General features: G+C 62.0%; 116 protein-coding genes, 1 tRNA gene and 5 pseudogenes (2 of these 122 cut by a window edge). 34 read left to right on the forward strand and 88 right to left on the reverse strand.

Annotated elements, in window-relative coordinates:
• The 11 genes and pseudogenes from thrS to N5D30_RS11265 form a co-directional block, all read left to right on the forward strand.
• On the forward strand, positions 1 to 584 hold the 3' end of the coding sequence (thrS, locus tag N5D30_RS11215) for a threonine--tRNA ligase (protein ID WP_279909067.1). Its footprint begins 1339 nt before the window's first position; the window shows 584 of its 1923 coding nt (coding positions 1340–1923); its start codon lies beyond the left edge, outside the window; the stop codon is at positions 582 to 584.
• Complete coding sequence (gene infC, locus N5D30_RS11220) at positions 584 to 1135, forward strand: translation initiation factor IF-3 (protein ID WP_220814265.1); 552 nt, start codon at positions 584 to 586, stop codon at positions 1133 to 1135. Before thrS ends, infC begins: the two co-directional genes overlap by 1 nt.
• A gap of 60 nt (positions 1136 to 1195) precedes the next feature.
• Positions 1196 to 1390, forward strand: coding sequence for a 50S ribosomal protein L35 (gene rpmI, locus N5D30_RS11225; RefSeq protein ID WP_187806477.1), 195 nt, complete (start codon positions 1196 to 1198; stop codon positions 1388 to 1390).
• Between the two features lie 30 nt (positions 1391 to 1420).
• The gene (rplT, locus tag N5D30_RS11230) at positions 1421 to 1777 is read left to right on the forward strand and encodes a 50S ribosomal protein L20 (RefSeq protein ID WP_279909068.1); all 357 of its coding nucleotides are present in this window, start codon (positions 1421 to 1423) and stop codon (positions 1775 to 1777) included.
• 95 nt (positions 1778 to 1872) lie between these two features.
• Complete coding sequence (pheS, locus tag N5D30_RS11235; protein ID WP_279909069.1) at positions 1873 to 2889, forward strand: phenylalanine--tRNA ligase subunit alpha; 1017 nt, start codon at positions 1873 to 1875, stop codon at positions 2887 to 2889.
• A 43-nt stretch (positions 2890 to 2932) separates the two neighbouring features.
• Positions 2933 to 5311 carry a phenylalanine--tRNA ligase subunit beta gene (gene pheT, locus N5D30_RS11240; RefSeq protein WP_279909070.1) on the forward strand — a complete coding sequence of 793 codons (2379 nt, stop codon included), beginning with the start codon at positions 2933 to 2935 and terminating at the stop codon, positions 5309 to 5311.
• Between the two features lie 3 nt (positions 5312 to 5314).
• On the forward strand, positions 5315 to 5617 hold the full coding sequence (gene ihfA, locus N5D30_RS11245) for an integration host factor subunit alpha (protein ID WP_002553164.1): 303 nt from the start codon (positions 5315 to 5317) through the stop codon (positions 5615 to 5617).
• Positions 5598 to 5954, forward strand: coding sequence for a MerR family transcriptional regulator (locus tag N5D30_RS11250; protein WP_220814194.1), 357 nt, complete (start codon positions 5598 to 5600; stop codon positions 5952 to 5954). Before ihfA ends, N5D30_RS11250 begins: the two co-directional genes overlap by 20 nt.
• Positions 5955 to 6036: 82 nt before the next feature.
• A tRNA-Pro gene (locus tag N5D30_RS11255) sits at positions 6037 to 6113 on the forward strand.
• A gap of 303 nt (positions 6114 to 6416) precedes the next feature.
• A pseudogene (locus tag N5D30_RS11260) lies at positions 6417 to 7353 on the forward strand (IS481 family transposase).
• A 221-nt stretch (positions 7354 to 7574) separates the two neighbouring features.
• Positions 7575 to 7744, forward strand: a pseudogene (locus tag N5D30_RS11265) (IS66 family transposase zinc-finger binding domain-containing protein); the annotation flags it as partial.
• 237 nt (positions 7745 to 7981) lie between these two features.
• On the opposite strand, the gene N5D30_RS11270 reads toward N5D30_RS11265, so the two are convergent.
• Positions 7982 to 8896, reverse strand: coding sequence for a hypothetical protein (locus tag N5D30_RS11270; RefSeq protein WP_279909071.1), 915 nt, complete (start codon positions 8894 to 8896; stop codon positions 7982 to 7984).
• Between the two features lie 479 nt (positions 8897 to 9375).
• On the opposite strand from N5D30_RS11270, the gene N5D30_RS11275 reads away from it, so the two are divergent.
• The 3 genes from N5D30_RS11275 (at position 9376) to N5D30_RS11285 (ending at position 11437) form a co-directional block, all read left to right on the forward strand.
• A complete protein-coding gene (locus N5D30_RS11275; RefSeq protein WP_279909072.1) occupies positions 9376 to 9606 on the forward strand; it encodes an AlpA family transcriptional regulator in 231 nt (76 codons plus the stop codon).
• Positions 9607 to 10064: 458 nt separating this feature from the next.
• Positions 10065 to 10760 carry an inovirus Gp2 family protein gene (locus N5D30_RS11280; RefSeq protein ID WP_279909073.1) on the forward strand — a complete coding sequence of 232 codons (696 nt, stop codon included), beginning with the start codon at positions 10065 to 10067 and terminating at the stop codon, positions 10758 to 10760.
• 317 nt (positions 10761 to 11077) lie between these two features.
• On the forward strand, positions 11078 to 11437 hold the full coding sequence (locus tag N5D30_RS11285) for a histone-like nucleoid-structuring protein, MvaT/MvaU family (RefSeq protein ID WP_279909075.1): 360 nt from the start codon (positions 11078 to 11080) through the stop codon (positions 11435 to 11437).
• Between the two features lie 144 nt (positions 11438 to 11581).
• Here the strand turns inward: N5D30_RS11285 and N5D30_RS11290 are convergent, their stop codons facing one another.
• From N5D30_RS11290 to N5D30_RS11310, 5 genes are all read right to left on the reverse strand, one after another.
• On the reverse strand, positions 11582 to 12091 hold the full coding sequence (locus N5D30_RS11290; RefSeq protein WP_279909077.1) for a hypothetical protein: 510 nt from the start codon (positions 12089 to 12091) through the stop codon (positions 11582 to 11584).
• 18 nt (positions 12092 to 12109) lie between these two features.
• A complete protein-coding gene (locus tag N5D30_RS11295; RefSeq protein WP_279909078.1) occupies positions 12110 to 13252 on the reverse strand; it encodes a hypothetical protein in 1143 nt (380 codons plus the stop codon).
• Between the two features lie 19 nt (positions 13253 to 13271).
• On the reverse strand, positions 13272 to 13937 hold the full coding sequence (locus N5D30_RS11300; RefSeq protein WP_279909079.1) for a DUF4339 domain-containing protein: 666 nt from the start codon (positions 13935 to 13937) through the stop codon (positions 13272 to 13274).
• A 151-nt stretch (positions 13938 to 14088) separates the two neighbouring features.
• Positions 14089 to 14358 (reverse strand): hypothetical protein, encoded by a 270-nt coding sequence (locus tag N5D30_RS11305; RefSeq protein WP_279909080.1) that lies wholly within the window; start codon positions 14356 to 14358, stop codon positions 14089 to 14091.
• 10 nt (positions 14359 to 14368) lie between these two features.
• Positions 14369 to 14731 (reverse strand): hypothetical protein, encoded by a 363-nt coding sequence (locus tag N5D30_RS11310; protein WP_279909081.1) that lies wholly within the window; start codon positions 14729 to 14731, stop codon positions 14369 to 14371.
• Between the two features lie 139 nt (positions 14732 to 14870).
• Between N5D30_RS11310 and N5D30_RS11315 the strand changes: the two genes are divergently transcribed.
• Entirely contained in the window at positions 14871 to 15215 is a 345-nt protein-coding gene (locus tag N5D30_RS11315; RefSeq protein WP_279909082.1) for a helix-turn-helix transcriptional regulator, read from the forward strand.
• A 5-nt stretch (positions 15216 to 15220) separates the two neighbouring features.
• Here the strand turns inward: N5D30_RS11315 and N5D30_RS11320 are convergent, their stop codons facing one another.
• From N5D30_RS11320 to N5D30_RS11380, 13 genes and pseudogenes are all read right to left on the reverse strand, one after another.
• Positions 15221 to 15535: a hypothetical protein gene (locus N5D30_RS11320; RefSeq protein ID WP_279909084.1), complete on the reverse strand. Its 315-nt coding sequence runs from the start codon at positions 15533 to 15535 to the stop codon at positions 15221 to 15223.
• A gap of 152 nt (positions 15536 to 15687) precedes the next feature.
• A pseudogene (locus N5D30_RS11325) lies at positions 15688 to 15852 on the reverse strand (JAB domain-containing protein); the annotation flags it as partial.
• Between the two features lie 117 nt (positions 15853 to 15969).
• Complete coding sequence (locus N5D30_RS11330; protein ID WP_223850345.1) at positions 15970 to 16242, reverse strand: helix-turn-helix domain-containing protein; 273 nt, start codon at positions 16240 to 16242, stop codon at positions 15970 to 15972.
• Between the two features lie 545 nt (positions 16243 to 16787).
• Positions 16788 to 17273: a peptide-methionine (S)-S-oxide reductase gene (locus tag N5D30_RS11335; RefSeq protein WP_088217425.1), complete on the reverse strand. Its 486-nt coding sequence runs from the start codon at positions 17271 to 17273 to the stop codon at positions 16788 to 16790.
• A 2-nt stretch (positions 17274 to 17275) separates the two neighbouring features.
• Entirely contained in the window at positions 17276 to 17608 is a 333-nt protein-coding gene (locus N5D30_RS11340) for an alpha/beta hydrolase (RefSeq protein WP_088217424.1), read from the reverse strand.
• 29 nt (positions 17609 to 17637) lie between these two features.
• Positions 17638 to 18153 carry a DNA starvation/stationary phase protection protein gene (locus N5D30_RS11345; protein ID WP_231771192.1) on the reverse strand — a complete coding sequence of 172 codons (516 nt, stop codon included), beginning with the start codon at positions 18151 to 18153 and terminating at the stop codon, positions 17638 to 17640.
• 448 nt (positions 18154 to 18601) lie between these two features.
• Positions 18602 to 18877: a glutaredoxin 3 gene (gene grxC, locus N5D30_RS11350; protein WP_088217422.1), complete on the reverse strand. Its 276-nt coding sequence runs from the start codon at positions 18875 to 18877 to the stop codon at positions 18602 to 18604.
• A 139-nt stretch (positions 18878 to 19016) separates the two neighbouring features.
• Positions 19017 to 19376 (reverse strand): response regulator, encoded by a 360-nt coding sequence (locus N5D30_RS11355; RefSeq protein WP_088217421.1) that lies wholly within the window; start codon positions 19374 to 19376, stop codon positions 19017 to 19019.
• Between the two features lie 17 nt (positions 19377 to 19393).
• On the reverse strand, positions 19394 to 21001 hold the full coding sequence (locus N5D30_RS11360) for a GAF domain-containing protein (protein WP_088217420.1): 1608 nt from the start codon (positions 20999 to 21001) through the stop codon (positions 19394 to 19396).
• A 1-nt stretch (position 21002) separates the two neighbouring features.
• On the reverse strand, positions 21003 to 22073 hold the full coding sequence (locus N5D30_RS11365; protein ID WP_088217419.1) for an NADP-dependent oxidoreductase: 1071 nt from the start codon (positions 22071 to 22073) through the stop codon (positions 21003 to 21005).
• A gap of 13 nt (positions 22074 to 22086) precedes the next feature.
• Complete coding sequence (locus N5D30_RS11370) at positions 22087 to 23352, reverse strand: acetyl-CoA C-acyltransferase (protein ID WP_088217418.1); 1266 nt, start codon at positions 23350 to 23352, stop codon at positions 22087 to 22089.
• Between the two features lie 54 nt (positions 23353 to 23406).
• The gene (locus N5D30_RS11375; protein ID WP_088217417.1) at positions 23407 to 24153 is read right to left on the reverse strand and encodes a ferredoxin reductase; all 747 of its coding nucleotides are present in this window, start codon (positions 24151 to 24153) and stop codon (positions 23407 to 23409) included.
• A complete protein-coding gene (locus N5D30_RS11380; RefSeq protein ID WP_088217416.1) occupies positions 24146 to 24751 on the reverse strand; it encodes a sulfite oxidase-like oxidoreductase in 606 nt (201 codons plus the stop codon). Before N5D30_RS11380 ends, N5D30_RS11375 begins: the two co-directional genes overlap by 8 nt.
• 347 nt (positions 24752 to 25098) lie before the next feature.
• Here N5D30_RS11380 and nadE point away from each other — a divergent pair, with 347 nt between their 5' ends.
• The 4 genes from nadE (at position 25099) to N5D30_RS11400 (ending at position 28435) form a co-directional block, all read left to right on the forward strand.
• Positions 25099 to 25938 (forward strand): ammonia-dependent NAD(+) synthetase, encoded by an 840-nt coding sequence (gene nadE / locus N5D30_RS11385; protein WP_094514268.1) that lies wholly within the window; start codon positions 25099 to 25101, stop codon positions 25936 to 25938.
• Positions 25939 to 26188: 250 nt separating this feature from the next.
• Positions 26189 to 26662: a thiol-disulfide isomerase gene (locus tag N5D30_RS11390; RefSeq protein WP_088217329.1), complete on the forward strand. Its 474-nt coding sequence runs from the start codon at positions 26189 to 26191 to the stop codon at positions 26660 to 26662.
• Between the two features lie 4 nt (positions 26663 to 26666).
• A complete protein-coding gene (locus N5D30_RS11395; RefSeq protein WP_088217330.1) occupies positions 26667 to 27158 on the forward strand; it encodes a DM13 domain-containing protein in 492 nt (163 codons plus the stop codon).
• Positions 27155 to 28435 carry an MFS transporter gene (locus N5D30_RS11400; protein ID WP_231771191.1) on the forward strand — a complete coding sequence of 427 codons (1281 nt, stop codon included), beginning with the start codon at positions 27155 to 27157 and terminating at the stop codon, positions 28433 to 28435. The genes N5D30_RS11395 and N5D30_RS11400 overlap by 4 nt, the downstream gene beginning before the upstream one ends.
• A gap of 24 nt (positions 28436 to 28459) precedes the next feature.
• On the opposite strand, the gene N5D30_RS11405 is transcribed toward N5D30_RS11400, so the two are convergent.
• From N5D30_RS11405 to N5D30_RS11435, 7 genes are all read right to left on the reverse strand, one after another.
• Positions 28460 to 28909 (reverse strand): hypothetical protein, encoded by a 450-nt coding sequence (locus N5D30_RS11405; protein ID WP_088217331.1) that lies wholly within the window; start codon positions 28907 to 28909, stop codon positions 28460 to 28462.
• Between the two features lie 86 nt (positions 28910 to 28995).
• The gene (locus N5D30_RS11410; RefSeq protein WP_088217332.1) at positions 28996 to 29568 is read right to left on the reverse strand and encodes a hypothetical protein; all 573 of its coding nucleotides are present in this window, start codon (positions 29566 to 29568) and stop codon (positions 28996 to 28998) included.
• A gap of 91 nt (positions 29569 to 29659) precedes the next feature.
• On the reverse strand, positions 29660 to 30628 hold the full coding sequence (locus N5D30_RS11415) for a magnesium and cobalt transport protein CorA (protein ID WP_088217333.1): 969 nt from the start codon (positions 30626 to 30628) through the stop codon (positions 29660 to 29662).
• Positions 30625 to 31329, reverse strand: a complete 705-nt coding sequence (locus tag N5D30_RS11420; RefSeq protein ID WP_088217334.1) for a glutathione S-transferase N-terminal domain-containing protein — start codon at positions 31327 to 31329, stop codon at positions 30625 to 30627. Before N5D30_RS11420 ends, N5D30_RS11415 begins: the two co-directional genes overlap by 4 nt.
• 134 nt (positions 31330 to 31463) lie before the next feature.
• Complete coding sequence (gene msrA, locus N5D30_RS11425; protein WP_088217335.1) at positions 31464 to 32003, reverse strand: peptide-methionine (S)-S-oxide reductase MsrA; 540 nt, start codon at positions 32001 to 32003, stop codon at positions 31464 to 31466.
• 1 nt (position 32004) lies between these two features.
• The gene (msrB, locus tag N5D30_RS11430) at positions 32005 to 32448 is read right to left on the reverse strand and encodes a peptide-methionine (R)-S-oxide reductase MsrB (RefSeq protein ID WP_037520575.1); all 444 of its coding nucleotides are present in this window, start codon (positions 32446 to 32448) and stop codon (positions 32005 to 32007) included.
• Positions 32449 to 32598: 150 nt separating this feature from the next.
• The gene (locus N5D30_RS11435; RefSeq protein ID WP_167387108.1) at positions 32599 to 33474 is read right to left on the reverse strand and encodes a LysR family transcriptional regulator; all 876 of its coding nucleotides are present in this window, start codon (positions 33472 to 33474) and stop codon (positions 32599 to 32601) included.
• 221 nt (positions 33475 to 33695) lie between these two features.
• Here N5D30_RS11435 and N5D30_RS11440 point away from each other — a divergent pair, with 221 nt between their 5' ends.
• The 3 genes from N5D30_RS11440 to N5D30_RS11450 all read left to right on the forward strand — a co-directional run bounded on the left by N5D30_RS11440 (position 33696) and on the right by N5D30_RS11450 (position 36325).
• A complete protein-coding gene (locus tag N5D30_RS11440; RefSeq protein WP_088217337.1) occupies positions 33696 to 34922 on the forward strand; it encodes a bifunctional alpha/beta hydrolase/OsmC family protein in 1227 nt (408 codons plus the stop codon).
• A gap of 28 nt (positions 34923 to 34950) precedes the next feature.
• On the forward strand, positions 34951 to 35487 hold the full coding sequence (gene msrA, locus N5D30_RS11445; RefSeq protein ID WP_088217338.1) for a peptide-methionine (S)-S-oxide reductase MsrA: 537 nt from the start codon (positions 34951 to 34953) through the stop codon (positions 35485 to 35487).
• A 76-nt stretch (positions 35488 to 35563) separates the two neighbouring features.
• Positions 35564 to 36325, forward strand: coding sequence for a ZIP family zinc transporter (locus N5D30_RS11450; protein WP_198650687.1), 762 nt, complete (start codon positions 35564 to 35566; stop codon positions 36323 to 36325).
• 20 nt (positions 36326 to 36345) lie between these two features.
• Here N5D30_RS11450 and N5D30_RS11455 read toward each other — a convergent pair whose 3' ends face one another.
• Positions 36346 to 36840, reverse strand: a complete 495-nt coding sequence (locus tag N5D30_RS11455) for a MarR family winged helix-turn-helix transcriptional regulator (protein ID WP_198650686.1) — start codon at positions 36838 to 36840, stop codon at positions 36346 to 36348.
• 483 nt (positions 36841 to 37323) lie between these two features.
• On the opposite strand from N5D30_RS11455, the gene gap reads away from it, so the two are divergent.
• Together gap and N5D30_RS11465 are read left to right on the forward strand one after the other, a co-directional pair.
• Positions 37324 to 38331 (forward strand): type I glyceraldehyde-3-phosphate dehydrogenase, encoded by a 1008-nt coding sequence (gap, locus tag N5D30_RS11460; RefSeq protein WP_088217340.1) that lies wholly within the window; start codon positions 37324 to 37326, stop codon positions 38329 to 38331.
• A 65-nt stretch (positions 38332 to 38396) separates the two neighbouring features.
• Positions 38397 to 38699: a DNA-binding protein gene (locus tag N5D30_RS11465; RefSeq protein WP_088217341.1), complete on the forward strand. Its 303-nt coding sequence runs from the start codon at positions 38397 to 38399 to the stop codon at positions 38697 to 38699.
• Between the two features lie 192 nt (positions 38700 to 38891).
• On the opposite strand, the gene N5D30_RS11470 is transcribed toward N5D30_RS11465, so the two are convergent.
• Positions 38892 to 39827, reverse strand: coding sequence for a YeeE/YedE thiosulfate transporter family protein (locus N5D30_RS11470; RefSeq protein WP_223850409.1), 936 nt, complete (start codon positions 39825 to 39827; stop codon positions 38892 to 38894).
• Between the two features lie 59 nt (positions 39828 to 39886).
• Entirely contained in the window at positions 39887 to 40417 is a 531-nt protein-coding gene (locus tag N5D30_RS11475; protein ID WP_088217343.1) for a MarR family transcriptional regulator, read from the reverse strand.
• A gap of 212 nt (positions 40418 to 40629) precedes the next feature.
• Between N5D30_RS11475 and N5D30_RS11480 the strand changes: the two genes are divergently transcribed.
• A complete protein-coding gene (locus N5D30_RS11480) occupies positions 40630 to 41532 on the forward strand; it encodes a LysR family transcriptional regulator (RefSeq protein ID WP_088217344.1) in 903 nt (300 codons plus the stop codon).
• Here N5D30_RS11480 and N5D30_RS11485 read toward each other — a convergent pair.
• The 29 genes and pseudogenes from N5D30_RS11485 to N5D30_RS11620 all read right to left on the reverse strand — a co-directional run bounded on the left by N5D30_RS11485 (position 41529) and on the right by N5D30_RS11620 (position 63853).
• Complete coding sequence (locus N5D30_RS11485) at positions 41529 to 41765, reverse strand: DUF2274 domain-containing protein (RefSeq protein WP_088217345.1); 237 nt, start codon at positions 41763 to 41765, stop codon at positions 41529 to 41531. The genes N5D30_RS11480 and N5D30_RS11485 overlap by 4 nt on opposite strands.
• On the reverse strand, positions 41765 to 42958 hold the full coding sequence (locus N5D30_RS11490) for a TrbI/VirB10 family protein (protein ID WP_217872219.1): 1194 nt from the start codon (positions 42956 to 42958) through the stop codon (positions 41765 to 41767). Before N5D30_RS11490 ends, N5D30_RS11485 begins: the two co-directional genes overlap by 1 nt.
• A gap of 26 nt (positions 42959 to 42984) precedes the next feature.
• On the reverse strand, positions 42985 to 43953 hold the full coding sequence (gene trbG, locus N5D30_RS11495) for a P-type conjugative transfer protein TrbG (protein ID WP_231771189.1): 969 nt from the start codon (positions 43951 to 43953) through the stop codon (positions 42985 to 42987).
• Between the two features lie 77 nt (positions 43954 to 44030).
• Positions 44031 to 44714, reverse strand: a complete 684-nt coding sequence (trbF, locus tag N5D30_RS11500; RefSeq protein ID WP_088217348.1) for a conjugal transfer protein TrbF — start codon at positions 44712 to 44714, stop codon at positions 44031 to 44033.
• Positions 44714 to 46078, reverse strand: coding sequence for a P-type conjugative transfer protein TrbL (gene trbL / locus N5D30_RS11505; protein ID WP_088217349.1), 1365 nt, complete (start codon positions 46076 to 46078; stop codon positions 44714 to 44716). The genes trbF and trbL overlap by 1 nt, the downstream gene beginning before the upstream one ends.
• Positions 46079 to 46082: 4 nt before the next feature.
• The gene (gene trbK-alt / locus N5D30_RS11510; RefSeq protein ID WP_088217350.1) at positions 46083 to 46448 is read right to left on the reverse strand and encodes a putative entry exclusion protein TrbK-alt; all 366 of its coding nucleotides are present in this window, start codon (positions 46446 to 46448) and stop codon (positions 46083 to 46085) included.
• A 10-nt stretch (positions 46449 to 46458) separates the two neighbouring features.
• A complete protein-coding gene (gene trbJ / locus N5D30_RS11515; protein WP_088217351.1) occupies positions 46459 to 47229 on the reverse strand; it encodes a P-type conjugative transfer protein TrbJ in 771 nt (256 codons plus the stop codon).
• Positions 47226 to 49682 (reverse strand): conjugal transfer protein TrbE, encoded by a 2457-nt coding sequence (gene trbE / locus N5D30_RS11520; protein WP_088217352.1) that lies wholly within the window; start codon positions 49680 to 49682, stop codon positions 47226 to 47228. Before trbE ends, trbJ begins: the two co-directional genes overlap by 4 nt.
• 12 nt (positions 49683 to 49694) lie before the next feature.
• Entirely contained in the window at positions 49695 to 49976 is a 282-nt protein-coding gene (locus N5D30_RS11525; RefSeq protein ID WP_039187889.1) for a VirB3 family type IV secretion system protein, read from the reverse strand.
• Complete coding sequence (locus N5D30_RS11530; RefSeq protein ID WP_037455233.1) at positions 49976 to 50308, reverse strand: TrbC/VirB2 family protein; 333 nt, start codon at positions 50306 to 50308, stop codon at positions 49976 to 49978. The genes N5D30_RS11525 and N5D30_RS11530 overlap by 1 nt, the downstream gene beginning before the upstream one ends.
• The gene (gene trbB, locus N5D30_RS11535; RefSeq protein ID WP_217872226.1) at positions 50305 to 51240 is read right to left on the reverse strand and encodes a P-type conjugative transfer ATPase TrbB; all 936 of its coding nucleotides are present in this window, start codon (positions 51238 to 51240) and stop codon (positions 50305 to 50307) included. Before trbB ends, N5D30_RS11530 begins: the two co-directional genes overlap by 4 nt.
• A gap of 217 nt (positions 51241 to 51457) precedes the next feature.
• Positions 51458 to 51889, reverse strand: a complete 432-nt coding sequence (locus tag N5D30_RS11540) for a hypothetical protein (RefSeq protein WP_039187904.1) — start codon at positions 51887 to 51889, stop codon at positions 51458 to 51460.
• Between the two features lie 8 nt (positions 51890 to 51897).
• Positions 51898 to 53883: a conjugal transfer protein TraG gene (locus N5D30_RS11545; RefSeq protein ID WP_088217354.1), complete on the reverse strand. Its 1986-nt coding sequence runs from the start codon at positions 53881 to 53883 to the stop codon at positions 51898 to 51900.
• Between the two features lie 24 nt (positions 53884 to 53907).
• Positions 53908 to 55647, reverse strand: coding sequence for a VirD2 family relaxase/mobilization nuclease (locus N5D30_RS11550; protein ID WP_088217355.1), 1740 nt, complete (start codon positions 55645 to 55647; stop codon positions 53908 to 53910).
• A gap of 244 nt (positions 55648 to 55891) precedes the next feature.
• A complete protein-coding gene (locus tag N5D30_RS11555) occupies positions 55892 to 56653 on the reverse strand; it encodes a lytic transglycosylase domain-containing protein (RefSeq protein ID WP_088217356.1) in 762 nt (253 codons plus the stop codon).
• A gap of 3 nt (positions 56654 to 56656) precedes the next feature.
• A complete protein-coding gene (locus N5D30_RS11560) occupies positions 56657 to 57004 on the reverse strand; it encodes a DUF736 domain-containing protein (protein ID WP_088217357.1) in 348 nt (115 codons plus the stop codon).
• A gap of 46 nt (positions 57005 to 57050) precedes the next feature.
• Positions 57051 to 57569 carry a S26 family signal peptidase gene (locus N5D30_RS11565; protein ID WP_254915506.1) on the reverse strand — a complete coding sequence of 173 codons (519 nt, stop codon included), beginning with the start codon at positions 57567 to 57569 and terminating at the stop codon, positions 57051 to 57053.
• A 23-nt stretch (positions 57570 to 57592) separates the two neighbouring features.
• On the reverse strand, positions 57593 to 58114 hold the full coding sequence (locus N5D30_RS11570) for a DUF2840 domain-containing protein (RefSeq protein WP_088217359.1): 522 nt from the start codon (positions 58112 to 58114) through the stop codon (positions 57593 to 57595).
• The gene (locus N5D30_RS11575) at positions 58114 to 58365 is read right to left on the reverse strand and encodes a hypothetical protein (protein WP_088217360.1); all 252 of its coding nucleotides are present in this window, start codon (positions 58363 to 58365) and stop codon (positions 58114 to 58116) included. Before N5D30_RS11575 ends, N5D30_RS11570 begins: the two co-directional genes overlap by 1 nt.
• Complete coding sequence (gene parA, locus N5D30_RS11580; RefSeq protein WP_088217361.1) at positions 58362 to 59000, reverse strand: ParA family partition ATPase; 639 nt, start codon at positions 58998 to 59000, stop codon at positions 58362 to 58364. Before parA ends, N5D30_RS11575 begins: the two co-directional genes overlap by 4 nt.
• A 208-nt stretch (positions 59001 to 59208) precedes the next feature.
• Positions 59209 to 60096: a replication initiator protein A gene (locus N5D30_RS11585; protein WP_088217362.1), complete on the reverse strand. Its 888-nt coding sequence runs from the start codon at positions 60094 to 60096 to the stop codon at positions 59209 to 59211.
• Between the two features lie 11 nt (positions 60097 to 60107).
• Positions 60108 to 60392, reverse strand: coding sequence for a helix-turn-helix domain-containing protein (locus N5D30_RS11590; RefSeq protein ID WP_039187922.1), 285 nt, complete (start codon positions 60390 to 60392; stop codon positions 60108 to 60110).
• Positions 60393 to 60518: 126 nt separating this feature from the next.
• On the reverse strand, positions 60519 to 61115 hold the full coding sequence (locus tag N5D30_RS11595) for a DUF2285 domain-containing protein (protein ID WP_198650685.1): 597 nt from the start codon (positions 61113 to 61115) through the stop codon (positions 60519 to 60521).
• Between the two features lie 22 nt (positions 61116 to 61137).
• Positions 61138 to 61281 (reverse strand): annotated as a pseudogene (locus N5D30_RS26115) (DUF6499 domain-containing protein); the annotation flags it as partial.
• Between the two features lie 118 nt (positions 61282 to 61399).
• A complete protein-coding gene (locus N5D30_RS11600) occupies positions 61400 to 61663 on the reverse strand; it encodes a DUF2285 domain-containing protein (RefSeq protein WP_088217363.1) in 264 nt (87 codons plus the stop codon).
• A 120-nt stretch (positions 61664 to 61783) separates the two neighbouring features.
• Positions 61784 to 62026: a helix-turn-helix transcriptional regulator gene (locus N5D30_RS11605; RefSeq protein WP_037520532.1), complete on the reverse strand. Its 243-nt coding sequence runs from the start codon at positions 62024 to 62026 to the stop codon at positions 61784 to 61786.
• Positions 62027 to 62211: 185 nt separating this feature from the next.
• Positions 62212 to 62538, reverse strand: a complete 327-nt coding sequence (locus tag N5D30_RS11610) for a DUF736 domain-containing protein (protein ID WP_094514272.1) — start codon at positions 62536 to 62538, stop codon at positions 62212 to 62214.
• Between the two features lie 562 nt (positions 62539 to 63100).
• A complete protein-coding gene (locus N5D30_RS11615; protein ID WP_088217365.1) occupies positions 63101 to 63544 on the reverse strand; it encodes a hypothetical protein in 444 nt (147 codons plus the stop codon).
• A 141-nt stretch (positions 63545 to 63685) separates the two neighbouring features.
• Positions 63686 to 63853: a hypothetical protein gene (locus N5D30_RS11620; RefSeq protein ID WP_167387110.1), complete on the reverse strand. Its 168-nt coding sequence runs from the start codon at positions 63851 to 63853 to the stop codon at positions 63686 to 63688.
• A 314-nt stretch (positions 63854 to 64167) separates the two neighbouring features.
• Here N5D30_RS11620 and N5D30_RS11625 point away from each other — a divergent pair, with 314 nt between their 5' ends.
• Both N5D30_RS11625 and N5D30_RS11630 read left to right on the forward strand, forming a co-directional pair.
• Positions 64168 to 64377: a hypothetical protein gene (locus N5D30_RS11625; RefSeq protein WP_088217367.1), complete on the forward strand. Its 210-nt coding sequence runs from the start codon at positions 64168 to 64170 to the stop codon at positions 64375 to 64377.
• Between the two features lie 13 nt (positions 64378 to 64390).
• Positions 64391 to 64609, forward strand: a complete 219-nt coding sequence (locus tag N5D30_RS11630; protein ID WP_088217368.1) for a hypothetical protein — start codon at positions 64391 to 64393, stop codon at positions 64607 to 64609.
• Positions 64610 to 64633: 24 nt separating this feature from the next.
• Here N5D30_RS11630 and N5D30_RS11635 read toward each other — a convergent pair whose 3' ends face one another.
• The 3 genes from N5D30_RS11635 to N5D30_RS11645 all read right to left on the reverse strand — a co-directional run bounded on the left by N5D30_RS11635 (position 64634) and on the right by N5D30_RS11645 (position 71237).
• The gene (locus tag N5D30_RS11635) at positions 64634 to 65560 is read right to left on the reverse strand and encodes a DUF2493 domain-containing protein (RefSeq protein ID WP_088217369.1); all 927 of its coding nucleotides are present in this window, start codon (positions 65558 to 65560) and stop codon (positions 64634 to 64636) included.
• 317 nt (positions 65561 to 65877) lie between these two features.
• Positions 65878 to 66912, reverse strand: a complete 1035-nt coding sequence (locus N5D30_RS11640; protein ID WP_088217370.1) for a toprim domain-containing protein — start codon at positions 66910 to 66912, stop codon at positions 65878 to 65880.
• Positions 66912 to 71237 (reverse strand): strawberry notch family protein, encoded by a 4326-nt coding sequence (locus tag N5D30_RS11645; RefSeq protein ID WP_279909096.1) that lies wholly within the window; start codon positions 71235 to 71237, stop codon positions 66912 to 66914. Before N5D30_RS11645 ends, N5D30_RS11640 begins: the two co-directional genes overlap by 1 nt.
• A 240-nt stretch (positions 71238 to 71477) precedes the next feature.
• Between N5D30_RS11645 and N5D30_RS11650 the strand changes: the two genes are divergently transcribed.
• Positions 71478 to 71894 carry a HEPN domain-containing protein gene (locus N5D30_RS11650; RefSeq protein ID WP_279909097.1) on the forward strand — a complete coding sequence of 139 codons (417 nt, stop codon included), beginning with the start codon at positions 71478 to 71480 and terminating at the stop codon, positions 71892 to 71894.
• Here N5D30_RS11650 and N5D30_RS11655 read toward each other — a convergent pair.
• The 11 genes from N5D30_RS11655 to N5D30_RS11705 all read right to left on the reverse strand — a co-directional run bounded on the left by N5D30_RS11655 (position 71867) and on the right by N5D30_RS11705 (position 83542).
• On the reverse strand, positions 71867 to 72091 hold the full coding sequence (locus tag N5D30_RS11655; protein WP_088217373.1) for a DUF6117 family protein: 225 nt from the start codon (positions 72089 to 72091) through the stop codon (positions 71867 to 71869). The two genes, N5D30_RS11650 and N5D30_RS11655, sit on opposite strands and share 28 nt — an antisense overlap.
• Positions 72088 to 72501 carry a hypothetical protein gene (locus N5D30_RS11660; protein ID WP_088217374.1) on the reverse strand — a complete coding sequence of 138 codons (414 nt, stop codon included), beginning with the start codon at positions 72499 to 72501 and terminating at the stop codon, positions 72088 to 72090. Before N5D30_RS11660 ends, N5D30_RS11655 begins: the two co-directional genes overlap by 4 nt.
• A 65-nt stretch (positions 72502 to 72566) precedes the next feature.
• Entirely contained in the window at positions 72567 to 72695 is a 129-nt protein-coding gene (locus N5D30_RS11665; protein WP_254915502.1) for a hypothetical protein, read from the reverse strand.
• A gap of 144 nt (positions 72696 to 72839) precedes the next feature.
• On the reverse strand, positions 72840 to 74978 hold the full coding sequence (locus N5D30_RS11670; RefSeq protein ID WP_088217375.1) for a ParB/RepB/Spo0J family partition protein: 2139 nt from the start codon (positions 74976 to 74978) through the stop codon (positions 72840 to 72842).
• Between the two features lie 146 nt (positions 74979 to 75124).
• On the reverse strand, positions 75125 to 75508 hold the full coding sequence (locus N5D30_RS11675; protein ID WP_088217376.1) for a DUF2958 domain-containing protein: 384 nt from the start codon (positions 75506 to 75508) through the stop codon (positions 75125 to 75127).
• On the reverse strand, positions 75505 to 76464 hold the full coding sequence (locus tag N5D30_RS11680) for a zincin-like metallopeptidase domain-containing protein (protein ID WP_094514275.1): 960 nt from the start codon (positions 76462 to 76464) through the stop codon (positions 75505 to 75507). Before N5D30_RS11680 ends, N5D30_RS11675 begins: the two co-directional genes overlap by 4 nt.
• A 43-nt stretch (positions 76465 to 76507) precedes the next feature.
• Positions 76508 to 77362, reverse strand: coding sequence for a hypothetical protein (locus tag N5D30_RS11685; RefSeq protein ID WP_279909099.1), 855 nt, complete (start codon positions 77360 to 77362; stop codon positions 76508 to 76510).
• A gap of 29 nt (positions 77363 to 77391) precedes the next feature.
• Positions 77392 to 78039, reverse strand: coding sequence for a DUF2971 domain-containing protein (locus tag N5D30_RS11690; RefSeq protein ID WP_088217379.1), 648 nt, complete (start codon positions 78037 to 78039; stop codon positions 77392 to 77394).
• Between the two features lie 73 nt (positions 78040 to 78112).
• Positions 78113 to 81385, reverse strand: a complete 3273-nt coding sequence (locus N5D30_RS11695) for an error-prone DNA polymerase (protein ID WP_088217380.1) — start codon at positions 81383 to 81385, stop codon at positions 78113 to 78115.
• On the reverse strand, positions 81382 to 82902 hold the full coding sequence (locus N5D30_RS11700; protein ID WP_088217381.1) for a DNA polymerase Y family protein: 1521 nt from the start codon (positions 82900 to 82902) through the stop codon (positions 81382 to 81384). Before N5D30_RS11700 ends, N5D30_RS11695 begins: the two co-directional genes overlap by 4 nt.
• A complete protein-coding gene (locus N5D30_RS11705) occupies positions 82817 to 83542 on the reverse strand; it encodes a damage-inducible protein (protein ID WP_223850347.1) in 726 nt (241 codons plus the stop codon). The genes N5D30_RS11700 and N5D30_RS11705 overlap by 86 nt, the downstream gene beginning before the upstream one ends.
• 330 nt (positions 83543 to 83872) lie before the next feature.
• On the opposite strand from N5D30_RS11705, the gene N5D30_RS11710 reads away from it, so the two are divergent.
• From N5D30_RS11710 to N5D30_RS11725, 4 genes are all read left to right on the forward strand, one after another.
• Positions 83873 to 84658: a Hachiman antiphage defense system protein HamA gene (locus tag N5D30_RS11710; protein WP_088217383.1), complete on the forward strand. Its 786-nt coding sequence runs from the start codon at positions 83873 to 83875 to the stop codon at positions 84656 to 84658.
• The gene (locus N5D30_RS11715; RefSeq protein ID WP_088217384.1) at positions 84645 to 88169 is read left to right on the forward strand and encodes a DEAD/DEAH box helicase; all 3525 of its coding nucleotides are present in this window, start codon (positions 84645 to 84647) and stop codon (positions 88167 to 88169) included. Before N5D30_RS11710 ends, N5D30_RS11715 begins: the two co-directional genes overlap by 14 nt.
• 101 nt (positions 88170 to 88270) lie before the next feature.
• Positions 88271 to 90658 (forward strand): AAA family ATPase, encoded by a 2388-nt coding sequence (locus tag N5D30_RS11720; protein ID WP_088217385.1) that lies wholly within the window; start codon positions 88271 to 88273, stop codon positions 90656 to 90658.
• Positions 90655 to 92562: a UvrD-helicase domain-containing protein gene (locus tag N5D30_RS11725; RefSeq protein ID WP_088217386.1), complete on the forward strand. Its 1908-nt coding sequence runs from the start codon at positions 90655 to 90657 to the stop codon at positions 92560 to 92562. The genes N5D30_RS11720 and N5D30_RS11725 overlap by 4 nt, the downstream gene beginning before the upstream one ends.
• Positions 92563 to 92620: 58 nt before the next feature.
• Here the strand turns inward: N5D30_RS11725 and N5D30_RS11730 are convergent, their stop codons facing one another.
• The 10 genes and pseudogenes from N5D30_RS11730 to N5D30_RS11775 form a co-directional block, all read right to left on the reverse strand.
• Positions 92621 to 93274, reverse strand: a complete 654-nt coding sequence (locus tag N5D30_RS11730) for a thermonuclease family protein (RefSeq protein ID WP_217872224.1) — start codon at positions 93272 to 93274, stop codon at positions 92621 to 92623.
• Between the two features lie 2 nt (positions 93275 to 93276).
• Positions 93277 to 94440 (reverse strand): hypothetical protein, encoded by a 1164-nt coding sequence (locus N5D30_RS11735; RefSeq protein ID WP_088217387.1) that lies wholly within the window; start codon positions 94438 to 94440, stop codon positions 93277 to 93279.
• Positions 94441 to 94463: 23 nt separating this feature from the next.
• Positions 94464 to 95609: a hypothetical protein gene (locus tag N5D30_RS11740; protein WP_088217388.1), complete on the reverse strand. Its 1146-nt coding sequence runs from the start codon at positions 95607 to 95609 to the stop codon at positions 94464 to 94466.
• Positions 95610 to 95697: 88 nt separating this feature from the next.
• On the reverse strand, positions 95698 to 97044 hold the full coding sequence (locus N5D30_RS11745; protein ID WP_094513803.1) for a PDDEXK nuclease domain-containing protein: 1347 nt from the start codon (positions 97042 to 97044) through the stop codon (positions 95698 to 95700).
• Positions 97041 to 98282 (reverse strand): site-specific integrase, encoded by a 1242-nt coding sequence (locus tag N5D30_RS11750; protein WP_088217391.1) that lies wholly within the window; start codon positions 98280 to 98282, stop codon positions 97041 to 97043. The genes N5D30_RS11745 and N5D30_RS11750 overlap by 4 nt, the downstream gene beginning before the upstream one ends.
• Positions 98283 to 98480: 198 nt before the next feature.
• Positions 98481 to 98834, reverse strand: a pseudogene (locus tag N5D30_RS11755) (JAB domain-containing protein); the annotation flags it as partial.
• Positions 98806 to 99777 carry a hydrolase or metal-binding protein gene (locus tag N5D30_RS11760; RefSeq protein WP_279909101.1) on the reverse strand — a complete coding sequence of 324 codons (972 nt, stop codon included), beginning with the start codon at positions 99775 to 99777 and terminating at the stop codon, positions 98806 to 98808. The pseudogene N5D30_RS11755 and the gene N5D30_RS11760, both read right to left, overlap by 29 nt.
• A gap of 130 nt (positions 99778 to 99907) precedes the next feature.
• The gene (locus N5D30_RS11765; protein WP_279909102.1) at positions 99908 to 100912 is read right to left on the reverse strand and encodes a lambda-exonuclease family protein; all 1005 of its coding nucleotides are present in this window, start codon (positions 100910 to 100912) and stop codon (positions 99908 to 99910) included.
• A gap of 87 nt (positions 100913 to 100999) precedes the next feature.
• On the reverse strand, positions 101000 to 101968 hold the full coding sequence (locus N5D30_RS11770; RefSeq protein ID WP_279909103.1) for a DUF932 domain-containing protein: 969 nt from the start codon (positions 101966 to 101968) through the stop codon (positions 101000 to 101002).
• Positions 101969 to 102094: 126 nt separating this feature from the next.
• Positions 102095 to 102367, reverse strand: a complete 273-nt coding sequence (locus N5D30_RS11775; protein WP_279909132.1) for a hypothetical protein — start codon at positions 102365 to 102367, stop codon at positions 102095 to 102097.
• Between the two features lie 140 nt (positions 102368 to 102507).
• Here N5D30_RS11775 and N5D30_RS11780 point away from each other — a divergent pair, with 140 nt between their 5' ends.
• Together N5D30_RS11780 and N5D30_RS11785 are read left to right on the forward strand one after the other, a co-directional pair.
• On the forward strand, positions 102508 to 103062 hold the full coding sequence (locus N5D30_RS11780; protein ID WP_279909104.1) for an AAA family ATPase: 555 nt from the start codon (positions 102508 to 102510) through the stop codon (positions 103060 to 103062).
• A 178-nt stretch (positions 103063 to 103240) separates the two neighbouring features.
• Positions 103241 to 104611 (forward strand): IS1182 family transposase, encoded by a 1371-nt coding sequence (locus N5D30_RS11785; protein WP_279909105.1) that lies wholly within the window; start codon positions 103241 to 103243, stop codon positions 104609 to 104611.
• 379 nt (positions 104612 to 104990) lie between these two features.
• On the opposite strand, the gene chrA is transcribed toward N5D30_RS11785, so the two are convergent.
• The 6 genes in view from chrA to arsB are tightly spaced (at most 56 nt apart) and all read right to left on the reverse strand, a layout consistent with a single transcriptional unit that may run on beyond the window.
• Positions 104991 to 106187, reverse strand: coding sequence for a chromate efflux transporter (chrA, locus tag N5D30_RS11790; protein ID WP_279909106.1), 1197 nt, complete (start codon positions 106185 to 106187; stop codon positions 104991 to 104993).
• A 56-nt stretch (positions 106188 to 106243) separates the two neighbouring features.
• Positions 106244 to 107476 (reverse strand): organoarsenical effux MFS transporter ArsJ, encoded by a 1233-nt coding sequence (gene arsJ, locus N5D30_RS11795; protein WP_279909107.1) that lies wholly within the window; start codon positions 107474 to 107476, stop codon positions 106244 to 106246.
• 9 nt (positions 107477 to 107485) lie between these two features.
• Positions 107486 to 108490: an ArsJ-associated glyceraldehyde-3-phosphate dehydrogenase gene (locus tag N5D30_RS11800; RefSeq protein ID WP_279909108.1), complete on the reverse strand. Its 1005-nt coding sequence runs from the start codon at positions 108488 to 108490 to the stop codon at positions 107486 to 107488.
• A gap of 26 nt (positions 108491 to 108516) precedes the next feature.
• Positions 108517 to 109017 (reverse strand): cyclin-dependent kinase inhibitor 3 family protein, encoded by a 501-nt coding sequence (locus N5D30_RS11805; protein WP_279909110.1) that lies wholly within the window; start codon positions 109015 to 109017, stop codon positions 108517 to 108519.
• 17 nt (positions 109018 to 109034) lie between these two features.
• Positions 109035 to 109751, reverse strand: coding sequence for an arsenical resistance protein ArsH (arsH, locus tag N5D30_RS11810; protein WP_279909112.1), 717 nt, complete (start codon positions 109749 to 109751; stop codon positions 109035 to 109037).
• Positions 109752 to 109753: 2 nt separating this feature from the next.
• On the reverse strand, positions 109754 to 110440 hold the 3' portion of the coding sequence (arsB, locus tag N5D30_RS11815; protein ID WP_279909113.1) for an ACR3 family arsenite efflux transporter. The gene runs 372 nt beyond the window's last position; only the last 687 of its 1059 coding nucleotides appear in the window; the start codon falls outside the window, past its right edge — the gene reads right to left on this strand; it ends in the stop codon at positions 109754 to 109756.

A 110440-nucleotide genomic window follows, 5' to 3' on the forward strand; every position in this document is an offset into this window, starting at 1 on the left:
CCGGCCTGGAGTGGGAATACCAGCCTGGCGAAGGTGCCTTCTACGGTCCGAAAATCGAGTTCACCCTCAAGGACTGCCTGGGGCGTAACTGGCAATGCGGCACTCTGCAGTACGATCCGAACCTGCCGGAGCGCCTGGATGCCAGCTATATCGCCGAGGACAACAACCGCAAGCGCCCGGTGATGCTGCATCGCGCGATTCTCGGCTCCTTCGAGCGCTTCATCGGCATGCTGATCGAGCACTACGCGGGCGCATTCCCGTCCTGGCTGGCTCCGATGCAGGCAGTGGTGATGAACATCACCGACAAGCAGGCCGATTTCGCCCTGGAAGTGGAGAAAACCCTCAACCAAAGCGGATTCCGTGCCAAGTCGGACTTGAGAAACGAAAAAATCGGCTTTAAAATCCGCGAGCATACTTTGCTCAAGGTTCCCTATCTGCTGGTTATTGGCGACAGGGAAGTTGAGACACGATCCGTTGCTGTGCGTACCCGCGAAGGTGTCGACCTGGGCTCCATGCCTCTGGAACAGTTCGCCGAACAGCTCAAGCAAGCGGTTTCCCGGCGTGGTCGCCAAGATTCGGAGTAATCACTATTAAGCGTGAAATGAGACAGGACAAGCGGGCCGTCCCGAAGGCACCGATCAACGAGAACATCACTGCGCGTGAAGTCCGCCTGATTGGCGCGGATGGCGAGCAAATTGGCATTGTTTCGATTGATGAGGCACTGCGTGTGGCTGAAGAAGCCAAGCTGGATCTGGTAGAGATTTCAGCTGACGCCGTCCCGCCAGTTTGCCGGATCATGGACTACGGCAAGCACCTGTTCGAGAAGAAGAAGCAAGCTGCTATCGCGAAGAAGAACCAGCACCAGCAGCAGATCAAAGAAATCAAGTTTCGTCCAGGGACGGAAGAAGGGGATTACCAGGTAAAACTACGCAACCTGGTACGTTTCCTTAATGAAGGGGACAAGGCCAAGGTATCCTTGCGATTCCGTGGTCGTGAGATGGCCCACCAGGAGCTGGGCATGGAGCTGTTGAAGCGGGTCGAAGCCGACCTCGCCGAAATCGGCACCGTGGAACAGCATCCCAAGCTGGAAGGACGCCAGCTGATGATGGTCATCGCTCCCAAGAAGCGTAAATAACCTCCCGGGCACTGGCAGGCCTGATGGTTATCAGTTGTTAATGAATGCGGAGTACCAAACATGCCAAAGATGAAAACCAAGAGCGGTGCAGCCAAGCGTTTCCTGAAAACCGCTGGCGGCTACAAGCACAAGCACGCTTTCAAGAGCCACATCCTGACCAAAATGTCCACCAAGCGTAAGCGTCAACTGCGCGGTAGCGAGCTGATGCATCCGTCGGACAAGGCAAAAGTCGAGCGCATGCTGCGCGTTCGTTAATCGGTCAAGATACTTTAGAGGTAATTACTCATGGCTCGTGTTAAGCGTGGCGTCATCGCTCGTGCCCGTCACAAGAAAATTCTGAAACTCGCCAAAGGCTACTACGGCGCGCGCTCCCGCGTGTTCCGCGTTGCCAAGCAGGCTGTGATCAAGGCAGGCCAGTACGCCTACCGTGACCGCCGTCAGCGCAAGCGTCAGTTCCGCGCTCTGTGGATCGCTCGTATCAACGCTGGTGCTCGTCAGAACGGTCTGTCCTACAGCCGCCTGATCGCTGGCCTGAAAAGAGCGACCATCGAGATCGATCGCAAGGTTCTGGCCGATCTGGCAGTGAACGAAAAAGCGGCGTTTGCTGCGATTGTCGAGAAAGCTAAGGCCGTACTGGCTTAAGTCCCCCGACAATCACCGGGCTCGCCCGGTGCAAACGTCACCGATAGGGGAAGAGCCTTACAGCTCTTCCCCTATTTCGTATCTGGAGTCCGTACATGGAAAACCTGGATGCATTGGTCTCGCAAGCGATCGAGGCCGTGCAAAGCACCGCAGATGTGAACACCCTGGAGCAGCTCCGGGTCCAGTATCTCGGCAAGAAGGGCGAGCTTACCGTCCTGATGCAGACCCTCGGCAAGCTGTCGGCCGAAGAGCGTCCGCAGGCCGGCGCCCTGATCAATGCCGCCAAGAATCAGGTTCAGGATGCCCTTAACGCCCGCAAATCCGTGCTTGAGCAGGCTCTGCTCGCCGAGAAGCTGGCGTCCGAGCGCATCGACGTGACCCTGCCTGGCCGTGGCCAGGCCTCCGGTGGCCTGCACCCGGTCACTCGCACCCTCGAGCGCGTCGAGCAGTTCTTCACCCATATCGGCTACAACGTGGCCGAGGGGCCGGAAGTCGAAGACGACTACCACAACTTCGAAGCCCTCAACATCCCCGGCCACCACCCGGCGCGGGCGATGCATGACACCTTCTATTTCAACGCGAACATGCTGCTGCGCACCCACACCTCGCCGGTGCAGGTGCGCACCATGGAATCGCAGCAGCCGCCGATCCGCATCGTCTGCCCCGGCCGCGTGTACCGCTGCGACTCCGATATCACCCACTCGCCGATGTTCCACCAGGTCGAAGGCCTGCTGGTCGACGAGGGCATCAGCTTCGCCGACCTCAAGGGCACCATCGAGGAGTTCCTCCGGGTGTTCTTCGAGAAGTCGCTGGGCGTGCGCTTCCGTCCGTCCTTCTTCCCCTTCACCGAGCCATCGGCCGAAGTCGACATGCAGTGCGTGATGTGTTCCGGCAAGGGCTGCCGCGTGTGCAAGCAGACTGGCTGGCTGGAAGTGATGGGCTGCGGCATGGTCCACCCGAACGTCCTGCGCATGAGCGGCATCGACCCGGAGAAATATTCCGGCTTCGCCTTCGGCATGGGCGTGGAGCGCCTGGCGATGCTGCGCTATGGCGTCAACGACTTGCGCCTGTTCTTCGATAACGACCTGCGGTTCCTGGCGCAATTCCGCTAGGCCGCACGACCCGTATCGAATTCGCTCAAGGAGAACAGACAGCATGAAATTCAGTGAACAGTGGCTGCGCAGCTGGGTGAACCCGGCAGTTTCGCGCGACGAACTGGTGGCCCGCCTGTCCATGGTCGGCCTGGAAGTAGACGCCGTTATCCCGGTCGCCGGCCAGTTCAGCGGTGTGGTGGTGGGCGAGATCCTCAGCGCCGAACAGCACCCGGACGCCGACAAGCTGCGTGTGTGCCAGGTCAGCAACGGCAGCGTCACCTTCCAAGTGGTCTGCGGCGCGCCCAATGCCCGTGCCGGCATCAAGGTACCCTTCGCCATGATCGGCGCCGAGCTACCAGGCGACTTCAAGATTAAGCAGGCCAAGCTGCGTGGTGTGGAGTCCCAGGGCATGCTCTGCTCGGCCTCCGAGCTGCAGATCAGCGACGACAACAGCGGCCTGATGGAGCTGGCGGCGGACGCCCCGGTCGGCCAGGACCTCCGCGCCTACCTGGGCCTGGATGATGCCAGTATCGAGATCGGCTTGACTCCCAATCGTGGTGACTGCCTGTCGTTGGCCGGCTTGGCCCGCGAAGTCGGCGCCATTTACGGTGCTCCTGTGTCGGCGGTATCCGTCGCTCCGGTTGCTGCAGCCCATGACGAAGTGCGCCCGGTAGAAGTGCTGGCGCCCAAGGCATGTCCGCGCTATTTGGGCCGCGTCATCCGCAACGTCGACCTGTCCAGGCCGACCCCGCTGTGGATGGTCGAGCGCCTGCGTCGCTCTGACATTCGCAGTATTGATGCCGCCGTCGACATCACCAACTACGTGATGCTCGAGCTCGGCCAGCCGATGCACGCCTTCGATCTCGCCGAGATCAATGGCGGCATCCATGTACGCATGGCGGAAGAGGGTGAGAAGCTGGTACTGCTGGATGGCCAGGAGGTCAGCCTGCGCGCCGACACCCTGGTGATCGCCGACCACAACCGCGCCCTGGCCATCGCCGGCGTGATGGGTGGCGAGCACAGCGGCGTCAGCAGCAAGACCCGTGACCTGTTCCTGGAAAGCGCCTTCTTCGACACCATCTCGGTAGCCGGCAAGGCTCGATCCTATGGCCTGCACACCGACTCCTCGCACCGCTTCGAGCGCGGCGTGGACTCGCAGCTGGCGCGCAACGCCATGGAGCGCGCCACCGCGTTGCTGCTGGAGATTGTTGGCGGCGAAGCCGGTCCGATCGTCGAAGTGGCCAGCGCCGCCGATCTGCCGAATGTCGCTCCGATCACCCTGCGTGCCGAGCGCATCAGCCAGATGCTGAGCATGGACATGGAAGGCACCGAGGTCGAGCGCTTGCTCACCGCGCTGGGTCTGGGCGTAACAGCGCAGGATGCCGGTCAGTGGCAAGTCAGCGTGCCGAGCCACCGCTTCGACATCAGCCTGGAAGTGGACCTGATCGAAGAGCTGGGTCGCCTGTACGGCTACAACCGCCTGCCGGTGCGCTATCCACAAGCGCGCCTGGCTCCGCAGGCCAAGGCCGAAGCCCGCGCCGAGCTACCAGCCTTGCGTCGCCTGCTGGTGGCGCGCGGTTATCAGGAAGCCATCACCTACAGCTTCATCGATCCCAAGCTGTTCGAGCTGTTCAACCCGGGCGTGGCGCCGCTGCAGTTGGCCAACCCGATCTCCGCCGACATGGCCGCCATGCGTTCCTCGCTGTGGCCGGGACTGGTCAAGGCGCTGGAGCACAACCTCAACCGCCAGCAGTCGCGCGTGCGTCTGTTCGAGAGCGGCCTGCGTTTCGTCGGCCAGCTCGAGGGCCTGAAGCAGGAAGCCATGCTGGCTGGCGTGATCAGCGGTAGCCGCCTGCCGGAAGGCTGGGCCAACGGCCGCGAAAGCGTGGACTTCTACGACCTAAAGGCCGATGTCGAAGCGTTGCTGGGCTATGCCGGTGCCGCCGATGCCTTCAGCTTCGTGCCGGGCGAACATCCGGCCCTGCACCCGGGCCAGACCGCACGTATCGAGCGGGAAGGGCGCCTGGTCGGTTTCCTCGGAGCCCTGCACCCGGAGCTGGCCAAGACCCTCGGCCTGGACCAGCCGGTGTTCCTCTTTGAACTGGTGTTGGCGGAAGTGGCCGCCGGTCGCATGCCGGCGTTCAGCGAGCTGTCACGCTTCCCCGAAGTGCGTCGCGACCTGGCCCTGCTGGTGGACCGCGAACAACCGGCCGAAGCCGTGCTCGCCACCATCCGCGAGGCCGCGGGCGAATGGTTGACGGACCTCAGGCTGTTTGATGTGTATCACGGTAAAGGTATTGATCCACATAGAAAAAGCCTGGCCGTCGGCTTGACCTGGCAACATCCATCGCGCACTCTTAACGACGATGAGGTGAATACAACCACGCAAAACATCATCACCTCGCTGGAAGAAAGGTTCAACGCCACGTTAAGGAAGTAGCGTATGGGGGCTCTGACGAAAGCTGAAATGGCGGAACGTCTGTATGAAGAGCTTGGCCTGAATAAGCGGGAAGCCAAGGAGTTGGTGGAGCTGTTTTTCGAGGAAATCCGCCACGCGCTGGAAGACAACGAGCAGGTCAAATTGTCCGGTTTCGGCAATTTCGACCTGCGCGACAAGCGTCAGCGCCCGGGCCGCAATCCCAAGACAGGCGAAGAAATCCCGATCACGGCTCGCCGTGTCGTCACCTTTCGTCCAGGCCAGAAATTGAAGGCCAGAGTAGAGGCATATGCTGGAACCAAGTCATAACGACGAGTTGCCGCCTATCCCTGGCAAACGCTACTTCACCATCGGCGAAGTCAGCGACCTCTGCGCCGTCAAGCCTCATGTTTTGCGTTACTGGGAGCAGGAGTTTCCCCAGCTCAATCCGGTAAAGCGGCGGGGCAACCGTCGTTATTATCAGCGCCAGGATGTGCTGATGATCCGCCAGATCCGGGCACTCCTGTACGACCAGGGCTTCACTATTGGTGGGGCGCGTCAGCGGCTCTCCGGCGACGAAGCCAAGGACGATACCACTCAGTACAGGCAACTGATCCGGCAGATGATTGCCGAGTTGGAAGATGTGCTGCACGTGCTTCGCAAATAAGCATCGCATCGCAAAAAAAACTTCCACAATTCAGCAGCTTATAGTAAAGTCCATCCCGCTTCCGGTAACACGGCAGCATCGTCGGGGCGTAGCGCAGCCCGGTAGCGCACTTGCATGGGGTGCAAGGGGTCGAGTGTTCGAATCACTCCGTCCCGACCAAAAAACCCTAGAAAATCCAGTCACTTAGCGGTGACTGGATTTTTTTTGAGTAATGCTTTTGTCAGGGCTTCATTTTTGTGCCACTTTTTGTGCCACCGGATTTGGCGCTTGAGCTTGGAGCAATACAAGCGTGGGTGGTGGAAGCTTTCTGTAAGCGGGCGGCGAAAACATCCTTCCTTACCTTGCGCCAAGGGCGATGGTGTCCACCTATACTGGCTAGGTGTGATCTCTCGGTAGGTTGTTCATCCGAGGCATTCCCGGAATTCTGGAAGCGCGACCAACACAACCTTCCAGGAGCCCCGGATGAACCTGCATAAACATGCCCGTCTTACCCCGCGTGGTCGAGCCCTTTTAGTCCATCGCATCCATCAGGGGCTACGTGTCGAGGAGGCCGCTCAGGCAGCTGGCGTGAGCGTGCGCACCGCCTACAAATGGCTCAAGCGCTTTCGCGAAGAAGGAGAGTCTGACCTGTTGGATCGTTCGTCACGTCCACACCTCAGCCCTCACGTCATGCCACCTGAAACCGTTAGGCAGCTGATCGAGCTGCGCCAGGCTCGCAAGACTTATCGGCAGATCGCTCAGGTGTTGAGATTGGCCGTCAGCACGGTCGCTCGTCACCTCAAGCATGCAGGCCTGAATCGCTTGGCTGAACTGACGCCAGCACCGCCCATCGTGCGCTATCAGTTCAACCAGCCAGGCGAGCTACTGCATCTGGATATCAAGAAGCTCGGTCGTTTCTGGAGGCCAGGTCATCGGGTTACGGGGAATCGGCAGCTAGCCTGCGACGGAGCCGGCTGGGAGTACGTTCATGTGGCCATCGATAATCACTCACGCGTGGCGTTCACCTGCATTCAACCTGATGAGACGGGGCGTAGCGCTGCTACAAGCCCTACGCTACTACCGAGCGCAGGGCATCCGTTTTACGCGTGTCATGACCGACAACGGTTCCTGCTACAAATCCAGGCGATTCCGTCAGGTGTGCAAACGCTTAGGGCTACGGCACATCCGCACGAAGCCCCATACGCCACGAACCAATGGCAAGGCGGAGCGTTTCATTCAGACCAGTTTGCGGGAATGGGCCTATGCCCGTAGCTACGATAGCTCTGAGCAACGCGCAGCTCATTTACTGCCCTGGTTACATCACTACAACTGGCATCGGCCGCATGCCGGTCTCGACTACAATCCACCCATCAGCCGCATTCCACTTCCACTGAACAACGTGCTGGTTTTACACATCTAGGCGTCCAGCACGGCTCGGAAGTCGAACTCGATGCCGAGCAACTTCAGGCGCTGGTACTGGGTTACCTTGGCAACGGGTCTGTGCATCCGGCGTGATCACAGTGCTGTAGCACCGGTCATTAATCCATCGGTTTATCTCCGCTGAGCGCCTGCTCTGGCACAATCAGCGGCAGGCCTTCTTAGCCTGATCTCGACCAACTGACACTCAACCAGGTGCGCGCACATGAACCGGAAAACACCCAGTGCGCCTGCGGTTGCCAGCTACAGCGCGTGAGTGAAGACCTCAGTGAAAGCTGGATTACACGCCGGATGTGTTCACCATCGAGCAGCATGTGCGTGAAAAATGGGCCTGCTGCCACTGCGAAACGCTGATCCAGGCGCCGGTGCCGATCTAGGTGATCGACAAGGGTATCCTCGCCGCCGGCCTGCTGGCGCACGTGATCGGGTGCCCAGCGGTTCCTCCATCGCGAAGCTTTGGGTTACAGCCTCAAACGCCGGCAGGCATTTTGGTGTTGGCGACGAGTCTGGCCGAGCGCATATAAGGTCGCATAACACAACACTGGCGCGAAGGCTGGTATCAGATACTGTGTCTGCATAGTTTCTCTGAGCAATGTACTTGGCTTGCACAGCTAATCGTCGGATAGATAAAGTCCCTGCTTTGCCTCCATGCTTAACAGCTTCTCAACGATCTGAGCGCGCTTTAGGTTGTGCTTACGTTTGAGCGCATCCAACTGAGTGATTACTGTTTTCGACAGTAGGATATTCACCTGCTTTTTATCCGTTGAGCGCTCATCGAATTGCTGGCGGCTCCACCGATTCTTTATGGCTTTGACTATCAGCCGTATCTCCATCGAGTTCAGGCTTTCCCCGTCAAAAAAAATCAATAAGTCTTGGTAAGACTGAAAAAGAGATGGTGTCAGTTTACCTAGCTTATAGGCGTAGTTTTTTTCAAGCCACCTCCAAGCGCAGATGCAGCGCTTATTACCATCCTTTTTATCATTGAACCACTCGAACTCAATGTCTTTTTCTGAGTGCCTTCGCCACTCGGAATGAAGGAGATCAACTGCATCTTTCTTTTTAGAAATGCGATTATCCGTATCTGTTTTTTTGGACGGACGATAAGATGAGTTTCTTCTTTCGGATCTTCTACCATTGGCATTCCATAAATCTATCATTGCAATGAGGCGATCTGAGTGTGATAGATGAATCAGGCCCTTAGGTAATTCTAGTTCTGTCATGTTCTTGATTCGTGGCAACAACCATAGGTATTGCCTGTCATCATTCTTAATCCATTCCAAGCTGCGATCGGGAAGGAGAAAAACGCTCTTCTCCAAGGGGAGACTGTTTCGGACTGCCTCGTCCTGCTCCAAGCAGTCAGCTAAGACTTCACGCATTTCATAGCCGTTGCAGCTCTGGGGCGTAAGCATGTGATGACGATAATGAAAAAGGAACAGCCAGAGCCAGATGTCGTGGCGACGGCTCTGCGCTGGGTCTTTTAAAAGCTTGGCCAACCTATCGTCGGGCTGAGACGGATATCTTTTCATGCGAAAAACCTATGAAATAATTTTACCTTATTAGAGTATTCTATCGGTATTCTATCGGTATTCTATCGGTATTCTATCGGTATTCTATCGGTATTCTATCGGTATTCTATCGGTATTCTATCGGTATTCTATGAATAGAAAAGTGCCTACAACGGCCGAAAAATCTGAATTTAGAGGTAGATTTCCCCTGCTATAGGAGATAGGAAAGCGATGATGCGTATCTAGCAACGACAGAACCATTCAAAGTAATTCGCTATGAGCGGCGTGACCGCTGGGCGTTAAGGTGACGTCACAGCACGCGCTAAAGTCTGGCCCCCAGCAAAGGGGCTTGGTCGTGGTCCGGCGCAATGGCATCAGCCCCAGCCAACTGTCTCATTGGCGCGAGTTCTGCCTCTCGGGGGTCAGATCCGCACGCAGTCCAGCAGTAGAGCCTCACTACGCCAGGGAATCCTCTGAACGAACCACGAGGAGACCCGTTCATGAGGATCATTCGCCTAAAAGAAGTCATCGACACCACCGGATTAGCTCGGTCGACTATCTACAAACACATCGCAGAAGGGACTTTCCCTAAACCCGTTCCCTTGGGTGAACGTTGTGTTGGGTGGGTGGAAAGTGAAGTGCAGGATTGGATCCTCGCCCGAATCGAAGAGCGAGATTTGGCTGAGAGTCATGTGGTCCAAACCACGAGCCCTCTGAGAATGGCAAGCTAAAACGAGTTTTACGCCATGACCGGCTGCGGCTGGTCATGGCGATTATGCCGCGTAGCCCATGGGGGCTATAAGCAACCCTGAGACACCGGGGCGGTGCTGTCTCCCACCGCCCCGGTCGAGTCCAAGGGACTTAAGCACGGACCTTGGCCTGGTTTATTTCCGGAATGCTGTTTTCAGCAAAAATGTCTCTGTGGCTTGAGGATGGAGGTGGATTCCTCCTTGCCTGGGGGAGATGTCAGGTGCGGTGCGGGTAGTATGCTTTCAACTACATACTTAACAGTTCTACTTACTGCATAACTTAACTATCAACTCACCTAATACATTCCACTGCCAATATACGCCTTCACTGATCCCAAGCATCCATTGCCTGACTAACCATAAACACAAGAAGAGATAACAGTAGAAAATCACACAGCACAGCACTGGCTATGAAACTCAATCCATGAGGAGTCATAGCCATGCTTAAGCTCATTGATACCAGCAAGCCTGGTCGCCATCCAGAAAACAACAACCTCCGCCTGTACTACGACGACACCTACGAAAACCTACCCGTGATGGTCGACAAGGGGCCGTTCATCCGGGAGTACCTTTCCGATCTCAAGCGCACTATCGACGCGGCGCTTTCTGAGTATCCCAGGGTGTTGGCATTCAGAGTGGATCTCAGACTCCCTCAGGTGATCGAGCTACCTGACTACGCTTATGCGAACCAAGTCATCAGCAGGTTCTTCGAATCCTTCACGAGGAAAATCCGATACGACCAAGACAGGGTGCGTAAGCGCAACAGGTATGCCCGCGGCTGTAACGTTCGGTACGTCTGGGCAAGGGAGATCGGTGAGTCTGGTAGGCAGCACTATCACCTGCTGATCCTGCTCAACCGTGATGCTTACTACACGGTAGGGAGGCTGTGCTCAGAGAGAGTGAACATGATCAGAAGGATGGAGGCGTCCTGGGCTGGTGCTCTGGGCATATCGGACAAGCAGGTGAGGGGGCTGGTACATATCCCGGAGCGTGCCGAATACCGAGTCGATCGGTATGTCCGTCATGATGAGGTAGATGAGCTGCCTGACCTGTTCTATCGAGCCAGCTACCTGTGCAAGGCTGCAACGAAGTCCTACGGAGATCGCCAGCGAGGGTTTGGTTCCAGTAGAGGGTAAGAGTGTAGCTATCGGGGTAGAACCCGCCTGCCCAGACGCGCAACAAGCTCTATGTGTCATGTTCCCGTGCGCGAGGCAATCTCTATCTCGTGCATGAAAAGCACTTCAGAGCTTTTAAGGTCACTTGATCTGAGGCGTGCATGTGTCTTGGGAACCACGGAAGCTTGTAGCGGGTGGGCTTAAATGTTCACTATGGCATAGACTCTAGGTAGGTGACTTTGAAAGGTTATCTGTAAAGTCTGTACACTACACCTATGCAGCTAGTTTCTTGATAACTGCACCCACGCCTTGCCATGTCTTATTAGAAGGATGCTCAAATGTCTAAATTGGCTGAATACAAAGCGCTCGAAGCCAGGCTCGCAGAGCAGCTCAAGCAGCTTGATGCCCTGAAGAACGATGACGAGCTGAAGAGCGAGATCGAGTTCGAAGAGAAACTGCGCAAGCTGATGGCCGAGTATGACGTGAATCTTCGTAGCGTTATCGCTTTGCTGGATCCAGAGGCGAGCCGCGGTGCCGTATCCGTTGGGCGAGGTGGTGCTCGTCGTCAGCGCCAGGTCAAGGTTTACAAGAACCCCAACACCGGTGAAGTGGTCGAGACCAAGGGGGGTAACCATAGGGTGCTCAAAGCCTGGAAGGAGCAGTACGGGGCGGAGGCAGTCGATAGCTGGATTCAGTAATTCAGCGATTGGCTTTGTGAAAAAAGCCAAGCATTTGCTTGGCTTTTTTAATATGCCCTCTGAAAGGAATCCGCGAGGGGGTTGAGGCAAAAAAAGAAAGAGGCTCGAAAGCCTCATAGCCTCCCCTGGGGAGAATGTTACTGATTACTTGACAATGCCGTTATAGACTACTGTGGACTTTCCATCTTTCTTAATGGTCAGCTTGTTTCCTTCCGAGAGGCTTTCGATAATCTCCGAGCAGCCCTCGATCTCGGAATGCCCATCGACGTATTCCAGTTTGGTATCGAAACTTAAAGCATAAGTGTGTGCTGGGCAGCTCATGCCCAATTCGCCGGTGGACACGACAAGTACATACCGATTGGGCCCGAACGAATAGGCGTTCTTTAGAGCAACATACCCGGTGGACTCAGGGTCCTCTACAATGGCCTCCATCAGGTTCATCGTTCCGCTACGGGCTTGGTATGCAAGAACGTTCATTGTGTCTAGGCGGGTGAGGGAGAAGGGGCCCACCTTATCATCTGATATCAGTAGAGGCTCATAGGCAATAGAAGGGGCATTGTTAGCCTCTTCCTCCTGCGTAGACTTTTGATCGTTATTGTCACAGCCCGCCATAATAAAAAACGCACTGGCGATAAGTAGTGGGGATGCTTTCATAAGGGCTCTCGAGTTTTGTTAGTGGGTGTCAAGATAATGCTGAGCTTCTTTGTCCGTGCTAAAAGCGAACTGATGGTAGGCGATGAATTTTCCAGCCTTGGTCTGAGCCAGGGTATAGCCAGCAGGCACTTCGATACTGAAGTCTCCAGAGGAATCCGTTGGCCAGCTAGGCGCGACCGAAAAGGGAATGCCGTCTCTGTCAATGCGTGTGATCTTGCATTTCCTTTCCGCGTTGACGCAGACGTACGAAGTCAGGTTATTGGTGCTGCTGTAATAGATCCGCCCCTGTTGTGTAACGACAGGTATTTCTCGAGGAGCACCTTCCCAGAGGCATGTGGCTGGTTTAAATGTAGCGATGCGGCTGTAATTTGGCATGTAGCATTCAGATATGGGTAGCAGACCGTCTGGAACGCCTTTCCTCCGCTCTGCTTCATATGCTTCCTGTTCACGCTCTTTTTCCAGTCGCTGTTCTTCTTGCAGTTTAGCCAGCTCGGCTTCTTCTTCTGCTTTGCGCTCAGCCTCTTCTTGTTGACGTTCTGCCTCCTTGCGCGCTTCCTCCTCTTCCCAGCGCTTTTGTGCTTCCTCGAACTCTTTGGTCTTTTTTGCATATTCAATTTCGCGGAGTCGATTTTGCTCAGCTGCGATTGCTGCTTGGCGTTTCGCTTCTTCGAGTAGAATCTTATCCTCCTCAATCCAGCGAGGAGGAGTGGTGTCATCACTGAGCCAGTCGCTGTAGTCTTCCTCGCTCTGGAAAGCATTTGGATGAACTGCCACATAACGACCGCTGGCGGTTTGATTAAAGAGATATCCATTGGGCAAAATGACGGAGAAGGCATCTTTGCCCTTCAGCCAGTCGTGTTGGAAGTCGAACCTTCCTACGATTTGGCTAGTTTCGGGATCGCTGCACTGATTGGAGCCTTTGTAACAGTCGATAGCATAGATACTGTCCTCCATGAGAACTGTGCCATTCTCGTAGCGAACGGGGATCTTGTTGGGAAAGTCCTCCCAGACACATTTGACGATAGGCGTCCATCCCCATTGGTATTTACCGCAGTCAACGATAGGTGGGAGTCCATCCGTGTTCCCGAATTCGATTTCGTTGTTACATCCGTTGAGGACGCAGCAGATGGAAATGGTGGTGATGATTATTGGTTTTTTCATGGTCTTTTATATGGGCTGTTTAGTCGTTGAAGTACACTGGGGTGCTTAGTGCTTCTTCAATACTTTGCGGTGTTTTCCCGTCACCGTATGGGCTGTCTGCTGCAATGGAGCTTTCCATTCCTGCACTTGCTAGCACCATAAAAATGAAGCAGGCCACCCAGGTAATGAAGTAGGCCAGATTGTGCTGCAGGTTCTTCGCTCTCTGGAATATATAGACTGGTACCAGCCAGACCCATCCTTTGAATCTGTCCGTATTGACTCCCGATTTCTGTAGGCGCTTCTCGTCCCAGAAAGATAAGAAGATATTGAGTGCAATGGTTATGTAGATGAAGTGTCCATTGGCTACGGTCCTGAGTGCGCGACTCTCATTGCCGTTGTATACGATCCCTGCTACGAAGCATTCGAGTAAGTAGCCGAGAATTGGGGCAAGGGCAAGTATCCAGATAACAGAGTTGCTGATGTATTTTCCTGCTAGTGGCGGAGGCGATATTGACTCCAGGTGCGGGCGAAGAGTGGTGTCCTCCAAGTTCTTCCAGTCACTGAAACCCTTCTGCCAAACAAGACTGCCGTATCCAAGCTTCTTGGATTGAATCATTGCGATCATAGTGGCTTCATCTATGCCACCCAACCGCTGACCTTTATCTTCGTAGAACCACTTGTTTTCTGTTTCATATATTTCTGTCATGTCTAATGTCCTGGTGCAAAATAGAGCGCCATTCAGGCCTGAATGGCGCTCTGTTGTTATGTTTGTGGAGGTTGGATTGGGTGTGATTAGGAATGTCCCTTGAGGGTAAGGGCTTCCGTTGTTTGGCTAAAACATTTGGCAGCTCTAGCTGTTATTCCGCTCGACACTCGAGGGCGAACTTTATGCTGTCTTCAACAAAGCGCTGAGGTGGAGGGTAGGTCTTGTTCAGTTTCTGCAATTCTGCCGTGGTGTAAGAGTCTTCCAGCTTTTCGAACACACACGAGCAGAGGCCCTTCGAGGCTCCGCCTTGTACGCAGCCGGCCAGAAACTCACCGCGTACTTTGGAGTTTTCATCGGAGCAGGCTGCGATAGCGAACGGCAGAGAAATAACCAGGACAGCGAGTTTCGACTTCATCTTCATCGTCTTTTCCTTATCCCAGAACCAAGCTGCTGCCCAAGGCAACGCCCAAGATCAGGCCAATCACCTGCGGCCCCAGTAGCCAGAAGAGCTTCAGCCAGATCAGGTGCAATGCACCGCCAGTGGTGTAAACCGCATCGGGTTGAGCAAACCGGCGGATGGCATCGCCTATCAGCGCGCCCACAAGACCCATTACCGAGCCGGCGATGAACGCCAGGAACTTCATGAAGAAGCTGGCGCCGAGCACCATGGCTGAGTGGTTAAAAATGAGCATGAGGATCGAGAGCACCACGGAGGCGACTCCCCAACCGATAACTGCAGGCGCGATCGCCAAGCCCAAAGGTGTGCTGTTCGAGGTGTCGTTGTGTTCTTCCATTCGGGCGATTCCTTTCAGGACTACTGGGGAGGTGAGGATTCTTTTGTATTTCAACCTTTAGGGTTGATCTTCATCTTGTGATGTTCTTCATGTCAACAGGTCGATGCCCAACCATTCGAGTTGATCGGTGGGAGGCATCATGTCCGTTGCAAATCAGAAGGCGTTGTCGGAGTCGGTAGGGCGTGCCATCGCCCGGCAGCGCATGCGCAGCAAGCTGACCCAGGAAGAGGTGGCGGCCCGCCTCGGCGTCGGCAACGAGGCGGTCTCCCGCATCGAGCGAGGCATCGTCATGCCGAACATTGCCCGGCTGTTCGAATTCGCCTCGATCTTCAACTGCAACGCAGCCGATCTCTTGAGCGAGGCCAGCATCCGCCCGGATGACCAGGCCAGCCGGATCAGCCAGCTCCTGACGACGCTGGAAGATGCCGACCGCCAACTGTTGGTGGAAATGCTGGAGCGCCTGGCTGATCGTCTGAGCCGTTGACCTGTTCAGGTGTCTGGCGCAGCCGGAACATCGAATGTGGCACCACAACGCAGACACAGGCAGTCGTAGTGCATGAACTGATGGCGCTGCACGTCGCGGGCGAAGTCGCTGCTCTTTTCCCAATGCGCCGAGGCATGGGAAAGACCATCCAGCATCCTGTCGAAGGCCTGCTCCAGTGGGCTGCCAATGTCCGGCTGCGACTTCGACTGCTGCAGTCCTTGCAGGAAACCGTCCAGTGTTCCGATCAGCAGGGCGATGGCTTTGGCGGCGTCCTTGGACATCACCGCCGAGGAATTGCAGATCAAGCACCGTATGACCATGGTGGCTGCTCCTATGGTTTTTCACGTCCCACGGCAACGCTCCGCCGTACGCGGGGGCTCGGCGTGGGTCGAAGTGAGGTATTGGGGAAAAAGGGGAGGCGCAGAACTGCACTTCCCGAAGGGGTGTTAAAAGCGAGCTCGAAATCCCCGGGCTACAGGAGACCTAACTCGGCCAGCGATACACAGCCTTCATGCGCCACCACGATGTGATCGAGCGTCCTGATCCCAACGAGCTCCAGCGCCGCCTTCAGCTTGTGCGTTAGCGCCAGATCCGCCTGGCTGGGCTCCGGATCTCCAGATGGGTGGTTGTGGACCATGCCATCCATTACGCTAAGACATTGATCAATAAGCAAATAATGTAAATTTCATAATGACTGGTGCCGGAGAATGGGGGCGGTTGATCATGCGTGAACGTGACCGTCACGTTTGATCACCTAGGTGCTCGCCGTGTCCCTTGGGGCACGGCATTGCACTTTATTCTTTTCATCCCAGGCATCAAGCTCATCGAGGGGGTAGAGCACGGCCTTGCCGATTTTGACGAAGGACGGTCCAAGACGCATCGCGCGCCAATTCCGTAGGGTCCCAACCGAAATACCACCTCGGTAGCGCTCAGCTACCTCCTCAGGCGTAAGGTATTTGCTATCTGGCACTGCCGCCTCCTTCGGCAGCATGACCAAGGCCTTGCCGCCGCGTCTTGAGTTGATCATCGCGGTAGTTCTTTGAGGGGCGCTTCGGGTTTAATTTTAAGGGCCAAAGACCGGTGCCTCACGCTGCCGCACGGACATACATGCTGCGCCATTCGCCGCCGCGAAAGACGTTCCCGGCTCGGGTCGGAGAAACGGATACCGTATAGGCCACATAGGCGGGGTTGGACGAACTGCTTCCGTTGACTCGCCAGGTGCCGCGCAGATGCTGCGCAACGGTTATGTGGGCGATTTCGGGCCCGAGTTTCTGGCGGGTACGGCGGAATACGAAAGACGCGATTCCCTTCAAAATCCAGTTCCGAGAGGAGTGCCGGTTCGACCCCGGCCACCCGCACCATCATTCAGTGCTACCGTTGAAGGTGGAGACCACACGTTCGAGTCGTGTTCGGTGCGCTGTCTCTCTCCGAGATGGTCCAAAGTTATGGCGCTTGGCCGAGTCGTGACCCCGTCGTCGGATCATTCATCTACGTTGAACTAGCCAAAGCAGTCACCCAGCACACGGTGCTGGCTCGGCGTGCGGATCCCCGGAAAATGCGTACTCGTATTGGCTATCCCGGCAGAGCAAACTTTGAATAGTGCTGCCGGATATACGCCAGCTTCGGATCAATGTAGCTCTGACAGAAAGGCCTGCTCGGATCGGTGCGGTAGTAGTTCTGATAGCGCGCATCCGATGCCCTAAAGCCCACAAACGATAGAACTAAGGTGTGCACCGCCTCGCCAGTCTCTTCGCCCAAGCGGGCAATTGCTTGCTCAGCTTCATGGCGCTGGCTCTCTTCAAATATATAAATCGCACTGCGATATTTGCTTTGCAGCGATCGGGCTCGCTTGGCGGAGTGCGTTCTGAGATGGACCTCGGACAGCGTCGTCAAACCAATGACCGTGGGATCGAAGGTGACGATCACCCCCTCTGCCCAGGTGTTTGCCGGCGCCGTCGATTGTAGAAAACCCTGGTCGACCTGCGTGACGCCGCGCAACGCTTGGAAAACACCCTCGGTGCACCAGTGGCAGCCTCCACCAAAGCCGACCTTTGCCATCCTCAACTCCTGCGCAAAGGCAAAACGGCTAGGCCGGACCTATCGAGCTGGCTTACGAACGCGATGATACGCTGTCCGACATCGTCCGCCATTTCGACATGAGGGTAGTGCCCGGCGCCCGCGACAATCATGGTTCCGCCATTGATCCTCGAAGCCAAGCTCCGAGCTTCTTCGACAGGGTCCGGGAAGTCTGGATCCTTCGAGCCCATCACGATGAGGCTTGGCACGGAGACTTCGTCTAGGAACGCTGCGGTGTCGGACTTGCCCGTGTCGTCGAAGGCTATCCTACCGCCCTCTGTCTGAATAAACTGGGTCTGCGCATCGTTAGACGCCATGAAACGATCCGATCCGTTGAGCAGCAATCCTATCGGCTGACTTCGAAAAGAAACCACGCACGGCGTTCCGCCTCGTCGGTCCAGGTATCGATCAGGCCGGAGGTCGCATTGTCCTTCGCCTGATCGGCGACGTCCTTTGCGCGACGCAGCGACTCGACCATATGAAGATTATCAGCGCGCAATTCCGTCAGCATGTCCTGCGGCGTGACGAACTCCGCGTCGTTGTCCTTGATCGTCTGGTGGCGGGCGATATCGCCGATCGATCGGATGGTCGTATTACCGGTCTTCCGGGCGCGCTCAGCCATAGCATCGGTAGCAGCGAGGATCTCCGCGGCTTGCTCGTCGAGAAGCAGGTGGTAGTCCCTGAAGTACGGGCCCGAGACATGCCAATGAAAGTTCTTGGTCTTGAGGTAGACCGCATAGCTGTTCGCCAAAATGATCTTCAGCGCATCCGCGACCGTCATGGTCGCGCTTTCGTCCAGGTCAGAAGGTGAAGGCGCGGTTGCAGCACTGGAGTTTGTCATCGCTTGGACTTTCTCGATCATGGCTTGCACAACAGACCAGCGCCGATTCTTTCGCACGCTAAGGTACAGAAAATGAATTTACGTCAGGATGAAGTCCAATGACCTGTAACTATAGTTTCGATAGTTCAGGCGACCAGAAACGAGCCTAGGGGCCTAGGTTCGCGCCCATCACGGTCACCACGTTTAGCGGTGAAGCCAAGCTCATGCGTCCGGTCGAAAGTGGAGCACGAACGCCACGACCTTTTCTGCGGACATCTCACACGGCTTGAGTGAAGCCTTGCCCGCTGAGACGCGGTACAGGTTGAAGCTAACGATATCGGTTCCAGCCAGCTCTCGGGCAAAAAGGCTGTTACGTCGGCCATCTTTGGAGCGGCGGACTGTAACGCCGAAGCGCCGGGCTTTGTAAGTGCCCCCACTATATCCGTCCGGTAGCTTAGCGAAAGCCGTATCGAATTCTTTCTCCTCCATTTCACGTCACTGGTGGCCGTCCGATGGCGAGCAGCTGGTCGAGCCCGCCTCTGGCATCGAGGGCATGGAGTTCGTCAGAGCCGCCCACATGCGTGCCGTTGATGAATATCTGCGGCACGGTCCTTCGACCTGAGACGTCGATCATCGCTTTTCGGTTTTCCGCACTAGCCTCGATGTCGACTTCCGTGAACGCTACCCCCTTTTTTGTAAGCAGCGCTTTCGCTCTGCGGCAGTATGGGCACCAACTCGTGACATAGAGGAGGACTTCTGGCTTCATTTTGCATCTCCAATCGTTGACGCGTGACGTGAGTCCTTCGCGGCAGAACCTAAGTATCACCGCGACTCTCGAACGGCTGGGAGCGAGGGCGCAAAACTACGTGACGGCTGATTTGAGGCAGGCCGCAAGATCCAGGTCATCACGCAGCCATTTTCCTGACCGCATCCAGCACCCGGTCTTGCCGGTATGGCTTGGAGAAGAATGGAATATCCGCTGGGACAACAGCTTCTTCCGGCCACGGCCTTCCGGACGTGATTATGATCTGAATGGTCGGCCATTTGTTTCGAATACGGATGGCTAGCATGATGCCGTCGATGCCGCCCGGCATGTCCACGTCGGTGAAGACGACCCGGATGTCGCGCCGTTCTTCCAAAGCCACGAGCGCAGCAGAGGCATCTGATGCTTCCAGCACTTCGAAGCCGGCTTCTTCAATCATGTCCGATGCAAAGAGACGGAGAAGTGGCTCATCTTCCACGACAAGCACGACTGGTTTGTTCATTCCACACACGTACTCCATCAAGCCTGGACCAACTGGCGCATAGAGGCATGCAGGTCCGCCGCGAGGCCTTCTGGATCGAAGCGAAGATCGACGCCACCAGTACCGACCAAACCAATGCTGATTAGCTTTGAGCCGAAGCCTTTACGCGTCGGCGGCACAACGGGAGGTCCGCCCCTCTCTCGCCACTCGATCTTCAGCAGATCGCCGTCCTGGCTGTCTTTGACGCCCCAAGACAGCGACACCTTCCCATAGTCATTCGTCAGAGCGCCGTATTTGCAGGCGTTCGTCAGAAGTTCGTGCACGATGAGGGAAAAGGACAGCGCCGCTCTTGGCCCTAGCGCCACGGGCAATCCGGTCATTCTAACCCGATCCGAAAATCCGATCGCGTCTATGACGGTCGCCGCAACAGCTTGGAGATCAGCCTGTGTCCAGCTTGTCTGGAGCAGGGCGTCGTGTGCTGCGCTCAACGCCATCAGCCGGCGCTCGAAGGCATAAACAGCATCGCGGTCGGTGACGGTTCGCAAGGTTTGGCTCGCGATAGCCTGAACCATGGTGAGCGTATTCTTCAGGCGATGCGCGATTTCACCATTTACGATGTGCTGGCGCTGCTCGGCACGATGCCGAGCGACCCCTGCTTCAAGTCGGTCTGCAGCGCTCCGCAAGAATGCAATCTCTTCGGCAGGCCATAGCCGGGGGGTGCCGCAATGCACAAAGAAAACGGCAATTGTCTTGCCCTGATCGCGCACTGGCATGTCGATCACTGCGCGAATACCAATACGCAACGCGCCATCGAGATTGTGCAGCGCGCGCTCGTCAGACAGGGCGTCCCTAACTATCAGAGGGTCGCCATCGACAAGTGGCTTGTGCAAACTCCCAAACTCGTCAAGCCGGTGTCGACCGGCGATGCTCATCACACCCGGTGCGGTCCAGTGTGTTTCAACGTTGATCGTCTCAACGTCATGGTCGACGGTTCCAAACCCGGCTCGGTCCGTGGCGAGGGTCCGACCAACGATGGCAGAGGTGCCAGACGTCATCTCCTCTGTGCCGCTACTGCTGCGGATTACCTCACCGATCTCAACAAGAGCGGTCTGGAGTTCAGTTAGGCGCTCGCTAGCCTTGGCGATTCGACGCAGTTCGAGATTCTCGCTGGCGAGACGGGCAAGCGCCTGGAGCATCGCCCTTTCCATCTCGCTCAGCCCTGCCGGCCGCGGAGCTGTATCGATAACACACAGCCGACCGACTACCGCCCCGGATCGAAGGACAAGCGGCGCGCCAGCATATGCCCTGAAGTGCTTTTCGCCGGTGACAAGTGGATTGCGTTTCGTTCGCGCATCGGCTGTCAAATCGACGATCTCTAGGAGGTCGCCTTTATCGATGTCGATCCGACAGACCGAATGTTCGATATCCGTCTCGCACACGTCGAGCCCGTACTTGGCCTTGAACCATTGTCGGTCTGTGTCGAGAAGCGTAATCAGAGCGATAGGAACGCCACAGGCCTTGGCCGCAACGAACACGAGATCGTCGAAGGACTGCTCGTCCGGTGTGTCGAGAACCATGAGTTCAGCAAGCGCCTTCGCTCGCTGAACCGCCCCCACGTCGGCCGCACTGGCGCTCAGGCTCAGCACGTCAATGTCCTTGCACGCGAGGCGGCCACTGCCGCGCCGATGTCCCAGCCTCACGCGTCACTGCAGCATCGCCACCTTCGACGATGAGGACAATCTTGCCTTGAATATGACCCGCCTCAGCACGCTCGTGGGCGGCAGCCGCTTCCGAGAGGGGGTACGTGCTATCGACCGCGACGCGAACGGTCCCGCTGTCCAGCAATCGGCCTAACTCGGCGAGTTGGGCTCCGTTGGATCGGACCTGTGTTGCAGAGACCGTAACGCCAAGGTTAGCGGCTTCATCGTGTCCCTCGAAGCCAAGCGGAAAGATTGGAAAAAGCGCGCCGCCGCGACGTATCGAACGCAAGAAGCGACTGGCTGTCGGGCCACCTACTGCATCGACGACGAGGTCCACCTCGCGCACCGAGTCTTCCGCCTTGATTTTCGTGTAGTCGATGAATTCGTCGGCGCCGAGATCGCGCAGAAATGTCTCGTGTCGGCTTGACGCGACAGCTATCACGCGCGCGCCCTTGTGTTTTGCTAACTGCAGTGCGAGGTGACCGACACCGCCGCCGGCGCCATTGATCATGACGCTTTTGCCTTCCAACGGGACCGGGTCGTGCCTCCCGGGCTGCAGGGGATTGGGTTCGCTATGACCCAGCTCTATCAGGTACTGCCACGCGGTCAGTCCCGACATCGGCGCTGCAGCGGCATGAACATGGTCGAGGCCGCGAGGTTTTAGCGCCAGATCTGATGCCGGTGCCGAAACGTACTCTGCATATCCCAGGCTTTCGCCAAAACTTGGGAATCGGATCATTCCAAAAACTTCGTCACCCGGCGAAAACGCTGTGACATCTGAGGCGACAGCCTCAACGATCCCAGACACGTCCGAGCCGGGTATGGCCGGCAACTCGATCGACGGTCTCCACTCGGGGGGCAGCGCCTTGTACCCTTCTCTGAGATACCAATCTGGAGGATTGAGGCCAGCCGCATGCACTCGGACGAGAACCTCGCCTGGCCTGACGGCGGGCTTTGGAGCATCCTCGTAGCGGAGTACGCCGGGAGCACCGAATTCGTGGAAGCGGATTGCCTTCATCAATATCCTCCGGTCAAACGCGTTCAAGAAGAGCAACGGTGCCCTGGCCGCCGTCAGCGCAGATGCTGACGATCCCTCGCGACCCAACCGGCAGGGCCCACAGTTCCTTCACCGCTTGGCTAAGATCGCGCGCGCCGGTCGCCCCGAAGGGATGTCCGATGGCTACCGAACCGCCATTGGGGTTGACTCGATTCCAATCGAACTCGCCCATGGCGGCCTCGACGCCGGCCTTTTCGCGTACCCAATCCGGATCGGCGATGGCCGCGACATTGGCCAACACCTGGGCAGCGAACGCTTCGTGGATCTCCCACAGAGCGATGTCGGAGAAGCCGAGGCGATGCCGCGCGAGCAAGCGCGGTATCCCGTAGGAAGGCGCCATCAGGAGCCCTTCCGAATGGAGGTCGACTGCCGACACTTCGTAGTCGACGAGCCGCGCGAAAGGCGTACCGGCAGGGAGTCTCCTCAGACCCGCGTCGTTGGCAACCCAGCAGCCGGCCGCTCCATCGGTGATGGGGGAACTGTTGCCGGCCGTCAGGCTGCCCTGTCCGCTCTCCCGATCAAAGGCTGGCTTTAGGGCGGCGAGGCGCTCGGCAGACGTATCTGCTCGCGGGTTCGCGTCGCGCGCCAACTCCGGCAGAGAGATGACAAGGTCGTCGAAGAAGCCGTTGTCCCAACCGGCGACGGCTCGCTGGTGGCTCTTCAGAGCCCAGTCGTCCTGAGCTTCGCGCGAGACACGCCAAGCTTTGGCGGTCTCTTCCATGTGATCGCCCATCGTCCGACCGGTGATACGGTTGGCCCACCCCTTGGTTGGGAGCACGAAGTCGCGCGGCGTCAGCGATTGCAGCGCCGAAAGTGCCGCGGCCGGATCCTGCCCGAACAGATCGGTCAATCGCTTGGATGCTTCAGCGGTTAAGGCGAGCGACGGCCTGCTCATGACCTCTGCGCCGCCGACCATTGTCAGGTCTGTCCCGCCACCAAGTAGTCCTGCCGCAGCGAAGGTTGCAGTCATGCTGGTCGAGCACGCTAGGACAACGGAGAACGCGGGGATGCTGGGGTTGAGCTTGGCGTCCAGCCAAACTTCCCGAGCGATGTTGCTCCATCCCAGGTTGGGTATGACGGTTCCCCAAACAGCCAGATCGGGCTCGGCTAAATTCGCCATCGCATGAACCACGGGCACGGATAACGAGACCGCGTCGTAGTTCGCCAACGCCCCGCTACCTCGACCGAAGGGTGTCCGCAGCCCAGCCGCGACGAAAACAGGTTCAGCAAAGCGACTCATACTGATCTCCTGGGAATCGGAAAAAGAAGGATGAGCGTGGGCGGTTCGCTGCGTTTAACCACCATAGCGCTCAGTCTTGATGATTGAGGGGTCGAGGCCTGCCGAGAGCGCACCGTCCGTTGCGATGTTGACGAAGCCGTTGGAGCCGCAGACGAACACCTGCGAAGGGTTTCGGCCGAGACGGGAGATTGTCTCCTTGACCATCAAGCCGTCGATGCGCCGATCAAAGTCCGACGCGCGCAAGGGCGCCTCGCGGGTGATCGCCAGCGCCAAGCTGAATGCTGGATCGTCCGTTTCAATTGAGTGCAGTTCCCTGGAGAACAGCACGTCTTGGGCGGTCCGCGCCGACAGGAGCAATGCAACTGGGACCGTCTGCGCTAGGGATCGGCGCTGGCGGATCATCGACATCAGCGGCACCACGCCGGAGCCCGCCCCAATCAGTAGGACTGGCTCGTCGGCAGGCTCCGGCCATAGGAAATGGCCACCGAGCGGCCCACGGAGTTCGATCTCGTCGCCGGTTGCTGCGATATCATGGAAGAACGGTGAGACCTCGCCATCGTGAAGGCGCTCGATGGCAAGTTCAAGGATCGGAGATGAAGTGGGCGACGAGGCGATCGAATAGCTTCGCATCGCGGTGTAGCCGTCGGGCGCGGTCAGACGGACATCGACGTGCTGGCCCGCGACATGAGCGAACGGGTTCCCCAACCGCAGGAAGAAGCTCTTGATACTCGGAGTCTGTTGGACGATTTCTTCGATGAAGCAGGACTGCCAAAACGCGGGTTGCGCGCCGATCTCAGTCATGGGTGTATCTCTGCTCGCGCCAAGGATCGCCGTAGATGTGGTATCCACGCAGCTCCCAGAAGCCGGCTTCATCACGCGTTGTGAATTGCAGCGCGTTCACCCATTTTGCGGACTTCCAGAAGTATAGGTGAGGAACGAGGAGGCGCGCCGGTCCTCCATGATCGCGTGGAAGTGGCTGGCCCTCGTAGTTCAGAGCGATCATCGCCTTCCCCGACAACATGTCGGCCAAAGGAACATTCGTCGAATACCCGTCGTAGCAATGCGCCAAGACGAAGTCGGTTGGCCGCTCAATCCCTGCTGCCGCAAGGATGTCCTCGATGAGCACGCCCTCCCATGCAGTATCGAGCTTGGACCAGGACGTCACACAGTGAATGTCTTTGGTCACCTTCGTTTTAGGCAGGGCGTTGAACTCGCCCCAATTCCAGACCTTAATGGGTCTCGGGCCGATCTTGACCGTGAACTTCCAGTCGGATGTCTCAATGCGCGGCGTCGGTCCCGCTGTCAGAACCGGAAAATTTTCAACGAGGTGCTGACCAGGCGGGATTCGGTTCGAGTGGTCGCCGCCTGAACCGCGGCCGGTAAAACCTCTGGTGACCATGTCGAACCCCCTTGCTTGTCACGACAGACCGGAGCCGGGTTCATTACAGACTATTAGGTACAACAACTTCGCGCAAGCAAAGGTCGAGCTTTCCGATAGGCTGAATCTTGGATCACCGGCGTGTTCTACGATACAACAATAGTTTCGCCCGCTATGAGCTGCGACGATTGCATAGATACTATAGCGGCATATCGCCAAGTTTGACCAATGCCTGTTCGCTATAGTTTCGATAGCTTTTTGCAAGAGTCGCAACTGCGTTCCCCTCGGCAAACTGCCAGGGTATGCTCCCTCGCGCACACGCTTCGCTGCGAGCGTGGATGCGCGCTGCGCGACAATGAAAGATCGAGATGACCATCCAGACCGAGATCATCGGTGCGCTCAACGTCTCCGTTTCATTCGACGCGCGACGTGAGACGGTAGGCCGGACCAGGTTTCTTAGCGACTACCTGGAGAGATCGGGTCTTCGCGCATTCATCCTGGGCATCAGTGGAGGTATCGACTCTCTCACTGCAGGTCTGCTTGCGCAGTCGGCTGTGAGGACACTGCGCGAGCGCGGTTACGACAGTGCATTCGTGGCAGTCCGATTGCCATACGGCACGCAGGCCGACGAAGCCGACGCGCAACTTGCCCTGCAAGCGATCAAGCCCGACCGAACAGTCACGATCGATGTGAAACCGGCGACGGACAATATCTGGCAAGAGGTGTTGAATGCTGGTCTCGCCCCCGCAGATTCGAGCGAACGCGATCTCGTTCTCGGGAACATCAAGGCGCGTCAGCGCATGGTGGCGCAATTCGCACTTGCAGGCAGCTTGCGGGGTTTGGTCATCGGGACGGACCATGCTGCGGAGGCGGTGATGGGATTCTTCACTAAGTTCGGCGATGGAGCAGCCGACCTCTTGCCGCTAGCGGGCCTGAACAAACGGCGCGTGCGCGCGATAGCATCGTACTTAGGCGCACCGGCAAAGCTGATCGGCAAGGTTCCTACCGCAGACTTGGATGATGGCGCGCCGTTGCGACCGGACGAGGATGTCTATGGCGTGACCTACGACCAAATCGACGATTTCCTCGAAGGTAAAGCCGTGAATGAGTCAGTTGCGGGGACGATCGCAAGCGCATACCGCGCGACGGCGCACAAGCGCGCGCTCCCTGTGGCGCACAGCTCGAGAAGTGGCCGTCAAGAGCGCTGAGGGAGAACCGCCCCACCAACGGGGTACGTGGTATGGAAACTATACCGAGCAGCTATTGGTATTGTGGATCGTAACAATTCATAGTTGCTGCTGCGGAAATCTTGGTTTCCTGAGGCAAGGATCGGACGAAAACTCGATCGAATCGATCAAGAGACCTCAAGCCAAAGAGCGCAGATCAGGACAGCAGTTCGCCTGCCGCCGCAATGCTCGGCCAGACATCGGGCTTCTGCATTGAGGTTGGAGAAAGCGGATGAGCGCTACCGGAGCACAAGCGCCCGAGCTTCGTGTGCAACATTGGATCGGCGGAGACGGACACCGCCTTGACGTGCCCCTCAAGCTCTCAGACATCGGTAGCGGACCGAAGATTCTGTTCGCGTTCCAGCACTGGTGCCGTGGTTGCCATTTGCATGGCTTTCCCACGCTTCAAAGATTGCATGGGGCGTTGGAATCCAGAGGCGTCGGGTTTGCGGTCGTCCAAACGGTTTTCGAAGGCGCGCAAGAGAACACATTCGAAAAACTGCGCGTCAATCAGCTCCAGTACGGCTTACCTGTCGCCTTTGGTCACGACGAGCCACCACCAGGTGCACCGTTCCCAACGCTCATGGGGGATTATCATACCCGGGGAACGCCTTGGTTTGTGGTGATCGATGCCGATGGCTACATTGTCTTCTCTGACTTCCATCTAGAAGCAGATCGTCTTGTGGCGGAACTGGAGCGGGCGTGACGCTATGCCGCGTTGGCTGATCCTCACCGGGACTCACATCCTCGTCATGTCCATAGGCTTCGCCGGTGGGATCTATCTGCTGCCGATCCTGACTGCGCCGCCTGCGCCCACTGAAGCCGCGCTCCAGAGTTCTGCTTCGAAAGCGGTCTACGTGGGGCGGTTTGCACGCGATCTTAAGGGCAGTGATCTACTGCACTGGGGTGACGGAGAGGTTCGTGTCGCGCCCGATCGGATCGTGCACCTTGGGCGTCTGTCTCCTGGTCCGGATTACAAAGTCTACCTCGCGCCCCGGTTTGTAGACACCAAACAGGACTTCCTTGAAGCCAAAGGCTCTTCAGTTCTGCTGGGAGATGTGAAGACCTTCGCTGGGTTCATCGTGGCGGTGCCAAGAGGCGTCGACGTTGACGATTACAGCGCAGTTGTCATCTGGTGCGAGGCGTTTGATCAATTCATCAGCGCTGCGGAGTATCGAGTTCCGCGACAGGCTCTGAAATGAGCCAGGCATTGGACAACGTGAAGGCTGCTTGCACGCGTGGTCTCGTCCTCGCGCCAGTAGCCGCCTTGCTGTTGAGCGTCGCCATCTTGCTGCTCGGCAACGGGCTGCTGGGCACGCTCTTGATCGTCAGAGCTGGTCAGGAGGGCTTCTCGGCCGCCGCGATCAGCGCGATGATGTCGTTCTACTTCGCAGGCTTCACGATTGGCGCGCTGGTTTTGCCTCGCATCATTGTGTCGGTGGGGCACGTACGGACCTTCGCCGGCTTTGCGGCGATCGCATCGATGACCGCCCTTCTCCATGTAGCGTTCGTAAATCCGGTAGCTTGGATGCCGCTTCGGCTCGTGACCGGCTTCGCATATGCGGGAATGATCCTCGCAACGGAAAGCTGGCTCAATGCCCACGCGGTTCAATCCACACGCGGTCAGCTTTTGTCGATTTTCGGCGTTGTCTCCATGGGTTCTTGGGCGACCGGACAGGCGCTCCTCAACATCGCTCCACCCGCCGATGTTACACTTTTCCTCATCGTCTCGCTGCTGATATCTGCCGCAGTGGTTCCGATCACTCTACTCCCCAGTCATTCGCCGGCCGACGTACGGCACGAGTCGGTTGCATTCAGGGATCTCTTTTCTGTTTCGCCCTTGGCGTCGATCGGCGTCTTCTTGGCCGGGCTGGCCATAGGCGGCTTCTGGGGCATGGGGCCTAATTTCGCGCAAAGGATTGGTCTCGACGTCGCCGGCATCTCCGCCTTCATGGCCGCGGTTCTCGGAGGAACGCTTGTGTTGCAATGGCCGCTCGGTTGGCTCTCCGACCGGGTGTCCAGGAACCTGGTCATCGCAGGAGCGGCGCTGGCATCCGCCGTGGCAGCCATCGGCGTGTCGGTGGCGGCAGACGCCCCTTTGCCCGTCCTTCTTGCGGCGGGAGCGCTCTTCGGCGGTTTTGGCATCCCGATCTACTCGCTGTGTCTCGCCGCCGCGAACGACGACCTTCCTCCAGGGCGGCTGCTCGGCACCGCGCGAGGGCTTCTGCTGCTCAACGGGATCGGAACGGCGGCCGGACCACTTGTCGGGGGCGTGGTGATGGATCGTGTCGGGCCTGGTGGGCTGTTCGTCTATGCTGCTGTCCTGCTGACCATGCTAGCGGTGTTAGCGGGCCTACGCGGTCGCTCTCGCTCCGCAATCGAGGTAAAGGCGACACGTTGTCCGAGTACGCCGATGATCACCGCCTCTCTCGATGCGATGATACGAACCCAGGACGAGCCGCAGAGCGTTCGGAACTAGCGCTGCGGCCCCGGCGACCGTTTGCTATGAGACAGCTTCGACCTTCAGCTCTCGGCCGTTGAATTGAACCGTCTCGCCAGCCTGAGCCCCGTCGATTACCTCGAAGATCGGCGCCATCGTCGATATGCCCATAAGCTCGCGCCCATGGCAGACGAACTTGTCCGTTGACACCGCGACGACGAAGTAGCGACCCGACAACTTGATGACCGCCCCTTCTGTAACCGCCGTCTTCGGTCCGAAGTCGATTGTTCTGAGCTTGTCGAGCTTGTCGGCGTAATCGTCCAGCGTATCGTCGAGCGCCTCGGCGAAGTCGCTCGCGATCTCGGCTTGTGCCTGTTCGTCGTTCTCGATCGACTCGCTCCGATCCAAGCGAGCGGTAGAAACATAATCGAGATACTTGTCGCGAGCGCTCTGCAGAGCAGCGGTCTCCAACGACAGCATCGTTTCCCGAATGTGGTCCTTATTCCAATCCATCTGCACCTCGTTGCATTGCAATTTGAAATGATAAGCCGATCTATCGAAGCAAGCCGTTGAAAGGCCGCGTTCCGCAGCCGGCACCGTTATTCTTCGATGATGACGTCTTCGCCCTGGTAGGGGATTCTGATCAGCCGAGGATCCCGAATGATGCTGGTCACGAGCCAGACATACGTCTGTTCTGCGGTATCGAAGCCGAGAATGCTGAATGCGCCCCCGAACGGGCATGCCGGAAAATCGGGGAAGCCTTCTCGAAGAACGTAACGCTCGGGTTCGCGATCGAATTCGGCCTTATAGACCTTCCGCAGCCCATGCTTGCTCGGAACGCCTTCGTCGCCTGCAGGCGTTATCTCACGATGTTCCAGGAGGCGCTCGGAAAGATCACGGTGGCAAATCTCGTCGAACACGTCGAAGGCATCAATCAGCAAACCTTTTCGCTCGGTCGCGGGATCGGTGATCGCGTAGATGTTCGAAGCATCTTCGGCACCGTCCCCGCTTTCGAGACGCAGCGCTGCGTCGACGCGAATGGAGCATGGATCGAGCATCGATCCCAGTTCGAGATCGACTAGGTTGCCGTCCTTGACGCGGTACTCGCGGTCATAGCCCTTCGCGACGAAGGTCTGCACTGCTTCTAGAACGTCGGTCACTTGGGCGGTCATTGATGCACCTCGAGTTCACGTTGGGACGGAAGGGCGGCTGTGGACGGCGCGCGGCAGCCTGCTGGATCTAGTTGAGGCTCGCGCGCAGCGATCACAGCCACTTGGCCTTCTTGAACCGCACGAACAGGAAGAGGCAGAACATCAGCATGACACCGAGCACGACGAAGTAGCCGTAAGCCGTGTCCAGTTCCGGCATGTTCTTGAAGTTCATGCCGTATATGCCTGCAATCGCTGTCGGCACTGCGAGGATCGCGGCCCATGCCGCAAGTTGGCGTGTGACGACCCCGATTCTTTGCGCTTCGAGAAGGCTGCTGAACTCGAATACAGTGGATAGCACCTGCAGGAGGCCATCGACCATGGACTGGACACGATCAACATGGTCCGCAACGTCGTTGAAGTAGGGTCGCACCTCAGCGCTGATGCAGGGAAAGTGTCCGCGCACGAGCTTGCGCACCAGTTCGGCCATAGCGCCAAGGGTGCGCTGAAAGCGCGTCAGCTCGCATCTCAGGCCGAAGATGCGAGCAACGTCCTCTCGCCCAAGGAAGTCGTCGAGCGACCGCCTCTCCATCGCAAGTACGTCATCCTCGATCATTTCGAAGATGGGCAGATACTGATCCACGATCCGGTGAAGGATCGCGTGGAGGACGTAATCGACGCCCTTTCCGAATTGGGCGGGCGAACGCTCGAGTTGCTCTCGAAGGTTGCCCAATGCCCCGGCGTTGCCGTGGCGAACGGTGATAAGATGGTTATGGCCAGTAAAGATCGCCGTCTTGCCGTAACGTATGCGGTCCCCGACCAGCTCAGCTGTCTGGGCGACGACGTAAAGCTCGCCGTTATAAACTTCGAGCTTGGGCGGGCATATCGGGTGCATCGCGTTGTCTATCGCCAAAGGATGCAGATTATAGGTCGCCTGAAGCGCCCTCAGTTCGTTGACGGAAGGCTCGCTGAGCCCAATCCAGCAGAAGCCCGAACGGTTCTTGTCGAGCTCGACGCGTTCGTCGATAGCCACTTCTCGGATACGCCGACCCTCGTTGTAGTAATATGCAGCGATGACACTCATGCTGATCTCGCCGGCATGAGCAGCCCACGTTGGACTGCTGGGCGCGCAAGGCCGCGATCCAGCCACGCTCGGACATTCGAATGATCGCTAAACCGCAGTAGGTCGCCGGCATCGTAGGCGCCAACCAGGGCGTTCACCCAACCGAGGGTCGCAATGTCAGCAATGGAGTAGTCGTCAACGATCCAGCTGCGCCCGTCCAACTGGCGATCCAAGACGCCTAGAAGACGTCTGGACTCGTCGGCGAACCGCTGCTGAGGCCGCTTATCCTCGTAGTCCTTACCGCCCCAACGCAAGAAAAAGCCGAGTTGACCGAACATTGGGCCAATCGCCGACATCTGGAAGAATACCCAGCTTAGCGCCTCGTAGCGCTTGGCTGATGCTCTCGGGACGAGCTGGTCGGTCTTCTCGGCCAAATAAACGAGGATCGCACCGGATTCCCAAACGCCGAGCGGCTTACCGTCCGGGCCCACTGGGTCGATGATCGCAGGTATGCGGCCATTCGGGTTTAGTGAAACGAAGGCCGGATCTTTGCTTTCGTTTTTAGAGATGTCGATAAAGTGCGGCTCGTACGGCAGGCCGATCTCCTCGAGCATGATCGAGACCTTGACGCCGTTGGGCGTGGGCGCGGCGTAGAGCTGCAGAAGGTCGGGGTTGGATGCCGGCCAGCGTTGTGTGATCGGAAACGAAGAAAGGTCTGGCATGATGTGGCGATCCTAACAACTCGATGGCTGAGGAGCGGTCTGACCGCTTGATTAGCTGGGTTTCAGACCCGCACCATCAGTGGATGCGGGTCCGATGGTGCGACCCAGGGGCTCAGCCGCAATTGTCGCTGCAGTTATTCCGCTGCCGCGCCGGCCTCAGCCTGGGTGTCGCCAGCGTCTTTACGCTTCGGGAGCACCCAGTTAGCGCGCGGGAAATGGCAGGTATATCCGCCCGGCCTCTTCTCCAGATAATCCTGGTGCTCCGGCTCCGCTTCCCAGAAGTCACCCACGGGCTCGACTTCGGTGACGACCTTGCCGTCCCACAGCCCGGACGCATCGACGTCGGCTATCGTATCTTCGGCGATGCGCTTCTGCTCCTCGTCGACGTAATAGATGCCAGACCGATAGGAGAGGCCGCGGTCGTTGCCTTGGCGGTTCTTTGTCGTCGGATCATGGATCTGGAAGAAGTATTCCAGGATATTACGGTAGCTCGTCACTGTCGGGTCGAAGGTGATCTCGATCCCCTCTGCATGAGTGCCATGGTTGCGGTACGTGGCATTCGGCACGTCGCCACCGGTGTAGCCGACGCGGGTCGAAACGATGCCGGGCTGCTTGCGGATCAGATCCTGCATTCCCCAAAAGCATCCGCCAGCGAGAACAGCGCGCTGTTGCATGTTAGGCCTCCTCTACTTGGTCGAGATATTCGCCATAGCCCGCGGCTTCCATCTCATCGCGCGGGATGAATCGAAGTGATGCCGAGTTGATGCAGTAGCGCAGGCCGCCGCGGTCAGACGGCCCGTCCGGAAACACGTGGCCAAGATGGCTGTCGCCGTGCACCGAGCGAACCTCCGTCCGAACCATGCCATGCGAGCTGTCTCGCACTTCGTTCACGTGAGCCGCGACGATCGGCTTGGTAAAGCTCGGCCAGCCAGTGCCCGACTCGAACTTGTCCGTCGACGCGAACAACGGCTCGCCGGATACGACGTCAACGTAGATGCCCGCCTCCTTGTTGTCGTTATACTCGCCGGTAAAGGGCCTCTCGGTGCCGTCCTGCTGGGTGATCCGGCGTTGTTCCGGGGTCAGGCGTTCGATTGCTGCCTGCGACTTTTCAAACTTCATGGTGAATCTCCATTACTTAGTTAGAGGGTCAGGCACACTACGTTCAATTTATCACGTCGATACTCACATCAACTATCGCAGTGGCCCCAACATTAATCCAATACGTCGTGCGTATAGTTTCTATACCGCACATGCCTCTTGCTTGGCGGGTCAACTCCATTCGTATCGGGCTGCAAGCTGAGCGATTTTTCGTATCTCGACCGGTGCCGTAGATCCGGACACGGTGGCAATCACGATCTCACGCTCGATAGCGAAGCCCTCGATCGGCCTGGTGATCAAGCCGTGGGTGGTGGCCGAGCGTTCGGGCAGAATGCATACCCCCCGACCTTCGGCGACGATGCGCTGCACCCAATCATCTCGATCTGAGCGAAAGCGAGGACGTATCCGCACCTCTCGACGCGCGAAGTGATCGAGGATTTGATCGCGGCATTCGCATTTCAGTCGATCTACAAACGGGAAAGAGAGCAGGTCTTCGCCACGAACGACTTCGCACGCCGCTAAGGGGTGATCTGCAGCGCAGCCGAGCACGAAACGCTCCCGGAAGAGAGGACGCACATCAAGTTTACGATCCGGCCTGGATTCGCGAGGCAGGATGCACGCGTGATATTTGCCTGAGAGCACCTCCGACGTGTCCTCGCCCGACTGGAGCGAGTGCAGTTTGATCTCGATGGACGGCACCTCTTCCAGAGCGCTCTCGAAAAAGGCTGTGAAGGCCCTCGGGCCGACGCTGGAGGCGACAGCAACATCGAGAACGCGATGCCGCCCCATCGCCCAGTTTTCCGAGTGATGTCTTACGCTCTTCATCGCAACCAGCATTCGGCGGAATTCCAGCTCGACGTCCTGACCCAGGCTCGTTAGCCGGCTGTTCTTCCCGTCACGATAGATAAGCGGTCCACCGAGTTCCTCCTCCAGGCGGCGGATCGCTCGGGTCAGGCTTGGTTGTGACACACCACTGAGGCGAGCAGCCGCAGTGAAATTCAGCGTCTCGGCCAAGTTGATGAAATAGCTGACCTGATTGAGCTCCATAGCCCTTTGGCCTGCGCCTGACGAATGCCACCCCAGTGGACCAATCTGACTATGGCCACAGAAGTATGCGCGACGCATATAATAGTGGTTTAGGGGCTTGTCTATATGCGCCACGCATATAAAAAGAATGCCTTGGCGGTTATCTCGGGTCGATGGTGCTCCGGGTCAGGTTCGAAGGGTTTCGGTGCACCTGCCAAGCCGCCGTTGGAGGCTCGAAGCATATGGCAGGAACACGGTTCAAGTTTGCCGGGGGAGCGGCGTCGGAGCTAACCGGGCACCTAGAGGCGCCGGAAGGGACTCCTCGCGGCTGGGCGATTTTCGCCCATTGTTTCACTTGCGGGAAGGACAGTCGCGCCGCCGTCCACATCGCACGCGCGCTCTCGCGGGCTGGTATCGGCGTCTTGCGGTTCGACTTCGCCGGCACAGGGCTCGCGAGTGCCGCGGAAGAAGAGGTAAGCTTCGCTTCTGACGTCGACGATCTGAGGGCAGCCGCGAAGGCCATGGCGGCTGCCGGTATGCCACCCGCCCTCCTTGTCGGGCACAGCCTGGGTGGCACGGCAGCGATCGTAGCCGCCGCCGAGCTGCCGGATGTCGCAGCGGTGGTGACGATCGGTGCGCCGGCCGACCTTCAGCATATCTTGCGCGTGTTCCGGCCTGGCGACCTCGACGCGATAGCGAGCAAGGGCGAGGCCTCTGTGGAGATCGCTGGCAGGCCGTTCCTCATCCGCCGCACCTTCCTGGAAACGGTAGAGCGAGCCGACATCGAGAAGTCCATCGCCGCGCTTCGACGTCCGGTGCTGGTCATGCATTCGCCGGTGGACCAAGTCGTGGGCATCGAGCATGCCTCGCGAATCTTCGTCGCGTCACGACATCCTAAGAGCTTTGTCTCGCTCGACACGGCGGATCACCTTCTCACCGACGTCGAAGATGCGAACTACGCCTCAGCTATGGTCGCCGCGTGGGCCAGCCGCTTTCTTCCGCCGCTTGCGGCAGATCTTCCGCAGGTCGAGGCGGCGAAAGGTGTCGTTGCATCGGAGACGCTCGCGGGAAAGTTCCAGCTCACGGTGCGCAGTGGCGAGCACACTCTGTTCGCCGACGAGCCGGAATCGGTCGGAGGTCTTGGGAGCGGCTTGTCTCCCTACGAACTGGTGTCAGCCGGGCTAGCTGCCTGCACGGTGATGACGATGCGCCTTTACGCCGACCGCAAGGGCTTCCCGCTCGAAAGAGCGACGACGACCGTGCGGCACGAGAAGGTGGCGGACATGATGCCGCCTGACCGCTTCACACGCACCATCGTTCTCGATGGGCCGCTCAGCGATGATCAACGCGCGCGCATTCTTGAGATCGCGGATCGGTGTCCCGTCGATCTGACGCTCGTCCGGGGTTCTGATGTGCAGACCGAGCTTTCGAGCGGCGGTCAGCCTGCCGGTGCGGCGTCGTCGAGTTGATTTGGTATACAGAGCTAAGGGTAAACGGATGGAGAGCCTGCCCGCTACAGACCAGGCGCCGGCGCGAACCGATCGAGCGATACTCGCGGGTGGGTGTTTCTGGGGTCTCGAAGATTTGCTGCGCCGCGCGAATGGCGTCGTGTCCACGCGTGTTGGCTATATCGGCGGCGAGATGCCAGATCCGACTTATGCGCGGCATTATGGCCATGCGGAAGCCGTCGAGGTAACTTTCGACCCGTCGATCCTGACGTACAGAGCGCTTCTTGAACTGTTCTTCCAGATTCACGACCCAACAACGTATGAACAACAGGGCAGCGATGTAGGCCCGAGCTATCGATCGGCCATTTTTTATACTTCCGCAGCGCAGATGGACATCGCGTTAGCGACGATCGCCGAGATCGAAGCGTCGGGTCGCTGGCCTGGGCCAGTCGTGTCCGAGATCAACCCGGAAGAATCTTTCTGGGAGGCTGAGCCCGAGCATCAGAAATATCTCATGCGTGAACCCGGTGGCTATAGCTGCCACTTCGCGCGACCGACCTGGCGATTGGACCGAGCGAAGCGATGAGCGAGCTTCGACTATCATCGACAACACTGCTGCAAGGGTGCTCGCGCTTTGACGTGCTGGCAGCCGGGTCACCGCCATGATGCCGGAATACGTGATCGCCGGCTTGTGGGGCCTTTTATCGGGTAGTGGACTGCTGGTGGGGGCGGTGCTGGCGGACGTGCTTTTCGGGCGACTTACTCACCGCATGATCTCCGCAGTTATGGGCTTTGGTGGCGGCGTGTTGATTGCCGTTGTCGCTACCGAACTCATCGGCGATCGCGTTTCGGCCGGGATGGGCCCAATTGCGATCTTCGCGCTGCTCGCCGGAGCTGCGATCTTCAGCGGCACAAACTGGTTTCTGTCTCGCCAAGGCGCGAAGCATCGAAAGCGATGCGGTGAATGCACGGAGCAGGCCACTGAACAGGAGCACCGTGGTAGTGGTGCCGCAATTGCGCTCGGCAGCGTTCTCGACGGAATTCCAGAGGCCCTTGTGATCGGGATGTCGGTGGCTGATGGCGGCAGAATCAGCCTGGCCGTCGTGGCAGGCTTCTTTCTCGCTAATGTGCCGCAGGGCCTATCGAGCACTTCAGGGATGAAGGTTGCGGGCCGACCTCGAAGCTATATCTACGCGGTCTGGGTCGGCATTCCCCTACTCGTTTGCGTTGCCGCCGGTGTAGGAAATCTTCTCCTCGTTTCGGCATCAACTCAGGCGCCAGCCATTCTTTCTTTCGCGGCCGGCGCCGTCATAGCGATGCTGGCAGAAGCCATGATACCCGAAGCTTTCGAAAAGGCGCCGCCGTTCATAGGGCTCATCACGGTCGTGGGATTTCTGGCGGCATATCTCATTGCTCAACACTGAGTGATGCGATTGCGATAGTCCTACGCCTCGCCGCTGTTTTCGCGATCTACGCCACGCTCATGCAACTCGGCATCGATCGGGCAGTTCGTGCAACCCTCATAGCAACACAAGCGGCAGATACGATAAGAATGCTCAAGATTTTCCAGGCGATTGCGTAAGACGCGTTCCGCTATGGCGCCGAGAACTTTCAGTTCGTCTGGGCTTAGGATGGATAACCCCTCTGCGATCACCTCGTCGCGCGAGGAAAGGACTTCGTCGCTCGCTATCTTGCCCGCCGCAGTGAGATAGAGGGACCGGGTGCGACCATCCGTGAAATGCTCACGGCGTTCGACCAATCCCTCAGCCGCTAACCGATCCACCAAACGGACTGTCGCTGCATGGGAGAGGCCGACGCCGATAGAGAGCATGCGAATCGAGAGCCCAGGCATGTGCGCAATCAACGCCAGGGCCGATGCTGCGGGTCCAGCTTCCGGCGCCCGCGATGAACTAGCGCGAACGATGTCGTCGCTGATCATGAGTGCGAACGCCCCAAAGATATTTCGATCGCGAGGTTCATCCATTGCCACATCTATATGTGCGCGAAGCATAGACAGCAAGCCATACCCGTGTGGTGCCGGTCGGCAAGCGAGAGGAGAAAAAGCCGGATTCACAGAGGCTTACGACACCCCAGCGATGACACTGGATATCGAAAGTCCGCTATTTAGATCATGGCGGCGTACGGAATGCCGATACCTGGCGGCTATAGATCGGTGTCGCTTGCCGTGGTTCCGGCTGCCTTGAGGCCGAATCACATCTTTGCAGCGCCACTTCGCGTTGTGGTCCAAAGTCCGCGCCGACATTGCCACGTTGACCCCAAGCACCCACGCAGATAGGTCTATGCGTGACGCATACATAAATGTGTCGGCACGAACATGCTGCCAGAGGCGAGTTCATGCGCCATGCGTCACTGAGTGAATGGCGTATGCTCTAGTCAGTAGGGCAAGCCAGGGGAGACAGGCATGACGGTTAAGGTCGCAATCAATGGTTTCGGTCGGATCGGGCGACTAGCCTTACGGTCGATCGTCGAACTACGTCGAGAGGACGTCGAAGTGGTTGCGATCAACGACCTCGGGCCGGTCGCTACCTTGGCACACCTCCTGAGGTACGACTCAGTTCATGGTCCCTTTCGCGGTTCGATCGACCTCGGCGAAGACTGGATCGACGTCGGGTCCGGTAAAATCAGGGTGTCGTCGGAACACGATCCAGCAAACCTGCCCCATGATGAGCTTGGTGTTGACGTGGCGCTCGAATGCACGGGCTTCTTCACATCCAAGGAGAAGGCCGAGTCGCACATTCGTGCGGGAGCAAAACGCGTGCTCATCTCCGCGCCGAGCGATGGGGCAGACAAGACGATCGTCTTCAAGGTCAATCACGACACGCTGACCGCTGACGACGTCGTCGTATCTAATGGCTCATGCACGACCAATGTCCTCGCGCCTGTCGCGAAGGTACTGAACGACCTCTGCGGCATAGAGCGAGGCTATATGACCACGGTTCACGCTTATACCGGTGACCAGCCGACGCAGGATACCGTCCACAAGGATCTCTACCGCGCCCGCGCAGCCGCACTCTCAATGATTCCGACTTCCACCGGGGCTGCGAACGCGATTGGCCGCGTGCTGCCGGAACTAAAAGGTAAGCTTCACGGCTCGTCCATCCGCGTCCCAACGCCGAACGTGTCGGTCATAGATTTGGCTGTTTCGACGTCGCGTGAGGTTTCGATAGACGAGGTGAACGACGCCATCCGTCAGACTGCCGCCGGTGCGATGAGTGGGGTGCTCGCCTTCACGACAGAGCCCTTGGTGTCGGTCGATCTGAACCATCGGACGGAATCCTCAATCGTGGCACTTCCCCAAACAGATGTTGTCGATGGCAGGATGGTTCGCGTGCTTGCTTGGTACGACAATGAATGGAGCTTTGCGACGCGCATGGCGGATACCGCGGTCGCAATGGCGAAGCTCATTTAGCCGATCGAGTGCCCGCAAAGTCGTCACTTTGCGAAAAGGTGGGTTTTCCAAAGAAGGAAGCATCGATGAGCATGACTGGACCATTGGCGCGCGCAGCGAGAGCCCTGATTCAGTGGCCGCGATCGCACGTCGCCAAGATCGCTGAGTTGGACGAGGAGACGTTAGCCCGGTTCGAGGCCGGCGGTAGCGTGCTTGCAGCTTCGGAACTGACGCGGTTGCGTGACGCGCTCGAACGGGGCGGCGCCGTCTTCATCGATGAGGATCATCGCGCGGGATCAGGCGTGAGGCTTAAGTTCAACGCTAAGGACGTGCGTGCCATTAATCGGATGGAGGGCGAAGGCGGGCCGGTAGGCACCGACGATGTCTGAAACCTCAGATTCTCGCGCCGGAGCTGGGGTATGCGGCGACAGACACTCATTCCTGCCGTGACCACGCCTACATGCACACAACCGTATGCTCGACGCACTATCCTTCGAGACGGCAATTAGGGGGATGGGGCAACGCAGGCGTATGACCTAATATGTCGATATTCACGGGTCTCATGATCGGCCCAAGACCATCTACACTCTCCCGTGGCCTGATGGACCTTTCTTGAAAAGCCTGTCACGCGCTTCAAATCCAAAAACGATCGTCGTCGTCATCACGAGGTAGGCAACTATGCCGCCCGGAGAGAGTGTAGGCACTGCGGCGAGGATCAAAGCGTCGTTGCCACCGGGTATGAGGCCGATACCTATTCCCATCAACGCTCCACCGACAATCGATCGCAGAATGCCGGCAACCGTCGGCCGTTGAAAACGCAAACGTCCCTGACGCACGGATGCCGTGATTGCTCCCGCAACAGAGGCAATGACCGCAACGAGTGCGACCTCGCCTGTTGGCGTCATTCGAAGAGGAAGGCCGCGTTGGATCAGGTCAGCGAACGTCCAAGCCGGTGACAGGGCGTAGAGAAGTCCACCAGCGATACCGAGGCCAATCATTGAGGCGCCAAACGCCCACCCCGGTCTTTTTCGCGATGCACCCTTCGTCGATACGAACATCATCGCCAGCGCGAGTACAACCGCAAGGGCGAGAACCATAGCGGCCCCAGGAATGCTTGGGCTCCCGATAACACTTGTCCATGTCACGAGAGAGCCGGGCCGACCATGATCGGCAATCAAGATCCCGACTGCTAGTCCCACAGGAAGAGCCAGCAGTCGCATTTCGCCATCGCCTAACCGTGCCAACGATCCAAGCAGACAGGCGTCATTGATGAGCGCCCCAAAGCCGAAGGCGATGGCGCCGATTAGGAGAAAGGCGTTGACGTTCGTCGAGGGTGCCAGGGTCGCGTTCAGCGACCCAGACCAAGCGAGCGGAATAGCAACAAGGCCCGCCGCTGCAGACGCCGCAAGAAATCCGACGAACATTCTTGGTCGGCGTCGTTTCTGCAACTCGTGAGCAGCCACGACCAGGCATGTCCCACCTCGGTTTGCGGAATACCCAAACCAGAATGCCAGCATGCATATGAGAAGGTCGAACGCGATGGATTCCAAAGTATCAAGCCTGATTTAAATTCTGGTCAGTCGTTCTTCGAAGGGCGCCGGGGTGGCGAGCGGGCTGGCGTTGCGTTTTCAGTAGGTCGTCGCCTCGGGTCGCCGCCCAGATGCTGGAGGCTTGCGAGCTCACTTTTGTTCAACCCGCTTTCGAGAAGAAGCCGCTCGGACAACGTGCCTAGGTCGTTCAGGTCGATGGGCGATAGGGGCGAGACCCACGCCGCGATCACCTGCTCGTGCGCTCTGAGCAAGGCTTTAGTCATCTGTTCACCGGAATTGGTGAGGTGGATGAAACGCGCCCGTTTGTCGACGGTGTGTCGCCGCCGTTCGACCAGATGACCGGTTTCAAGCCTGTCGATCAATCGCACGGTCCCAGCATGGGAAAGACGAAGCCGGCTAGCTAGGACGCTGATAGGGACCCCAGGCTCAACACTAAGAAAGATCATCAGCGCAGCCGCTGGTCCGCTCGGCGAAAGCGAGGCTGAGGCACTCGCGATGCTGTCAGCCACCGCGAGCGCAAGTGCACCAAAATGATACTTGGCTGCCTCCGGCTCCATCCATCAACGATATATGCGTGACGCATAGACATCAAGTGGCTGGAGATGTATGACTGCCGCATACATTTCTGGGATTCGGAGATGGTCATGCTCATCGAAGGACTCGGCTCACATTCCTCGTCTGAGATCGAAAGAGACGCGCCGTCCGCTGGCGGATCAGAATTTGGCGCGCTGCTCGTGCGCTCAAATGGCGGCAGTCACGGAGGGGCGTCATGCCTGATCTGACGCTTGATCTGCGATACCTCAAATACGCGATCCAGGTCGCCGAGGCAGGTAGCTTTCGCCGGGCGGCCGACCGCATTGCGATCTCCCAATCTACCGTCAGCCGTCGCGTGCAGATGCTAGAGCGTCAGCTTGGCGTTTCGCTGTTCGAGCGCACAAGAACAGGTGCCGCGCTAACGCCCGAAGGAGCACGCTTTCTTCAGCACGCGGCGGCAGGAGCGCGATACCTTCGCGAGGCTGCGACAGAGATCCGGTCTACCCGAAACCTCAAGACCGGGCTTATCAGATTCGGCATGCTCGAAGCATTTCCAGCGGGCCCAATCATCGACCTTCTCGCGGACTTCCGACATCAATATCCGACTATCGAGGTGAAGCTCGAGGAAGGCACTTCAGAAGAGAATACAGCGCGGGTGCGGCGTGGATTACTGGACGCCGCAATTTGCCTTCGCACGAACAGCAACCGCCAGTTTAAAATTCGGCGCTTCTGCGATCCCACTTTGTTCGTGGCATTGTCCCAGCGTCACCAGTTGGCGTCGCGAATGCAATTGGCTTGGGAAGACATCTGCGAGGAGGTATTTCTCGTTCGTTCCGACGGTGCCGGACGTGAACTCTCCGACTTGCTCAAGCGCATGGTAGGAGCCGTGGAAGGAGAGGTTCAACTATCCATTCAACAGGTCAGCCGGGAGACACTCCTCACCATGGTCGAACAGGGCTTCGGTTTAACCATCACGACGTTGGTTAGCCGCACTGATATCGCGTTGGTTCCGCTTTCATCGGTCCGAGCGCCCACGGCTGCTACGATTTCATGTTGCGACAACGACAATCCCGCCCTGCCACTGCTGCTGAAATGTCTCGACACCCTTTCAGGGCTGAAGGGGAGAAGTGTGGGCTAATCGTCGGTTTCTTGCGTCGTAGCTCGCCTAGCTTTTGCAAAACCGCGATCGGTTGCGATGAACCTCTCCAGCATCGGCACGATCAATCGCATTGGGTCAGCAATCACCTCGCCCTGTTCCCGGCCTAGCGCTTCGGCATATGCCCGCAAATCCCGGTGGAGAGCTGCGGGCATTTCTACCGTGACCTTGATCGGCTTGTCGTCGACGATCGGACCCAACTTAAGCTTCGCCATCATGATCCTCCGTAGGATTCGAGCACCAGGTCCCGCGTAACGATCACACGAACAGGGAAGCCAGGGCGGATCGTCAGCGTCGGCGCAATGTTGAGCTGTCGCCGCACAATCTGCTGTCCTGCATCATTGATGGTGTCCTCGCCGCCATTGCGGATCGCCTGGATCAAGCGATCATCATTGTCCACGGCGAGTTCGGCGCCGACGCTGAGCAGTGTGGAAAGTCCGGCCGCCTTGGCGAGATCCCACCAGTGGTAATCGACGCCGTCCTGCAGGCCGGCGAAACCTTCGGCGTCGGCACCTGGCTGGCGTTCGAGAACGATCGACCGGCCGTTCGGAAAGATCAGCCGGTTCCAGACCAGCAGCACGCGGCTTTGGCCGAACTGCACGTTGTTGTCGTATTGGCCGATAACCCGCGTGCCCTGTGGGACGAGCAGGATGCGGCCCGTCGGGCTGTCGTAGATGTTTTCGGTCACCTGGGCGGTGATCTGTCCCGGAAGGTCGGACCGGATGCCAGTTATGAGCGCCGCCGAGATGACTGCGCCGGCCTGAAGGATGTTCGGCGACGCCGGAGCAACGACGCGATCGGGGGACACCGTCCGTCGATCGGCCGCCGCGCTGAGGAAGGCGTTCTGGCGATCCTGCGCAGAGGGAGTGGTCGGCGGTGGCGCAAGGCCAAGGCTCGCCAAATCCGGCGAGGGCGGGAGTGCTGGGGCAATTCCCGCCGCGGCGGGCGCGCCCCGGCTTTCGGATCCGGAAAACAGACGGCTGGTCCGCGCGGTCTCGATCTCCTGAAGGCGGCGCTGCTCTTCCGGGCTGATGCCGGGATTGGGCGTGGCGATTCCGGGTGTCGGCACCGGCTGTCCGCGATCCTGGGTGCTGAGGATCGGCCGCCCGAGGTCACCGGGAAGTGGCGGACCGAGCCGCGGCACGCCACTGTAATCTCGTGGAAGGCCAGCCAGGCCGTCCGCGGTCGAGCGGTTCTCGGTCGAATAGAGCTCGTCGGTCGGCCGACCGGCGTCGCGGGTCTGAAGCGCGTAGATCAGTGCTCCTCCGAGTCCGACGCTGGCGACAAGACCGAGGCCGGCGAGAACCTTCCGCGATAATCGGGTGACGCGGGGCGGTTCGGCGCGCAGACGCATCGGCGCAGGCCCGACCGACTCGCCGGTCAGGGGCTGCGCATCGTCGTCCGGCATTTCCTCGCTCCGGGGCGGGTTCTCGCTCACGAGGTCGGCCTCCCGTCGGTTCGGACGATTCTGACGCGCTTTTGCTCCCGACCGGAGCCGAAGCGCAGTTCGGCGGCAGCGAACAGCCGGTCGACGATCATGTGGTGGCCGCGAACGCGGTAATTCACCAGCTCTGAGGTGTTGCCCTCGGGACCAACGACGAAGAGCGGCGGCATCTCGCCCTGGCCGATGCCGCGAGGAAACTCGATGAAGACCTGGCGACCGTCGTCGAAGGCGCGCAGCGGCCGCCACGGCGCGCGATCACCCTCGATCGCATAGCGGAAGTTGACGTTGGCGAGGTCGACCCCGCTGGCCACGGGGTGCGCGGCTTGTGCCTCGGCATTCTGCCGGCGCAGCGCGATGAGTTGGTCCTGCGGATACTGCCAGGAGACAGAGGCCATGTAGGTCCGCTCGGTCGAGCGCAGCTCCATGTGATAGGTGCGCATGTTGGTGTTGATGACGAGGTTCGTCATCAGGTCGGCCCGCGTCGGCTTCACGAGGATGTGGATTTGGCGCGTCGCGCCCGATCCGCTCTCGGTGTCTCCGATGATCCAGCGGACCGTGTCCCCGGCCGCCACCGGACCGGCGCCGACGAGCTGCTCGCCGGGCTGAAGCGCGATGTCGGTGATCTGACCGACAGCGGTGTAGACCTGATAGAGCGCCCCTTGCGTCCAGGGATAGACCTGCATGGAGTTGATGAAGCCGTCGCGCACCGGCTGGACGCGGGCCGCCTCATTGGCCTGATTGACGCGCGCCGTCGGGTTGGCCGGCTCGGGCGCGCGTCGTGTCTCCGGCACACGCTGCAACTGGCCGGGTAGCGGCAACGGCCGCGGTAACTCAACCACGGTGACGGGCGCAGGCGGATCGACGGTCTGCACGGCAGGAGCCGCGTTGTCGTAGGAAATTTCGGGCGGTGGGTTCGTGGTGGCGCAGCCGGCGAGCGCGGTTGTCGCCAGCAGGACCATAGGGATTGCGGCTCTGCGGAGAGCCGGGAATACAAGTGTGTGTGAAGCCGGATTTCCAGCTTTACGGAAAGACGGCTTCATTGCCCAAGCTCCCGTGACCAGTTGATGGCGTTGACGTAGATGCCGAGCGGGTTGGCCCTGAGCCGGTCGGCATTGCGGGGGATCTGCACGACGATCGTCAGGATCGCGGTCCAGCGCGTGGTCTCGGCGAGTTGGCCGTTCTCGTAGTGGCGCTCGACCCAGGCCACGCGAAAGCTGTCCGGAGAGGCGCGGATGACGCTGGAGACGTCGACGGCGACCTGCTGGCGACCGACACGCGTGAACGGGTCGTTCGAGCGCGCATAGTCGTTCAGCGCCATAGCGCCGCGATCGGTCGTGAAGTCGTAGGCACGGAGCCAGTTCTGTCGCACGATGATCGCGTCGGCCGGAATCGAGCGGACCTGTTCGACAAAGCGCGCCAGGTGGAAGGCGATTTGCGGATCGGTCGGGCGGTAGTCGGCTTCGGCCGGCGCCACGGCTTGAGCCTGACCGACGCGATCGACCTGCACCACCCACGGCACGATCGTTCCGCGTGCCGATTGCACGACTAGTGCGGTAGCGAACCCGGCCGACAGGATCAGGGAGCCGAAGGCCATGAGCCGCCAGTTCTTGGCCTGGATGCGAGAGGCGCCAATGCGCTCATCCCAGACTTGCGCGGCGCGCTGATACGGCGTCTCGGGCTCGGCGGCTTTGCCGTAATGGGTGGAGGGGCGTTTGAACATCAGCGATCGCCTTCGGAGAGATTGACGGAGGAGCCGCCGCCGTGGGCGTCGCCGGAGCGGACGGCATGGGCCGTGGCTTGCACGGCATGGGTCATTCGCTGGGAGCGGCGCATCCGCTGCGCCCAAGCGGGCGGTCCGCCGGCAATGGCGACACCGGAGGACGCGGCGCTGTCGCCGGCGGCATCACCGCCGACCGAGCCCATGGTGGAAGAGCCGCCCGTCGCCTCGAACGCGGCCTTGCCACCGGCGTCGAAGCTGGAGCGCATGCTCTCGGCGGCGCGGGAGGCAGCGCGGCGCAGTGGCGAGACCGCGGCGCTGCCGCTCGCACGGGCGACCCCACCAAGTCCAGAGACCACACCCGTCGCGCCGGACTGCCCAGCAGAGCCAAGGCTGTAAGCAGTCGAAGCACCGCCTGCGACCGCAGCACCGCCACGGGCGGCGGCGGCTGCGCCACCGGCGAGCGCCGCGCCGCCAGACGCGGCTGCACCGACCGCGCCGACGCCTGCCGCCACCATGCCGCCTGCGGCGAGGCCTGTGCCGACGGCTGCGCCTGCGCTGAGTTGGGGGCCGCCCGAGACGATGCCGCTTGCGATACCGGGACCGAAGATGCCGAGGCCGAGCAGCGACAGCGCGGCGAGCACGATAGCCATGGCTTCGTCGATCGAAGGGTTCTGCCCGCCGAAGCCGGATGTGAACTCGGAGAACAGCGTCGAGCCGATGCCGATGATGACAGCGAGCACCAGGACCTTGATGCCGGAGGAGATGACGTTGCCGAGAACACGTTCGGCCATGAAGGCGGATTTGCCGAAGAGGCCGAACGGGATCAGCACGAAGCCGGCGAGCGTCGTCAGCTTGAATTCAATCAGCGTGACGAAGAGCTGGATGGCGAGGATGAAGAAAGCGAGCAACACCAGCGCCCAGGCCAGGAACATGCAGGCGATCTGGATGAAGTTCTCGAAAAACGACCAATAGCCCATGAGGTTGGAGATGGAGTCGAGCAGCGGCCGTCCGGCGTCGAGCCCGGTCTGCGCGACCTTGCCCGGGCGCAGGAGGTCGGCTGTCGTGAAGCCCGTGCCGCTGGCCTTCAGTCCGAGGCCGGCGAAGCTCTCGAAGATGATCCGGGCGAGGTTGTTCCAGTTGCCGATGATGTAGGCGAACACGCCGACGAACAGCGTCTTCTTCACCAGGCGGGCGATGATGTCGTCATCGGCGCCCCAGCTCCAGAACAGCGCCGCCAGCGTCACGTCGATGACGATCAGCGTGGTGGCGATGAAGGCGACTTCGCCGCTCAGCAGGCCGAAGCCGCTGTCGATGTAGCGGGTGAAGACCTCGAGGAAGTGGTCGATGACGCCGGTGCCGCCCATGATACTACCGTGCCTCGTCGGGCTGGGGCGCGCTCTCGCGGCGGATCGGATTCTCGGGGATTTCGCGCGGCATCGCATTCGGCGGAGGCGGTTCGGGAAGACGCTCCATCGGACGGGCGCCGGGCGCGAGGAAGCGATGACGGTTCTCCGCCCAGGCTCGGAGACACCCCGGATCGCGTGGCCCCGCTTCACCGAGGGACTGGCAGCGGATCAGCTCATCGCGCAGCAGATCGGCCTGCGCCTCGGTCGAGCGGCCGGATGGCCAGGCGGGCGGCGCTTCTTCCTTCCGGGTCATCTCGATGGCGGTCGCGGTTACCGCGACCGCGACGAACACGACGGCGCCAAGCCGGGCGAGCATCTTGCCGTCCATGACCATGTCCTCAGTTGCCGTTCGGGAACATGCGCGCGTTGCCGGGCTCGTAGCCGGTACCCGGGGTCAGGAACCGGCGGCGCTGTTCGCGGCCCTGTTCGGCCGCTGCCGCCCGCTCGGCCTCGGAGAGGCTCTGTGCGCGGCCATTGGCGGCGACGACGGCGGTGAGGTCGGCGAGCTGCTGTGCTTGCAGAGCGAGAAGCTGATTCCCCGCTTGCGTCGCCTGCAGCGCGCCGGTCGCGCCCTGGCTTTGACCGACGAGCGCCGTCATCTCACTGCGATTGGTATCGATGTTGCCGACGACGCCCGCCTGCACCCGCATGGCGTCCTGCAAACCGCCGACCGTATTCTGCCAGCGTTCCCGCGCCTGGGAGACGAGCGCCTGATCGGAAGCCGACATCGACGCGTTGCCGTAGGTGGTCTGGAACGCGCGGTCGATCTGCTGGACGTTGAGGGCGATGCCCTGCGCCTCCGCGAGAAGTTGCTGGGTGCGCTGCATCGACTGCTGAAGCTGCTGGAGCGAGGAGTATGGCAAGCTCGCGAGATTGCGGGCCTGATTGATCAGCATCGTCGCTTCATTCTGAAGCTGGGTGATCTGCTGATTGACCTGCTGGAGCGTGCGCGCCGCCGTCAGGACGTTTTGCGCATAGTTGGTCGGATCATAGACGATCCACTGCGCGGCTGCGGGCGGCGCAAGGATCGGCGACAGCGCGAGCGGCGCGGCGAGGAGCGCGGCGCCGATGCCCAGCGCGCGCGAGCGGGAAGAATGAGAGCGGGTCATGAGCGTGCCTCCGGATCGGTTTGGGGGGTGACATTGGTGAGGTCGGGGATGAGGTCGGAGGCCCAGCCAAGCCGGTTCTCGCCAAGCCATTCGGCAAGGAAACCATCCGTGCCGCTGCGGGCGTGAACCGCGGCGATCAGCGCCTGATGCTGCTTCGACGAGGCTGCGCACAGCGCCAGGGCTACGTCCGACAGGCCTAGCTCGAACAAGCGATTCCCCCGCCGCGACTGGCAGTAGTAGTCGCGCTTGGGCATCGCCCGGGCGAGGATCTCAATTTGGCGATCGTTGAGGCCGAAACGCCGATAGATGGCGGTGATCTGCGGCTCGATCGCGCGTTCGTTCGGTAGCAGAATACGGGTCTGGCAGCTCTCGATGATCGCGGGCGCGATTGCAGACCCATCGATGTCGGAGAGCGACTGGGTGGCGAAGATGACGCTGGCGTTCTTCTTGCGCAGCGTCTTCAGCCATTCGCGGAGCTGACCGGCGAAGCCGTCGTCGTCCAGCGCGAGCCAGCCTTCGTCGACGATTAGCAGCGTCGGACGACCGTCTAGGCGGTCCTCTATGCGATGGAAGAGATAGGCGAGCACAGCGGCGGCAGCACCGGTGCCGATCAATCCCTCGGTTTCGAAGACCTGAACATTGGCTTCGCCCAGATGCTCGGCCTCGGCATCGAGCAGCCGGCCATAGGGGCCGCCAACACAGTATGGTCGGAGCGCCTGTTTCAGATCGTTGGATTGGAGGAGAACCGAGAGACCCGTTAGGGTGCGTTCGCTGATAGGCGCGGAGGCCAGCGACGACAGCGCCGACCACAGATGCTCCTTGACCTCGGGCGTGACCGGGACTCTTTCGCGCCCCAGGATCGCGATCAGCCAGTCGGAGGCCCATGCCCGCTCGGCGACATCGTCGATCCGCGCCAACGGTTGCAGTGACACGCTGTCGTCAGCGCCTTCGGTAAGCCCACCGCCGAGATCGTGCCAGTCGCCGCGCATGGCGAGGGCTGCGGCCCGGATCGAGCCGCCGAAGTCGAAGGAGAAGACCTGGGATCGCGGATAGCGCCGGAACTGAAGCGCCATGAGGGCGAGCAGCACGGATTTGCCGGCGCCGGTCGGGCCGACGATCAGAGTATGGCCGACGTCGCCTGCATGGATGGAAAGCCGGAACGGGGTCGAGCCTTCGGTTCTGCCGTAAAGCAGTGGGGGTGCATTGAAGTGCTCGTCCCGTTCCGGTCCAGCCCACACCGCCGACAGCGGGATCATGTGGGCGAGATTCAGTGTCGAGATCGGCGGCTGCCGGACATTGGCGTAGACATGGCCAGGCAGCGAGCCGAGCCAAGCATCCACGGCGTTGATGGTCTCGGGCATTGCCGTAAAGTCGCGGCCCTGGATTACCTTCTCGACGAGACGGAGTTTTTCGGCGGCGATGCGGGGATCGTCATCCCAAACCGCGATCGTCGCCGTCACATATGCCTGGCCGGCGTAGTCGGCGCCCAGCTCCTGCAGCGCCATGTCGGCGTCGGCCGCCTTGTTGGCCGCGTCGGTGTCGACCAGCGCCGAAGCCTCGTTGGTCATCACCTCTTTCAAGATCGCCGCAATGCTTTTGCGCTTGGCGAACCATTGCCGCCTGATCTTGGTCAGCAGCTTGGTCGCGTCAGTCTTGTCGAGGAGGACGGCGCGCGTCGACCAGCGATAGGGAAAGGCCAGGCGGTTCAGCTCGTCGAGGATGCCGGGCGTGGTCGCTGTCGGGAAGCCGACGATGGTGAGGATGCGCAGATGCGCATCGCCCAGGCGGGGCTCCAGCCCGCCGGTCAGCGGCTGATCGGCGAGAAGCGCATCGAGATACATTGGTGTCTCGGGGACGCGGACGCGGTGCCGCTTCGTCGAGACGGTCGAATGCAGATAAGTCAGCGTCTCGCCGTCATCGAGCCAAGCGCATTCCGGCATGAAAGCGTCGATGAGCTGGAGGATGCGATCGGTGCGGTCTGCAAAGCCGCGCAGGATCTCGTGCGCATCGACGCCGGCATGATCACGGCCCTCGTAGAGCCAGGTCTCGGCGCGGGCGGCGTCCTCGACCGGCGGCAAATAGAGGAAGGTCAGGAAATAACTGGACTCGAAGTGCGCCCCGGCTTCCTCGAAATCGGCCTTGCGCTCGGCATCGACCAGGGCCGAAGCGCTGTCGGCGAACATGCTGGCCGGATAGGTGACGGCGCCGTGCCGCTGCGCCTCGACGAAGATGGCCCAACCGGAGCCGAGACGGCGGAAGGCATTGTTGAGGCGGCCGGCGACGGCCACCAGCTCGGCCGGGACGGCGCTGTCGAGGTCGGGCCCGCGGAAGCGTGCGGTGCGCTGAAGGCTGCCGTCCTTGTTCAGCACGACGCCTTCGCCGACCAACGCCACCCAAGGGAGGTAGTCGGCGAGCCGAGTGTTGCGGTTGCGATATTCGGCGAGGTTCATCATCAGCGTCGCTCCTCAGACCGACAGGTGGCCGGGGATGCGCAGATGCTTGCGCACGACGTCGACGAACTGCGGATCGCGCTTGGCGGCCCAGACCGCCGCGAAATGCCCGATGGCCCAAAGCCCCAGGCCGACCAGCCACAGGCGAAGGCCGAGGCCGAGCGCGGCGGCCAGCGTCCCGTTGAGGATGGCAAGCGAGCGCGGCGCGCCGCCGAGCAGGATGTGCTCGGTCAGCGCCCGGTGGACCGGGACGGAGAAGCCCGGCAGTTCGCCGCCATGATCCGCGCCATCGGCCATCAGACGAGCGCCCCACCGCCGAACGAGAAGAAGGACAGGAAGAAGCTGGACGCGGCGAAGGCGATCGACAGGCCGAAGACGATCTGGATCAGTTTGCGGGCGCCGCCCGACGTGTCGCCGAAGGCCAGCGTCAGGCCGGTGATGATGATGATCATCACCGCGATGATCTTGGCGACAGGCCCCTCGATCGATTCGAGGATCGACTGAAGTGGCGCCTCCCAAGGCATCGACGAACCCGACGCATGGGCGGCCGGCGCCAGGGCGAGTGTGAGGAAGGTGACCGACACCGCCGTGGCGATGTGGCGGCGGATGCGCAAAGCATGCTTGATCATGACGGTTCTCCTGTGAGCGGCGGGCTTGCGGGGGTGACGCGGTAGTCGCCGTCGGGGCCGAGGCCCTCGATGCGGGCGAGTTCGGCCAGGCGGCGGGACGCGCCGCGGCCAGAGAGGACGGCGACCAGATCGATCGTCTCGGCGATGAGCGCGCGCGGAACGGTGACGACCGCTTCCTGGATGAGCTGCTCCATGCGGCGCAGCGCGCCGATGGCGGTGCCGGCGTGGATGGTCCCGACGCCGCCGGGGTGGCCGGTGCCCCAGGCCTTTAGGAGGTCGAGCGCCTCGGAGCCGCGCACCTCCCCGATAGGAATGCGGTCGGGCCGCAGGCGGAGCGAGGAGCGGACGAGGTCAGAAAGCGATGCGACGCCGTCCTTCGTTCGCATGGCGACGAGGTTTGGAGCGGCGCATTGCAGCTCGCGCGTGTCCTCGATCAGGACGACGCGGTCGGACGTCTTGGAGACTTCGGCAAGGAGCGCGTTGGTGAGAGTGGTCTTGCCGGTCGAGGTCCCGCCGGCAACGAGGATGTTACGCCGATCGGCGACGGCCTGGCGCAGCGTTTCGGCCTGATCCGCCGCCATGATTCCGGCTGCCACGTAGTCGTCGAGCGTGAAGACAGCGACAGCGGGCTTGCGGATCGCGAATGCCGGCGCGGACACCACGGGCGGCAACAGGCCCTCGAACCGTTCCCCCGTCTCGGGTAGCTCGGCCGAGACGCGGGGGGCGCCAGGATGAACCTCGGCGCCGACATGGTGAGCGACGAGGCGGATGATCCGCTCGCCATCTGACGCCGTCAGCAACTCACCCGTATCGGAAAGCCCCTCGGACAGCCGGTCGACCCAGAGCCGCCCATCGGGATTGAGCATCACCTCGACGATCGCGGGGTCTTCCAGAAAGCGGGCGATGGCGGGGCCGAGCGCGGTGCGCAGCATGCGCGCGCCGCGTAGGATCGCTTCCGATTTCTGGTGATTTGCCGCCACGTCGTCCCCGTTCTCTTGCGGGACCGCGACATGCGGCCCTGGATCGGGGATGAGTAGAAGAGGCAGAAATCATGGCCTGACAACAACCATAATGTGGTCGTCGTACTGTGGCGTACAAAGACAGGGAAGCGGCGGAACGCAGCAATACTTGCGATGCGTCGATCAGTGATTATTCCGCGTCGTGCGCGGGAATGTCTTCCGCGATTTCCTGCCTGAGCTTCGGTCCCTGCGCGAGTCGTCGGCCAAGGGCGGTGACGAAAGCTTCGTAGCGCTCGGCGGCCTTCGCACGCGCCGCGATCTGCGCCGGCTCGGGCAGTGGCGGGTTGGACGTCAGCCAGAAGCGGATAAACACGGCGAGCGTCTCGACTGAAATGCCAAGGTCGCGCTCCATCCGCGCGATGCGACGATCGAGCTGGTCGAGCCGCTTGGTGGTGGCCGCCTCTTGCCGTTCCGCGGCATCAGGCGACAAGAAGGAGGCGATGCCTGCTTCTGCGACTAGCGACAGGGATAGGTCTCGCCGCGCGGCGTGCGCGGTGAGCGCCTTCATCACATCGGGATCGAGATAGACCGACAGCCGCTGTTTCTTGAGAGGTTTCGTCACGACCGCCCCTACAACTCGATGCCATCGCCCGGGTCGAGCGATGCCTGACGGGCGACCTGGCGCATGGTCTGGTTCATGCGGCTTAGGCGCGCGGCATCCTCATCGACGTCATCCCGAGGATCGATTTCGAACTCGTTCTCGATGACCGCCTTGCGCTCGACGGTCTTCGTTCGGCTGAGTTCTGGCTGGTGACGACGCTCCGACTCGGTCGGATCATCGTCCGATGCCTCCTGCGCAGCGATCGGTGCGTGGAGGTCGGGCGCCGCCGGCAGCGCCAGTGTGCTCCAGTCGTCGGCCTGACCTGTTCGCGGTTTCGTCAGGGTCGGCGGGGTCAGGATGCGCTCCTGAAGCCGCCGATCCTCGTAGTATCGTGCCTTCTTCGCCCGGATTGGGGAGATGCCGGCGACCATGACGATCTCATCCGAAGGGGGAAGCTGCATGATCTCGCCCGGCGTCAGTAGCTGCCGGGCCGTCTCAGAGCGTGAGACCATCAGATGCCCCAACCACGGCGACAGCCGGTGTCCGGCATAGTTCTTCATCGCCTTCATCTCGGTCGCGGTGCCGAGCGCGTCCGAAACGCGTTTGGCGGTTCGCTCGTCATTGGTCGCGAAGCTGACCCGGACATGGCAGTTGTCGAGGATCGAGTTGTTAGGCCCGTAGGCCTTCTCGATCTGGTTCAGCGACTGGGCGATGAGGAAGGCCTTCAGGCCGTAACCCGCCATGAACGCCAGTGCGCTCTCAAAGAAGTCCAGGCGCCCGAGGGCGGGAAACTCATCGAGCATGAGCAGCAGACGGTGTCGGTTGCCCTTCGCCTGCAAGTCCTCGGTCAACCGGCGCCCGACCTGGTTGAGGATCAGGCGGATCAAGGGTTTGGTGCGGTTGATGTCGGATGGCGGGACCACGAGGTAGAGCGTGGTCGGATGCTTGCCTTCGACCATATCGGCGATGCGCCAGTCGCAGCGGCGGGTGACCTCGGCCACGACGGGATCGCGATAAAGCCCGAGGAACGACATCGCAGTCGACAGCACGCCCGACCGCTCATTGTCGGATTTGTTGAGCAGCTCGCGGGCCGCGCTGGCGATCACCGGATGCGGGCCGGCCTCGCCGAGATGCGCGGTCTTCATCATCGCCGCGAGCGTCGACTCGATCGGGCGCTTCGGATCGGACAGGAAGGCGGCGACGCCGGCCAACGTCTTGTCGGGCTCTGCATAGAGGACGTGGAGGATGGCCCCGACCAAAAGTGCGTGCGACGTCTTCTCCCAGTGGTTCCGCTTTTCGAGCGAGCCTTCCGGGTCGACCAGGATGTCGGCGATGTTCTGCACGTCGCGCACTTCCCATTCGCCGCGCCGCACCTCGAGCAGCGGATTGTAGGCCGCCGACTTCGCATTCGTCGGATCGAACAGCAGCACGCGGCCGTGGCGGGCGCGGTAGCCGGCGGTCAGCGTCCAGTTCTCGCCTTTGATATCGTGGACGATCGCCGACCCCGGCCAGGTCAAGAGCGAGGGCACGACCAGACCCACGCCCTTGCCGGAACGCGTTGGCGCGAAGCACAGCACATGCTCGGGGCCGTCATGTCGGAGATAGTCGCGCTCGTGTTTGCCGAGCACGACGCCATCTGGACCGAGCAAGCCTGCGGCTTTCACCTCCTCCGGCCGCGCCCAGCGGGCCGAGCCATAGGTCTCGACGTTTTTCGCTTCGCGTGCCCGCCACACCGACATGCCGATCGCGACGGCGATGGAGATGAAGCCACCCGATGCGGCGATATAGGCGCCCTCGACGAAGATCGGCGGCGCATAGGCGTCGTAGAAATACCACCACCAGAAGAAGGCGGGCGGGTAGTAGATCGGCCAGCCCGCCAATTCGAACCAGGGCAGTCCGAGCTGAGGCTGGAAGCCGAGACGATAGGCCGTCCATTGTGTCGCGCCCCAGGTCGTCATCAACACGATCAGGAAGACGGTGAGGATCTGACCCCAGAGGATTTTAGTCGCCGACATGGGCGTACTCCTTTCTTGGTTGGGCTACATGCCGAGGCCTCGATTGCGGCCGAAGCTCCAGTCGACGCCGCCGCCGCCGCGCGAGACGCCGGAGACGTGCTGGCCGAGTTGACGTTCGAGGGAGGGCGACCAGGGCACGAGCTGGAAGCCGAGGCCGTCGTCGATCATGGCGAAGCGGCCGGAGGCGAGCGCGAAGCGCTGCCGATAGGTGCCCGCGACATACTCGCCCGTTCCGGCCTTCAAGAATGACCGGCCGGTCTCGGCCGCGAGCTTCTCCCCGAGCGCTTCGACCTCGCGCTGGCGCAAGGTTTCGATCAGCCCCGGAGAGAAGCTGACGCCGCGCGTTTGCCGCTCGGCGAGCCCCTGGGCGATGAGATGGTCGGCGCGTCGGTCCATCGCCTGGCGAACCTCCGCGCCGAAGCCGCCACCGCCGAGCGCTGCCGGCTCGCGGGCGATCGCCTGCCGGTCGAGCCAGGTGGCGCCGGTTGCATGAACTTGCCGCTCAATATCGAGATCGGACCGTACCGCGAGCGCGACACGCCGGCGGCCCTGCGCGTCGTCGAACTTGCGCAGTTCGACGATCGAACCAGGCGCACTGTCCCCGGCGGCATCGAGATCGGCGAGCTTGATATGGTGGGTGCGCCCGTCGGTGCCGTCGACCACGGCGTAGGCTGTACCCTTCAACTCATCGTCGAGACCGCGGTCGACCAGCCGTCCGATGACCGGATCGTCAATGCTCTCGCCGGCGAGCACATAGCTCGTCGTGCCGCGCTCGATGCCGCGTTCGGTCAGTCCGCGGTGGATGCGCTTGATGATGTCGCCGCGCTCGCCAAGCGCGCGCAGCGTCTTTTCGGCATCGTCCGATACGACCCACTGGCTGAGACCGACCTGATCGGCGAGGCCGAGTGTCTCCAGCTTGCGCAGCCGACCGACCTTCAGCGCGTGGAATTCGTCTGGCTGCTGATCGGGATGTGGGGCGAGGTCGGCGACGCCCGTGCGATAGCTGTCGCGGGCGATCTGGCGATCGAGATCGGTCCAGCGTTCCGCCTCGACCTGACGCCCGAGGTTGCGCCGGATCTCCTGCTCGGTGCGCGGCCCAAGCTCCTGGGTGACGAGATCCTGCGCGCGGGCGCGCATGCCTTCCTTGATGTAGTCGCGCGAGATCACGAGGTCTTGGCCGTCGTCGGTCCGACCCCGCAGGATGATATGGACGTGCGGATTGTCGGTGTTCCAGTGATCGACGCCCACCCAGTCCAGCTTTGTGCCGAGGTCCTTCTCCATCTGGTCCATCAGCTCGCGCGCGAAGCCCTTGAGGTCGCTGATCTCGGTCGCGTCCTCGGGTGAGACGATGAACCGGAAGTGATGCCGGTCGTCCTGGGTGCGCTTGGCGAAGGCCCTCGGATCGGCGTCCTCGGTTTCGGGACCGAACAGGTGCGCCTTCTCCCCATCCCGGGTGACGCCCTCGCGGCGGAGATAGCTGAGGTGGGCGGAGAGCGGCGCGGCCTGCGCGCTATGACGGACGACGCGCGTCTTGATGACGGTGTTCCGCGATCGGCCCGAGAGCAGCCGATTGGCCTGCACGGTCGCGCGCAGTCCGCGTCCGAACCGCGAGCGATTGCCCTTGCTGATCTGGCCGGAGCGCGAGACGCGTCCACCGGCCCGCTGAGCGGCGGCGAGCGCCTGGGCAATGAAGGGCCGCGCCTGCTGCGCACGGGTCGAGCGGATGCGGCCAGGCCGGATGCGGAAATCGTCCTCGCCGCTCATGGTCGAGGCCCCGCACATCGCGCAAACGCGCGGAAAGCCTTGGCGAAATGGCAAATGCGCAGGCTGCGCCGATGAGGCGCACCTCGCGCAAATGCGCCACAAGTCCCTGAAAACACACCACCGCACCAAGCCGCACCTCGCCGGCTTTTATCTCGCCATCGTGCGGTTGTGCTGTCGGCTCCTCCTCTCCGGACCGCCATTTGCCCGCCAGACCGCGCCACAATGCGAACCGGTGCGAAAGCGGTCATCGCGGGCCACCAGGGACATTGCGCGCGACGAAAAGGCCATCGGTGCGCGAAGCCACCGGGCCTTGATCGCGCTCCGGGGCAACCGCTGCGGGGGCGTCCGGAGCGCCCGCAGACTGCACCGGCGCGGCAGGTTCGCTGCCGGCCGACTGCGGGGCAAAGAGCGGCGCCCGGGTCCAAGCCAGGGGATCGGCGGCCGCCACCGTGACGGGGCCGGCGAGTTCACCGCCGCCGAGAACGGGGGCGAGCGCCGCGACGTAGGCGCGGGTTTCAGCCGGCAATGGGCGGCCTGCGAGATACTCTTCGTAGCGGCCCGGGCCGGCGTTGTAGGCCGCCAGAAAGCCGGGCGAACCGTAGCGGCCGTGCATCTCGCGCAGATACGCAGCGCCCGCCAGAATGTTGTCGCGCGGATCGTAGGGATCGCCGCCGAGCCGATGCCGGACGCGGAGTTCGGCCCAGGTGGCCGGCATGATCTGCATCAGTCCAATGGCGCCGGCCGACGAGATGGCGCGCACATCGCCTGCGCTTTCGACGCGCATGACGGCGCGTATCCACGCTTCTGGAACGCCGAACCGCTGCGCCGCCTCCGCGATGTAAGCGCCATAGGGATCGCTGCGTGAGGGCCGCTCCACCTGCGCTTGCTGAGCGTAGGCAGTGCTTGCGGCCGGCGCGGCGAGGATTAGGCCGGAAAGGAGAAGGAGGGCTGTACGTCGGAGGGCGATCCTCCCTCCGACGGCAGGCTGATGGCGCGCGACGGTCATCGATCAATCCCGCTCGCCGCGCTTCGGCGGGCGATTCCAATGCAGGCTCCAGGCGGACTTGTCGTCGGCCGATTGGAACAGATTGGCGCGGATCGGGTGGTCGAAGGTCGGATCGTCGAGTTGCAGCGAGACGTATTCGCCGGCCTTCTCGCCGGTGCGCTTCCAGCCCGCGCCGATCTCCGCGCCAGTCTCGTTGCTCATGGTGTCGAGCACATGGACGCGGTAGTCCGGCGCGTTCTCGGCATCGGACGGCTCGGCCGCGACGATGATGATGTCCTGATGCAATGACAGCGTCGTCAGGTCGCCGATGAAGCCATCATTCTCGCGCACGAATTGACCGATCACGGGCATGGGTCGTCTCCTTCAGATTGCGGTGAACAGGGTCATGGGCGCGCCGTCACCGCGTCGGCGCACGCCAAACGAAGCGGCCATCGCCGTCCTCGTCGGTGTAGAGAGGGGTTGCCCGGCCGATCACGGCGGTGGCCGGAAGCGGGCCGAAATAGCGTCCGTCCAGGCTGTCTCGGACCTGCCAATTCATCAGGAACAGCTCGCCGTTCGCGACCAACTGGCAGCCGCGCCAGATCGGGAGCAGACGGCCGCGACGATCGCGATCGAGGGCGTCTCCCATCGGCACGCCGTCGACGGTGATGACGAGCCCGGTCCGACAGACCCGCTGTCCCGGGAGCGCGGCGACACGCTTCAGGAGCGGTACGCCGCGCGGCAGGTAGCCGCCATCGGACAGGAAGGTTGCGAGCGGCTCGGGCGCGTCGACGGCCACCAGATCGGTCACTTCGAGGTTGCCCACTTCGCCGATCGTGTAGAAGCCGACCGGCGTGCTGGCGGACGCGTTCCAGATCAGGCGCGGCGCGAAGGAAGCGATCGAGGCGACGCCGAGAAGCGACACGGACGCGGCCATGACGACGCCATAGGAGAGCCGGGTCATGCGCCGATCTCCCGACGCAGGAGAAAGGCGCGATGCTGCCGAAAGCCATAAGCGCGCGGCGTTTCGCCGATGGTCATCCGGTTATGGACGTGGTGCCAATGATCGGGCGAAACCTCGATCGGATCGATGCCGCGCGCCTCGATGGCGTTGATGAGCTGGAGCACGCGCTCAACCTTCGGCCAGCCATCGACATGCAGCAGGACCTCTGCGCCGGGCGTGACCGTCGGAACGGTCTGGCACGCTGCGCCGCGTTCAACCGTGCGCAGGATGTCGAGCCGCGAGAGAACGGTGCCGTGCTCGTTCGCCGCCCAGCGCACGAGCGCGAGGACGCTGCCGGGAGGGAAGAAGAGGATGCGACGGCGACGATCGAGGATCTGCTCGCGCCGTTCGCGGCCGAAGCGGATCCAGTGCTCGGTCTGCTTCTCGATCCAGATGAGTTCGACCTGGGTGAACGCCTCGGGCGGCGGCTCGGCGGTAGCGCCAAGGACGCGCATTGGCGCGGCGACAAGGCCGGTCATCATCCTTCTCCTGAGGGGGGTGGGAATTCGCGTTCGAACAGCGCGCGCAGCATGTCGGCGACGGTCTGGCCGCGCTGGAAGGCAGCGATCTTGATGCGGCCCCGCATGTCGGTGGTGACGTCAATCGTCAGCCGCGCAGAGAAATCCTCAGCGGGCTGGGTGCGGGTTGCGTGGCGATCGGGCACCTTGATCCAGTCTTCGGGATCGGCCGGACGCGCCGCAAAGCTGCGCTTCGGGGACCGCGCGCTCATGCGCCAATCCTCGCGACTTCCGCCGCGAGCGCCTCGATCTCGCGCGCGCCGGGGCAATCCTCGTCCTGCTCGGCGGCGAGCCGGCCGGTCTGCACAACGTCAGCAAAGACGATGCGCTGTCCGATCGTGGTCGAGAGCAAGGGCGGGTCGTGATCCGCCAGCGTCTCGGCGGTCTCGCGCGCCAGGACCGTGCGGGCGGCGCACCGGTTCAGCACGAAGCGAGCGGCGAGCTGCGGGCGATAGATGCGCGCCTCGCCGAGCAGGCTGAGCATCTCGGCCGAGGCCCAGCCATCGAGCGGTGACGGCTGCACCGGGATCAGAACGAGATCGGCGGCGAGAAGCGCCGAGCGCATCAGGCCGGCGACGCGCGGCGGGCCATCGATGACGACATGGTCGGCGTCGCGCGCCAGCTCCGGCGCTTCACGGTGGAGCGTGTCGCGCGCCAGGCCGACAACACCGAACAGCCGCTCCAGCCCCTCGCGACTGCGCTGCTGGGACCAGTCGAGTGCCGAGCCTTGCGGGTCGGCGTCAATCAGCGTGACGCGCTGTCCACGGCGAGCCCATTCGCCAGCGAGGTGAAGGGCGAGCGTCGTCTTGCCGACGCCGCCTTTTTGGTTGAGCAGCGCGACGATCATGACGGTCTCCCGGCGATCGGGCACTCGTCCACAGCGGCCGAAAAAGGCGGTCGCGTTAGAAAGATTCCGTAGGAATCTAGGTTAGATAAGTTACGGGGCTCGCAAGCTGCTGATTTGGCGCGAGGAATCGACGATTCCGGTCCCCGATAGCACGAGTGTCCGGTCCCCGATGGCACGATAGTGCCGGTCCCTGATAGCACGAGACGATTCACAGCTTATCCCCAGGGTGAGGTTTGGTCCGGCGACGACGTCGCGGGATGCCGAGGGCATCCGGATCGGTCGGCACGAAGGAGAGAATTTCCGGCCCGCCGACGCATTGCTCTATGGTCAGGCGGTAGCCTGGAAGCGGCTGTCGTTTGACGATGTCACGCAGGTCGTAGGCGAAGTGCTTGAGCGGCGAGAGGCTGCCGGACTTCGAATGGAGATGTGGAAAGTCGAAGCTCCAGCCGAACTCCTGCTTGCCGCCGTGCTTGCGCACGAGGCGGTAAAGCCAGCGTTCGAGCCCGCCGGTCAGACCGAAATAGTTGCGGTCGATTGTCAGCACGAGCGCGTCGTCCAGCACGGCGCCGTAGAACCAGTCAGGCAAGATCAGTTCGAGCCCGAGCGGGCGGCCTCGGTGATCGGCGCGTTCCTTCCACTCGTTGATCCAGGAGAAGCGGTGCATTCGCCGCTCGGTCGGCTGGCGGATCGAGGTCGCCACCGTGGTCGACTGAAGCCGGTCGAGCGCGGCCTTCAGGCGGTCGTAGTCGCGCAGCGACACGCCGCGGCCGATGAACTGCAGAATCTCGTATGGCGTGGTCGCCATCAGACGCGACGGCCGCAGGCCGAGGTCGCGCGCCTCGACGATCTGTGAGGCGGCCCAGATCAGGACGTCGGCGTCCCAGATCGTGGCCATACCGTGCTCGGCGACCGCTTCGACGCGGATCTTTACAGAGCCTGCCTTGAAATCGATCGGCGCCAGGCGCTTCGACTTGGCGAGCGAGAAGAACGGATAGGCCATGAGGTCCTGCGCATCGCGGGGCGCAAGATCGCCGGGCAGCGCCCGGAACAGATCGAGCTGCGCACGCTCATCGCGATGTTGGTGGCGGGACGACATGGCGCGCCGTCTCAGCGAGGAAAGCGCCCGCCGGCCGTGGCGGGAGATTTCGGCTGACGCTTGGCGGGCAGAACGGTGCCTGCGCGTGGATCGGAGGTGGAGGTTACGAGACCCCGGTCCGCCCAGGCTTGGAGGTCTTCCACCGCATAGACGACGCGACCGCCGAGCTTGCGATAGGTTGGGCCGGTTCCGTAGGTACGGTGCTTTTCGAGCGTGCGCTCGGAAAGGCCGAGGAACCGCGCGGCTTCCTGTGTTCTGAGATAGCGCTGCGGAATACTGGCGGCTGTTTCGGCCATGATCGCACCTCCGTGGTCTCACTGATGGCCGCTGCGAACGAGCGGCGGGTTGCGAGCACGGTGGCGGGAGGACGGCGCTTCCGACAGGAACGGAATTAGGAAGTTATTTTCGACACCGAGGATGTGTCATCGCGAGCGACGTGGAAGCCGAAGGATTCTGCGGTAGCCACCACCGACGAACGCCAAGCCGTCCCGGGCAAGGCGGACTGTCGTCTCGCGGACGGGGTTCTCGACCCAGGTTTCCGAGTCGCTTTTAAGATTTGGGAAGAGCTGCGCGGCGATCTGGCGGTAGGTCGCTCCTGCGACCCGGGCATCGACGACGCGTAGCATCAAGCGAGCGCGCCGCTGGCGCTGCGGTGTGACTCGGGGGTCGGCGGGCGCACGCCGGTTCTTGATGGCGGCCCAGAAGCGCGCCAAAGCGGTGAGGCGGTCCGGCAGCAGATCATCGATAATGAGAAGCGCGGCGAGCGCCTGGCGGCTAGACAATGCGGTCAGAGCGACGTCAAAGCTTTCGCGTCGCATCTCAAGCCGGACGAGCGCCTCGTCATACTGAAGGATTACATGGGCATGAACATCTTCAGCGGTGAACGGGGGGCCATCGGTCTCTGGGCCTGTCGTCAGGATGATCGCAGCCGGATCGACTTGCGGGGTCCAGAAGATCGGCTGGATTAGCGCCGAGTGGCTTGGGTCGGCGACGAAATCGCAACCCCCATTGGGCGGCAAACTCGCGCGCGGCGCTCTCGCTCAAACGCCCGACGGCTATCAGCTCCCGATAGGATTTTCTGTAGTCTGGGTTGCGCCGCAGAAACTCCCAGGCCAGATCGCCGGGCGTTAGCGCATCGATGTAATCGTAAGCGGCCTCAGACCGCCAGCTTTCGTCCTCGGACATCCTCCACCGCCTCCGCGCAATAAGACGCAACGCGAGTTATGCATGGGGTACGATTCCAAGTTGAATGAGGCTTGGGAATAACGAAGGTGGATCAAGGTGATGCGCGTTCCGCATCACCTCAGTGCGCGCGCGAGCCAAGGAACTCGCAGTAGCCGCCCTGCGTCATCCATCTGGCGCGTTCAAGATGTGCGTCGTAGACCTGCCGAGCGCGGGGCTCGTCCCAATCGGCCTCAAGGTCGAAGAGGACTTTAGCCACTTCTCGCCAATCCGCCCCTTGCGCCTCGGCATCGAGCAGACGGGCATAGAGCTTCAGATGCGCCCGATCGTAGGCCGTCAGCGCCGCGCCGCCCGGTGGCTGGTCGAGAAAATCCGACTTGGTCACAACATCCCCCGAAGACGCGGTTTATCCATTCTGGGAAACATTATTAGCCCTGATTTGATCGCAATGATGAAGCGGGCAACACCTGCGCGAAGTCGTGGCGTTGCCGCGACAATCGGAAAATCAGGCGTCCTTCTTGGCATCGACCAACAGCACTCCCTTGCCCTGGTCGGAGTTCAGGAAGACGATGCCGGCGCGTTCGAAAGCTCGTCTCACCTCATCGCGAGTCGTCTCGTACACCTCCAGCCCGCTATGGGATTCGAGGCGCTTGAGAGCGGTCAATGAGACCCGGGCCTTGTCCGCGAGCGTCTCCTGTGTCCAACCCAGCAACGCGCGTGCGGCCCGAAATTGTCGGGCGGTGATCATGCATGATCACCTCCCACACGGTCCTACGCGCACGCCAAAACTACGACTATAATAGTCGTTCTGGCCTCGGAGTTCCAGCGATTTCGCCTTCGGCGAGCGGATTGCCGGTGTCGAAGCCGCTGACTGATTCGGTCGTTCGAGAATGCGAGGGCCCCGGCCTTCCGGCCGGGGCCTTGCGCCGGCCCTCAGTCGCTGCGCCGCCCGTTGGGACGGGACCAGATCAGCGAGAAGGTGTCCGCGTCCTCGTCGTCGAAGAGGTTGGCGTAGATGGGGCTGTTGAACGAAGGGTCGTCCAGCTTGAGGCCCAGGTAGTCGCGGCCCTCGTTGGAGCGCTTGGACCAGGCGGCCCCGATCTCGGCGCGGCCGACCAGAACCCGGTGGCTCGGCGCGTTTTCGCCAGTGGCGCGGGTGTCGGGGACGATACGCACGCCCTTGGCCTGGACGCTGAGGGTGACGATTTCGCCGGTGAACTCGTTCGAACCGGTCTTCTTGAAGGTGCCGATGGTCGCCATTGTAAGTCTCCGTCTTTCCGTATTCGAGCCCGCACCATTGCGGCCTCGATGGCGATCGGTTGGCCGGAGGCGATCGACGGCGCACCCCGAAGGGGCTGGACAGCTAAGGAGGACTTTGTTGTCCCGCGAGGAATGGCGGCGTAGCCGGCAGGGGAAGAAAGTCTGACGCGGCTGTTGCGTCATAGGCGATCGAGGCGCAGCCGGCCTTCGGCCAGATCAGGCCATTGAAGAGGCCGTTTGGAGCGGTTGAGACACGGGCCAGGAAACGGAGAAGATGGCGGCCACCCTGCATCGGCATACCGGCGCCGATACGGGACCTTCTGGCGATTGCTCCCTCGTACAGGCTAGTCGTGCTGCCTCCTCGTTGTCGCCGCTATTGGAGGGTCGTGACGAGCGGTCGCACGTTGCCCGCGCAGATGCAGCCGCCTCGAAGCGCGCCAGCGGGGGTCGTGCCCAAGGTCTAGCGTCGAGTCTTGCTCCACGCTCCAGCCACACCCGCCTCAGACGACGGAGGCGTTCGCGCCAACGCGATTTTGGTCCGTCGCATTGGCGCTGGATCAAGTCAGGCCCGCGCTAAGCCCTGACCGGAAGGGCCCGGAGCCGTCGCCATCCCTGCGACCCGCACGAGGGCGGTGATGCCGACCGCGATGGCGCCGATGACGGAGAAGGTCATCTGCCATGCCTCGGATGGCATGAGATGCTTGACGATGCCGTGCGTGGCATGGAATCCGGCGATCGCTGCCGGGGCAACGAAGGCGATGGCGACGATCAGCTTCAGCCATACGGGCCGCACGAACATCATCACGAGCTGGCCGACCGCTAGGGTGGCGGCCGCGGCGACCAGGCCGATGAGAATTGCGCCAGGCACACCGGCGCCAGTGCCGTAAGCCCAGGCGCCAACGGTTGCGCCGACGAAGGCCGGCAGTGCGAAGACGGCTAGAGTGAATAACAGCCAGCATAGCGCGCCGATGGCGGCGAGCGAGGCGAGGATTGCAAGAATGATCATGGTGGTAGCCTCCGTGACGATAGGTCTGACGGTCGCGCCTGCCACCACCACCACGGCGCGCTCGGATAATAGCGGAAAAGGGCCTTGCCCGGGAGCGGAAACCGCAAGCGACTTCCGCCCGGCGCAGTCCGATGAGCCTGATCAGGGCGCGAACGGGTCGATTTCATGGACGATCTCCGAGGCGTCGCCGTCGTACTCACTGGCGGTTGTCACCGAGAGGGTGCCGTCGCCGGCCTGGAAAATGACGATGGCGGCCATCAGGGTGGTGGCGAGGCTGAAGGCGAAGGCGTGAGCGTCGTTGAGGGACATTTGCTGGGCTCCTGCTGGAGCGGAGGACCATCCCCCGCCGACAGGCGCCCGAAGTGTTCGGCCGTGGACTGCAATCACCGCGCAGGCGCAGCCGCAGCGGCGGCATGCTCGCATAGCCGACCCTTTACGGGTTGATGGCGACAAGTCCGCGGGTGGACCAAGGATCAGCGCTTAAAGGCGGGGGTGGTTCTTCGCGTCAGGAGATCCACAATCCTGGCCTCGACGCTTGCTCTGCTTTGCTCGTGCCATGTGCCGCTGGACGAGGATCTAGGCTATGCTGTGGGCCGCAAGCTTGGAGTCGCGAAGGACCGGCAATGGCGGAGTTCACAGGTAGAGATCTGCATCTCGTGAAGAAGGCCCTCGCGATCGCCGCGTTGGCCATCGAACGTCAGCCGGGTCCCTTTCAGTCTTCCTCCGACCGGACGGATATGAAGACGCTGCTCGACGCGTTGATCGAGAATGATACTGAGCTAGCGCACTATGCGCGGTCCGCCCGGATAGCCGTGATTGGCGAGCCAGACTGAGACGAGGCGGAGAATGACCGAGACACTCCCTTTCGAGAAGAAGCACAGGGACGGCAGCTTGTGGGTCGTCGGCCAAACGCTCGAGGGTCAGCCCACTGGATATTGGGAATGGTTTCGCCGTGACGGCTCAAAATTGCGGTCCGGCTATTTCGAGAATGGTGAGCAGGTCGGCGACTGGACCACCTACGATAGCGCTGGGCGCGTCTACAAATTCACGAAGATGAAGCGGTAGCCGGGGTTGCAAAGGTGGCGGCGCTCACGCGCCGCCATGCTTCCAGACCGGGATGCCGAGCTTCTTGGCCTTGTCGGCGAGGTTGTCCTGAATGCCACTGCCGGGAAAGTGCATGACCCCGATCGGCAGGACGTCGAGGATCTGATCGTTGCGCTTGAACGGAGCGGCCTTGGCATGTTTCGTCCAGTCGGGAGCAAATCCGACCTGCGGCACCTTGCGGTGATCGGCCCAACGTGAAGCGATCTTTTCGGCACCCTTCGGTGACTTGCCGTGGATCAGCACCATGTCGGGGTGCTTGGCGTGGACCTGATCGAGCTTGGCCCAGATCAGCGTGTGATCGTTGAAGTCGAGCCCACCGGTGATGGCGATCTTCGGTCCGGCCGGCAGCAGCACCTCGGTATCGGCCCGCCTCTTGGCGGCGAGGAAGTCGCGGCTGTCGATCATTGCCGAGGTGAGGTTGCGATGGCTCACCATCGATCCGCTGCGGGGACGCCAGGCTGAGCCGGTGTGCCGTTCGTAGTGCTCGGCCGCTTGGTCGCGCATCAGTTCGAAGGCGTTGCGTCGCTCGATCATCGTCTGGCCTTCGGCCGTGAGGCGTTCCAGCTCGACGGCTTTCACCTCAGAGCCATCCTGTTCGCGTTGACCGCGGCGCTGCGCCTGCTCATTGTCGTCCAGCTCGCGCTCGATCCGGTCGGTCGCGCGGTGGAAGACGTTGACCGTCGACCAGAGGAGATCGTCGAGGTCGGGCTCGAGGCGGGTGTCTTCCAGGGTTGCGATCAGGGCGTCGAAGATATCGGCGATGGCGCCGGCGACGTGGTTTCCTTCGGGCAGCGGCCTTCCGTCGGGTTCGTCCGCGAAGGGACGGTAGCCATAAAGTTGAAGCTCGTGGAGGACGTGGTCGGTGGGGGATGATGCGTGATGCGGCTCGTAGCTGTCGTCCTGCTCGCTCATCGGGATGCTCCTTCGTCGGTGTGACCGCGACCCTCGCGGCCTTCTGGCGACGAAAGCCGGCAGGCGGGCCGGACCTGCACCCGGAGCGAAGCGAGAGGGCCGCAGCACAGCGGAGGACGCCGAAGGCCGGCTATTTTGTTTCGCGATGGAAAGGCCCGACGGGCCGCCGGAAAATAGTCGGGCGCCGACGTTGTCGGTCCGGGCCGTTTGCCGGCCGATCGCCCTCTCGAAGGCCGGGTTGCGGCTCTCCCTGACACCTGGGAGCATCCGAGCGAGTGCCAAGCGAGGGCGTTGCGGTCACCAGCATACCCTTCCGGCTATGCCGCCATTGCCATGAAGCGTGCGACGTCCTGGGGAGCGATTTGTACCCGCGTCGTTGCCCGCAGGCTTTCCAGTCCAGCCCTTCGGAGGTCCTCGTTGAAGTCGCCCAGCCTCGGAGACACGACGATCGCCTCGATGCCGGCCGCGTTCGCCCGTTCGACGAGACTGTCGCGCGCACCGTCACCGGCCGGATCGTCGTCGCGCAGGATGTAGAGCCGCCGCAGCGTGTCCGGGAACAAGATGGCGGCGAGATGGGCTGCTGAGAGCGCCGCCAGCATCGGCATGTCGGACAAGACTTGCCTGACCGACAGGACGGTCTCGATGCCTTCGCCGGCCGCCATGACTTCGCCGCCCGTTCCGAAGCGGACCGCGTTGCCGAGAAGATCGCCCATCGCCCGCCTCGGCGTGTCGAGCGGCGCCTTGTCGCGGCGTCGCGGGTCGAGCCAGGTCCGATGCGCCCCGGTGATCCTGTCGCGGAGATCGGTGACGGCGGCGATCATGGCGGGCCAGGTCTCGGTCGGAGAATGCTCGTCGGGTCGATAGTAGCAGCGCGGGTGGAAGCGCAGATTTCCGGTTCCGCGTAAATCAGTAATGCCGCGTTCCCGTAGATACGACTGTACGAGCGTGCCCGTAATCGGCTGCGACATGCCGAACAGGCGGCGGGCCGCCTCGGGCGACCCGTGTGGTGCGGGTGCCTGACGCGGATGTGCTGGCGCTGGTTCGGGCTGCGGCATGCTGAGGAAGGTCCGTGCCTCGTCCGCGACGTCCTTGAAGTCGATGAGGCCGCAGCTATCCCGGATCACGTCGAGGAGATCGCCATGCTCGCCGGTCGCGGCATCGGTCCATTTGCCGGCCGGACCCTTGGGCGAGTCCTTGAGCCGCACATACATCGATCGGCCGGGCGTGTTGCGCACGTCGCCAACCAGCCAGTAGCGGCCCTCGCGCCGCCCGCTGGAGAGGTAGTGTCGGCACACCGCCTCGGCCTGCCGGCGGAGACGTTGCGCAAGATCGGAAGCATCGTGACGAGACATCACGCGGCCTCCCGCTCGGAGATGCGCGCCACCGGATAGGTGTCGAGCAGCTTGGTGAGGATGCTTACGCCATTGGTGTCGGCTGGCACGAAAAAGTGCAGCTTCCAGGAGATGATCTCGCTGAACAGGCCATAGGCTCGCAGTCGCTCGCGCATCGCCTCGGTGAAGCCGGTCAGCTCCAGGCGATAGGCGCTCATGACACGGGCGCGGCGAAGCTGGAGGCCTTCGGCCAAGTCGAGGATCGTGCGGCCTTCCATCAGCGCGGCGAAGGCGTGTTCCGGTGTCAGCGTGCTCGCCCCCTGCGAGGCAGCGTTGGCGGCCCAGGCCGGCGACACGCGGCGGCCAATGATGCGCTCGCCCGCGTCGGTCTGGAGTCGATACACCCGCGTCGACTCGTCCGGCAGGCGCTTCCAGATCGGCAGCAGCAAGCCCGCGACGATGTGGATCGTGCTGTCGGAGAATTCCGGGATGTCGGCAAGCTCGGCGTCCCATGCGGCGGCGAAGCGGTCGCGTTCGGCTTCCTCCCAATGGCTCTCTTCCATCATGCGCAGCGGCGCATAGTGCTGCTCCATCGGCCGGATCAGACACACGCGGCGTTCGATCTCGCCGTCATCGAGCATCATCGACGGGGCCGGCATCTGCACCGCGGCGCGACCGGAGCGACCATTGACGAGCAGCTGCGCACGCGGATCGGCGCGATGATCGAGCGCATCGAGCAGCGTGATCGGTCGATTGCGCTCCCGGCGCGTGATGGTCAGCAGCCGAGTCTCCGCGCCGGTGCCGGGATGCACATGGATCACCTTACTGTCGGTGACCACGAAGCTCTCGGCCTGCAGCGTCTCAAGCCCGACGTCATAGTGGCCGCTGCGGATCGCGCCCTCGATCTTCGCCATCAGGAGTTGCTCAAAGGCGGTGAACAGGACGCCCTGCAACTCGATGGTGAGCGCCAGCAGCCGGTTGAGGAAAGTGGTGATCGGCGGCAGCTCGTCCTTAATGCCGTTGTCGTCCATCAGCTTGAGGCCGGTGGCGGTTTCGAAGCGATCGAGCGAGCATCCCTCGACCTTGCCGCGCACGAGCAGCAGGAAAAGCTGGCGCAGCGCATCGCGCGCGTAGTGGGATTCGAGATTGTCCTCGGGTCGGAACAGGCCCTGGCCGCCGGTCTGGCGCTGGCCGCGCGTAATGGCGCCGAGCGTGTCGAGCCGTCGCGCGATGGTCGAGAGGAAGCGCTTCTCGGCCTTCACGTCGGTGGCGATCGGCCGGAAGAGCGGTGGCTGCGCCTGGTTGGTGCGGTTGGTGCGGCCGAGCCCCTGGATCGCCGCGTCGGCCTTCCAGCCCGGCTCCAGGAGATAGTGGATGCGCAGGCGCTGGTTGCGGACAGCGAGATCCGCATGATAGCTGCGGCCAGTGCCGCCGGCGTCGGAGAAGACGAGGACGCGCTTGTCATCGTCCATGAATGAGGCTGCTTCGGCGAGATTGGCCGATCCCGCCCGGTTCTCGACAGCAAGCCGCTCGCCCTTGCGCACGACGCGGCGCGACCGGCCCGTCACTTCGGCGACGATGTCCGTGCCGAAGCGCTGGACGATCTGGTCGAGCGCGCCCGGGACCGGCGGCAGCGATGCGAGCCGTTCGATCAGCTCGTCGCGGCGGGCGACGGCCTCGCGGCTTTCGACGGGTTGGCCGTCGCGATAGACCGGCCGCGACGACAGATTGCCCTCGCTGTCCGAGAACGGTTCATAAAGCTGCACCGGGAAGGAATGGGCGAGGTAGTCCAGAACGTATTCGCGCGGCGTGATGTCGACGCGGACGTCGTGCCATTCCTCGGTCGGTATTTCAGCCAGGCGACGCTCCATCAGGGCTTCGCCGGTCGAAACGATCTGGATGACGGCGGAATGGCCAGCCGCCAGGTCCTGCTCGATCGAGCGGACCAGCGTCGGCGTCTTCATGCTGGTCAGGAGATGCCCGAAAAAGCGCTGCTTGGCGCTCTCGAAGGCCGAGCGCGCGGCAGACTTCGCCTGTCGGTTCAGCGTGCCGCTGTCGCCGGTGATGTTGGCGGCCTGCATCGCCGCGTCGAGATGATTATGGATGATGGCGAAGGCGCCGGCATAGGTGTCATAGATGCGGGTCTGTTCGGGGGTGAGCTGGTGCTCGACCAGTTCGTATTCGACGCCGTCATAGGAGAGCGATCGCGCTGTGTAGAGGCCGAGCGCGCGCAGGTCGCGGGCGAGCACCTCCATGGCGGCGACGCCGCCATTGTCGACGGCCTCGACGAATTCGGCACGGTTGGCGAAGGGGAAATCCTCGCCGCCCCACAGGCCGAGCCGCTGGGCATAGGTGAGGTTATGAACCGTGGTGGCGCCGGTCGCAGAAACATAGACGATGCGGGCGTTCGGGAGCATGTGCTGGAGCCGGAGCCCCGCACGGCCTTGCTGCGAGGGTGCGACATCGCCCCGTTCTCCTTTGCCGCCGCCGGCATTCTGCATTGCATGGGACTCGTCGAAAATGATCACTCCGTCGAAATCGGAGCCCAACCATTCGACGATCTGCTTGACGCGCGAAAGCTTCTCTCCACGGTCGTCGGACCGTAGCGTGGCGTAGGTGGTGAATAGGACGCCCTCGGGGAGCCGGATCGCCGTGCCCTGCGGGTAGCGCGAGAGCGGCGTGACCAGCAGCCGCTCCATGCCGAGCGCCGACCAGTCGCGTTGTGCGTCCTCGAGCAGCTTGTCGGATTTGGAGATCCAGACGGCCTTGCGGCGCCCCTGCAGCCAGTTGTCGAGGATGATGCCGGCCGACTGGCGACCCTTGCCGGCGCCTGTGCCGTCGCCGAGCATGAAGCCTCGGCGAAAACGGACCGCGTTCGGGGCATCGTCCGGCGCGGCGGTGACGAGATCGCCGGTCTCGTCGACGGTCCAGGCCCCTGCGAGATATTCGCCATGAGCCTCGCCGGCATAGATCACCGTCTCGAGCTGGGCGTCCGAGAGGACGCCGTCGGCGACGATCGCTCCCGGCAGGGTCGGGCGATAGCTCGGCTTCGGCGGCGCGACCGAGGCCATGGCTGCGGACTGCACCAGCTTGGTCGGGTGCGGCTGCGCGCCGTCGATGCGGATCGACTGGAGGACGTAGGCCTCATAGATCGAGTCCGATAGGCGGCCGCTCTCCGGCGGCGTCCAATCGATGGTCTCATAGGCGAGCGGCACGCCTTCGATCTGGGTGATCCGGCGGTCGGGCTGGGCCGTCGCCGCGCGAGCGAGATAACCTCGCACCGTTCGCGGCGTGGCGGCCGACATCGCGTTTGGACGCGCGATCGTGACCGGCAGGCGCGCTGGGAGCTGCGCATCGATCCAGGCGAGCAGCGTCGCGACGTCGGGCGCGATCCCGGCGGAGTCCGGCAAATGCTCGGCATCCTCGGCCGGCGCCTTGTCGATGACGGTCAGGCGGGTGTCGATGGTCGTGCCGTGCTTGGCATAGACCGAGCCGGCGATCGCGGCGGTGAACACGACGCGGCCGCGCGCCTGCAGACGGACGAAGGCGTCCCGCCAGGCTGGAAGCTCCGGCGAGAAGTTCGCGCCAGTGATGGCGACCAAGCGCCCGCCGTCGGCCAGACGGGCCAGTGCCGAGGCGATATGCCGATAGGCGGCGTCGGCGACGCGCCCGGTGACGTTCGCCATAACCGAGAATGGCGGGTTCATGATGACGACGCTCGGCATAGCGGTCGGATCGAGATGGTCGTCGATCTGGGCGGCGTCGAAGCGCGTGACGGGCACGGCCGGGAAGAGAGAAGTGAGAAGATCGGCGCGGGTATCGGCCAGCTCGTTGAGGATGAGCGATGCGCCCGCAGTTTCGGCAAGGACGCCAAGCAGGCCGGTGCCGGCGGACGGCTCCAGCACGCGGTCGGTCGGGGTCAACGTTGCCGCTGTCAACGCGGCAAGGCCGAGCGGGACCGGCGTGGAGAACTGCTGGAAGGCCTGCGTCTCTTCGGATCGACGCGTGTGCGTCGGCAGCAGACCAATGATCTTGGTCAGCGCCGTGAGCCGTGAAGCCGGCGATGCGGCTTTGCGGAAAAGCGGCTTTCCGTATTTGCGCAGGAACAGGACGGTCGCGACCTCGCAAGCGTCATAGGCGGCTTTCCAGTCCCACGCGCCGGCTGTGTCGGACGCGCCGAAGGCGTCCTCCATCGCGCTGCGCAGCATGGCGGCATCGACGGTGCGGCCCTGTTCGAGGTGGGAGAGGATGCGTTCGGCGGCGGCGAGGATGGAGGCGGCCGGCGGCGTGGAGGAGCCAAGCGGAAGCGATGCCGCCTCGGCGGCGGGGATCGGAGCATGGAGCATCGGAGAACCTCGGAGAGCGGGACAAGGGCGAGCCGGCCCGGCGCTCTCTCTCGACCGGACGGGCTCAACCCCGTCCCGGCCACCCTCTCACTCTGGCGCAGCCGGAACCCGGCCTGTGGCACCGGCTTCCGGCGATGCGGATGGGACGCTAAGCTCTCGTAGGAAAACAGCCGTGACGCCTAACATCATCCGGGCGCGCTGCGCCGGATGATGAGTATGCCAATGGGAGGTGGCGGTCTGGTGGTGGCGCGCGAAGACATCGTGCGAGCGCGTGGTTTGCTCGCCAACGGCGAGGAGTTTTTGCCGTCGCCGGCACAGGCGGAGAACGGCGATCCCCGCGACACCTGCTACATGACCGCGATCGCCGCCGAGCTTGGGCTGAAGGCGTATCTTTCGAGCCAGGGCTGGAGCGACGATCGGTGTCGGCAGGACATTCGCCACGACCTCGAAAAGGGCCTGTCGCACGCCGACAAGTCCGGGATGGTCGGAACGGGTGACGATCTGGGCGATGTGATCGCGGTGTTGAACGCCTACTATCAGTGCCATGCCTTCGATCGCTTCGACAGCGATCCGGCGTTTGCATCGAAGGCCCGCGCGGAAGTCGCGCGTCTCCTCGATGTGGTGCGCCCCTATGTCGAGGCCTCCGGCGGGCGGTAGATCTCGAAGGGATTGCCGTCGGCGAGATGGCCGAACGGCGTGAAAACGAAGTCGCCTTCATCGCGGCCGACAGCGCAGATGACGTAGCGCGGCTCGCCGGTCGCCACGTCGGCGCATTCCATCAGCGCCAGGTCGCCGCTCGACGCGGCGCGCAGCAACGTCTGGAAGTTGGCGCGGGCATGGTCGGGGATGCTCATCGTGCGCCTCCCTCGGCAAGCCGGTCGGCGAGCCAGCGGCCGGTGCTCATCCAGGCGATTGTCTGGCCCGTGGCGAGATCGAGGACATGGGCGCCGCCCATGAAGCCGTCGATCACGGGATTGGAGGCAATGCCGGCCCACTGAAATCCCCAGCGGCCGGTCAGTCCGAACGCCTCGGCGCAGCGCGTCACGAAGGTGATCGCAAGCTGCGGATCGGCGGTGCCGGGATCGCGCAGCCAGAGCCGCGACGCGCCGTGTTCGGGTGTCACCGACAGGTGAAACGGCTCGGCCGGCGGGTCCTCGCGGCCGTTCTCGGCCATCAAGGCGGCATAGATGTCGAAAGCCCGGGCGACATTGGCGGAGGTGCCGACGTCGAGCAGGCAGGAATAGCGGGTGACGAAATCGGTCATAGCGGGCTCCGGAAACGAAAAGAGCCCGGCGCTCGGGCCGGGCTCGGAGTTCGGGGTGACGGCGGCTAGTAGCCGAACTGCCAGGAAGGCCAGGCTTGGCCGTTGTCGGCGGCGCGCGCGGCGTCGGCGAGATCGGCGGGATCGCCTTCCACGACGACGGGGTCGCGCACCGGCATTTCGTCGATTATCGTCACGCGGCCGACGCTCCTCGACCTCGACGTGCACGGGAACGAGGTACTGGAAGACGACGCGGTGTGGCGGCGGTTTGGATTGCGACATGGCGATGCTCTTTCGTTCGGGGAAAAGGCCGGAGCAGCCGAAGCCGCTCCGGGGGTTCGTCATTCAGCCGCGACAAGGTGCGGTTCATCATCGATGGCCTCCGCGGTGACCTCCTCGTCGTCGCTGGCGAGGAATGCGGGCAGCGCCGCATCGTCGTCCTCGCCGCCAGCCTCGACCTCCGGCGTGGACACCTCGGCATCGTCGATCAGGCGCAGCGGCTCGGGCAGCCAGCCGGTCTCGGCGAGCAGCCGCTCGGCCTCCTTGGCCATGTCGCCCTTCTTCAGGTGGTCGATGAGCTGCGCGGCCTGCTCTCCGACGCCCTCGCGAACCGCCTGCAGGATGCGGGGCTTGGTGACACGGTTGAGGTAATTGCCGAAGGTCGGGCGCCAGCCGGCCTCCACCAGATCGAGCCCAGTCGCCTTGGTCAGGCGGTCGGCCTGGGCGAGCCGCATGCCGAGCGTGTGCTGCGACACGCCGCCGGCGCTGTGCGGGTTCGGCCGCTCATAGAGCGCGTTGACGCCGTAGCTGACGCAATGCGCCAGCAGCGCCATCCGGCTGGCGTCGTCCAAGCCCGCGAGCCAGTCCCATAGGGCATCGTCGTCCTTCGGGATGTCGCCGGCCCAGGCGGCGTGACGGTCCTGCACCGCGCGGGCGGACGGGCAGTCCTTCAGCCCATCGTCCTGCGCCGGGAAGAAGACGTGCTTCACCCCGGCCTCCATGGCGCCCGTGTACATGCGGGTCATGAAGGTGTCCGACACCAGCTTGTGGAGCAGTGCGGTCATGGCGACGTGCGGGTTCTCCGCGACGGCGTTGCGCAGCGCGAGGGTGCGATAGGCCGTCAGCTCGATGACCAGGCGCTCGGGGAGCGGCTTGATCGCGTCGTCCTCGTCGTCCTCCGCCTCGACGGGCTGGCCGCCGATCGTGATGACGGCGCGCTGCACGGCCGGCGCACCGGGCTCATCCGACCGACCTTCGGTTTCGCCCCCATCGGCCTCGGCGCCGGGGTCGGGAGCCTCGTCCTCGGCCCGGACATAGCCGCGATCGATGGCGACGGTGCCGTCATGAGCGATGCTGATGAACACACCGGCGCGGGCGATGTCGGCGGCCTCGAATCGCACGGGACGGGTGTCGAAGGCCGACAGCGCCGTCTCGATCTCGCCGAGCCGCTGGTCGACCTCGTCGGGCAACTCATCGGCGTCCTCATATTCGGCCTCGAGCTTCTGGTACTCGGAGTTGAGCGCCGCGATCGTCGCCTGTTCATCCGCCGTCAGGTCGAGCGGTTCGCCCTGCAGCTCGCGCAGGCCGCGCGTTGCGTCGTAGGGGAAGCTGACCGCGACCTCGATCCACTTCCAGGCCTCGGCGGCGATGGTCTCTGCCGTCGCCTTCAGCTTCTCTGCGACCAGCCGATCGAGCAGCGCCGCATCCTGCAGCCAGCCGCCATCGTCGGACTGGAACAGGTCGCGCATGACGATGCCACCGGCCAGCTCATAGGCTTCGACACCGACGAAGACGGCGCGCTTGTCCGAAGCGCGCACCGTCGTCTCGGTGAGCATGCGACGGATTTGATAGGGCTCCTTCGACCAAGCGTCCTTGATCGCCTCCCAGACCTGCTCCTGGCGAGCGTGATCGTCGGTGACGGTGAACGCCATGAGCTGGTCGAGCGTCATGCCGTCCTCGGCATAGATGTCGAGCAGGCTGGGCGAAACGGCCGCGAGGCGCAGGCGCTGCTTGACCACTTGAACGGGCACGAAGAGCGCCGCAGCGATATCCTCCTCGGTCTTGCCCTTCACCCGCATGTCCTGGAAGGCGCGGAACTGGTCGAGCGGATGAAGCGGCGCGCGGTCGATATTCTCGACCAGCGAGACTTCCTCGGCGAGAATCTCGTCGTCGCGCTTGCGCACCACGCACGGCACCGGGGCGATCTTGGCGAGGCGCTTCTGCTTGACGAGCAGTTCCAGCGCACGGAAGCGACGGCCTCCGGCCGGCACCTCGAACATGCCGGTCTCATGGCCCTCGGCATCGACGACGGGGATGACGCTGAGGCTCTGGATGAGGCCGCGACGCGCGATCGAGGCCGCCAGGTCCTCGATCGAGACGCCGGCCTTCACGCGCCGGACATTGGACTGGCTGAGCGCCAGCTTGTTGAAGGGGATGTCGCGCGAAGACGACAGGACGATCCTCTGAACTGCAGTAGCCATCGAGATTACTCCGCGACGGGCGGCCGAGAGCCTCTCTCTCGACCTCCAACCCGTCACGAAATCCCGTCCTCCCTCTCACTCTCTCCTGGCCGGCGGCTAGGGCGCGGCGACGGGAGACGCAGCAGCGCAGACCCGTCGCCACAAATTTACGGATCTACGGACTGCGCGGTCGTCGCGCTTCGGTGGGCGGCGTGAAGCACGCGTTCGGCCTGACGAATGCTGCCGGTCCGACTGGCTGCCTCGGCCCAGGCCGAGATCGGATAGAGCCCCTCGAAAAGGATGTCGCGTTCGATGCCGAGACCCATCGGCAAACGCACCGCGGTCACTTCGGCGAGGCTGAATGAGCCGAGCTCGGGTTCGCCGAGATCTGCCAGGCCGAACAAGGTGTCGCCGTCCTCGTCGAGTTCGGTCGCGAGCCAGACGCCTTCGCCGAGGGGGTTGAAGAACTTCACCACGGGGATGTGATCGGCGTCGCGTTTCCGGCCGTTGGCCAAGAGCTGCTCGCGCAGTTCGTCGGTCATGAGGATCATGCGGCCCTCCTGTCGATCGCGGGTTCGGCCGATAGCGCGGCCCCGTCGGCCGGCACGAAGCCGAGCAGCCAATCGGCGGCTTTGCTCGCCTGGCTGGCGGAGCGGACGATGGCGCGATTGTCCTCGCGCAGCACTTCCAGCCAGGAGCCGATGTAATCGGCGTGCCGCACGGTCGGCACGATGCCGAGCGAGGCGCAGCAGAAGGCCGCATTCATTTCGGCAACCAGTTCCTCGACCGCATATTTCTTGGTGCCAAAACCGCCGCTCATGTCGCGGCCGAGACGGGACGGATGGCCGGTGGCGTGACCCAACTCGTGCAGCGCGGTCCGGTGCCAGTTGATCGGCTCGAAATAGGCCTGGGGCGGCGGAACCCGCACATAGTCGAGCGCCGGCACGTAGAAGGCGCGATTGCCCCCGATGCGAAAGTCGATGCCCGTCGCCCGGATCAGCGCCTCGACCTGCGGCTCGATCAGGCCTGGCGACGGCGGCGGCGCGACGATCGCGATGTCCTCCGGCAGGCCCTCGCACTGCGCGGCGTTGAACACCGTGAAGCGCTTCAGGAATGGGACCGCCTGGGCCTCGTCGCCGGTCTCGCGGGCGCGCCGCTTCTCGTCGTCTGGCACGAAGCGGTCGGCATAGACCACGGTCGTGCCGCGCTCGCCCTTGCGGACATGGCCGCCGAGCGCCAGCGCCTGGCGAAAGGTGAGCCAGCTCTGGCCGGGAAAGCCGTGCTCGATGACGGCGCCCCAGAGGATCAGCACATTGATCCCCGAATAGTGCCGGCCGGTGGCGGCGTTGCTCGGCATGGCGAGCGGCGCTTTCGCCGCCGCCGTGCCCCAGGGCTGGACCCAGGGCACGCGACCGGTCTCCAGGTCGCCGATGATCTTGCCGGTGATTTCGTCGTAAAGGCTCGTGCGGTCCTGGCCGGCGCGAGCGGATGGGGTTCTTCTGGACATCACGGATCTCCGCGACGGGCGCCGGAAGCCTCTCTCCCAGCCCTCAACCCGTCACGGCAACGCCGGTCCGCACTCTCACTCTAAAGGGGGCGTTGCGGGACGGCGAGCCCCGCAGAAGGGGTCGGCCGAGACGTTGGCTCGGACGCAGGGGAAGGCTTTCCCCGCAAGATCTAGTCGGACGTGGAGGCCATGGTCGTCGAATAGAATGTCGCGATCCAGCGCTGCTTGAGTGTGGCAATGCGAGTCGGCTCGGGAGGCGCACGGCCCAGGACGGTGGAAAGAACGACGTGAGTTGCTCGCCAACCTGAACCACGAGCTTTCCGATCTCCGAGACGACTGCATCCAGCGTCGTCGCTTCCATGAATGGGCCTATCACGGCATCGCCGTCGCGCTGCGGCCGCATCATCAGGGCGGACTTCATCGTCGGGTGACCGGCGAGCTCAGAGAACATCTTGTAGGTTTCGAAGCGCTTCTTGCCGGTGAACCCTTCGCGCGCGTCGATGGCTTCGCGGAGTTTGACGGGGCCGAACTCTCGCTGACGCGTCTTTTCATCAGCGAGGCGCCAACGACCGATCAGGCTTCGGTCGCCTGCGAAGTAGCTCAGGAGGAAAACCGTCTCGAGAACGTCGCGGAGGATGAGTGCGCTATTCTGGCTATAGCCTGAGAGCGCGAGTTTGATGCTCGCGCCAAACGCGTTGAAGGTTCGCATGCCGAGGATCTGGATGACCTTGAGATCTTCGTCTGCGGTGTCGAACTGTCGCAATATGTCGGCGAGGTCCATGGCGGCTTCGGTCACTGCGAGATGCAACGCGCGGTGGTCGTCCGCAGCGATCATTTCGAGAGCCTTCTGCCGCAGCTCCTCCTCGCCGGCATGCAACCTCGCGAGATTGGCCGGCATCCCGCCGGCGGCCCTCCTGTCCATTCCTGCTATCTCCAGAGAGCGTCGTTCTTGTTTCTGACCACATCGAAGCTGCCGAACGCGGGCCGCGCCTTGAAGGCGGTGACATGATCGCGGGCGTCGCCCAGCGCTTCGGCCAGGTCTGCCCGGGTGATCGTCGATCGATCGCCGACGATCACTTCCACCGGCTTCAGGTCGTCGGTGAAGGGCTCGAAGTATAGGCCGCCTTCGTGGACGCTGTCGGCGAGCCGGCTGAAGGATCGATATTCCGACTCATATCTCCAGGCGGTGAACTTTGTCAGAAGCAGGTCCTCCACGTCCGCGCCGACGAGATCGCGGTCGGACGGCGCCGGCAGGCGCTTTCGCCGATACTTCACCGGATGATACAGGTCGCTTTTGTCGGGCACTTCGAACCCGATGACGATGCCGTGGTGTTTCTCGGCGTAATGGCCCCAAAGCAGCGGATGGGACCATTTGTGGCTGAAGCACAGCAGGCCATACTCGCGATCGCGTTCATTCTTCCAGTTGCGCAGGAACGCGCGGGCGCGCTTGTCGCGGAGATTCCAGCCGAGAAATTCGAAGGGGTCGTTCAGCTCGTTGATCCGAGCGAGTTTCAGGCGTCGTTGCTTGAGCGCGAGAAGCCCGTATTTCTGCGACGTGAAATGGTAGAGACGCATAGTATTCAGGTCGCTTCGCTGTTGAGACCGGCCATGTCGCGGGGTGAGTCGCGCGGGGAACTATTCTCCGTCTTTATCTGAAATCGCGCGTCTTCACCTTGATCGTATCAATGTGCAGGTCGGGGATGTAGATGTCGCGCGGTCGAACCGTTCGCGGCGGCTGACCGCGAGGGTCCGGGGTTGGCGAACCATGGTGGAATTCGTCGCCGCGCCCATGCGGCAATGGAAAGGCCGTGTCGCGCTCGCCAACGCTGGCCAACTCGGCGGAGAGATCGGTCAGCCTGTGGGCGACAAGATGGACCACTTCGCCCTCCCGCTGAACGCGCCCGCGCACCGCGATCATGCCGGCCGACAGAATGGTGCGGCGGTTCTGCTCGAAGACCTTGGGCCAGACCACGAGGTTGGCGATCCCGCTCTCATCTTCGAGCGTGATGAACATGACGCCCTTGGCACTGCCGGGACGTTGCCGCACCAGCACGATGCCGGCAGCCTCCAGCCACCGGCCCTCCTTTGCATCCATCGCCTCTTGGCAGGAGACCATACGACGGCGGCGCAGCTCCGGGCGCAGGAACGAGACCGGATGGTCGCGTAGCGACAGGCTGACATGCCGGTAGTCCTCGACGACTTCACCGCCCGCCGTCATCGGGCGCAAGATGACGGCCGGCTCGGCAACCTCGGGCACGATCTCTTCCTCGCGGGCCGACGCGGCGGCGAAGAGCGGGAGAGGCTCGTCGCGCAGAGCCTTGATCGCCCATAGGGCCTCACGACGGGCGAGGCCGAAGGGCGGGCGAAACCCGTCCGCTTCGGCGATCTGAGTGAGCGCCGCGACGGGCACGCCGGCACGGCGCCAGAGATCGTCCACTGAGCCGAAGGGCTGGTCCGCCCTGGCCGTGACGATCGCCGCGCCGTGGCCGTTGGCGAGCCCTTTGACCATGCGCATACCGAGGCGAACGGCGAACCGCTCATCGGTGCCGGTGGGCTCGAGCGTGCAGTCCCATCGGGAGGCGTTGGCGCAGACCGGACGGATCTCGACGCCATGATTGCGCGCGTCGCGGACGATCTGGGCCGGCGCGTAGAAGCCCATGGGCTGGCTGTTCAGCAATGCGGCGCAGAAGATTTCCGGGTGCCAGCATTTCAGCCAGGCCGAGGCATAGGCGATCAGCGCAAAAGAGGCTGCGTGGCTTTCCGGGAATCCGTAACTGCCGAAGCCCTCAAGCTGCTTGAAAGTCTGCTCGGCGAACGCCTGCTCATAGCCATTAGCCACCATGCCGGCGATCAGCTTGTCGCGGAAATGGGAGACGCCGCCGGTGAACTTGAAGGTGGCCATCGACTTGCGAAGCATATCGGCCTCGCCGGGAGTGAAGCCGGCGCATTCGATGGCGACACGCATTGCCTGCTCCTGAAAGAGCGGCACGCCGAGCGTCTTGCCGAGCACCTTCTCCAGCTCGGGCTTCGGGTAGTGGACGGGCTCAAGGCCCTCCCGGCGACGAAGATAGGGGTGCACCATGTCGCCCTGGATCGGACCGGGCCTGACGATCGCGACCTGCACGACGAGATCGTAATAGGTGCGCGGCTTCAGACGCAGCAGCATCGACATCTGTGCCCGGCTCTCGATCTGGAAGGTCCCGAGCGTGTCCGCCTTGCGGATCATCGCGTAGGTGCGCGGGTCCTCGGCTGGGATGGCGGCGAGATCGAGATTGACGCCCTTGTGCTCGGCCAGGAGATCCAGCCCCTTCTTCATGCAGGTCAGCATTCCGAGCGCCAGGGCGTCGACCTTCATGAACTTCAGGGCGTCGATATCGTCCTTGTCCCATTCAATGACCTGCCGGTCCTTCATCGCGGCCGGCTCGATCGGTACAAGGTCGTCGAGCCTGTCGTGGGTCAGCACGAAACCGCCTGGATGCTGGCTGAGATGGCGCGGTGCGCCCATGAGCTGCCGAGCGAGATCGAGCGTCAGGCGAAGGCGGCGATCGGCAAGATTGAGGTTCAGCTCCTCGACATGCTTCTGTTCCACGCCTTCCTCCGACCAGGCCCAGACCTGCGACGACAAGGTGCCGATCAGATCCTCTGGCAGGCCTAGCGCCTTGCCGACATCCCGCAGCGCGCCTTTGGTGCGATAGCGGATGACAGTCGAACAGAGCGCGGCATGGTCGCGGCCGTAGGTGTCGAACACCCACTGCATGACGATCTCGCGCCGCTCGTGTTCGAAATCGACGTCGATATCTGGCGGCTCCCGGCGTTCCTCGGACACGAAGCGCTCGAAGAGAAGATCATTGCGGCCGGGATCGATCGACGTGATGCCGAGGACGTAGCAGACCGCCGAGTTGGCCGCCGAGCCGCGACCTTGGCAAAGGATGTCCTTCGATCGCGCGAAGCGGACGATCGAATTCACGGTCAAGAAATACGGCGCGTAGTCGAGCTTCTCAATCAACCGCAGCTCATGTTGAAGCGCGGCAGTCACACTGTCAGGCACGCCTTCTGGGTAGCGCTCGGTGGCGCCTTCCCAGGTGAGCTTCGCCAGCGTCTCCTGCGGTGTAAGGGCAGGATCGTCGCGTTCCTCGGGATATTGATAGGCCAGCTCGTCGAGATTGAAGCGGCAGCGGGCTGCGATCTGCAGGGTTCGGGCGAGCGCTTCGGGATAGCGGCTGAAGAGACGGTGCATCTCCTCGGGCGGCTTGATGTACCGATCGGCGTGACGCTCCCGGCGGTCGCCGATCGTGTCGATCGTGACATTGTGCCGGATGCAGGTGACGACGTCCTGGAGGATCCGGCGGGCGGGCTCATGGAAGAGGACGTCGTTCGTCACCACGGTCGCAACTCGCATCTGGGTGGCCAGGTTCGACAGCTCATGAAGGCGGAGCTGGTCATTGGGCCGACGGCGCAGCGTCAGCGCCAGGTAGGCCCGATCGCCGAACGCGTCGCGCAGGCGGCGCAGCCGAAGGCCGCATTCCTCGTCGGCGAGATCCGGCACGAGAACGGCGATCAAGCCTTCGCCGTAGGCGACGAGGTCCTGCCATTCGAGCACGCACTTCGCCTTTCCGCCGCGCCGCTTGCCGAGCGACAGAAGCCGGCACAGACGGGAATAAGCGGGTCGGTCGGTTGGATAAACCAGCACCGACATGCCGTCGGTGAGGTCGAGACGGCAGCCGACAATCAGACGAACCCCGGTCGTCTTCGCCGCTTCGTGGGCCCGGACGATGCCGGCGAGCGAATTCCGGTCCACCACGGCCAGCGCTTCGATCCCGGCGAGCGCGGCTTGGGCGAACAACTCCTCGCAAGACGAGGCCCCCCGGAGAAAGCTGAAATGCGAAGTGACCTGAAGCTCGACGTAGCGGGGCTCGCTCATCCGAAGACCCCGTGAATGAACCAGCGGTGCGAGCCTGTGGCGGTGTCCTCGCCGTCGCCGGCGCGAAACAGCCAGTAGCGTTCGCCGGCGTCGTCCTCGACCCGGAAATAGTCGCGGACGGCAACCAACTCGGCATCGCGCTTCCACCATTCGCCAAACACGCGCTCCGGCCCGTCGCCACGCCGAAGGCGGCGGCGGATGCCGCGCCAGGTGAAAGACACCGGCGGATGGTCGGGAAGCAACGCCACGGTCTCGACCGGCTCAGGGGCCGGCAGAAGGCGGGAGGGCCGCGGCCAATGGCCGGGCCAGCCCGCTCCCGTATCGGCCGCTATCGCCGGGATACGACAGACAGATCGCTCCGGAACATCGCTGGCGACCGGTGCAAGCCGATAGAGGGCACGCTCGCCCACGCGGTTCATCAAGGTGTCAATTAGATCGGAGACGTCCGGGGTGCTCTCTTCGACCAGCGAGCTGACGATCTGCTTGCACTCAAGCGGCTCAGCGACGCTTGCGGCGAGGGTCATCACCTCGATGCCGAAGCCGGGCGAGATGGTCTCGATCTTGTCGCACAGGAGGCGCGTCAGCCGCTTCACATCGCGGACCGGCGTGGCCATGCCGACCCGCACGGCCTGGGCTCGGCTGTCGACGCGGTGGCAGATGAGATCGAGCCGGCGAGCGCCGAGGCCGCCTGCCTCCAGACGTTCGCAGAGCTGGGTGACGAGCTTGCCGATGTAACGGGCGATGGTCTCTGCCGCGCCGATCGGCTCGGCGAAGGCACGGCGTACCTCTATGAGATCGGCCGGGCGGACCGGCTCGATAAGTTCGGCTGCAATGCCCAAGGCCTGGTCCAAGCGTCGGCCGAGTTCTGGTCCGAAGCGAAGGGTGAGCGGCGCGCGCGGCTGCGCCAGAAGATCGCCGACCGTTCGGAAGCCGAGCGTGCGCAGTGCGGCGACAGTGGGGGCCGGAATGCGCAACGCCTCAAGCGGCAACCGCTCCAAGACGGACGGGCCGTGCCCCTCGGGCGCGATGACAGTCGGCAGCGCTGAAAATCGGGCCAGCGCATGGGCTGCTCCCCAGGTGTCGGCGATCGCGCCTCTCGCGGAGATCCCGGACATGGCGAGGCGCCCGATCAAGCCGTCCAGCATGACAGTCTCGCCGCCGTGGAGATGATCAGCGCCTGTCGAGTCGATGATGAGGCCGTCGTGCGGATCGGGGGCGACGATTGGTGCATACCGGAGAAGCCACACCGCGAGACGCTCAAGCGCCTCGGCGTCGGCAGCGGGATCGGCATCTTGCACAATGAGGCCGGGCACCAGCACTTGCGCCTTGGTGACGGGCATGCCGGCGCGCAGGCCGGCGGCCCGGGCCGCAGCATCCGCCGCCAGCACCACCCGCCTGTTCCCGTCGCGGCCAATCAGGACGAGCGGCGCCTCAGCCGGAGGCGCCGCGTCGCCAGCCTTCCGCCGAAGCCGGTCCGTGGACCAGCTCGGCAGGAAGAGCGAGACGACCCGTGTCATCGCACGCCTCCAACTCGAAATCTGCACTTTCGCCCGCTCGCGCGCGGATGAGTTCAACCAGCCAGCGGGCGCGGCCTACGCCGGGAACCGGTAGCGGCGTCGAGGGCAGCACGGAGACGCGCCAGCGCGTCATCGCCGCGGTAGGCTGCCCGAAATCCGTCGCTTCCGTCTGTCGCCGCCAGCGCCGCAGGGCGATGCCGAGCGATCCGGTGCCCTCTGCAGCCAACTGGAGCCGCCGTGAGGCCGTCATGGAAAGGCGGGCGACCTCGCCGATGACAGCCCCGAGGCCGCCGTGGCGCAATCCTTCTTCCATGCAGGCGAGCACAGTCTTGTCGTCGCCAGCTTCGAGGTAGATCACCCGATCGCTCGCGAGGCCCGCCTGGGCGATGGCCGGCGCGAAAAGGTCTGCGCGCGTGATGCACCAAAGGATTTTGCCCTTGGTGCGAGCGGCGAGGCCTGCGCTGAATGATGCTGCCGCCGCGCCATCGACGGCGCCATTACCGCCGCCGGCTATCTCATGCAGCGCGCCGAGCGCGAGGCCGCCGCCAGGTAGTCGCGAATCCACCTCGGTGATCCCGAAGGGGAGAACCGATCTGGCGCGCCGGCTTCTGCCTTCGATCTTTTCGATCTGCGCGCGCAAGAATTCTATGGCGGGCTCCGGCCGCAAGCTTCCTGTTGACCTCCGGGAAGAGCTTCGTCATCATGTTCTCCATTTGTTCTCTCTTTGGCGGCTAAGAGTCAAGCGCCTTTCATCCGGAGCAAGGGTTGCAGTCGAACAAGTCGTATTGATTTGGCGACCGCTGCGTCTTTCGCTGTGCGCCCAACTCTCTAGCGACGTGGACACGCTCTGAGTGTATGATGTGTGAATCAGAATTGGGCGCGAGGCACAACCTTCCAACGACCGGCACGACGTAGTCGTTCAAGGGACGAAAGTAGAGTTTGTTCGTCAGCGTCGTTGGGGAGGCGCGACGTGCCGTTGTACGAAGAGTGGTGCGATACCACGAAAGAAAAAGACGAGCGCAAAGAGTATTGGTGCCTCGTCGAAAAAGCTGGCGGGCGTGATGCTATCCGCGAGTCGCTGGCGGAGACTGTCCGCTCTCATTACGACCGGCTTGATCGCATTGCGGATGATGTTGCGCGCCTGGGCTATGAGGGCGCCGCCGAAATCCTCCGCGCGCAGCTTCCGCAGACGGCAAAGGGACGCTCTGGCGATCTCGGTGAGATTCTTGCGACCGAGCTTGTTGAGGAAGGAATCGGCCTCCGCGTTCCTGTTCGCCGGCTCCGCTACAAGGACGGACGCAATATGGCGATGCGAGGCGACGACTTCATCGGCGCCGGATATGGGGCTGGTGACGACGGCGAACTGTGGCTCCTCAAGGGCGAAGCGAAAAGCAATCGCGTCTTGGGTAAAGCGACCGTCACGGCGGCGCGCAAGGTTCTCAATCGGGACAGCGGGCGATGCACGCCAGACTCGCTGTTGTTCGTCGCTAATCGCTTGCTGGAAAGCAACGAGGCCGAAGACGTCGCGCTCGGGCGGGCGATCCGCGATGAGATAGGTCTGAAAGTGCCGCGCGCGGGCCGCATTGACCACATGCTGTTCACAATGTCGGGCAACGCGCCGCCGGCCGCGCTGAAAGAGGACCTCGACGCGGCGACTACCAACCGCGACCAGTTCGTGGTGAACCTCCGCATCGAGGACCACCAGGACTTCATCAAGGAGATGTACGAAGAGGCGGAAGACCTTGGAAACGATTGACGAACTGCGGACTTTTCTGACCGCCGCCACCCAGGACGGAATTCTGCGTCGGTTGCTCTACCGAGGAGCCGCTTGGTCGTTGATCCGGAGCGATGGCGTGTTGCCGGCCGACGCGCCAGCGCTGGGCGCGACGATCGAGACGGACTTGGCTGAGCACGGTTTCGCGCTGCTGCGTGGCGCGATGGCGCTTCGCACCGTCGAAGGCGCATCGCCGCTTACCAGCAAGGCTTTCGAGCGAGCGGCCAACGCGTTCGAAGCTCTCGTCCGCAATGGAGACCCGGAAGCGCCGGATCGTGGGTTTCGCAGGACAATCGCGGCGGCCGCCTATCATCTCGCCGGCTATTCGGCCGTTGCGTACTCGCTGTTCAACGAAGTGCCTGGCGATCTCAACGCTGCGCCCGGCGAGACAGCCGTCATGTTGCTCATACTGCGGGACCTTGATCGGCTCCGCGGCTATGTCCGCGACTGGCTGAATGACGAAGCGCATGGCGATGCGCAGATGTCGGCCGAGCTGCGCGGCGAGGAAGCCGATCCCGACGAAGTGCTGGCAACGATCCTCAACACTACGATCTGCCGCGCCTTGGCTAACTTCGAGTTTGCGCTTGCCACCGGCGATGAGGAGCCGCTGGAGACGGCCCGCAGCCTGCTGGCCACCGCCATCAGTCTGGCGGACAACGCCCAGAACGTGCCGCTCTGGTGGACCTCGAACCTCTGCCGCCATCTGATCGATGATCTTTGGTCGCATTCGCTGCACCAAAATCTGCCGATCGATCCGCCGGACGGAGCCGAAGAGCGCTATCCCGAGCTTCGGCAGCTTTTCATCGGCTCGCTGTTCGCGCGCAAGAGTTCCGAGGTCGAGCTGTGGCCGTCGCAGCGTGAAGCGGCGCGTCGATCGACGGATATGACCGACGATCTCGTTGTGGCGCTTCCGACCAGCGCCGGAAAGACGCGCGTTGCTGAGATCGCCGCGATGATGACGCTATCGGCTGCGCGTCGCGTCCTGATCGTCACGCCGCTGCGGGCGCTCTCAGCGCAGACGGAGCGCTCGTTCCGCAAGACATTCGCGCCCTTGGGCTTCAGCGTTTCGTCGCTCTACGGCGCAAGCGGATTGTCCGCTGGGGACGAGGACGCGCTGCGGTCGCGAGAGATCATCATCGCGACGCCTGAAAAACTCGACTTCGCGCTTCGAAGCGACCCAAGTTTGATCGACGACGTCGGCCTGATCGTTCTCGACGAAGGCCATATGATCGGCCCGAGCGAGCGCGAAATCCGCTACGAAACGCTGGTTCAGCGCTTGCTCCGGCGTGGTGACGCCGCCGACCGGCGGATCGTGTGCCTGTCGGCCATCCTTCCGAGCGGCGATGAGCTTGACGATCTGACCGCGTGGATACGATCCGATCAGCCCGGCGAACCCGTGCGGTCGGACTGGCGGCCGACGCGCCAGCGTTTCGGCATGCTGACATGGCGCGGGCTCGATGCCCGCCTGACACTCGATCTTACAGCGAATGGACCGTTCATCGATCGATTTGTCGTTCAAAAGCCGCCCCTTGGTCGGGAGAAAAAGCCGTACCCGCGCGAGGCCGGTCATCTCGCCTTGTTCGCCGCGTGGGAGTTTGCCGGTCAGGGCAAACGGACCCTGATCTTCTCTACGCAGGCCAATTGGGTCGAGGGCTACGGCAAGCGGGTGGTCGACCTGTGCCGCAGAGGCTATCTGGAGCCGCTTCTCGAAGACGAAGGCCCGATCGCAAGGGCGCTGGAAGTCGGGAAAGAATGGCTAGGCGAGGATCATCCCGCCGTTGCCAGTCTGAAGGTCGGTGTCGCCATCCATCACGGTCGCCTGCCTAGCCCATTTCTGCGCGAGCTGGAGGTCCTCCTATCGGAGGGTGTGCTGAAGGTGATCGTCGCGTCTCCGACGTTGTCTCAGGGCCTCAACCTCAACGCGGCGGTGCTGCTCGTGCCGGCGCTCTACCGTTCTGGGGAGCTCATCACCGGCGAGGAGTTCGCGAACGTCGCCGGTCGAGCTGGCCGAGCGTTTGTCGACGTCGAGGGCCTCATCGTCCACGTGATGTTCGATCGGGTTGACTGGCGCAGCGGCGAGTGGCGCCAACTGGTCGCCTCGTCGAAGGCGCGGACGTTGCAAAGCGGCCTGATTCAGATCGTCGCAGAGATCCTGGAGCGCCTGACGCGCGAAGGCATTCTCGCGCGAGCTGACGCCTGGGAGTATCTGGCGAACTCAAGGGACGGTTGGAAATCAGAGGCGGAAGAAGCCGCGGTGGCCGCCGAACTGGCTGATCCGGGCGCCGACGATGATGACGAGAACGAAGACGAAGGCGAGGAAGGGGATAGCGGCGGCGACGAAGAGGAAAACATAGAAGAAGAGCCGCTGTCCCAACTCGTCGAGCGCCTTGATGCGACCGTCTTCGGTTTGATCGAAGCCCTGGATGCTGATCGAGCGGATCTGCCGCGTTTGCTGGATGAGGCGTTGCAGGGGTCGCTTTGGGCGCGCCAGATCGCTCGCGAAGGCGAAGCAACAGTGGCGCAGCATCGGAAGGTCTTCGAGGCTCGCGCCCATCTGATTTGGAGCGTGACGACGCCGCAGGCGCGCAAGGGCCATTTCGCGATGGGTGTCGGCCTTGAGGCGGGCCTGGCTATAGATGCGATGGCGGACGAGTTGGGAGCGCTAGTGGATCGAGCCGATGCCGCGTCGCTGCCGGGTGATGTCGATGAACTCGCCGACGCGCTTTCTGGTCTGGCCGAGCGGCTGTTGGTCATGCGCCCATTCATTCCCGACAAAAGAAACGCGCTCCCGGCAGATTGGCGAAGGATTCTCCGCCAGTGGGTGTCGGGTGCGGAGGTGGCCGAGATCGGCCCCGACAATATGCGGGTTGTCGAGGAAGCCTTCACCTATCGGCTGGTCTGGGCGCTCGAGGCGATCCGCACGCGGCGCCTTTCGCTCGGATGGTCGCCAGACATCATTCCCGGTGGCGGGGCGGCCGCGCTCGAGACTGGCGTGCCGCGGTTTATGATGTCGATGTTGATCCGCGCTGGCTTGCCGTCGCGTCGCGCTGCGATAGCCGCGATCGAGAGTGCCGAGCCCATCTTTGTGACGCCGGCCGAGATGCGAGCTTGGCTGGAATCCGATGAGATTACCGCATTCACCGATCTGGGCGATTGGCCGACGCCGGATACCGCGGCGCTCTGGGCGCGGTTTAGAACCGAAGCCCTGAGTGGCGGCATTCAGAAGTGGAACGTCGAGCCCAACAAGCGCCTTCTCGATGTGCCCGCTGGCGAGCGAGCGCCCGGGCCTGGCTTGTATCGGATCATCACGGATGCTGGGGACGGACAGACTTGGCTCGCGACGCCGGACTACCGGCCGTTGTTCCAGTTCAAGAAGCCCGCCGTCGATCCAAAGCCGAGTCTTTTCTCAGGTCGAATTCCTGGCCGGACCACGCTGGTGGACGTGTTGCGAATTGGCCGCGGCAAGATGAGGTGGCCACGCGCGGACGCGTAAGCGGTGCGTTCAGTGACTGTCGCCATCGGTCAAGATAAGTATAACGCGAAAAAGGATATGCGGATGTAACTACCGCGGACCAGGATTGGGGGAATCTGGCAGTGCATATTGAATTTCTAGAGATCGCCAATTTCAGGAAGTTGTTGTCGACAAGGGTTGATCTATCTACCACGACCACACTCTTCGTTGGGGCGAACAATAGCGGTAAGACATCGGCGATGCTTGCGCTACGGCGCTTCCTGTCGCCGCGCCGCTGCCCGTTCGAGATGCACGATTTCACGTTGTGTCATTGGCCCACGATCATTGCCCTGGGCGAGGCGTGGATCGCTGCCCGAAACGCTGAGGAAATCGTAGACCTCGTCGTTGACCCCTGGGTGAGCGCGTTGCCGACGCTGGATCTGTGGCTGCATGTCGAAGCGGGGGAGATGCACCACGTTCGCGACCTCATCCCGACCTTGGATTGGGAGGGGGGACGACTCGGCGTCCGATTGCGCTATGAGCCGAAGGATCTTGCGCTCTTGTACAAGGAGTACATGGGGGCGGTGAGCGATGCCGAGACGATGAGGGCAGCAGCCGCCGCGGCCGCCACGGCGGAGAATCCTGACGCTGATCCACCCGCCACTCCGCCTAAGCTGACGATCTGGCCCGAGAGTCTGGTCGATTTCCTGAGTAAACGTTTGTCCACGCACTTCACCATTCGGGCCTATTCCCTGGATCCGGGTCAGCTTGTCGCCCCCGCAAAGTCTCTGGCGCGTCCGCAGGTCCTTCCGGGCGGTTCTCGGCCGATCGACGGGGACCCGCTGAGCGGCTTGATCCGTGTCCATGATATCCCGGCGCAGAGGGGCTTCGGTGAGGAACAGCAGGCTGCTGAGGAGGAGGACGCCCCGGTGTCGGCAAGTGGCAGTCGGCTGTCCGATCAGCTCAGAAGCTACTACGCCAAGCACCTCGACCCGACGAAGGGACCTGATCCGAAGGACCTCGGCGCGTTGCAGGCGATAGAAGCCGCCCAGGACGCGTTCGACCAGCGGCTGACCGAGAGTTTCAAGGCAGCGTTCACCGAGGTCGAGGGCATGGGATACCCTGGCGTGACCGATCCGCGTCCGCGCGTCTCGACGCGCCTGAAGGCTATCGACGGTCTCAACCACAATGCGGCGATCAGCTTCGAAGTGGACGTCATTGCCGAGGACGGCGCGGCGACGCCCGTGTTGCGGTTGCCCGAGGCGAATAACGGCCTCGGCTATCAAAACCTGATCTCGATGATATTCCGGTTGATGAGCTTCCGTGACGCCTGGATGCGCGTCGGGAAGGCATCAACCGGTGCGACGGTGACCACGACCGAGCCTCTCCATCTCGTTCTGGTCGAGGAACCGGAAGCGCATTTGCACGCGCAGGTCCAGCAAGTCTTCATCAAGAAGGCTTACGCGGTGCTGCGTGCGCACGAGGACCTTGGTGACGACCAAAAGCTGCGCACCCAATTGGTTGTCAGCACCCATTCGAGCCATGTCGCGCATGAGACGTCGTTCTCTTGCCTGCGCTACTTCCGGCGGCTGCCTGCGGGTATGGCCGCGAAAGTGCCGGTCTCCACTGTTATCAATCTGTCGGAGGTTTTTGGTCCGGGCAGTGAGACGGAGCGTTTCGTGACCCGATATCTTCGGGCCCAGCACGCGGATCTGTTCTTCGCCGACGCGGCCATTTTGGTGGAGGGGCCAGCGGAACGTATGCTCGTCCCCAATTTCATCCGGGCGCACTATGACGAGCTCAACCAATGCTACATCACCCTGCTTGAGATTGGAGGAAGCCACGCGCATCGTCTCAAGCCTTTGATTGATCATCTCGGCTTGCTGACCCTTATTATCACTGACCTGGATACGCTGGATAAAACGGGGGGCGCCTCCGTCCCACCCGCGAAAGGTGCTAGTCAGAAAACCAACAATGCGACGTTGAAGACATGGGTGCCAAAGCTCGACGACGTCGATGAGTTGATGCGAGCTGATGCCGCGACGAAGACGCTACATGAGGACGACGACCCGCTATTTGCTGTGCGGGCCGCGTATCAGATCCCGTTGGGTCTGACATCCCTGGGTATTGTCGGACCGGAGGTCGCATATCCTTATACGTTTGAGGACGCACTGGCGTTCGAGAATCTCAGCTTCTTCGCCGAACTGGATGGCACTGGCCTGGTCCGCAAGTTTCGCGATGCGATCGCTGATGGTGGTGGGGCGGCCGCGATCGGCGGGAAAATGTACCTCGCTCTCAAGAACGGCAAGAAAGCTGAGTTTGCGCTTGACGTTATGGAGGTTGAGAATTTCGACACGATCGTCGTGCCGCGCTACATCGCCGAGGGACTAGAATGGCTACTTGCGCAGCTCAAGAAAAAGCAGGTTGAGATTCTGCCTCTGGTCAAAGAGGCACCGCCCGAGGAGGAGATTGAGGCTGACTCGCCGGTCGAAGAGCATGTCGTCGCTGAAATCGAGGGGGCCGACGCATGAGCGCGGTCGACGACAAATTCGATTCCGAAGCCGATGAAACGATCCTCGCCTGCCTGAACGTCGATAAGCCGAGGAGCTTCTTTCTCTATGCCGGCGCCGGCTCGGGCAAGACGCGCTCGCTGGTCGAGGCGATACGGACGGTGTGTAAGGAGCAGGGGCGGCGGTTGTCGCTATCTGGTCAGAAGATCGGGGTGATTACCTATACCAATGCCGCCTGCGACGAGATCAAGCAACGGCTCGAGTTCGATCCTCGCGTAGAGGTGTCGACCATTCACGCATTCGCGTGGTCGCTGATTGCCGGTTACGACGGTGATATTCGCGGGTGGCTGTCAACTCGGCTCCTGGCGGATATCGCGGAGCTGGAAGAAGCACAGGCGAAGGGTCGGGCAAACAGCAAAGCTGCGTCGGACCGGGCTCGCTCGATAGAGAGCAAGCGGCGTCGCCGCGACAACCTCGCCGAAATTACGCGGTTTGTTTACAGCCCGACGGGCGACAACCGCACCAGAGACGCTCTGAGTCACGCAGAGGTCATCGCCATGACCTCCGATTTTCTCGGCGCGAAGCCGGGTTTGCGCCGGCTGCTGGTGACCCGCTTCCCCATTCTTCTGATCGACGAGAGCCAGGATACGAGCCGGAGGCTCATGGATGCGCTGCTCGATGTCGAGGCGGGATATCGCGAGGCCTTTTGCCTGGGACTCTTTGGCGACACGATGCAGCGCATTTACGCCGACGGTAAGGAGCGTTTAGCGGAGGCGATCCCGCAGGCCTGGGCTAGGCCGAGGAAGCGGATGAACCATCGTTGTCCCACGCGGGTTATTACGCTCATCAACAAAATCAGACGAGATGAGGATGACGAGGAACAGCAGCCGCGGAGCGATGCGAAACAGGGTGTTGTTCGGCTGTTCGTCGTCTCGCAGTCAATAGCTGACAAGAGCGCCGCAGAGGCCACCGTGGCGGCGCGAATGGCAGAGCTCACTGGCGATCCGAGCTGGGCGGCGGGAGCAGAGGCGATCAAGACGCTGGCGCTGGAGCACCTGATGTCCGCACGCCGGTTTGGCTTCGAACAATTCTTCGAGCCTCTCTATGCGGTCGAGCGCATCCGCACGAGCTTTCTACAAGGGACGGGGGCGGGCATCGGACTTTTCACGCGCGAGATACTGCCGCTGGTCACGGCCCTGCGCTCGGGAGATCGGTTTGCTGTCGCTGCGGTCGTTCGGCGCACATCTCCACTCCTCGAGCGCAAGGCGCTTGAAGCTGCAGGCGAGAAGCAGGTTGGCCTTCTCAGCGAGGTCAAGGCTGCTTGCGATGGCCTGCTGGCCTTGGTGAACGAGGATGAGAAGCCGACCGCGCGCTCGGTCTTGCGCTATGTCGCCGAAGCTAACCTCTTCACGATACCAGAGGTGCTCGTTCCGTTTTCCGCCGCCGATGCCGTCGTCGTGGAAGGCGAGGGTGACGCAGCCGGCGACGCCGACGACCAAGAAGAAGAAGTCGATGTCAAAAGCGAGTTGGGCGGTTGGCGGTTGGCGCTTGAGGCGCCGTTCGACCAGATCGAGCGATATGATCGCTACGTTCGGGGCCTCTCGCAGTTCGACACGCATCAGGGGGTAAAAGGGCTAGAATTTCCAAGGGTGATGGTTGTTGTTAGCGACGATGAAGCCCGCGGTTTCATGTTTGCTTACGACAAGCTTTTCGCGACAAAGGCGAAGAGCAAGACGGATCTTGATAATGAAGCTGCCGGCAAGGAGACAACGATCGATAGGACGCGACGGCTGTTTTACGTGACCTGCAGCCGCGCTGAAGAGAGCCTTGCCGTTGTGTATTACGCAGCTGATCCCGCGCTCGCGCGCGACGCAATGATCAGACAAGGTTGGTTCGAAGCCGGTGAGATAGAATTGATCTCATAGTGTATTGAGCGCGGGCGGACGCAAGCACCGAGAATGGCGTGAGACGCACCCATGCTCCTCAGCGGGCGGCGGGAGTCCAACCCGCCGCGATCGCTTCCGCCGCGCTGCAGAACCAGCGCTCGCCGTGCGCGGTGTCAATCACCGTGACGCCGTAGTCTCGCTGGCCAGGTGTGTGAAAGATCTTGCGACCTTTGGCGTTGATGTTGCCCTTCAGTATGCAGGACCCTGGCGGGGACTGCGGAGCCGGTCGCTCCGCTCGGGCGTCGGCGCGCCAATGGTCGGGCGGTTCGAACGTTCCAGCCCAGAGGCCGCGCTTGGCCGACCGGGCCTCCCGCTCGGCAGCGGCATAGGCTCCTCGGCTGAACTGGCGGTATTCGACCGCCCAGCCTTCGCGGATCATGGCCTCGCCAAGGTTATGGCCCGCGACTTTGCACTGGGCGACCATCCGGCCATAGCCGTCTCGGTCTTTTTGCCGGCAATCCACGGATCGGCCGCCGATCAGGGCGATCAGGCGCTCACGCGCCACTTCCCCGCATCTGAAGCCACGACCAGCGGCGTCTTGGCAGATCTGGAGGGCTTCGGGTGCATCTATGCCCCACAGCCGAACGCGCTCGCCGCCGAGCGTGAAGGTGTCGCCATCAATGATGTGCGTCGCGGGCGAGGCGGCGATGAGACCGAGAGCGAGCAAGGGAGGGCAGTGGCGAAGCTGCACCGCTAGATGTTTCCAGCCGGTCGTATGATCCGGGGGCGGCGCGTGCCTGGAATGGGCGGCGGCTGCGTCGCGGTCAGTAATCCCTCTTCGGCCGCTTTCTGCAGGTGCATGAACGTCATGCGATCGGCGATGTATTCGCCCAAGGCTTCAGGGTTCTCCTTTGACGGAATCGGCGCGTCGTATGTGAGCGGCAGGAAGGCTGTGAGCGCGATCCTGTAGAGCGGCGCGGCGTACTCGAAGATGGTGCGCTGAGGCGTGGCGAGCAGCAGCGTGCTCCGGTCCACGGGATTGCCGTGAAGGAAATCGTTTCGGCAAACATAGAGCGTCTCGACCAGCCATGACGCCAGAGTCCGTTTCACCTTCGTCTTCCCGCCGGTGTCATGTGCGAGCTGGCCGCTGGCCGGAATCGCCCACCGCGTCCGCTCGATCAGTTCGAACACCTTTTTGCGATCCGCCTGACCGCTTCCGCCCGGGTGAACCAGAATTTCAAAAGCGCTGACCCAGAGCGAGACGATCCGGCCGACATCATAGAACGTCGTGTCGGTCCCGGCAGGCAGCAGCGAAGCCTGGTAGGCCATGTTGAGAGAACGCATCAGCGCCACGTCCTCCCATGCCGGCTCATGGGCCCCATATCGGCGGCGCCAACGTGCCAACAGCGCGCTGAGCAGTGGTTCGTCGATGTCGCTCGCCGCGAGCGGCGTGCGGAAGATGGTCGGTGATGACTGGCCTCGGAAGCTAGACACCATATGCGTGCCGAGGATGGCCGGTGTGCTGCCAATGACGTCCTTGTAGTGCCGGTCGAGCATCCACGGGTAGATCGCGAAGGCCTCGCCGAACAGAACGCGGTGCCCGCGCGGATAGCGAAGCTCCATAGCGCGCCCGTGGGTGATGGCCGACAGTGCGACGGTGTCTCGGAAACTTCCCAGGGCGGCGACGGTGCGGAAGCTTGGTGGCGCATCGGCATCGAGTAGGAGGACGGCCGGCTCGAACTTCTCTCCGAAATTATCCGAGAAGCGATTGAGGAATTGCTTGAACGTCGGATGGGCGCGCTTCAGGGCCTTGACGCGAGGGTCATGAGCCGGCGCGATCGCCGCGATCTCGCAGTCGACGGCCTGGTCGAGGGGCACGTTGGGTAGGACGAACACTGGCGTCCATTCGACGGTCATACGCTATTCCTCAGGTGGCAGGCCTAGCCGCGGGGCTGTTCGCTCTTCCATAGGCGATGCTGCTCGCGCAGCTCCGCCTCGATGGCTGCTAGCCGGGCCCCGTAATCCAGGCCGTTTGGGCTTCTGGCGGCGACCTCGGAGGACGCAATGACGAGACGCCACGCGCCATAGTCGTGAAAGGGATTGAGTCCAATGACGTTGCCGAGCACGAGATCGCTGGGCGGCGGCGCGGCCAACAGCTTCGCGAAGGCTGTGGTCGCGGCGTTCATGTTCCAATCGGAGACGAACAACACCAGCGCGCAGAGGGCAAGCAAAACGGGTGGAGCGCCTTTCCATCGATAAATTTCGCGATGTCGTTTGCCGAAATCGATGCCACCGTTCGCAGCGACGAAGGTGCAGAGCGAGATCGCGGCCTCATAGTAGGGCTGGAGTTTGGTGGCGTCGAAAACCTCGCGCCCATGGTTTTTCCGGGCGAGCTCGGCCGCCTGTCGCCACGTCGCCTCTTCGAAAGGCAGGATGCCGCCTTTCACCAGATCGAACAGATCGAGGTGCTTTTCGGTGAATTGCTTCTTCGCGGCGGCTTTCCAATCGAAGGCCGGCATGTCGCCGTGGGATGGGTGGAACGGCCAGCGCTGATGGTAGGGATGTCGCTGTAGCGCCTGTGTCCATGGGATCGCCTCTAGCGGCAAGGACACCGTGAAGCGGGTGGCGGACTTGAGATCGAAAAACCACTGCCGCATGTCCCGGATGCGACGTTGGTCAAAGATACCCTGCTCTATGCCCTTGCAGACGAGAAGCCGAATCGCGCGCGTTTCCGCGCTCTTTTCTGATCCGAAGTCGAGAAGGCTATCCTGAGTCGAGCGCGTTTCGTCGTCGCCGTAGAATTCACAGAACGGATGATGGGCGTCGCCGCCGCTGGGATCGACAAATCTGAAATGTGCCTGTCGGAGAACCGCCTTAGAGGCCCGCGATCTTGCCGATCGAACGACGCCAGCACCGAATTTGCCGCACGATGAGCATTGAATATCGGCGCGGATCGCATCGCCAAACCCGCTTAGAAGTTCAGCCCCGTCGCGGTCCTGCGTTGGTTGTGCGCCGGTCATCAGGGTCGCGAGCTGGTCAACGTCGAGTTCGCGCGCGAACCTTATAGAAAATGCAGTTGCTGGCATTTGCCTTCCCCGGCGCCTTGATCGTATGCGCCGATCGAGCGACGCGATTACACACTACTTATCAATATTGGTGTTCTTCGTGGAGTGGTCAGTCGTCGGCGTTTATTGTCCTGAGATCAGCAAGGAAAGCCGTGCCGATTTCCACGGCCCGCTTGGCCGCGTCCGAGTCGACATCCACGCCGTGCGATGCCTCGAGCATGGATTGCACGACGCCGTGCATTTGCCTGATGCTGGCTGGAGAAACTCCCAGGCCTTGCAGTTTGCCGAGCATCTGCGAGATGCCCATCCGACGCGGATCGATGCCCTTAGCGACGACGAGTTCACGCAGGGCGCGCTCGATTTCGATACGAAGCTTGACGACCGACATGAGCGGGAATTCCCGCCCAAGCTCCTCGACCGTCGGAAGATCTTCTTGGAGCTGAGGAGGGAGCGCCTGCGAAAGTTGATATTGAGCCACCCCCATCGGCTTGCTCGAATCTCGCAAGGAGTACTCGACGATCACCTCGTTGCGTCCCTTGCACAGGATGATGCCGATCGTCGGCTTGTCGTCGGGATGGCGCAATTGCTCGTCCACGGCCGACAGATAGAAATTCATCTTGCCCGCGAACTCGGGTTTGAAATCCTCGATCTTCAGCTCGATCACCACGAAGCAGCGCAGTCGCAGATGGTAGAACAGCAGGTCGAGGTAATAATCCTGCCCGCCGACTTCGAGATGGTACTGGCTGCCGACGAAGGCGAAGCCCTTGCCGAGTTCGAGGATGAGCGAGCGGAGGTGTTCGATCAGGCCGCGTTCGAGATCGCGCTCTAGCATATCGGGGCCAAGCGAGAGGAAGTCGAACGTATAGGGGTCTTTGAGAATCTGCTGGGCCAGCTCGGATTGCTCGGCCGGAAGTGTCTGCGAGAAGTTGGTCAGCGCGCTTCCTTGACGGGCGAAGAGATTGCTTGCGATCTGGTGGGCGAGAACGTTCCGGCTCCAGCCGTGCTCAATTGTCTGCCGGGCATACCAAGCGCGTTCTTCAGATGCCGTGGTGGCATCGAGAAGGAGCATGTTGTGGCCCCATGGCAATTGTGCAGCAAGCTGCTGCACAAATTCGCCGTCGGGCCAGGCCTCTGCGAAGGTGCGCATATATTTCAGGTTTCGGGCTGAAAGTCCGGTCATCTCGGGAAAGGCTTGGCGGAGGTCCTCCGACAGCCGGTCGATGACCCTGGCGCCCCATCCCTCGCGCTCCTGCCGACTCAGAATATCGCGACCGATGGTCCAATAGAGCACCACCAGCTCGCGATTGACGGACAGGCCGGCCCGGTGGCGGGCAGCGGCGATCTTCTGCTTCAGGACTCCGACGAACGCGGCGTAGGTGTGTGCATTGACCTCGGTCGAGGGAGCGGAAGCCTTCGCTCGCCGAGAATGGACGGGTTTCGGCGGCCGAGAGGTCATGCGGCCGCTTTCAGGCGCTTCTTCGCCAGCATGGCGCGGACGAATTTATCCCATTTCGCCATGCCGGCGCGTTTCTCGACCATGTAGTGCCAGCGGTCGTAGTGCTTGGAACTGACATCTTGCAGCGCGTGGTTCTGCAGGCGATCGCGAATTTCCTTTGGCACGCCTGCCTTGCCGGCGAGCGTCTTGAACGTGCGGCGAAGATCGCGGTTTGTCGCATACGGGATCACGCCGCGATCTCTCTGCCGCCAGACAAAGCTGTACAGAGTGCCGTGGCTGACCGGCTTGGACGGGTCCTTCGCGGAGGGGAAGAACCAGCCGTACTCGTTCGGCTTGATCGATTCGATCAGTTCAGCGGCGAGCAACGGTACAGGGACGGCGTGCGGCTGGAGGTTCTTAGTTTTCGACCAGTCTATGATCCGCTCCTTGGCGTCCCATTGATCGACATGAAGCCGCGCAATCTCCTCGACGCGTTGGCCGGTCAGCATGATGAGTTGCACTGCTCGTGGATAGGAGGGGTGAACCGGCGTGTCGGGGTGGTCCAGCCAGCAATAGAGCTGAACAAACTCGTCTTCGTCGAGCCAACGCGTGCCTTGGACCTTCGGCTCGGTAGGAATGCCGGTTGCCGGGTTGAACGGAAGCCGGAAGCGCCGAGAAGACTGCTGCCGATAGTCGTTGTCGGACTTCATGCCCCAACTGAATGCCGCATGGAGATAGGAGCGGACATGATCGGCCATTGATTTCGCGCCGCGCTCGTAAATCGGCCGTATCAGCTCGATGATCTCCTCGGCCTCGATCTCGCGGGCGAGGCGGTTACGTCCGAGCGTATCGGCGATCTTGTTGAGGCCCTTTTCCGTTTCCTTCCAGGACGGCTTCCCCGCGTCCTTGAGCGCGGCAACATAGCCTTCGAACAGATCGGCGACCGTGCCGGGACGCGTATCGGTCGCAATTTTGATGCTCCGGCCCCTCTGGATGACGTCGGCGAAGTCGCGCTTGAACATCTCGCGCGCCTGAGCGAGCGACATGGAAGGGTACGCGCCGAGCTTCTTTTTGGTCCGCTTTCCGTCACGCCACTGCTGCGCCATCCAGTCCGCTGTGACGCGCTTCGGCATGGGCTTGAGGACAAGCACGAGGCGACCGGTGCCGCGGCCTTCGCCATCGGCGAGATTTTCCTGCTTCTGGCTTAGCTCAACCCGCTTCAACGCATGTCGGATCGCGGTGTCGGTCAGGCTTGGCATGGCGTTTTCTCCTGTTCCGCAACTGGGATCGGTCGAGGAGAAACGGGGATCGTTTGCTGGGATCGGAAAGCCGCTTTCAACCCCTCTAACCGCTCCCAATTTGCCATAACCGCCCCCTGTACGCAATGCGCGAAAAGCGGCTATTTCATTGATGATTCAGCGGTATTCAGCGTGATCGAACGTGATCATTGAGGGGGTAGTGGGATGGTTGTGCACCAGAATCACGGCGGCGGCGTTGTGCTTCAGGGAGACCTTGACGACCTCCCGGGGGTAAACGCTCGCCGCATCCAGTGAGCCGCGAAACAGCTCATGAAAGGCGATGATCCGATGCTTGCTGTCGAGCAGCAGCAAGGCGAAGACCTCATGCTCATACGCTTCCAGCAAGGTCTGCAGATGCACGAAGACCTCACTCGGAGAGGTGAGTGCTCGCCCTCGACGCAGTCGCAGGCTCGCCAGCTGCTTTGCCATCAGCAGGATGTCGGCTTCGGTGACAGGGGATTCGACCAGGTAGGTGCCGGTGGTCTCACCGGCCTTCAGCTTGTGCAGTTTCATGGCTTGCTCCAGGAGCCGGTAAGGGTGGGTTGAGTGAAAGGCCCTGCCGCTGGGATCGGGCTTCCAGCTTCTCGGCCAAGGTGTGCTTTGTAGAAGTCCGGGCCGGTTTGCTTGGTGAGGATTCGCCGCCACCTTCAGCCGGAAAGAACTCCTCGACGATGGCCCGACCTTCTTCCTCGCTGTCCTCGAAAGCGCCGTTGGCGAATCCGTAGCGTGCGGCCTCATCCAGCGAGCCCTGATCGAACCCAGCGGACTGGCGCGCCTCATCCAGTTGCCTGGCGGCCAGCAAAGCGTCTTCCAGGCTCGTGCCACTGCGAAGGGTGATGTCGGCGTAGAAGATCGGTGTGCCATGGCTCTGGCGGGTCGACTTGCCACGTAGCCGTAGCTCCAAGGGCAGGCACGCAAGCCGGTTGCCGGAAAGCGCTTTCAGGTACTGCAGACGCGCAGCCAGCGTACGGATGCTGTTGAAGCCCGTAGTGCGGAACACGAAGCTGCCCAGCGGATCCTCATCCCCGATGACCACGTTGAGTCGGCCATAGGGTTTGCAGGCGCCACGCTGAGCGAGCGGACAACCATCAGGCGAAGGGCAGGGCAACGACGCGATGCCGTCGGCCGTGCGGCGCTTGCAGGTCTCGCCGTTGCCCACACAGATCGGCCGTCCGGTCAGCCGATCGAACAGGGTGTACTCGGCGCGGAAGTTGAGCTCCGGCTCGTTGAACAGTAGCCGGATGGGAATGCTACGCAGCTTGTTTTGCGGGTCTTGCTGACCCTGGCGCAGCTCGTCATTGAGTGGGTGCAGTAACCAGCCATCCCTGCCCTGTACCTGGGAGGTGATGGTGAACTGGTCATCCTTCTCCGGCAGACGTTTGCCATCTTTCTCGACAACCTTGCCGATGGAAATCCGCCCGAGCACGGGCGGGGTGATCGCCAGGCCTTTCAGCATGGTGGTTCTCCTGAATGAAAAAAGGCCACCCAGGCAGCAACGCCCGGATGGCCAAGGGGGAAGAGGAGTTTTGAAGTGGAGTGGGACGGAGCAGTGAAGCGAAGAACAACGAACGCGCGAAGCAGACTGCTCAGGTGATCAGAAAGCGCCGGCTACCCGGTTTGCTGAGCGGATACTTGGCCTGCAGGTAGGGCTTGTCCTTCAGCAGACGCTCCAGGTCGAAGCCCACGCTGTCCTTGGCTTTCTTCCAGGTGATCTGGCCGCTGCCGAACCTGGCCCGGGTGGCATCGCCCATGGCCTGTTGCAGGGTCTGCTTGAGCAGGGCTTCGCGCTCTTGCTGCTGGGCGATGCTGTTGCGCAGCGCCTTGAGTTCGACATAGGCCAGGGTCAGTACCGGGTTGTGGCTGAAGTCCACGGTCTTGCCGGAGTCCTGCGGGTAGAGGCAACGTAACGCCTGATCAGCAGAGTCAGAGCCGTCGGCCGGCGGCGGAGTATCGGTCACCACGTACTGCCAGAAGCGCCTTTCCAGCTCGATCAGCCGAGCGATCATCAGCTCGTCACGCTCGATGCGGTGAATCTCCAGTGCCTGTCCGCCGATCAGCACGGCCACATCCGCCGCCTGTTTACCGGTCACGGCCAACTGGTGCATCACTTGCAACTGCACATACTCCGGTACGCCTTCTCTCCAGAGGCGTGCGCCGTTTATGCCGGCGGTCTTGCACTCGAGGATCTGCACGTCCTGGGCGCCAATCACTTCGCGGTCGATGTTGGCCAGCATCCAGGACAGGTCAGGATCCGGATGCTGCAGCACCGCATTGACCCGACGTACCCGCCGGCCGGTGCGCTTGCGGTAGTGCGCCGCGACGATGGGTTCCAGCACCGTGCCCCAGTAGGTGGCAGTGCTTTCGTCCTGCGGATCCGGCTTGGGTAGACCTGCATCGCGGCCGGTCTTTTCCAGCCACAGTTCCAATTGCGATTTGTACGGATTGAGGCCCACGGCTGCGGCGGCGTCGGAGCTGCCGATCCCGCGCTTGCGGACATCGAGCCACTCTGCGCGTGGCATGGCCTTGGTGGTGACCAGGCGCAGGGCAGGGCGGGTTTTCGGTTGAGGTGTATTGGTCGAGGGCGTTGCCATGTTCTGTTCCTTGCAGACAGCACAACGCCCGACCAGCACGACGCTGACCGGGCGTTATGGGAGGGAGGAAGTAGGAAAATCCGGTGATCAGGCGACCATGTGCAGCGCCGCATCGAGCGCACGTTGCTTGATCTGTGCGCCCTGGCCGAACCAGGCCGAGTCCATGCGATATTCGTTGCTGCGTGCCCGTCGCTGGTGGTCGACGTACTCGGTCACGGCATTGAGCAGGCCCCAGGCGGTACCGCGTGCTGATTCCAGATCTGAACCACGACCACGGCCGTCGTACAGCTCCTGGACCTTGCGCAGGGCGCGCTCGTTGGGCAGAACCTCAGGTAGGTTGCCGGTCGGATTGGTTTCGCAGAGCACGTTCATGAAGAAGCCCAGTGCTTCATGCCACTGCACCTTGCGCTCAGCCAGCATGCGCATGCGGTACATGAAGTCGTCCCATTGCGAGACGGCGATGCCGAGTTGCTTTTTGACGGCCTTCGGATCGAAGCGGGTGTTGTGCGGCACCTTGATCGCACGACTGGTGCCATCGAGGGCGATGGTCAGGGTGTTGTTGCAGACCACGCGCACGGTCGTTGGTGTGGCCGTGGTTGCCAGGGTGCCGTCGCAGGACGTGGCCAGCAGCAGGTAGCCGTTGACCTGATCGTTGCCCTTGATCGCAGTGCCTTGGCCGGTCCTGGCCAAAGCCCAGAACTTGCGACCACCCTTGAGCACACCAGCCGTTTCCAGCTCGTAGCCGGAGACCTGGGTGAGGTCGCGATAGAACTCCAGTACCTCGCGAGGCTGGACGGTGTGGTAACGGCTGGACACCACCGACAGGGGAGCCTTGGTATCGGAGCGGAACAGGACCTTCTGCTCGGGGAAAGAGTGGATGCTGCCTAGGTGGCCCACCGAATCCGACTTGAAGTGGACAGGACTTTCCAGAATCTGCCAGTCCATACCGGCTTCATGCTGCCAGGTTTCGATGGGTTGTTTCGGGGACAGGCGGCTGCCCAGGCCATGCCAGGGGGCGGCGCCAACGTAGGCCATTTGCTCGATGAGATGTGCCATGAGGATTTTCCTTTGGGTGCGAGCCGGCATAAGCGCTGCGCAAGGCGCAGCACCGGCAAAGTTGGATGAGAGAGTGAAGCGAGAGAGAAGGGCGGAGTCCGAAAAGCGGAGAGCGATAAAGCCTGATCAGGCCGGCAGGTTGAAGCGGTGACCACAGGCCAGGCAGAGGTTGTGGGCGAGAACATGACGGTCCAACTGGTCACCGAGCTGAGCGCCCAGGACACAGCCGCCGGCACCGCCAACGAGACCGCCGAGCACTGCTCCCGATAAAGCACCGAGCGTGATCCCTAGCGGGCCTGCCACTGCACCGATCACGGCACCGGCCTGACTGCCGGTGAGGGCTGCACTGGCGCCACGGGCGGCACCGCCGACAGTACCGATGGCGGCGCCGATGGTCATGGCGGAATGGGTGGATTCAATCTGGGAAGAGCGACAGCGAGGGCACTGCAATGACATGGATGAGGCTCCAGGGTGGGCTGATGTCAGGGCAGTAATGTGTGATTGAGATTTTTTAGACTCAGATCGATTGGGAGTAGACAATGACCCGACCTGTATCCACGAGCCAGTTCGTCATCATTTCCGGCTGTTCAGGCGGAGGTAAGTCGACGCTTCTCACGGAGCTTCAGCAACGTGGGTATGACGTGATCGAAGAGCCTGGGAGGCGCATCGTTCAGGAGGAGCTGCGAAAGGGTGGTCAGGCCTTGCCTTGGATCGACATGGTGGGATTTTTGCGCCGTGTCATCCAACAGGCGCAGGATGACCATGCCAACGCTCAGCGAAACAGCTCTCAATGGGTGTTCTTTGATCGTGGTCTGGTCGACGCAGCGGCCGCACTGCAAGCGCAGACAGGCGAGCCCTTGCTGGCGACTCTAGGCCAGTCCTATCGCTATCACTCGATTGTGTTTCTGACGCCACCCTGGCCGGAAATCTATGTTCAGGATGCAGAGCGTCGTCATGCCCTGGATGCTGCGCTAGCGGAATACGAGCGGTTGCTACAGAGCTATCCGGCCTTGGGATATGCGGTATCGCTTTTGCCGAAAGCGAGTGTGGTGGAGCGTGCAGACTTTGTGCTGAGCAGCTTGGCTGAACTCTGACCTGTGACCACTGATGGGGTGGTCTGGTGATACAAGTCCACATTATCGAGAGCCGACTCGGTGGGCGCGGTAGCTTCCGGTCATAAGCGCCCGCTCACGGCCGATTCTGTTGAAAAAGTAGCTGCTTCCCCATGCTTTCGGCAGAATTGCCCTGTCAGCGAGCGCGGGGGCGAACAGCATGATGGGACAGCTACCGAGTGGGCAGCAGCGGCTGTTCTACTCGTTCAATCTGGAAGACCACGTTCCGCCCCAGCACCTCTTGCGCATTATCGACCAATGCCTGGATCTCAGCGATCTGCGTGCACATCTGGCCGACTTCTACAGCCCTATTGGACGCCCCTCGATCGACCCTGAGTTGATGGTGCGCATGCTGGTCGTTGGCTACTGCTACGGCATCCGCTCCGAGCGACGACTATGCGAAGAGGTGCATTTAAATCTGGCCTATCGCTGGTTCTGCCGACTGGGTCTGGAAGACGAAGTACCCAATCACTCAACCTTCTCGAAGAATCGTCACGGCCGCTTCCGTGACAGCGGTCTGTTCCGCTGGTTGTTCAATGAGGTGCTGCGACGTTGCATGGCAGCCGGCCTGGTCAAGGGCGAAGGCTTCGCCGTCGACGCCAGCATCATCAAGGCGGATGCCAGCAGGCAACGTGGGACGGCGGGTGATGAAGTCGATTGGAACGATCCAAAGCTCAGCAGCCGCGCCGTACGCGAGTACCTCGAAGCCCTTGATGAAGAGGCGTTGGCTGAAGCCCTCCCCAAGAAGATTTCACTCACCGATCCGCTGTCTCGTTGGACAGCAGCGCCAGGCGGCCCGGCTTACTTTGCCTACTCCACCAACTACCTGATCGACACCGAGCACGGCGTGATCATGGATGTAGAAGCGACTCCGGCGCATCGTACCGCCGAAGTCGACTCGACCAAGACGATGGTCGAGCGTGTCGAAGCGCAGTTCGATCTCACGCCGGAACGCCTCATCGGCGATACCGCCTATGGCACTGCCCCGATGCTGGCCTGGATGGTTGAAGAAAAGAACATCGAGCCACACGTGCCGGTGTGGGATAAGACCGAGCGCAAGGACGGCAGTCTCTCCAGTAACGACTTCCACTGGAATCCAGAGACCAATGAATACCGCTGCCCAGTCGGCAAACCGCTACGCAGTGAATGGCGTACCTTCACCCAGCAACGGTCTCGGGTGACCAAGGCCAACACCATCATCTACCGCTCCAGCCAAAGCGACTGCGCCACCTGCCTGCTGAAAGCGAAGTGCTGCCCCAATACCACATTCCGCAAAATCACTCGGAGCGTCCACGAAGCGGCTCGTGACGTGGCGCGACGCATCGCCAAGACACCGGAATACCTCGTCTCTCGTTGCGAACGGAAGAAGGTGGAGATGCTGTTCGCCCACCTCAAACGGATCATGAAACTCGACCGTTTACGACTGCGTGGACTGACGGGTGCGACTGACGAATTCACCTTGGCCGCGACTGTGCAAAACCTGAGACGTATGGCCAAGCTGCTGCCTCACGGGCCACCGATCACGGGATAGGTGCGCCTGGGGCGAGCAGAAACCCTCGAATTAACCGTCAGACCTGGGCAAGGAAGCTCAGTGAAACGCCGAAAGGCAAAGTGAAGTGGCTTGCAGCCACTTCGACAGCAGGCACCGCTGACCAACTGGCTGCCGCAGAACTTAGTTTTTCAACAGAATCGGCCAGAAGGGGACGGTCAAGGCCCAGGCTCGATGCAACATTAGTACATGAGCCATCCTCCAGTGCATTCAGAAAGGATATTACTCCCAGCTATTGTCTTAGGTCGCGAGAGGTACTGGGCACAAGTGACTTTGGTCAAATAGTGAAGTATCGTTTGGGTGTTTTCACGAGTCAGCCCAGCTTCTAGCGAATAATCCTATCGGTGATTCAGGCGAGATCTTAGGACAACGTACCCCCAAGGAGTCCTCCGGTAAGCGCGCAGCCCAGAACGACGAGCCAAGGTGGTAGCTTCCAGTAAATCAGTGCCACTAGCGCCAGCAGTGCCATGCCGAAGTCCTGCGAAGTGTGGATGGCACTTGTCCATACTGGTTGATACAGAGCTGCCAGCAGCAGCCCCACCACTGCCGCATTGATGCCGGTCAGAGCAGCCTGGGTACGTTGGCTACGGCGTAGTTGCTCCCAGAATGGCAGCGCACCAGCAACCAGCAGAAAGGACGGCAAGAAAATTGCCAGCAGGCAGATAAGCCCGCCCAGCCAGCCTGAAGGCGCGCCTTGCATCGATGCCCCAAGAAACGCCGCAAAGGTGAAGAGCGGCCCAGGAACGGCCTGAGTTGCGCCATAACCCGCAAGGAACACTTGGTTATCAACCCTGCCTGTTTGCACCACCTCGGCTTGCAATAGTGGCAACACCACGTGGCCACCACCGAATACCAAGGAACCCGCACGGTAGAATGAGTCTACAATCGCCAGAGTACTGTCAGGGAATAGAGCCGCCAGCAGCGGTAGTCCGATCAGCAGAGCGAAGAATAGCGCAAACCAAATCAGACCAGCTCGAGCGTTCAACTTGATCGGTAAAGGCTCGTGTGGGTCCCCTTGTAACGGTTTGAACAGCAACAGCCCCGCCACTGCCGCCAACACGATGACGCCGAGTTGTCCCCAGGCAAATGGAATCGCCAGAACCAGGCAGGCGGCAACAGCCATGATGGAGACTCGCGGGGCATCTGGGCAGAGGGTACGGCCCATGCCCCAAACAGCTTGGGCGACTACAGCCACAGCCACCACCTTGAAGCCGTGCAGCACCCCGGCAGGAAAGACATCCGCATAGCGTGCAATGCCGAGCGCAAACAGGATCAGAGCGATTGCTGAAGGCAGGGTGAAACCTAACCATGCGGCCAGAGCGCCTGGATATCCAGCCCTTGAGAGGCCAAGTGCCATGCCAACCTGGCTACTGGCCGGCCCTGGCAGGAACTGGCAAAGCGCAACCAGATCGGCATAGTTACGCTCGCTCAACCAACGCCGACGGTTGACCAACTCATCCCGGAAGTACCCTAGGTGCGCGATAGGGCCGCCGAAGGAGGTCAGGCCAAGACGGAGAAAAATCAGGAAGACGCGCCATGGACTGTGGTCGTTGATCATACCGTCTCTCGAAATCCGTTAATTTGCAGCATGTTCATGACAACTGGGGTATACGTTCAGTGGGAGGTTTCCCGATGAATGCTGTGTCGCGGCAATGCAAGTGCGATTCCTGCAGCCAGCAGTACAAATACGGCAGATATCCACAAACACGCTGCCATCCCATGTGCCTGAAATATCCACCCCGAGAGCAGCGTACCGATAAGGCGCCCTAGGGCGTTGGACATGTAGTAGAAGCCCACGTCCAAGGACACCCCGTCCTCCTTGGCGTAGCTGACGATGAGGTAACTGTGTAGCGAGGAGTTCACCGCGAACAGCACGCCGAACAGCATCAGCCCGCCCAGCAATACCACCTGTGCCGACCAGCCGGCGCTCAGCCCCAGTGCGATCAGCGCCGGTAAACCGGCCAGGGCCAGAGCCCAAGAGAAGGCAGCACGGCCATCCGGCACGTGCCCGCTCTTCTTGCCGGTAATACTGGGTGCAAAGGACTGCACGATGCCGTAGCCGATGATCCAGGCGGCAAGGAAGCCACCCACCAGCCAGAAGTCCCAACCGAACACGGTACTCAGGTACACCGGCAGCGCCACCACGAACCACACGTCGCGAGCGCCGAAAAGGAACAGTCGCGCGCCCGAGAGAATGTTGATCGCCCGGCTCTTGGAAAGCATGTCGCGGAACTTCGGCTTAACCTTAGCCTTGCCCAGATCCTTCTTCAGCAGCACCAGGCTGCCCAGCCAGATCAAGGCCAGCACTGCCGCCATGGCCAGCACAGATCCGGTGAAACCGAGCAGAGCGAGCAGCGCGCCGCCGAGGAAGAAGCCGACGCCCTTGAGCGCGTTCTTCGAGCCGGTGAGGATGGCCACCCACTTGTACAGCGTGCCCTGCTGGCTGTCCGGCACCAGGAGCTTGATCGAGCTCTTGGCGCTCATCTTGTTCAAGTCCTTGGCGATGCCCGACAGCGCCTGGGCGCCCATCACCCAAGGTACGGTCAGCCAGGCGGCCGGCACCGTCAGCATCAGCAAGGCTAACACCTGCATGCCCAAGCCGATGTTCATGGTGCGGTTCAGACCAAGGCGCGCGCCGAGGTAGCCACCCACCAGGTTGGTGATGACGCCGAAGATCTCGTAAAACAGGAACAGCGCTGCGATCTGCAGCGGCGTGTAGCCCAGGGTGTGGAAGTGCAACACCACCAACATGCGCAGCGCGCCATCGGTAAGGGTGAAGGCCCAGTAGTTACCGGTAACCAACAGGTACTGACGCACTTCCGCGGATAGGGCTGACAACGCCTTCATGATCGCTGATTACTCCGCCGCGCCGACCAGTCGCGCCAGCTCCGCCGCGCGATTGGCATAGCCCCACTCGTTGTCGTACCAGGCGTAGATCTTCACCTGGGTGCCAGCTATCACCAGCGTCGACAGCGCATCGATGATCGAGGAGCGCGGATCGGTGCGGTAGTCGATGGACACCAGCGGGCGCTCTTCGTAGCCCAGGATGTTCTTCAACGGGCCTTCGGCGGCCACCTTCAACAGTGCGTTGACCTCCTCGGCGGTGGTCGCACGTTCCACCTCGAACACGCAGTCGGTCAGCGAGGCATTGGCCAGCGGCACGCGCACGGCGTGTCCGTTCAGCTTGCCGCGCAGTTCCGGGAAGATCTCGGCAATGGCCGTGGCCGAGCCGGTGGTGGTCGGGATCAGGCTCATGCCGGAGGCGCGGGCGCGGCGCAGATCCTTGTGCGGCGTGTCGAGGATGCTCTGGGTGTTGGTCAGGTCGTGGATGGTGGTGATGGAGCCGTGGCGGATGCCCAGGGCCTCGTGGATCACCTTGACCACCGGCGCCAGGCAGTTGGTGGTGCAGGAGGCGGCAGTGACGATGCGGTGCCGGGCCGGGTCGAACAGGTGCTGGTTGACGCCCATCACCACGTTCAGCGCCCCCGTCTCCTTGACCGGGGCGCAGACCACCACACGCTTCACCCCCTGATCCAGATACGCCTGGAGCACGGCGACGGTCTTCATCTTACCGCTGGCCTCGAGCACCAGATCGCAGCCACTCCAGTCGGTGTCGGCGATGGCCTTGTTGGCACTGACGCGAATGCGCTTGCCGTCGATCACCACATTCTCGCCGTCGCTACCCGCTTCGTACTGCCAGCGGCCATGCACCGAGTCGAAGTTCAGCAGGTGGGCATGGGTCGCGGCATCGCCGGCCGGGTCGTTGATCTGCACGAACTCCAGCTCGGGACAGTTCCACGCAGCGCGCAGTGCCAGGCGGCCGATGCGGCCGAATCCATTGATACCGACTTTGATCGTCATGGTGTGTCTCGCGTAAAGGGTAAGGGTCAGTGAGTCGCGTCGAACTGGTTGATCCAGTTGATGTGCGCGGGATGCTGAATGGCTTTGGGGCGCAGGGCCTGTACCAGAGCGATGGCATCGGTACGCGGAATACCAGCCTCGATCAGAATACGCGCGGCGATCAGCCCCGTACGGCCGGAGCCGCCCTTGCAGTGGATGGCCAGTGATTGGCCCGCACGCAATTGGTCGAGGATCGTCTGGTGGGACTTCTTCCAACCCTGGCCGAAGTCTTCGAGCGGCACATGCTCATCGGATACCGGCAGGTGATACCAGCCGAGATCGAGGGCTTGGCAGTGCTTGGCAATCTGCTCGGCGCCATTGGCGGCAAGCTCGCTCTGCGGCATCAGAGTAATGACCGCCGAAGCGCCGGCTTGCTTGAGTGTGGCCAGCGCCTCCTCAAGCGAGGTGTTCTTGGTGCCTGGGCAGGGCGTGAAGATCAGCTTGCCAGGAATACCGGAGATGCTGAGCAGGTCGTACGGGTGACTCATTCAAGGTGTTCCTTCGATCAGATGGCGCGCTGATTGACGCGCTTGGAGAGTTCTTCCGCCGATTCCTTACGTTCGGAGTAGCGGTCAACCAGGTAGTCGGAGCGGTCGCGCAGCAGCAGGGTGAACTTGACCAGCTCCTCCATCACATCCACCACGCGGTCATAGAACGAGGACTGCTTCATTCGGCCGTTCGCGTCGAATTCCAGGTAGGCCTTGGGCACCGACGACTGGTTGGGGATGGTGAACATGCGCATCCAGCGGCCCAGCACACGCAGCTGATTGACCACGTTGAACGACTGCGAGCCGCCACAGACCTGCATTACCGCCAGGGTCTTACCCTGGGTCGGGCGAATCGCGCCCATGGCTAGCGGTACCCAGTCGATCTGCGCCTTGAATACGGCGGTCATCGAGCCGTGGCGCTCGGGTGAGCACCACACCTGTCCCTCCGACCACTGCATCAGCTCACGCAGTTCTTGCACCTTGGGATGGCTGTCCGGAGCATCGTCCGGCAGCGGTAGGCCACGTGGATCGAAGATGCGAGTCTCGGCGCCGAAGCGTTGCAGCAGACGTGCGGCCTCTTCGGTCAGCAGGCGGCTGAAGGAGCGCTCGCGGCAGGAGCCGTACAGCAGCAGGATGCGGGGTGGATGGGTCGAAGTCGACTCGATACCAAGCTTGTCTGGACTCGGTAGATCAGCCAGTTCGACATCCAGGTTGGGTAGCAGATCGTCTTGCATGATTACTCCTGGGGAACAGTGGTGGCGCCGTCGAACCAGCGGCGTTTGAGCCACCAGGCGACACCGACCAGCGAGATCAGAACAGGCACTTCCACCAGGGGGCCGATCACGGTGGCGAAGGCTACCGGTGAGGCCAGGCCGAAGGTGGCGATGGCCACGGCGATGGCCAGCTCGAAGTTGTTGCTGGCGGCGGTGAAGGCCAGTGCCGTGGTGCGCGGATAGTCGGCCTCCAGCAGCTTGCCCATCCAGAAGCTGATGAAGAACATCACCACGAAGTAGATGGTCAGCGGGATGGCGATGCGCAGCACATCCAGTGGTAGCTGCAGCACCATGTCGCCCTTGAGACTGAACATTGCAACGATGGTCAGCAGCAGCGCCACCAGGGTCAACGGGCTGATGCGCGGGATGAAGCGCTCGCTGTACCAGGCCTCACCCTTGCGCGCGATCAGCAGCTTGCGGGTGAGGAATCCGGCGAGGAAGGGAATGCCCAGGTAGATCAGCACCGACTCGGCGATATCGAGGAAGCTGGTCTCGATCACGCTGCCCTGCAGGCCGAATAGGGGCGGCAGCAGGCCGAGGAAAATCCAGGCGTAAACGCTGAAGAACAGGATCTGGAAGATGCTGTTGAAAGCCACCAAGCCGGCGACGTACTGGTTATTGCCGCCTGCGATCTGGTTCCACACCAGCAC

The organism is Pseudomonas sp. GD03875, from assembly GCF_029840585.1.
Classification (GTDB): Bacteria; Pseudomonadota; Gammaproteobacteria; order Pseudomonadales; family Pseudomonadaceae; genus Aquipseudomonas; species Aquipseudomonas paralcaligenes.

Coding starts and splice junctions, on each gene's coding strand:
- rpmI (WP_187806477.1), top strand. CDS start 1,196: ATGCCAAAGATGAAAACCAAGAGCGGTGCAGCCAAGCGTTTCCTGAAA.
- rplT (WP_279909068.1), top strand. CDS start 1,421: ATGGCTCGTGTTAAGCGTGGCGTCATCGCTCGTGCCCGTCACAAGAAA.
- pheS (WP_279909069.1), top strand. CDS start 1,873: ATGGAAAACCTGGATGCATTGGTCTCGCAAGCGATCGAGGCCGTGCAA.
- pheT (WP_279909070.1), top strand. CDS start 2,933: ATGAAATTCAGTGAACAGTGGCTGCGCAGCTGGGTGAACCCGGCAGTT.
- ihfA (WP_002553164.1), top strand. CDS start 5,315: ATGGGGGCTCTGACGAAAGCTGAAATGGCGGAACGTCTGTATGAAGAG.
- N5D30_RS11250 (WP_220814194.1), top strand. CDS start 5,598: ATGCTGGAACCAAGTCATAACGACGAGTTGCCGCCTATCCCTGGCAAA.
- N5D30_RS11270 (WP_279909071.1), bottom strand. CDS start 8,896: ATGAAAAGATATCCGTCTCAGCCCGACGATAGGTTGGCCAAGCTTTTA.
- N5D30_RS11275 (WP_279909072.1), top strand. CDS start 9,376: ATGAGGATCATTCGCCTAAAAGAAGTCATCGACACCACCGGATTAGCT.
- N5D30_RS11280 (WP_279909073.1), top strand. CDS start 10,065: ATGCTTAAGCTCATTGATACCAGCAAGCCTGGTCGCCATCCAGAAAAC.
- N5D30_RS11285 (WP_279909075.1), top strand. CDS start 11,078: ATGTCTAAATTGGCTGAATACAAAGCGCTCGAAGCCAGGCTCGCAGAG.
- N5D30_RS11290 (WP_279909077.1), bottom strand. CDS start 12,091: ATGAAAGCATCCCCACTACTTATCGCCAGTGCGTTTTTTATTATGGCG.
- N5D30_RS11295 (WP_279909078.1), bottom strand. CDS start 13,252: ATGAAAAAACCAATAATCATCACCACCATTTCCATCTGCTGCGTCCTC.
- N5D30_RS11300 (WP_279909079.1), bottom strand. CDS start 13,937: ATGACAGAAATATATGAAACAGAAAACAAGTGGTTCTACGAAGATAAA.
- N5D30_RS11305 (WP_279909080.1), bottom strand. CDS start 14,358: ATGAAGATGAAGTCGAAACTCGCTGTCCTGGTTATTTCTCTGCCGTTC.
- N5D30_RS11310 (WP_279909081.1), bottom strand. CDS start 14,731: ATGGAAGAACACAACGACACCTCGAACAGCACACCTTTGGGCTTGGCG.
- N5D30_RS11315 (WP_279909082.1), top strand. CDS start 14,871: ATGTCCGTTGCAAATCAGAAGGCGTTGTCGGAGTCGGTAGGGCGTGCC.
- N5D30_RS11320 (WP_279909084.1), bottom strand. CDS start 15,535: ATGGTCATACGGTGCTTGATCTGCAATTCCTCGGCGGTGATGTCCAAG.
- N5D30_RS11330 (WP_223850345.1), bottom strand. CDS start 16,242: ATGATCAACTCAAGACGCGGCGGCAAGGCCTTGGTCATGCTGCCGAAG.
- N5D30_RS11335 (WP_088217425.1), bottom strand. CDS start 17,273: ATGGCAAAGGTCGGCTTTGGTGGAGGCTGCCACTGGTGCACCGAGGGT.
- N5D30_RS11340 (WP_088217424.1), bottom strand. CDS start 17,608: ATGGCGTCTAACGATGCGCAGACCCAGTTTATTCAGACAGAGGGCGGT.
- N5D30_RS11345 (WP_231771192.1), bottom strand. CDS start 18,153: ATGATCGAGAAAGTCCAAGCGATGACAAACTCCAGTGCTGCAACCGCG.
- grxC (WP_088217422.1), bottom strand. CDS start 18,877: ATGAAGCCAGAAGTCCTCCTCTATGTCACGAGTTGGTGCCCATACTGC.
- N5D30_RS11355 (WP_088217421.1), bottom strand. CDS start 19,376: ATGAACAAACCAGTCGTGCTTGTCGTGGAAGATGAGCCACTTCTCCGT.
- N5D30_RS11365 (WP_088217419.1), bottom strand. CDS start 22,073: ATGAAGGCAATCCGCTTCCACGAATTCGGTGCTCCCGGCGTACTCCGC.
- N5D30_RS11370 (WP_088217418.1), bottom strand. CDS start 23,352: ATGAGTCGCTTTGCTGAACCTGTTTTCGTCGCGGCTGGGCTGCGGACA.
- N5D30_RS11375 (WP_088217417.1), bottom strand. CDS start 24,153: ATGACTGAGATCGGCGCGCAACCCGCGTTTTGGCAGTCCTGCTTCATC.
- N5D30_RS11380 (WP_088217416.1), bottom strand. CDS start 24,751: ATGGTCACCAGAGGTTTTACCGGCCGCGGTTCAGGCGGCGACCACTCG.
- nadE (WP_094514268.1), top strand. CDS start 25,099: ATGACCATCCAGACCGAGATCATCGGTGCGCTCAACGTCTCCGTTTCA.
- N5D30_RS11390 (WP_088217329.1), top strand. CDS start 26,189: ATGAGCGCTACCGGAGCACAAGCGCCCGAGCTTCGTGTGCAACATTGG.
- N5D30_RS11395 (WP_088217330.1), top strand. CDS start 26,667: ATGCCGCGTTGGCTGATCCTCACCGGGACTCACATCCTCGTCATGTCC.
- N5D30_RS11400 (WP_231771191.1), top strand. CDS start 27,155: ATGAGCCAGGCATTGGACAACGTGAAGGCTGCTTGCACGCGTGGTCTC.
- N5D30_RS11405 (WP_088217331.1), bottom strand. CDS start 28,909: ATGGATTGGAATAAGGACCACATTCGGGAAACGATGCTGTCGTTGGAG.
- N5D30_RS11410 (WP_088217332.1), bottom strand. CDS start 29,568: ATGACCGCCCAAGTGACCGACGTTCTAGAAGCAGTGCAGACCTTCGTC.
- N5D30_RS11415 (WP_088217333.1), bottom strand. CDS start 30,628: ATGAGTGTCATCGCTGCATATTACTACAACGAGGGTCGGCGTATCCGA.
- N5D30_RS11420 (WP_088217334.1), bottom strand. CDS start 31,329: ATGCCAGACCTTTCTTCGTTTCCGATCACACAACGCTGGCCGGCATCC.
- msrA (WP_088217335.1), bottom strand. CDS start 32,003: ATGCAACAGCGCGCTGTTCTCGCTGGCGGATGCTTTTGGGGAATGCAG.
- msrB (WP_037520575.1), bottom strand. CDS start 32,448: ATGAAGTTTGAAAAGTCGCAGGCAGCAATCGAACGCCTGACCCCGGAA.
- N5D30_RS11435 (WP_167387108.1), bottom strand. CDS start 33,474: ATGGAGCTCAATCAGGTCAGCTATTTCATCAACTTGGCCGAGACGCTG.
- N5D30_RS11440 (WP_088217337.1), top strand. CDS start 33,696: ATGGCAGGAACACGGTTCAAGTTTGCCGGGGGAGCGGCGTCGGAGCTA.
- msrA (WP_088217338.1), top strand. CDS start 34,951: ATGGAGAGCCTGCCCGCTACAGACCAGGCGCCGGCGCGAACCGATCGA.
- N5D30_RS11450 (WP_198650687.1), top strand. CDS start 35,564: ATGATGCCGGAATACGTGATCGCCGGCTTGTGGGGCCTTTTATCGGGT.
- N5D30_RS11455 (WP_198650686.1), bottom strand. CDS start 36,840: ATGATCAGCGACGACATCGTTCGCGCTAGTTCATCGCGGGCGCCGGAA.
- gap (WP_088217340.1), top strand. CDS start 37,324: ATGACGGTTAAGGTCGCAATCAATGGTTTCGGTCGGATCGGGCGACTA.
- N5D30_RS11465 (WP_088217341.1), top strand. CDS start 38,397: ATGAGCATGACTGGACCATTGGCGCGCGCAGCGAGAGCCCTGATTCAG.
- N5D30_RS11470 (WP_223850409.1), bottom strand. CDS start 39,827: ATGCTGGCATTCTGGTTTGGGTATTCCGCAAACCGAGGTGGGACATGC.
- N5D30_RS11475 (WP_088217343.1), bottom strand. CDS start 40,417: ATGGAGCCGGAGGCAGCCAAGTATCATTTTGGTGCACTTGCGCTCGCG.
- N5D30_RS11480 (WP_088217344.1), top strand. CDS start 40,630: ATGCCTGATCTGACGCTTGATCTGCGATACCTCAAATACGCGATCCAG.
- N5D30_RS11485 (WP_088217345.1), bottom strand. CDS start 41,765: ATGGCGAAGCTTAAGTTGGGTCCGATCGTCGACGACAAGCCGATCAAG.
- N5D30_RS11490 (WP_217872219.1), bottom strand. CDS start 42,958: ATGCCGGACGACGATGCGCAGCCCCTGACCGGCGAGTCGGTCGGGCCT.
- trbG (WP_231771189.1), bottom strand. CDS start 43,953: ATGGTCCTGCTGGCGACAACCGCGCTCGCCGGCTGCGCCACCACGAAC.
- trbF (WP_088217348.1), bottom strand. CDS start 44,714: ATGTTCAAACGCCCCTCCACCCATTACGGCAAAGCCGCCGAGCCCGAG.
- trbL (WP_088217349.1), bottom strand. CDS start 46,078: ATGGGCGGCACCGGCGTCATCGACCACTTCCTCGAGGTCTTCACCCGC.
- trbK-alt (WP_088217350.1), bottom strand. CDS start 46,448: ATGGACGGCAAGATGCTCGCCCGGCTTGGCGCCGTCGTGTTCGTCGCG.
- trbJ (WP_088217351.1), bottom strand. CDS start 47,229: ATGACCCGCTCTCATTCTTCCCGCTCGCGCGCGCTGGGCATCGGCGCC.
- trbE (WP_088217352.1), bottom strand. CDS start 49,682: ATGATGAACCTCGCCGAATATCGCAACCGCAACACTCGGCTCGCCGAC.
- N5D30_RS11525 (WP_039187889.1), bottom strand. CDS start 49,976: ATGGCCGATGGCGCGGATCATGGCGGCGAACTGCCGGGCTTCTCCGTC.
- N5D30_RS11530 (WP_037455233.1), bottom strand. CDS start 50,308: ATGATCAAGCATGCTTTGCGCATCCGCCGCCACATCGCCACGGCGGTG.
- trbB (WP_217872226.1), bottom strand. CDS start 51,240: ATGCTGCGCACCGCGCTCGGCCCCGCCATCGCCCGCTTTCTGGAAGAC.
- N5D30_RS11545 (WP_088217354.1), bottom strand. CDS start 53,883: ATGTCGGCGACTAAAATCCTCTGGGGTCAGATCCTCACCGTCTTCCTG.
- N5D30_RS11550 (WP_088217355.1), bottom strand. CDS start 55,647: ATGAGCGGCGAGGACGATTTCCGCATCCGGCCTGGCCGCATCCGCTCG.
- N5D30_RS11555 (WP_088217356.1), bottom strand. CDS start 56,653: ATGACCGTCGCGCGCCATCAGCCTGCCGTCGGAGGGAGGATCGCCCTC.
- N5D30_RS11560 (WP_088217357.1), bottom strand. CDS start 57,004: ATGCCCGTGATCGGTCAATTCGTGCGCGAGAATGATGGCTTCATCGGC.
- N5D30_RS11565 (WP_254915506.1), bottom strand. CDS start 57,569: ATGGCCGCGTCCGTGTCGCTTCTCGGCGTCGCCTCGATCGCTTCCTTC.
- N5D30_RS11570 (WP_088217359.1), bottom strand. CDS start 58,114: ATGACCGGCCTTGTCGCCGCGCCAATGCGCGTCCTTGGCGCTACCGCC.
- N5D30_RS11575 (WP_088217360.1), bottom strand. CDS start 58,365: ATGAGCGCGCGGTCCCCGAAGCGCAGCTTTGCGGCGCGTCCGGCCGAT.
- parA (WP_088217361.1), bottom strand. CDS start 59,000: ATGATCGTCGCGCTGCTCAACCAAAAAGGCGGCGTCGGCAAGACGACG.
- N5D30_RS11585 (WP_088217362.1), bottom strand. CDS start 60,096: ATGTCGTCCCGCCACCAACATCGCGATGAGCGTGCGCAGCTCGATCTG.
- N5D30_RS11590 (WP_039187922.1), bottom strand. CDS start 60,392: ATGGCCGAAACAGCCGCCAGTATTCCGCAGCGCTATCTCAGAACACAG.
- N5D30_RS11605 (WP_037520532.1), bottom strand. CDS start 62,026: ATGATCACCGCCCGACAATTTCGGGCCGCACGCGCGTTGCTGGGTTGG.
- N5D30_RS11610 (WP_094514272.1), bottom strand. CDS start 62,538: ATGGCGACCATCGGCACCTTCAAGAAGACCGGTTCGAACGAGTTCACC.
- N5D30_RS11615 (WP_088217365.1), bottom strand. CDS start 63,544: ATGATCATTCTTGCAATCCTCGCCTCGCTCGCCGCCATCGGCGCGCTA.
- N5D30_RS11620 (WP_167387110.1), bottom strand. CDS start 63,853: ATGTCCCTCAACGACGCTCACGCCTTCGCCTTCAGCCTCGCCACCACC.
- N5D30_RS11625 (WP_088217367.1), top strand. CDS start 64,168: ATGGCGGAGTTCACAGGTAGAGATCTGCATCTCGTGAAGAAGGCCCTC.
- N5D30_RS11630 (WP_088217368.1), top strand. CDS start 64,391: ATGACCGAGACACTCCCTTTCGAGAAGAAGCACAGGGACGGCAGCTTG.
- N5D30_RS11635 (WP_088217369.1), bottom strand. CDS start 65,560: ATGAGCGAGCAGGACGACAGCTACGAGCCGCATCACGCATCATCCCCC.
- N5D30_RS11640 (WP_088217370.1), bottom strand. CDS start 66,912: ATGTCTCGTCACGATGCTTCCGATCTTGCGCAACGTCTCCGCCGGCAG.
- N5D30_RS11645 (WP_279909096.1), bottom strand. CDS start 71,237: ATGCTCCATGCTCCGATCCCCGCCGCCGAGGCGGCATCGCTTCCGCTT.
- N5D30_RS11655 (WP_088217373.1), bottom strand. CDS start 72,091: ATGAGCATCCCCGACCATGCCCGCGCCAACTTCCAGACGTTGCTGCGC.
- N5D30_RS11660 (WP_088217374.1), bottom strand. CDS start 72,501: ATGACCGATTTCGTCACCCGCTATTCCTGCCTGCTCGACGTCGGCACC.
- N5D30_RS11670 (WP_088217375.1), bottom strand. CDS start 74,978: ATGGCTACTGCAGTTCAGAGGATCGTCCTGTCGTCTTCGCGCGACATC.
- N5D30_RS11675 (WP_088217376.1), bottom strand. CDS start 75,508: ATGATCCTCATGACCGACGAACTGCGCGAGCAGCTCTTGGCCAACGGC.
- N5D30_RS11680 (WP_094514275.1), bottom strand. CDS start 76,464: ATGTCCAGAAGAACCCCATCCGCTCGCGCCGGCCAGGACCGCACGAGC.
- N5D30_RS11685 (WP_279909099.1), bottom strand. CDS start 77,362: ATGCCGGCCAATCTCGCGAGGTTGCATGCCGGCGAGGAGGAGCTGCGG.
- N5D30_RS11690 (WP_088217379.1), bottom strand. CDS start 78,039: ATGCGTCTCTACCATTTCACGTCGCAGAAATACGGGCTTCTCGCGCTC.
- N5D30_RS11695 (WP_088217380.1), bottom strand. CDS start 81,385: ATGAGCGAGCCCCGCTACGTCGAGCTTCAGGTCACTTCGCATTTCAGC.
- N5D30_RS11700 (WP_088217381.1), bottom strand. CDS start 82,902: ATGACACGGGTCGTCTCGCTCTTCCTGCCGAGCTGGTCCACGGACCGG.
- N5D30_RS11725 (WP_088217386.1), top strand. CDS start 90,655: ATGAGCGCGGTCGACGACAAATTCGATTCCGAAGCCGATGAAACGATC.
- N5D30_RS11735 (WP_088217387.1), bottom strand. CDS start 94,440: ATGACCGTCGAATGGACGCCAGTGTTCGTCCTACCCAACGTGCCCCTC.
- N5D30_RS11740 (WP_088217388.1), bottom strand. CDS start 95,609: ATGCCAGCAACTGCATTTTCTATAAGGTTCGCGCGCGAACTCGACGTT.
- N5D30_RS11745 (WP_094513803.1), bottom strand. CDS start 97,044: ATGACCTCTCGGCCGCCGAAACCCGTCCATTCTCGGCGAGCGAAGGCT.
- N5D30_RS11750 (WP_088217391.1), bottom strand. CDS start 98,282: ATGCCAAGCCTGACCGACACCGCGATCCGACATGCGTTGAAGCGGGTT.
- N5D30_RS11760 (WP_279909101.1), bottom strand. CDS start 99,777: ATGCTGAAAGGCCTGGCGATCACCCCGCCCGTGCTCGGGCGGATTTCC.
- N5D30_RS11765 (WP_279909102.1), bottom strand. CDS start 100,912: ATGGCAACGCCCTCGACCAATACACCTCAACCGAAAACCCGCCCTGCC.
- N5D30_RS11770 (WP_279909103.1), bottom strand. CDS start 101,968: ATGGCACATCTCATCGAGCAAATGGCCTACGTTGGCGCCGCCCCCTGG.
- N5D30_RS11775 (WP_279909132.1), bottom strand. CDS start 102,367: ATGACCATCGGCGCCGCCATCGGTACTGTCGGCGGTGCCGCCCGTGGC.
- N5D30_RS11780 (WP_279909104.1), top strand. CDS start 102,508: ATGACCCGACCTGTATCCACGAGCCAGTTCGTCATCATTTCCGGCTGT.
- N5D30_RS11785 (WP_279909105.1), top strand. CDS start 103,241: ATGATGGGACAGCTACCGAGTGGGCAGCAGCGGCTGTTCTACTCGTTC.
- chrA (WP_279909106.1), bottom strand. CDS start 106,187: ATGATCAACGACCACAGTCCATGGCGCGTCTTCCTGATTTTTCTCCGT.
- arsJ (WP_279909107.1), bottom strand. CDS start 107,476: ATGAAGGCGTTGTCAGCCCTATCCGCGGAAGTGCGTCAGTACCTGTTG.
- N5D30_RS11800 (WP_279909108.1), bottom strand. CDS start 108,490: ATGACGATCAAAGTCGGTATCAATGGATTCGGCCGCATCGGCCGCCTG.
- N5D30_RS11805 (WP_279909110.1), bottom strand. CDS start 109,017: ATGAGTCACCCGTACGACCTGCTCAGCATCTCCGGTATTCCTGGCAAG.
- arsH (WP_279909112.1), bottom strand. CDS start 109,751: ATGCAAGACGATCTGCTACCCAACCTGGATGTCGAACTGGCTGATCTA.